The 110,787-nt window shown below is 66.5% G+C and carries 107 protein-coding genes, 3 tRNA genes and 1 rRNA gene (1 of these 111 only partly in view); 64 read left to right on the forward strand and 47 right to left on the reverse strand.

From position 1 onward, the window contains the following. Positions 1 to 109, forward strand: a 5S ribosomal RNA gene (gene rrf, locus OP497_RS07970); the annotation flags it as partial. A 185-nt stretch (positions 110 to 294) separates the two neighbouring features. On the opposite strand, the gene OP497_RS07975 is transcribed toward rrf, so the two are convergent. Both OP497_RS07975 and hisC read right to left on the reverse strand, forming a co-directional pair. Next, positions 295 to 723: a VOC family protein gene (locus tag OP497_RS07975; RefSeq protein WP_280547671.1), complete on the reverse strand. Its 429-nt coding sequence runs from the start codon at positions 721 to 723 to the stop codon at positions 295 to 297. A gap of 9 nt (positions 724 to 732) precedes the next feature. Beyond that, positions 733 to 1,788: a histidinol-phosphate transaminase gene (gene hisC / locus OP497_RS07980; protein WP_280547672.1), complete on the reverse strand. Its 1,056-nt coding sequence runs from the start codon at positions 1,786 to 1,788 to the stop codon at positions 733 to 735. 121 nt (positions 1,789 to 1,909) lie between these two features. On the opposite strand from hisC, the gene OP497_RS07985 reads away from it, so the two are divergent. The 5 genes from OP497_RS07985 to mnmH all read left to right on the forward strand — a co-directional run bounded on the left by OP497_RS07985 (position 1,910) and on the right by mnmH (position 7,060). Then, positions 1,910 to 2,803, forward strand: a complete 894-nt coding sequence (locus OP497_RS07985) for an AEC family transporter (protein WP_280547673.1) — start codon at positions 1,910 to 1,912, stop codon at positions 2,801 to 2,803. Positions 2,804 to 2,903: 100 nt separating this feature from the next. Beyond that, the gene (locus OP497_RS07990; protein ID WP_280547674.1) at positions 2,904 to 3,353 is read left to right on the forward strand and encodes a copper resistance protein NlpE N-terminal domain-containing protein; all 450 of its coding nucleotides are present in this window, start codon (positions 2,904 to 2,906) and stop codon (positions 3,351 to 3,353) included. Positions 3,354 to 3,474: 121 nt separating this feature from the next. After that, a complete protein-coding gene (gene radA / locus OP497_RS07995; RefSeq protein WP_280547675.1) occupies positions 3,475 to 4,854 on the forward strand; it encodes a DNA repair protein RadA in 1,380 nt (459 codons plus the stop codon). 50 nt (positions 4,855 to 4,904) lie between these two features. Beyond that, a complete protein-coding gene (gene selD, locus OP497_RS08000; protein WP_280547676.1) occupies positions 4,905 to 5,942 on the forward strand; it encodes a selenide, water dikinase SelD in 1,038 nt (345 codons plus the stop codon). Continuing rightward, positions 5,939 to 7,060, forward strand: coding sequence for a tRNA 2-selenouridine(34) synthase MnmH (mnmH, locus tag OP497_RS08005; protein WP_280547677.1), 1,122 nt, complete (start codon positions 5,939 to 5,941; stop codon positions 7,058 to 7,060). The genes selD and mnmH overlap by 4 nt, the downstream gene beginning before the upstream one ends. A 4-nt stretch (positions 7,061 to 7,064) precedes the next feature. Here mnmH and OP497_RS08010 read toward each other — a convergent pair whose 3' ends face one another. After that, positions 7,065 to 7,763, reverse strand: a complete 699-nt coding sequence (locus tag OP497_RS08010; RefSeq protein ID WP_280547678.1) for a type 1 glutamine amidotransferase — start codon at positions 7,761 to 7,763, stop codon at positions 7,065 to 7,067. A gap of 56 nt (positions 7,764 to 7,819) precedes the next feature. Between OP497_RS08010 and OP497_RS08015 the strand changes: the two genes are divergently transcribed. Together OP497_RS08015 and OP497_RS08020 are read left to right on the forward strand one after the other, a co-directional pair. Continuing rightward, entirely contained in the window at positions 7,820 to 8,113 is a 294-nt protein-coding gene (locus OP497_RS08015; RefSeq protein ID WP_280547679.1) for an MGMT family protein, read from the forward strand. Between the two features lie 172 nt (positions 8,114 to 8,285). Next, entirely contained in the window at positions 8,286 to 8,870 is a 585-nt protein-coding gene (locus OP497_RS08020; RefSeq protein ID WP_280547680.1) for a YjaG family protein, read from the forward strand. Between the two features lie 54 nt (positions 8,871 to 8,924). Here the strand turns inward: OP497_RS08020 and hisF are convergent, their stop codons facing one another. The 4 genes from hisF to hisB form a co-directional block, all read right to left on the reverse strand. Continuing rightward, the gene (gene hisF, locus OP497_RS08025) at positions 8,925 to 9,698 is read right to left on the reverse strand and encodes an imidazole glycerol phosphate synthase subunit HisF (protein WP_280547681.1); all 774 of its coding nucleotides are present in this window, start codon (positions 9,696 to 9,698) and stop codon (positions 8,925 to 8,927) included. 3 nt (positions 9,699 to 9,701) lie between these two features. Further along, entirely contained in the window at positions 9,702 to 10,448 is a 747-nt protein-coding gene (gene hisA, locus OP497_RS08030; RefSeq protein ID WP_280547682.1) for a 1-(5-phosphoribosyl)-5-[(5-phosphoribosylamino)methylideneamino]imidazole-4-carboxamide isomerase, read from the reverse strand. A gap of 121 nt (positions 10,449 to 10,569) precedes the next feature. Then, positions 10,570 to 11,211 carry an imidazole glycerol phosphate synthase subunit HisH gene (gene hisH / locus OP497_RS08035; protein ID WP_280547683.1) on the reverse strand — a complete coding sequence of 214 codons (642 nt, stop codon included), beginning with the start codon at positions 11,209 to 11,211 and terminating at the stop codon, positions 10,570 to 10,572. A gap of 31 nt (positions 11,212 to 11,242) precedes the next feature. After that, positions 11,243 to 11,836, reverse strand: coding sequence for an imidazoleglycerol-phosphate dehydratase HisB (gene hisB / locus OP497_RS08040; protein WP_280547684.1), 594 nt, complete (start codon positions 11,834 to 11,836; stop codon positions 11,243 to 11,245). A gap of 193 nt (positions 11,837 to 12,029) precedes the next feature. Here hisB and OP497_RS08045 point away from each other — a divergent pair, with 193 nt between their 5' ends. From OP497_RS08045 to OP497_RS08090, 10 genes are all read left to right on the forward strand, one after another. Further along, entirely contained in the window at positions 12,030 to 12,482 is a 453-nt protein-coding gene (locus OP497_RS08045; protein ID WP_280547685.1) for an acetyl-CoA sensor PanZ family protein, read from the forward strand. Continuing rightward, positions 12,479 to 14,833, forward strand: coding sequence for an AsmA family protein (locus OP497_RS08050; protein WP_280547686.1), 2,355 nt, complete (start codon positions 12,479 to 12,481; stop codon positions 14,831 to 14,833). Before OP497_RS08045 ends, OP497_RS08050 begins: the two co-directional genes overlap by 4 nt. A 69-nt stretch (positions 14,834 to 14,902) precedes the next feature. After that, positions 14,903 to 15,994, forward strand: a complete 1,092-nt coding sequence (gene mutY, locus OP497_RS08055) for an A/G-specific adenine glycosylase (protein WP_280547687.1) — start codon at positions 14,903 to 14,905, stop codon at positions 15,992 to 15,994. A 22-nt stretch (positions 15,995 to 16,016) separates the two neighbouring features. After that, positions 16,017 to 16,289 carry an oxidative damage protection protein gene (locus OP497_RS08060; RefSeq protein ID WP_250063664.1) on the forward strand — a complete coding sequence of 91 codons (273 nt, stop codon included), beginning with the start codon at positions 16,017 to 16,019 and terminating at the stop codon, positions 16,287 to 16,289. 92 nt (positions 16,290 to 16,381) lie between these two features. After that, positions 16,382 to 16,457, forward strand: a tRNA-Phe gene (locus OP497_RS08065). Positions 16,458 to 16,463: 6 nt separating this feature from the next. Continuing rightward, positions 16,464 to 16,538 (forward strand) — tRNA-Gln (locus OP497_RS08070). A 43-nt stretch (positions 16,539 to 16,581) separates the two neighbouring features. Next, positions 16,582 to 16,657: transfer RNA gene (locus OP497_RS08075), tRNA-Thr, on the forward strand. 197 nt (positions 16,658 to 16,854) lie between these two features. Continuing rightward, a complete protein-coding gene (locus tag OP497_RS08080; protein WP_280547688.1) occupies positions 16,855 to 17,397 on the forward strand; it encodes a hypothetical protein in 543 nt (180 codons plus the stop codon). Beyond that, the gene (locus tag OP497_RS08085; protein WP_280547689.1) at positions 17,394 to 17,849 is read left to right on the forward strand and encodes a type II toxin-antitoxin system YafO family toxin; all 456 of its coding nucleotides are present in this window, start codon (positions 17,394 to 17,396) and stop codon (positions 17,847 to 17,849) included. The genes OP497_RS08080 and OP497_RS08085 overlap by 4 nt, the downstream gene beginning before the upstream one ends. A 294-nt stretch (positions 17,850 to 18,143) precedes the next feature. Further along, positions 18,144 to 18,809 (forward strand): fumarylacetoacetate hydrolase family protein, encoded by a 666-nt coding sequence (locus tag OP497_RS08090; protein ID WP_280547690.1) that lies wholly within the window; start codon positions 18,144 to 18,146, stop codon positions 18,807 to 18,809. Positions 18,810 to 18,891: 82 nt separating this feature from the next. On the opposite strand, the gene speA is transcribed toward OP497_RS08090, so the two are convergent. From speA to OP497_RS08105, 3 genes are all read right to left on the reverse strand, one after another. Next, complete coding sequence (speA, locus tag OP497_RS08095; RefSeq protein WP_280547691.1) at positions 18,892 to 20,814, reverse strand: biosynthetic arginine decarboxylase; 1,923 nt, start codon at positions 20,812 to 20,814, stop codon at positions 18,892 to 18,894. Then, on the reverse strand, positions 20,811 to 21,770 hold the full coding sequence (locus OP497_RS08100; RefSeq protein WP_280547692.1) for a homoserine kinase: 960 nt from the start codon (positions 21,768 to 21,770) through the stop codon (positions 20,811 to 20,813). The genes speA and OP497_RS08100 overlap by 4 nt, the downstream gene beginning before the upstream one ends. Before the next feature lie 122 nt (positions 21,771 to 21,892). Further along, complete coding sequence (locus tag OP497_RS08105; protein ID WP_280547693.1) at positions 21,893 to 22,192, reverse strand: DUF2782 domain-containing protein; 300 nt, start codon at positions 22,190 to 22,192, stop codon at positions 21,893 to 21,895. A 155-nt stretch (positions 22,193 to 22,347) separates the two neighbouring features. Here OP497_RS08105 and polA point away from each other — a divergent pair, with 155 nt between their 5' ends. Continuing rightward, on the forward strand, positions 22,348 to 25,116 hold the full coding sequence (gene polA / locus OP497_RS08110; RefSeq protein ID WP_280547694.1) for a DNA polymerase I: 2,769 nt from the start codon (positions 22,348 to 22,350) through the stop codon (positions 25,114 to 25,116). Position 25,117: 1 nt separating this feature from the next. Here polA and OP497_RS08115 read toward each other — a convergent pair whose 3' ends face one another. Beyond that, entirely contained in the window at positions 25,118 to 26,149 is a 1,032-nt protein-coding gene (locus tag OP497_RS08115) for a Fe(3+) ABC transporter substrate-binding protein (RefSeq protein WP_280547695.1), read from the reverse strand. Between the two features lie 257 nt (positions 26,150 to 26,406). Between OP497_RS08115 and OP497_RS08120 the strand changes: the two genes are divergently transcribed. Further along, positions 26,407 to 27,576, forward strand: coding sequence for an ABC transporter ATP-binding protein (locus tag OP497_RS08120; RefSeq protein ID WP_280547696.1), 1,170 nt, complete (start codon positions 26,407 to 26,409; stop codon positions 27,574 to 27,576). Here the strand turns inward: OP497_RS08120 and OP497_RS08125 are convergent. The 4 genes from OP497_RS08125 to dctP form a co-directional block, all read right to left on the reverse strand. Next, on the reverse strand, positions 27,496 to 29,103 hold the full coding sequence (locus OP497_RS08125; RefSeq protein ID WP_280547779.1) for an iron ABC transporter permease: 1,608 nt from the start codon (positions 29,101 to 29,103) through the stop codon (positions 27,496 to 27,498). The genes OP497_RS08120 and OP497_RS08125 overlap by 81 nt on opposite strands. 233 nt (positions 29,104 to 29,336) lie before the next feature. Further along, on the reverse strand, positions 29,337 to 30,665 hold the full coding sequence (locus OP497_RS08130; RefSeq protein WP_280547697.1) for a TRAP transporter large permease subunit: 1,329 nt from the start codon (positions 30,663 to 30,665) through the stop codon (positions 29,337 to 29,339). Beyond that, positions 30,662 to 31,165 (reverse strand): TRAP transporter small permease subunit, encoded by a 504-nt coding sequence (locus OP497_RS08135; protein WP_280547698.1) that lies wholly within the window; start codon positions 31,163 to 31,165, stop codon positions 30,662 to 30,664. The genes OP497_RS08130 and OP497_RS08135 overlap by 4 nt, the downstream gene beginning before the upstream one ends. A gap of 81 nt (positions 31,166 to 31,246) precedes the next feature. Continuing rightward, positions 31,247 to 32,350 carry a TRAP transporter substrate-binding protein DctP gene (gene dctP, locus OP497_RS08140; RefSeq protein ID WP_280547699.1) on the reverse strand — a complete coding sequence of 368 codons (1,104 nt, stop codon included), beginning with the start codon at positions 32,348 to 32,350 and terminating at the stop codon, positions 31,247 to 31,249. Positions 32,351 to 32,693: 343 nt separating this feature from the next. Between dctP and OP497_RS08145 the strand changes: the two genes are divergently transcribed. Both OP497_RS08145 and rmuC read left to right on the forward strand, forming a co-directional pair. Continuing rightward, positions 32,694 to 34,877: a GNAT family N-acetyltransferase gene (locus OP497_RS08145; RefSeq protein WP_280547700.1), complete on the forward strand. Its 2,184-nt coding sequence runs from the start codon at positions 32,694 to 32,696 to the stop codon at positions 34,875 to 34,877. Positions 34,878 to 34,909: 32 nt separating this feature from the next. After that, complete coding sequence (gene rmuC, locus OP497_RS08150; RefSeq protein WP_280547701.1) at positions 34,910 to 36,340, forward strand: DNA recombination protein RmuC; 1,431 nt, start codon at positions 34,910 to 34,912, stop codon at positions 36,338 to 36,340. 72 nt (positions 36,341 to 36,412) lie between these two features. Here the strand turns inward: rmuC and OP497_RS08155 are convergent, their stop codons facing one another. Together OP497_RS08155 and OP497_RS08160 are read right to left on the reverse strand one after the other, a co-directional pair. Continuing rightward, positions 36,413 to 36,886: a Dps family protein gene (locus OP497_RS08155; RefSeq protein ID WP_280547702.1), complete on the reverse strand. Its 474-nt coding sequence runs from the start codon at positions 36,884 to 36,886 to the stop codon at positions 36,413 to 36,415. Between the two features lie 119 nt (positions 36,887 to 37,005). Continuing rightward, entirely contained in the window at positions 37,006 to 38,151 is a 1,146-nt protein-coding gene (locus OP497_RS08160; protein ID WP_280547703.1) for a glycerate kinase, read from the reverse strand. 126 nt (positions 38,152 to 38,277) lie between these two features. Here OP497_RS08160 and OP497_RS08165 point away from each other — a divergent pair, with 126 nt between their 5' ends. After that, positions 38,278 to 38,814, forward strand: a complete 537-nt coding sequence (locus tag OP497_RS08165; protein WP_280547704.1) for a hypothetical protein — start codon at positions 38,278 to 38,280, stop codon at positions 38,812 to 38,814. Next, positions 38,811 to 39,167 (forward strand): hypothetical protein, encoded by a 357-nt coding sequence (locus OP497_RS08170; protein WP_280547705.1) that lies wholly within the window; start codon positions 38,811 to 38,813, stop codon positions 39,165 to 39,167. Before OP497_RS08165 ends, OP497_RS08170 begins: the two co-directional genes overlap by 4 nt. Here the strand turns inward: OP497_RS08170 and OP497_RS08175 are convergent. Beyond that, a complete protein-coding gene (locus OP497_RS08175) occupies positions 39,156 to 39,587 on the reverse strand; it encodes an HIT family protein (RefSeq protein WP_280547706.1) in 432 nt (143 codons plus the stop codon). The genes OP497_RS08170 and OP497_RS08175 overlap by 12 nt on opposite strands. Before the next feature lie 145 nt (positions 39,588 to 39,732). Between OP497_RS08175 and OP497_RS08180 the strand changes: the two genes are divergently transcribed. After that, on the forward strand, positions 39,733 to 40,479 hold the full coding sequence (locus tag OP497_RS08180) for a sulfite exporter TauE/SafE family protein (RefSeq protein WP_280547707.1): 747 nt from the start codon (positions 39,733 to 39,735) through the stop codon (positions 40,477 to 40,479). 85 nt (positions 40,480 to 40,564) lie between these two features. Then, on the forward strand, positions 40,565 to 40,696 hold the full coding sequence (locus OP497_RS08185; protein ID WP_280547708.1) for an entericidin A/B family lipoprotein: 132 nt from the start codon (positions 40,565 to 40,567) through the stop codon (positions 40,694 to 40,696). A gap of 42 nt (positions 40,697 to 40,738) precedes the next feature. Here the strand turns inward: OP497_RS08185 and OP497_RS08190 are convergent, their stop codons facing one another. From OP497_RS08190 to OP497_RS08205, 4 genes are all read right to left on the reverse strand, one after another. Next, positions 40,739 to 41,242 carry an acyl-CoA thioesterase gene (locus OP497_RS08190; protein ID WP_280547709.1) on the reverse strand — a complete coding sequence of 168 codons (504 nt, stop codon included), beginning with the start codon at positions 41,240 to 41,242 and terminating at the stop codon, positions 40,739 to 40,741. Positions 41,243 to 41,337: 95 nt separating this feature from the next. Further along, the gene (locus OP497_RS08195; RefSeq protein WP_280547710.1) at positions 41,338 to 42,648 is read right to left on the reverse strand and encodes a short-chain fatty acid transporter; all 1,311 of its coding nucleotides are present in this window, start codon (positions 42,646 to 42,648) and stop codon (positions 41,338 to 41,340) included. Positions 42,649 to 42,718: 70 nt separating this feature from the next. Beyond that, the gene (locus OP497_RS08200) at positions 42,719 to 44,092 is read right to left on the reverse strand and encodes an MATE family efflux transporter (RefSeq protein WP_280547711.1); all 1,374 of its coding nucleotides are present in this window, start codon (positions 44,090 to 44,092) and stop codon (positions 42,719 to 42,721) included. Positions 44,093 to 44,194: 102 nt separating this feature from the next. Next, the gene (locus OP497_RS08205) at positions 44,195 to 44,797 is read right to left on the reverse strand and encodes an outer membrane beta-barrel protein (RefSeq protein ID WP_280547712.1); all 603 of its coding nucleotides are present in this window, start codon (positions 44,795 to 44,797) and stop codon (positions 44,195 to 44,197) included. Positions 44,798 to 44,984: 187 nt separating this feature from the next. Here OP497_RS08205 and OP497_RS08210 point away from each other — a divergent pair, with 187 nt between their 5' ends. Beyond that, entirely contained in the window at positions 44,985 to 45,308 is a 324-nt protein-coding gene (locus OP497_RS08210) for a hypothetical protein (RefSeq protein ID WP_280547713.1), read from the forward strand. A gap of 177 nt (positions 45,309 to 45,485) precedes the next feature. Here the strand turns inward: OP497_RS08210 and OP497_RS08215 are convergent, their stop codons facing one another. The 3 genes from OP497_RS08215 to OP497_RS08225 all read right to left on the reverse strand — a co-directional run bounded on the left by OP497_RS08215 (position 45,486) and on the right by OP497_RS08225 (position 48,170). After that, on the reverse strand, positions 45,486 to 45,734 hold the full coding sequence (locus OP497_RS08215; protein WP_089713546.1) for a YfhL family 4Fe-4S dicluster ferredoxin: 249 nt from the start codon (positions 45,732 to 45,734) through the stop codon (positions 45,486 to 45,488). A 67-nt stretch (positions 45,735 to 45,801) separates the two neighbouring features. Then, positions 45,802 to 46,281: a pantetheine-phosphate adenylyltransferase gene (gene coaD / locus OP497_RS08220; protein ID WP_280547714.1), complete on the reverse strand. Its 480-nt coding sequence runs from the start codon at positions 46,279 to 46,281 to the stop codon at positions 45,802 to 45,804. Continuing rightward, the gene (locus tag OP497_RS08225; RefSeq protein WP_280547780.1) at positions 46,278 to 48,170 is read right to left on the reverse strand and encodes a beta-ketoacyl synthase; all 1,893 of its coding nucleotides are present in this window, start codon (positions 48,168 to 48,170) and stop codon (positions 46,278 to 46,280) included. The genes coaD and OP497_RS08225 overlap by 4 nt, the downstream gene beginning before the upstream one ends. A 188-nt stretch (positions 48,171 to 48,358) precedes the next feature. Between OP497_RS08225 and OP497_RS08230 the strand changes: the two genes are divergently transcribed. The 6 genes from OP497_RS08230 (at position 48,359) to OP497_RS08255 (ending at position 55,301) form a co-directional block, all read left to right on the forward strand. Further along, positions 48,359 to 49,075, forward strand: a complete 717-nt coding sequence (locus tag OP497_RS08230) for an SAM-dependent methyltransferase (protein ID WP_280547715.1) — start codon at positions 48,359 to 48,361, stop codon at positions 49,073 to 49,075. Continuing rightward, positions 49,075 to 49,404 carry an SMR family transporter gene (locus tag OP497_RS08235; protein ID WP_280547716.1) on the forward strand — a complete coding sequence of 110 codons (330 nt, stop codon included), beginning with the start codon at positions 49,075 to 49,077 and terminating at the stop codon, positions 49,402 to 49,404. Before OP497_RS08230 ends, OP497_RS08235 begins: the two co-directional genes overlap by 1 nt. 32 nt (positions 49,405 to 49,436) lie before the next feature. Continuing rightward, positions 49,437 to 50,870, forward strand: a complete 1,434-nt coding sequence (gene dacB / locus OP497_RS08240) for a D-alanyl-D-alanine carboxypeptidase/D-alanyl-D-alanine-endopeptidase (RefSeq protein ID WP_280547717.1) — start codon at positions 49,437 to 49,439, stop codon at positions 50,868 to 50,870. A gap of 18 nt (positions 50,871 to 50,888) precedes the next feature. After that, positions 50,889 to 51,260, forward strand: coding sequence for a diacylglycerol kinase (locus OP497_RS08245; protein WP_280547718.1), 372 nt, complete (start codon positions 50,889 to 50,891; stop codon positions 51,258 to 51,260). 67 nt (positions 51,261 to 51,327) lie between these two features. Beyond that, positions 51,328 to 54,315 (forward strand): bifunctional [glutamate--ammonia ligase]-adenylyl-L-tyrosine phosphorylase/[glutamate--ammonia-ligase] adenylyltransferase, encoded by a 2,988-nt coding sequence (glnE, locus tag OP497_RS08250; RefSeq protein WP_280547719.1) that lies wholly within the window; start codon positions 51,328 to 51,330, stop codon positions 54,313 to 54,315. Between the two features lie 62 nt (positions 54,316 to 54,377). Next, on the forward strand, positions 54,378 to 55,301 hold the full coding sequence (locus OP497_RS08255) for a branched-chain amino acid transaminase (protein WP_280547720.1): 924 nt from the start codon (positions 54,378 to 54,380) through the stop codon (positions 55,299 to 55,301). 298 nt (positions 55,302 to 55,599) lie between these two features. Here the strand turns inward: OP497_RS08255 and OP497_RS08260 are convergent, their stop codons facing one another. The 5 genes from OP497_RS08260 to OP497_RS08280 form a co-directional block, all read right to left on the reverse strand. Continuing rightward, a complete protein-coding gene (locus OP497_RS08260) occupies positions 55,600 to 56,262 on the reverse strand; it encodes an HAD-IA family hydrolase (RefSeq protein WP_280547721.1) in 663 nt (220 codons plus the stop codon). 70 nt (positions 56,263 to 56,332) lie between these two features. Continuing rightward, positions 56,333 to 57,214 (reverse strand): tripartite tricarboxylate transporter permease, encoded by an 882-nt coding sequence (locus OP497_RS08265; RefSeq protein ID WP_280547722.1) that lies wholly within the window; start codon positions 57,212 to 57,214, stop codon positions 56,333 to 56,335. Next, complete coding sequence (locus OP497_RS08270; RefSeq protein WP_280547723.1) at positions 57,214 to 57,498, reverse strand: tripartite tricarboxylate transporter permease; 285 nt, start codon at positions 57,496 to 57,498, stop codon at positions 57,214 to 57,216. The genes OP497_RS08265 and OP497_RS08270 overlap by 1 nt, the downstream gene beginning before the upstream one ends. A gap of 16 nt (positions 57,499 to 57,514) precedes the next feature. Beyond that, on the reverse strand, positions 57,515 to 57,991 hold the full coding sequence (locus OP497_RS08275) for a tripartite tricarboxylate transporter TctB family protein (RefSeq protein ID WP_280547724.1): 477 nt from the start codon (positions 57,989 to 57,991) through the stop codon (positions 57,515 to 57,517). A gap of 60 nt (positions 57,992 to 58,051) precedes the next feature. Further along, positions 58,052 to 58,366 carry a hypothetical protein gene (locus OP497_RS08280; protein ID WP_280547725.1) on the reverse strand — a complete coding sequence of 105 codons (315 nt, stop codon included), beginning with the start codon at positions 58,364 to 58,366 and terminating at the stop codon, positions 58,052 to 58,054. Positions 58,367 to 58,999: 633 nt separating this feature from the next. Here OP497_RS08280 and OP497_RS08285 point away from each other — a divergent pair. The 6 genes from OP497_RS08285 to OP497_RS08310 all read left to right on the forward strand — a co-directional run bounded on the left by OP497_RS08285 (position 59,000) and on the right by OP497_RS08310 (position 65,456). Beyond that, positions 59,000 to 60,844 carry a sugar phosphate isomerase/epimerase and 4-hydroxyphenylpyruvate domain-containing protein gene (locus OP497_RS08285; protein WP_280547726.1) on the forward strand — a complete coding sequence of 615 codons (1,845 nt, stop codon included), beginning with the start codon at positions 59,000 to 59,002 and terminating at the stop codon, positions 60,842 to 60,844. Positions 60,845 to 60,907: 63 nt separating this feature from the next. Next, positions 60,908 to 61,774, forward strand: a complete 867-nt coding sequence (locus tag OP497_RS08290; RefSeq protein WP_280547727.1) for a shikimate dehydrogenase — start codon at positions 60,908 to 60,910, stop codon at positions 61,772 to 61,774. Then, positions 61,771 to 62,220, forward strand: coding sequence for a type II 3-dehydroquinate dehydratase (gene aroQ, locus OP497_RS08295; protein ID WP_280547728.1), 450 nt, complete (start codon positions 61,771 to 61,773; stop codon positions 62,218 to 62,220). The genes OP497_RS08290 and aroQ overlap by 4 nt, the downstream gene beginning before the upstream one ends. 334 nt (positions 62,221 to 62,554) lie before the next feature. Further along, a complete protein-coding gene (locus OP497_RS08300) occupies positions 62,555 to 63,568 on the forward strand; it encodes a DctP family TRAP transporter solute-binding subunit (RefSeq protein WP_280547729.1) in 1,014 nt (337 codons plus the stop codon). Between the two features lie 61 nt (positions 63,569 to 63,629). Next, positions 63,630 to 64,184, forward strand: coding sequence for a TRAP transporter small permease subunit (locus tag OP497_RS08305; RefSeq protein ID WP_280547730.1), 555 nt, complete (start codon positions 63,630 to 63,632; stop codon positions 64,182 to 64,184). Next, a complete protein-coding gene (locus OP497_RS08310) occupies positions 64,185 to 65,456 on the forward strand; it encodes a TRAP transporter large permease (RefSeq protein WP_280547731.1) in 1,272 nt (423 codons plus the stop codon). A 55-nt stretch (positions 65,457 to 65,511) separates the two neighbouring features. Here the strand turns inward: OP497_RS08310 and OP497_RS08315 are convergent, their stop codons facing one another. From OP497_RS08315 to OP497_RS08340, 6 genes are all read right to left on the reverse strand, one after another. Next, complete coding sequence (locus tag OP497_RS08315; RefSeq protein ID WP_280547732.1) at positions 65,512 to 66,402, reverse strand: DMT family transporter; 891 nt, start codon at positions 66,400 to 66,402, stop codon at positions 65,512 to 65,514. 40 nt (positions 66,403 to 66,442) lie between these two features. Continuing rightward, complete coding sequence (locus OP497_RS08320; protein WP_280547733.1) at positions 66,443 to 67,297, reverse strand: sugar phosphate isomerase/epimerase; 855 nt, start codon at positions 67,295 to 67,297, stop codon at positions 66,443 to 66,445. Then, complete coding sequence (locus tag OP497_RS08325) at positions 67,290 to 69,032, reverse strand: FAD-dependent oxidoreductase (RefSeq protein ID WP_280547734.1); 1,743 nt, start codon at positions 69,030 to 69,032, stop codon at positions 67,290 to 67,292. Before OP497_RS08325 ends, OP497_RS08320 begins: the two co-directional genes overlap by 8 nt. 121 nt (positions 69,033 to 69,153) lie before the next feature. Then, on the reverse strand, positions 69,154 to 70,107 hold the full coding sequence (locus OP497_RS08330) for an AEC family transporter (protein WP_280547735.1): 954 nt from the start codon (positions 70,105 to 70,107) through the stop codon (positions 69,154 to 69,156). Between the two features lie 46 nt (positions 70,108 to 70,153). Further along, positions 70,154 to 70,933: an IclR family transcriptional regulator gene (locus tag OP497_RS08335; RefSeq protein WP_280547736.1), complete on the reverse strand. Its 780-nt coding sequence runs from the start codon at positions 70,931 to 70,933 to the stop codon at positions 70,154 to 70,156. A gap of 62 nt (positions 70,934 to 70,995) precedes the next feature. Further along, complete coding sequence (locus tag OP497_RS08340; RefSeq protein ID WP_280547781.1) at positions 70,996 to 71,775, reverse strand: IclR family transcriptional regulator C-terminal domain-containing protein; 780 nt, start codon at positions 71,773 to 71,775, stop codon at positions 70,996 to 70,998. Between the two features lie 187 nt (positions 71,776 to 71,962). Between OP497_RS08340 and OP497_RS08345 the strand changes: the two genes are divergently transcribed. The 6 genes from OP497_RS08345 to OP497_RS08370 all read left to right on the forward strand — a co-directional run bounded on the left by OP497_RS08345 (position 71,963) and on the right by OP497_RS08370 (position 78,679). Next, positions 71,963 to 73,306, forward strand: coding sequence for an adenylosuccinate lyase family protein (locus OP497_RS08345; RefSeq protein ID WP_280547737.1), 1,344 nt, complete (start codon positions 71,963 to 71,965; stop codon positions 73,304 to 73,306). A gap of 197 nt (positions 73,307 to 73,503) precedes the next feature. After that, entirely contained in the window at positions 73,504 to 74,349 is an 846-nt protein-coding gene (locus OP497_RS08350; RefSeq protein ID WP_280547738.1) for a CoA-transferase, read from the forward strand. Continuing rightward, positions 74,349 to 75,122 carry a CoA-transferase subunit beta gene (locus OP497_RS08355; RefSeq protein ID WP_280547739.1) on the forward strand — a complete coding sequence of 258 codons (774 nt, stop codon included), beginning with the start codon at positions 74,349 to 74,351 and terminating at the stop codon, positions 75,120 to 75,122. The genes OP497_RS08350 and OP497_RS08355 overlap by 1 nt, the downstream gene beginning before the upstream one ends. Before the next feature lie 155 nt (positions 75,123 to 75,277). After that, positions 75,278 to 76,480, forward strand: coding sequence for a 3-oxoadipyl-CoA thiolase (gene pcaF, locus OP497_RS08360; RefSeq protein ID WP_280547740.1), 1,203 nt, complete (start codon positions 75,278 to 75,280; stop codon positions 76,478 to 76,480). A gap of 72 nt (positions 76,481 to 76,552) precedes the next feature. Then, positions 76,553 to 77,383, forward strand: a complete 831-nt coding sequence (locus OP497_RS08365) for a 3-keto-5-aminohexanoate cleavage protein (RefSeq protein ID WP_280547741.1) — start codon at positions 76,553 to 76,555, stop codon at positions 77,381 to 77,383. Between the two features lie 102 nt (positions 77,384 to 77,485). Beyond that, positions 77,486 to 78,679 (forward strand): alpha/beta fold hydrolase, encoded by a 1,194-nt coding sequence (locus tag OP497_RS08370; RefSeq protein ID WP_280547742.1) that lies wholly within the window; start codon positions 77,486 to 77,488, stop codon positions 78,677 to 78,679. Between the two features lie 71 nt (positions 78,680 to 78,750). Here OP497_RS08370 and OP497_RS08375 read toward each other — a convergent pair whose 3' ends face one another. Next, a complete protein-coding gene (locus OP497_RS08375) occupies positions 78,751 to 80,475 on the reverse strand; it encodes a DUF262 domain-containing protein (protein WP_280547743.1) in 1,725 nt (574 codons plus the stop codon). Between the two features lie 113 nt (positions 80,476 to 80,588). Here OP497_RS08375 and OP497_RS08380 point away from each other — a divergent pair, with 113 nt between their 5' ends. From OP497_RS08380 to OP497_RS08420, 9 genes are all read left to right on the forward strand, one after another. Further along, entirely contained in the window at positions 80,589 to 81,149 is a 561-nt protein-coding gene (locus OP497_RS08380) for a plasmid pRiA4b ORF-3 family protein (protein WP_280547744.1), read from the forward strand. A 138-nt stretch (positions 81,150 to 81,287) separates the two neighbouring features. Then, positions 81,288 to 81,596, forward strand: a complete 309-nt coding sequence (locus tag OP497_RS08385; RefSeq protein ID WP_280547745.1) for a hypothetical protein — start codon at positions 81,288 to 81,290, stop codon at positions 81,594 to 81,596. Positions 81,597 to 81,676: 80 nt separating this feature from the next. After that, complete coding sequence (locus tag OP497_RS08390) at positions 81,677 to 82,762, forward strand: hypothetical protein (RefSeq protein WP_280547746.1); 1,086 nt, start codon at positions 81,677 to 81,679, stop codon at positions 82,760 to 82,762. A gap of 45 nt (positions 82,763 to 82,807) precedes the next feature. After that, complete coding sequence (pcaQ, locus tag OP497_RS08395; RefSeq protein WP_280547747.1) at positions 82,808 to 83,737, forward strand: pca operon transcription factor PcaQ; 930 nt, start codon at positions 82,808 to 82,810, stop codon at positions 83,735 to 83,737. A 101-nt stretch (positions 83,738 to 83,838) separates the two neighbouring features. After that, positions 83,839 to 84,567 carry a protocatechuate 3,4-dioxygenase subunit beta gene (gene pcaH, locus OP497_RS08400; protein ID WP_280547748.1) on the forward strand — a complete coding sequence of 243 codons (729 nt, stop codon included), beginning with the start codon at positions 83,839 to 83,841 and terminating at the stop codon, positions 84,565 to 84,567. Between the two features lie 31 nt (positions 84,568 to 84,598). After that, positions 84,599 to 85,231, forward strand: a complete 633-nt coding sequence (gene pcaG, locus OP497_RS08405) for a protocatechuate 3,4-dioxygenase subunit alpha (RefSeq protein ID WP_280547749.1) — start codon at positions 84,599 to 84,601, stop codon at positions 85,229 to 85,231. Between the two features lie 197 nt (positions 85,232 to 85,428). Further along, positions 85,429 to 86,127, forward strand: a complete 699-nt coding sequence (locus tag OP497_RS08410) for a plasmid pRiA4b ORF-3 family protein (RefSeq protein WP_280547750.1) — start codon at positions 85,429 to 85,431, stop codon at positions 86,125 to 86,127. Between the two features lie 35 nt (positions 86,128 to 86,162). After that, entirely contained in the window at positions 86,163 to 86,348 is a 186-nt protein-coding gene (locus OP497_RS08415) for a hypothetical protein (protein WP_280547751.1), read from the forward strand. A 22-nt stretch (positions 86,349 to 86,370) separates the two neighbouring features. Next, positions 86,371 to 86,526, forward strand: coding sequence for a type II toxin-antitoxin system HigB family toxin (locus tag OP497_RS08420; RefSeq protein ID WP_280547752.1), 156 nt, complete (start codon positions 86,371 to 86,373; stop codon positions 86,524 to 86,526). Here the strand turns inward: OP497_RS08420 and OP497_RS08425 are convergent. From OP497_RS08425 to OP497_RS08435, 3 genes are read right to left on the reverse strand one after another with little or no spacing between them, the layout of a single operon-like run. Next, a complete protein-coding gene (locus OP497_RS08425) occupies positions 86,514 to 87,827 on the reverse strand; it encodes an amidohydrolase (protein WP_280547753.1) in 1,314 nt (437 codons plus the stop codon). The genes OP497_RS08420 and OP497_RS08425 overlap by 13 nt on opposite strands. A gap of 16 nt (positions 87,828 to 87,843) precedes the next feature. Continuing rightward, positions 87,844 to 89,298 carry a sodium:solute symporter family protein gene (locus OP497_RS08430; protein WP_280547754.1) on the reverse strand — a complete coding sequence of 485 codons (1,455 nt, stop codon included), beginning with the start codon at positions 89,296 to 89,298 and terminating at the stop codon, positions 87,844 to 87,846. After that, positions 89,291 to 89,503, reverse strand: coding sequence for a hypothetical protein (locus tag OP497_RS08435; protein WP_280547755.1), 213 nt, complete (start codon positions 89,501 to 89,503; stop codon positions 89,291 to 89,293). Before OP497_RS08435 ends, OP497_RS08430 begins: the two co-directional genes overlap by 8 nt. Before the next feature lie 197 nt (positions 89,504 to 89,700). On the opposite strand from OP497_RS08435, the gene OP497_RS08440 reads away from it, so the two are divergent. Beyond that, positions 89,701 to 90,591, forward strand: a complete 891-nt coding sequence (locus OP497_RS08440) for a LysR family transcriptional regulator (RefSeq protein WP_280547756.1) — start codon at positions 89,701 to 89,703, stop codon at positions 90,589 to 90,591. Positions 90,592 to 90,672: 81 nt separating this feature from the next. Here the strand turns inward: OP497_RS08440 and OP497_RS08445 are convergent, their stop codons facing one another. Then, on the reverse strand, positions 90,673 to 91,578 hold the full coding sequence (locus OP497_RS08445; protein ID WP_280547757.1) for a LysR family transcriptional regulator: 906 nt from the start codon (positions 91,576 to 91,578) through the stop codon (positions 90,673 to 90,675). Between the two features lie 211 nt (positions 91,579 to 91,789). Between OP497_RS08445 and salA the strand changes: the two genes are divergently transcribed. After that, positions 91,790 to 93,109, forward strand: a complete 1,320-nt coding sequence (salA, locus tag OP497_RS08450; RefSeq protein WP_280547758.1) for a salicylate 1-monooxygenase — start codon at positions 91,790 to 91,792, stop codon at positions 93,107 to 93,109. Between the two features lie 63 nt (positions 93,110 to 93,172). Then, positions 93,173 to 94,348, forward strand: a complete 1,176-nt coding sequence (locus OP497_RS08455; protein ID WP_280547759.1) for an ABC transporter substrate-binding protein — start codon at positions 93,173 to 93,175, stop codon at positions 94,346 to 94,348. Positions 94,349 to 94,424: 76 nt separating this feature from the next. Here the strand turns inward: OP497_RS08455 and OP497_RS08460 are convergent, their stop codons facing one another. From OP497_RS08460 to OP497_RS08475, 4 genes are all read right to left on the reverse strand, one after another. Further along, positions 94,425 to 94,895, reverse strand: coding sequence for a MarR family transcriptional regulator (locus tag OP497_RS08460; protein WP_280547760.1), 471 nt, complete (start codon positions 94,893 to 94,895; stop codon positions 94,425 to 94,427). 118 nt (positions 94,896 to 95,013) lie between these two features. Next, the gene (locus OP497_RS08465) at positions 95,014 to 96,273 is read right to left on the reverse strand and encodes a TRAP transporter large permease (protein WP_280547761.1); all 1,260 of its coding nucleotides are present in this window, start codon (positions 96,271 to 96,273) and stop codon (positions 95,014 to 95,016) included. A gap of 4 nt (positions 96,274 to 96,277) precedes the next feature. Then, positions 96,278 to 96,796, reverse strand: a complete 519-nt coding sequence (locus tag OP497_RS08470; RefSeq protein ID WP_280547762.1) for a TRAP transporter small permease — start codon at positions 96,794 to 96,796, stop codon at positions 96,278 to 96,280. 76 nt (positions 96,797 to 96,872) lie between these two features. Further along, positions 96,873 to 97,880 carry a TRAP transporter substrate-binding protein gene (locus OP497_RS08475; RefSeq protein ID WP_280547763.1) on the reverse strand — a complete coding sequence of 336 codons (1,008 nt, stop codon included), beginning with the start codon at positions 97,878 to 97,880 and terminating at the stop codon, positions 96,873 to 96,875. Positions 97,881 to 98,163: 283 nt separating this feature from the next. Between OP497_RS08475 and OP497_RS08480 the strand changes: the two genes are divergently transcribed. Then, positions 98,164 to 100,059, forward strand: coding sequence for an FAD-dependent monooxygenase (locus tag OP497_RS08480; RefSeq protein WP_280547764.1), 1,896 nt, complete (start codon positions 98,164 to 98,166; stop codon positions 100,057 to 100,059). 311 nt (positions 100,060 to 100,370) lie between these two features. Here the strand turns inward: OP497_RS08480 and OP497_RS08485 are convergent, their stop codons facing one another. Next, the gene (locus OP497_RS08485) at positions 100,371 to 101,273 is read right to left on the reverse strand and encodes a helix-turn-helix transcriptional regulator (protein ID WP_280547765.1); all 903 of its coding nucleotides are present in this window, start codon (positions 101,271 to 101,273) and stop codon (positions 100,371 to 100,373) included. Between the two features lie 778 nt (positions 101,274 to 102,051). On the opposite strand from OP497_RS08485, the gene OP497_RS08490 reads away from it, so the two are divergent. The 6 genes from OP497_RS08490 to OP497_RS08515 all read left to right on the forward strand — a co-directional run bounded on the left by OP497_RS08490 (position 102,052) and on the right by OP497_RS08515 (position 109,323). Further along, complete coding sequence (locus tag OP497_RS08490; protein ID WP_280547766.1) at positions 102,052 to 103,185, forward strand: C4-dicarboxylate TRAP transporter substrate-binding protein; 1,134 nt, start codon at positions 102,052 to 102,054, stop codon at positions 103,183 to 103,185. A gap of 65 nt (positions 103,186 to 103,250) precedes the next feature. Beyond that, the gene (locus OP497_RS08495; protein ID WP_280547767.1) at positions 103,251 to 103,766 is read left to right on the forward strand and encodes a TRAP transporter small permease; all 516 of its coding nucleotides are present in this window, start codon (positions 103,251 to 103,253) and stop codon (positions 103,764 to 103,766) included. A gap of 4 nt (positions 103,767 to 103,770) precedes the next feature. Continuing rightward, the gene (locus OP497_RS08500) at positions 103,771 to 105,069 is read left to right on the forward strand and encodes a TRAP transporter large permease subunit (protein WP_280547768.1); all 1,299 of its coding nucleotides are present in this window, start codon (positions 103,771 to 103,773) and stop codon (positions 105,067 to 105,069) included. A gap of 252 nt (positions 105,070 to 105,321) precedes the next feature. Continuing rightward, the gene (locus OP497_RS08505) at positions 105,322 to 106,845 is read left to right on the forward strand and encodes a malonate decarboxylase subunit alpha (protein ID WP_280547769.1); all 1,524 of its coding nucleotides are present in this window, start codon (positions 105,322 to 105,324) and stop codon (positions 106,843 to 106,845) included. Positions 106,846 to 106,911: 66 nt separating this feature from the next. Then, positions 106,912 to 108,102: a thiolase family protein gene (locus OP497_RS08510; protein WP_280547770.1), complete on the forward strand. Its 1,191-nt coding sequence runs from the start codon at positions 106,912 to 106,914 to the stop codon at positions 108,100 to 108,102. A gap of 153 nt (positions 108,103 to 108,255) precedes the next feature. Beyond that, entirely contained in the window at positions 108,256 to 109,323 is a 1,068-nt protein-coding gene (locus OP497_RS08515; protein WP_280547771.1) for a hypothetical protein, read from the forward strand. 358 nt (positions 109,324 to 109,681) lie between these two features. On the opposite strand, the gene OP497_RS08520 is transcribed toward OP497_RS08515, so the two are convergent. Then, positions 109,682 to 110,787, reverse strand: the 3' portion of a protein-coding gene (locus OP497_RS08520) for an IS1634 family transposase (protein WP_280547772.1). Its footprint extends 574 nt past the window's final position; the window shows 1,106 of its 1,680 coding nt (coding positions 575–1,680); its start codon lies off the right edge, out of view — the gene reads right to left on this strand; it ends in the stop codon at positions 109,682 to 109,684.

Consider the following 110,787-nt stretch of genomic DNA (forward strand, 5'->3'; position numbering starts at 1 on the left):
ACCATAGCGTGCGGGAACCACCTGATCCCTTGCCGAACTCAGCAGTGAAACCGCTCAGCGCCGATGGTAGTGTGGGGCCTCCCCATGCGAGAGTAGGTCATCGTCAGGCACCTATTCTGAAACCCCGGCCATTGGTCGGGGTTTCGTCGTTCTGGGGGCCTCCCCATGGCGAGTCCCGGAGTGCCGGCCAAGTCATCGTCAGGCACCTATCCCGAGAAGACCCCATGTTCGACAGAGCACGGGGTTTTTTCATTCCAGGAACCCCGGCTTCTAATGAAGCTGGGGTTTCCTCGTTTATGGCCGCCGTTCCGGCGAAGGTTCTTCGTACAGCTCGATCGGGGTGCCATCGGGGTCGGCCAGGAAGGTGAAGCGTGCGCCGGTCATCTCGTCGACCCGGACGGGTTCCGGCTGCGCGCCACGAGCCGTCAGCAGGTCGATGCAGGCCTCGAGATCCGGGGTAGCCAGGGCGAGATGGCGTAGCCCGCAGGCTTCGGGGTAGCTGGGGCGTGGTGGCGGCGAGGGGAAGGAGAACAGCTCGAGTTGGATGCCCCCCGGGAGGCGCAGGTCCAGCTTGTGACTGTCACGCTCGGCTCGCCAGGTCTCCTGAATGATCTCGGCATCCATCACCTCGAGATAGAAGCGCCGGGCACGGGCATAGTCGGCGGTGATCAGCGCCACGTGATGGACCCTGGACAGGGGCAGGTGCGGACATTCCTTGACCATGGGGCGGCCCTAGCGGCACAGGCTTTCGAGCGCCTCGATGAGGCTGTCCATCTCGTCATCGGTGCCGATGGAGATCCGCAGGTGATCGCGCAGCACCTCGTTGTTGAAGTGGCGCACCAGCACGCCGCGTTCGCGTAGGCCCACGAAGAGCTGGGCGGCATCGAACTCCGGGTGGCTGACCAGCACGAAGTTGGTCTGCGAGGGCAGTACCTGGAAGCCCAGGCTCTCGAGTCGCCCCCGGGTGCGCTCGCGGGTGGTGATCACCGCCTCGCGGCAGGCCTCGAAGTGCTCGCGGTCCTTCAGGGAGGCGATGCCCAGGTCGCTGGCCAGGCTGTCGACGGGGTAGGAGTTGAAGGAGTCCTTGACCCGTTCCAGCCCCTCGATCAGCTCGCGGGAGCCCACCGCATAGCCGAGCCGCAGGCCGGCCAGGCTGCGGGACTTGGAGAAGGTGCCGGTGACCAGCAGGTTGGGGAAGCGTTCCACCAGCGGCACGGCACTCTCGCCGCCGAAGTCCACGTAGGCCTCGTCGACCAGCACCACCGCCTCGGAGACCCGCTCGAGCAGCCCGGCGATGGCCTCGCGTCCGTGACCATGGCCGGTGGGGGCATTGGGGTTGGCGAAGACCACGCCGCCGGTATCCTGGCCGAAGGCCTCGAGGTCGACGCGCCACTGGGAGTCGAGCGGGTGGTTGCGGCGCTCGATCTCATAGAGGCGGCAGTAGACCGGGTAGAAGCTGTAGGAGATGGCCGGCATCTCCAGTGGCCGCCCCTGGCGGAAGAAGGCCTGGAAGGCCAGGGCGAGCACCTCGTCGGAGCCGTTGCCGACGAACACCTGCTCCGTCGCTACCCCGAGCTCCGCTGCCAGGGCCTCGCGCAGGGCGCGGGATTCCGGGTCCGGATAGCGCCGCAGGTGGTCGGCGGGGAAGTCGCGCAGGGCGGCCTCGACGCCGGGGGCCGGCGGATAGGGGTTCTCGTTGGTGTTCAGCTTGATCAGGCGCTCGCGGGGCTGCTCGCCCGGGACATAGGGGGTCAGCTCGCGAACGGCGGGGCTCCAGAACTTGCTCATGGTCACTCGCTCGGGGGATTGGACTTTGGTCATGGTGACCCGAGCAGCGTGACCGCGCAAGCCACGACCATGCTAGTCTCGAGGGCCGCCATCGATCATTCGCTGCCTATGGACCCATGCAATGACCGCCCAGATCCTCGCCACCCTGCTGCCCGTCTTCCTGATCGCCGGCTGTGGGACCTTCTACGGCCGCTTCCGCACGCCGGACATCCGCGGCCTGAACACCCTCAACATGGAACTCTTCGTGCCCATGCTGGTGTTCGCCGTGCTCGCCGACCGCCAGGCGCCCCTGGCGGATTACGCGAGCCTGGCCCTGGCGGGGGCCGTGGTGGTGCTGGGGTCGGGGCTCGTGCTCTGGCCGGTGGCGAAGTGGCTGAAGCTCGAGACCAAGACCTTCCTGCCGCCGATGATGTTCAACAACTCCGGCAACATGGGGATCCCCCTGCTGGTGCTGGCCTTCGGCGAGAAGGCCCTGCCGGCGGCAGTGGTGCTGTTCATCATCGAGATGCTGCTGCACTTCTCGGTGGGGCTCTACATGCTCAGCCCGCACACCCCCCTGTGGCGGCTGCTGCGCATGCCCATCGTGCTGGCGAGCCTGGCCGGCCTCGCCGTCAACCTGGGCGGCGTGCCCCTGCCGGGCTGGTTCCTGGAGGCGCTGCACATGCTGGGCGGGGTCTGCATCCCGCTGATGCTCTTCGCCCTGGGCGTGAGGATGCTGGACATCGACTTCGGCGACTGGAAGACCGGTCTGCTCGGGGCGGTGCTCTGCCCGCTCTCCGGACTGGTGCTGGCCGTGCCGCTGATCTGGTGGCTCGACCTCTCGGGCCTGCAGGCGGCGGCCCTCTGGGTGTTTGCCGCCCTGCCGCCGGCCGTGTTGAACTACCTGGTGGCCGAGCAGTATCGCCAGGAGCCGCACAAAGTGGCCTCGCTGGTGCTGATCGGCAACCTGGGCAGCCTAGTGGTCATGCCGCTGGTGCTGGCACTGATCTTCACCCATGTCTATCCGCTGGCCTGATGCAGGGCGGGGAGGCTGTCCGCTGAGGACACTAGAGGTTATGCTGTCACTCAGGCTGCCGTGCTTCACGGCGTCATGCCCATTGGTTAGGAGGACACAAATGCAAATCAGGACCTTGCTGGCCGGCACCGCCCTGGCCGCCCTGTTGGCCGGCTGCGCCGCCGGACCCACCGACCAGGCCGCCGCCCCGGAGATGGAAGCGACCACGGCGACCTACCAGGGAACCCTGCCGTGTCGCAACTGCGACGGCATCGACCTGAACGTGACCCTGAACGGCGAGGAGCAGGGAGTGGCCGAGGAACGCACCTTCGACCTCGAGGCCTCGTATCGGGCGCACCCGCAGAATCCGCCGGACGAGAACTACGCGGGCAACTGGGAAGTCCTCGAAGGCACGGAGCAGGACCCCACTGCCACCGTCTACGAGTTGACACCCGATGGCGAAGGGCAGACCTACTACTTCCTGCGCGTCGATGGGCAGACCCTCGAGCTGATCGACCCCAACCTGCGTCGTTTCCAGAACAGCGAGATGCTGCAGCTCAAGCGCCTGTAGACGTCTGAATGCGCAGTAGCGGGGCGGCCCTCAGGGTCGCCCCTTGTCGTTGCGGGCATGCCATCGGTACCAGGCCCGTGGCGGGTAGAATGATGGCCTTGACCGTGGGAGAGAGTGCCGCATGGCCAAAGCGAAGAGCGCCTTCGTCTGCACCGAGTGTGGTGCCGAGTACCGCAAGTGGCAGGGGCAGTGCAGCAGCTGCCGGGAGTGGAACACCCTGAGCGAGGTCCGTCTCTCGGCGGCGCGCCCCGGTGCTGCCACGGGCGCCACCTCGACAGTGCACGGCGGCTACGCCGGCGGCCTGTCCCGCGAGGTGGTCGACCTGGCCAGCGTCGACCTCAGCGAGGTGCCCAGGCTTTCCTCCACCTTCGCGGAGTTCGACCGGGTGCTGGGCGGCGGCCTGGTGCCGGGGTCGGCGGTGCTGCTCGGGGGGAACCCCGGGGCCGGCAAGTCGACCCTGCTGCTGCAGACCGCCTGCAAGCTGGCCCAGTCTCGCCGGGTGGTCTACGTCACCGGCGAGGAGTCGCTCTCCCAGGTGGCGATGCGCGCCCACCGTCTTCAGCTGCCGGTGCAGGGCCTGAAGATGCTGGCCGAGACCAGCATCGAGACCATCCTCGCCGTGGCCGAGCGTGAGCGTCCCGAGATCCTGATCATCGACTCCATCCAGACCATGCACCTGGAGGACATCGCCTCGGCGCCCGGCGGGGTGGCCCAGGTGCGTGAGTCCGCCGCGTCCCTGACGCGTTTTGCCAAGCAGAGCAATACCGTGCTGATGCTGGTGGGGCACGTCACCAAGGACGGCAGCCTGGCCGGCCCCAAGGTGCTGGAGCACATGATCGATGCCTCGCTGTTGCTCGAGGGCGGGGCGGACTCGCGCTTTCGCACTCTTCGCGGGCAGAAGAACCGTTTCGGCGCGGTCAACGAGCTCGGTGTGTTCGCCATGCTCGAGCACGGCCTCAAGGAGGTGAAGAACCCTAGCGCCATCTTCCTCTCGCGCAACGAGGAGCAGAGTGCCGGCAGCCTGGTGATGGTGGTCTGGGAGGGCACCCGGCCGATTCTGGTGGAGGTCCAGGCGCTGCTCGACGAGTCGGCGCTGGGCAATCCGCGCCGCGTCGCCGTGGGCCTCGACCCGAACCGCCTGGCCATGCTGCTGGCGGTGCTGCACCGCCATGGGGGGCTATTCACCGGGGACCAGGACGTCTTTCTCAACGTGGTCGGCGGGGTCAAGGTGCTGGAGACCAGCGCCGACCTCGCGGTGCTGCTGGCGGTAGTCTCCAGCCTGCAGAACCGGCCGCTCCCCCGGGAGCTGGTGGTGTTCGGCGAGGTGGGACTCTCCGGCGAGATCCGCCCGGTACCCAGCGGCCAGGAGCGCATCGTCGAAGCGGCCAAGCACGGCTTCAAGCGGGCCATCGTGCCCCGCGGCAATGCCCCCAAGCGCTCGCCCGAGGGCATGGAGGTGGTCGCCGTGGACAAGCTCGCCGAGGCCCTCGATGCCCTCTAGGTCCGGCACTCTGATGTAGAATGCGGGTAGTGAATGCCAAGGAGAACGAGATGAGCGCCATCCGCCTGACCCAGTACAGCCACGGCGCCGGCTGCGGCTGCAAGATCGCCCCCGACGTGCTAGATAGTATCCTCGCCAAGGCCGGCCCCGGGGCCAGCCACTCGCGGCTGATCGTCGGCAACCAGGGGCGCGAGGACGCCGCCGTCTACGACCTGGGCGACGGTCGCGGCATGATCGCCACCACTGACTTCTTCATGCCGATCGTCGACGACCCCTTTGATTTCGGCCGTATCGCGGCGATCAATGCCATCAGCGACGTCTATGCCATGGGCGGCAAGCCGGTGCTGGCATTGGGCATCCTCGGCTGGCCGCTGGACAAGCTCGGCGCCGACATCGCCGGCGACGTGGTAGCCGGTGCCCAGGCGGTGTGCCGCGAACTGGGCGTGGCGCTGGCCGGCGGTCACTCCATCGATGCCCCCGAGCCGATCTTCGGCCTGGCGGTCAACGGCCTCGTCGACCTCGAGCATCTAAAGCTCAACAAGGGTGCCAAGCCCGGCGACCTGCTGTTCCTCACCAAGCCGCTGGGGGTGGGCCTGCTGACCACGGCCGAGAAGCAGGGGCTGATCGAGCCCGGCCATCAGGGCCTGGCGCGTGAGACCATGCTCAAGTCCAATGCCATCGGCATGGAGCTTGCGAAGGTCAAGGGCGTGCATGCCATGACCGACGTCACCGGCTTCGGCCTGGCCGGACACCTCGCCGAGATCTGCGCGGCCAGCGGCGTGGCCGCCCGGATCAACTTCCGCCGCCTGCCGCGGCTCGCCGAGGCCGAGGCCTATCGCCGCAAGGGCGCGGTGCCTGGCGGCACCCGGCGCAACCGCGAGGCGCTGGGCGAGAGTCTGCCGCAGATGGACGAGGCCCACTGGCAGTGGCTCTGCGACCCGCAGACCTCCGGTGGCCTGCTGCTCTCGGTGCACCCCTCCTGGGAGGATGATGTGGAACGCATCGGCCGCCAGCACGGCATCGAGCTCACGCCCTTCGGCGAGGTCGTCAAGGCCAGCGGGCCGGCGCTGATCGAGGTGCGTGGATGAGCCTGCCGCTGGTCGAGCCCGACCTCGCGCTGCTGCGGGAAGGGCGCGTGCTGATCGATGTCCGCGCGCCGGTGGAGTTCGCCCAGGGGTCGCTGCCCGGCGCCGTCAATCTGCCGCTGATGGACGACGAGGAGCGACACCTCGTGGGGATCGCCTACAAGGCGCATGGCCAGGACGCGGCCATCGCCCTGGGCGAGCGGCTGGTCAGCGGTGGCCTCAAGGCGTCCCGGGTCGCCGCCTGGCAGCGGCTCCTCGCGGCGCATCCCGATGCCGTCATCTACTGCTTCCGCGGCGGGTTGCGCTCGCGGACCGCCCAGCAGTGGCTGGCCGAGTCCGGCATCACCCGTCCGCGTATCCGCGGCGGCTGGAAGGCGATGCGCCAGGCCCTCTGCGCGCGCATCGACGCGGCGGCCGAGCAGCCTCAGCTGGTGGTGGGCGGCCTCACCGGCTGTGCCAAGACGCCGCTGATTCTGGCGCTGGACAATGGCCTCGACCTGGAGGGCTGTGCCCGCCACAAGGGCTCGGCCTTCGGGCGCCACCCGCTGCCGGCGCCCAGCCAGATCGACTTCGAGCATGCCATGGGGCGTCGACTGCTGGAGCTGCCCGGACCGCTGGTGGTGGAGGACGAGTCCCGCCGCATCGGGGCGGCCAACATCCCGCTGCGCTTCTGGGAGGGCATGGTGCCGGCACCGCGTATCCGCATCGAGATGCCCCTGGACTGGCGGCTGGCGCAGATCCGCAAGGACTACATCGACGACCTGTGGGAGGTCCATCACCGGCAGTTCGGCGACTGGCTGGGCTGGGCGCTGATGCGCAAGCAGCTCACCACCGCCCTGAGCCGGCTGAGGAAGCGCCTGGGCAGCGAGCGTCTGGCGCGCCTGCAGCGCCTGCAGGCGCTCGCCTTCCGCGAGCATGAACGGGGCAATCGCCAGGCCCATGAGGCCTGGCTGGCCCCGCTGCTGACCGAATACTATGACCCGCTCTATCGCCATCAGCTGGAGAAGCACCCCGAGCGCCACTTTCTCCACGTCGGCGACTGGGAGAGCTGTCTGCGGGTCGCCAGGGAGTGGTCGGCCGAGGCGCGCCGGGACGGCCGGCCGCAGCCTCAGTCGGCCTGAGCCGTCATGCCGCGGCGGTGCTGCCCAGCCACTGGCTGAGCAGGCGGTCGAGCAGCGGGGCCAGACGGTCGAAGCGCCTCGGGTCGTCGAGCATTGCCGCCCGCTCCTGGGCATGGGAGCTGGTCTCGCTGCCCTCGGGCGGCGCCTGATGGTCAAGCAGCGCCCGCACGCTGTCGGTGGTCGTTTCCAGGTGGCAGAGCAGTGCCACCACCCGGCCGTCGTCCCAGGTGAAGCCCTGCAACGGGCTGGCCTGGCTGCGGCCCAGCGCCAGGGCATCGTCGGGCAGGGCGAAGACCTCGCGGTGCCACATGAAGGCCTCGAAGGTATCGGGCAGGTCGACGGGGCTCAGCGGGGCGAGGTCCACCCGGTGCCAGCCGGTCTCGGCCACGGTGCCGCGGGCCACCACCGCCCCCAGCGCCTCGGCGATCAGGCGGGCACCGAAGCCGATTCCCAGCAGCGGCTTGTTGGCATCCAGCGCCCGGTGGATCAGCTTGCGCTCGCCCCTGAGCCAGGGGCATTGGCCATCCTCGAGGCTGCCCTCGGGGCCGTCGAGCACGATCAGCGCATCGCCATCGGCCAGCCGCGGCGGCAGTTCCCCCGCATCGAGGTGGAAGACGGTGAAGCTGTGCCCCATGCTGGCAAGCCAGTCGGCGATGCGGGCCGGTCCCTGGTGGGGGCTGTGCTGGAGAAGGTGAACGTGCATGCGGGCCTCGCCTTGATGGAATGCCGAGTGACGGACGGGACGGAGCGCAAGGGTACATGAAGCCGGAGCTGCGGGAACAGATACTGACCATCCTGGCCGAGATCCCGCCCGGCCGGGTAACCAGCTACGGGCGCATCGCCGCGATGACCGATGGCGCCACGCCCCGCCTGGTGGCACGGGCCCTGCGCGAGCTGCCCGCCGGCCACGGCCTGCCCTGGTTCCGGGTGATCACCGCCTCGCGCAAGCTGGCCGATCACGGCGGGGCCGAGGAGCAGCGTCGGCGACTGGTCGCCGAAGGCGTGCTCTTCGATCCCCGTGGGCGCGCCCCGGCGGAGCTTCTATGGCCTTGATCTGCGAAACTTCAGCGGGGCTGGTTCGGCGACAGGCCTGTGGGGAGGCGCTGTGAACCCATCCCTGGGCGCTACCGACGCCATCCCTGGCGTAGGACCTCCCCTCCGGCCTGCCCCCGACGCCCCTTGCCATCCATCGAACATTCGGACAACAGGATCCCAAGGAGACTCCATGAGCGGCTTCTTCCAGCGCCTGCAGCAGCTCGACCCGCGTCGCCAGCAGGCCTTCATGGCGGCGCTCTGTGAGCGGCTGTTGCCCAACTACGGCCTCTATGCCGCCACCACCGGCGTGGGCGATCCCCACGGCCTGCGGGTGATCCTGGATCTCGTCTGGGAACGGCTGGCGGTCAGGGAAGCACGCATCGACTTCGACCGCCAGGCCGAGAAGCTTGCCGCGCTGGAGCCCCCCGCCGAGGACGACAGCTTCGGGGCCCGGCGTGCCTTGGAGGCGGTGGTGGCGCTCTCGGCGCTGCTCGACATCCTGCGTGGCGAGGCCCCCGAGGCGGTGCAGGAGGTCAGCCGGGCCTCGCGCAGCGGGGTGCGCGCCTATATCGAGCTCACCGAGGGCGAGGAGGACGCCGCGCGGCTGGGCGAGCTGGTGCGCGGCCATCCGCTGATGGCGGACGAGAACGACTTCCAGGACGCGGTGCTCGAGGCCCTGGAGGCGGGACCGCTTGATAGCGAGGCGCTCAAGGCGCTGCGCCGCCTGGGGCGCAACGATGGCATCAGCAACCTGGGCCTCTCCGCCGAGGAGTAGGCCCAGGCCGGCCGGAATGCAAGGGGCTCGCCAAATGGCGAGCCCGTCGTTTGCTTACAGTCGCATCTCGATCCCTCTCTCGGCCATGTAGCGCTTGGCCTCGGGAATGGTGTACTCGCTGAAGTGGAAGATGCTGGCCGCCAGCACCGCATCGGCACCACCCTCGATGACGCCCTCGACCAGGTGGTCGAGGGTGCCGACCCCGCCGGAGGCGATCACCGGTACGCTCACCGCGTCCGCGATGGCGCGGGTCACGCCCAGGTCGAAACCGACCTTGGTGCCGTCGCGGTCCATGCTGGTCAGCAGCAGCTCGCCGGCGCCGTAGGCCACCATCTTCTTGGCCCATTCCACGGCATCCAGTCCGGTGGGACGGCGTCCGCCATGGGTGAAGATCTCCCAGCGCTCCGGCTCGCCTTCCGCGGAGACCTTCTTGGCGTCGATGGCCACCACGATGCACTGGCTGCCGAAGCGCTCGGCGGCCTCATGCACGAAGTCGGGATTGGTCACTGCGGCGGTGTTGATCGAGACCTTGTCGGCGCCGGCGTTGAGCATGGTGCGGATGTCGTCGCAGCTGCGGATGCCGCCGCCCACGGTGAGCGGGATGAACACCTCGCCGGCGATGCGCTCGACCATCCCCACCGTGGTGTCGCGGTCCTCGTGGCTCGCCGTGATGTCGAGGAAGGTGATCTCGTCGGCGCCCTGCTGGTTGTAGCGCTGGGCGATCTCCACCGGGTCACCCGCGTCGCGGATGCCGATGAAGTTGACGCCCTTGACCACGCGGCCGGCGTCGACGTCCAGGCACGGAATAATGCGCTTGGCGAGTCCCATGGATCAGTTCCCCTTCTGGCTGAGTTCGTCGCACAGCCGCTGCGCCTCGGCGACGTCGAGGCTGCCCTCGTAGATGGCGCGCCCGGTGATGGCGCCCAGGATGCCGGGTTCGCCGGCCGCGATCAGGGCGCGCAGGTCGTCGAGGTCGGTCACCCCGCCGGAGGCGATCACCGGCAGGCCCCCCTCGCGGGCAAGCTGAGCGGTGGCCTCGACGTTGACGCCCTGCATCATGCCGTCGCGGGCGATATCGGTGTAGACGATGCTGGAGACGCCATCGTCGGCGAAGCGCTTGGCCAGGTCCACGGCCTTGACCTCGGAGACCTCGGCCCAGCCGTCGGTGGCCACGAAGCCATCCCGGGCGTCCAGGCCGACGATCACGTGGCCGGGGAAGGCCCGGCACATTTCGCCGACGAAGGCCGGCTCCTTGACCGCCTGGGTGCCGATGATCACGTAGGAGACCCCGGCCTCGAGGTAGTGCTCGATGGTCTCGGCGCTACGGATGCCGCCGCCGATCTGGATGGGCAGGTCGGGGTAGGCCCGGGCGATGGCGGTGACGGCCTCAAAGTTGACCGGCATGCCCTCGAAGGCACCGTTGAGGTCGACCAGGTGCAGGCGACGGGCGCCGGCCTCGACCCAGCGGGCGGCCATGGCCACCGGGTCATCGCCGTAGGTGGTGGCGTCGTCCATGCGGCCCTGCTTGAGGCGGACGCACTCGCCGTCCTTGAGGTCGATGGCGGGAATTACCAGCATGTCAGTGTCCTCGGTTGGCCCAGCCGCGGGCGCCTGCAGAAAGTAAAGAGGGGCGCGGCGGCGGGCGCCTGTAGAGTGTGGCGCGGCCGCGGGCGCCTGTGCCTGTAGAGTGTGGCGCCGCTCAGGGCGTCCACTGCACGAAGTTTTCCAGCAGCTTGAGGCCGGCCCGGGAGCTCTTCTCCGGGTGGAACTGCACGGCGAAGGTGGCATCGCGGCCGATGGCCACATGGGCATTCACCCGACCGTAGTCGGTGGTGCCGAACACCGTGGCATCGTCGGCGGCGTCGACATAGTAGCTGTGCACGAAGTAGAAGTGCTCGTCCTGGTCGATGCCCGCCCACAGGGGATGGTCGTGGTGCTGGTGCACCAGGTTCCAGCCCATGTGGGGCACCTTGAGGCGGTTGTCCCGGTCATCGCGCATGTCGGTCGGGAACTTCCTCACCTCGCCGTGCAGGAAGCCCAGGCAGCCGATGCCGCCGTTCTCCTCGCTGTGGTCGAGCAGCATCTGCTGGCCGACGCAGATGCCCAGCAGCGGCTTGGCCTGGCGGGCGAGCAGTTCCTCGACCAGGCCACGCAGCTCGGTCTTCTCGAGCTCACCCATGCAGTCGCGGATGGCGCCCTGGCCGGGCAACACCAGGCGGGTGGCGCCGCGGATGCGACGGGCATCCCGCGTCACGATCACGTTCTCGTGGGTGACGTGTTCCAGTGCCTTGGCGACGGAATGCAGGTTGCCCATCCCGTAGTCGATGACGGCAATGGTCATGGAGCGCTCCTCGTGTGATCGTTCGGCGGCCTCAGAGGCTGCCCTTGGTGGACGGCATCTGGCCGGCCATGCGCGGGTCCGGCGCCACGGCCATGCGCAGCGCGCGGCCGAAGGCCTTGAAGATGGTTTCCGCCTGGTGGTGGGCGTTGAAGCCCTTCAGGTTGTCGATGTGCAGGGTCACCCGGGCATGGTTGACGAAGCCCTGGAAGAACTCCCAGAACAGCTGGGTATCCAGGCGGCCGATGCTGGCGCGGGTGAACTCGACATCCATGAACAGCCCCGGGCGGCCGGAGAAATCCACCACCACCCGCGACAGGGCCTCGTCCAGGGGCACGTAGGCATGGCCGTAGCGGTAGATGCCGCACTTGTCGCCGATCGCCTGGTGGAAGGCCTGGCCCAGGGTGATGCCGAGGTCCTCGACGGTATGGTGGTCATCGATGTGCAGGTCGCCCAGCGCCTCGATGTCGAGGTCGATCAGGCCGTGGCGGGCCACCTGGTCGAGCATGTGGTCGAGGAAGGGCACGCCGGTCTCGCAGGCCAGGCGTCCCGCGCCGTCGAGATTGAGGGTCACCGTGATCTGGGTTTCCCGGGTGTTGCGGGTGACCGTGGCGATACGCTCGGACATGTCGAGACTCCAGCGCCGGGGCGCGTGTCGAGATGGGCCGGTGGTAGCCACCGACCGGCAAGGCGGAAGGGCGTCGGGTGCTGTGCCTGACGCCGCGAGCCTGCCATTATAGTGAATCGCCTGCCCCATCCGCTACAATGCTGGCCATTACAGTGGTGGCGACCCCGCCGCCCCGGCTCGAGGAGAACCACGCATGCCGGTGACCCTTCAACAGGTCGACCAGGCCGCCTGGGAAGCGGATGCCCAGGTACGCCACGACCTCGCGCGCATCTACGCCGACGCTCCCACCGAGCGCCTGCCCCTGCCCGTGGACGATTTCATCCGTGACCACCTCGCGAGTGGCCACCTGTTCAGCTGCGCCCGCTTCAACGACCGGCTGCTGGGCGCCGTGGCGGTGAAGCCCGACCAGCACGCCTGGTGGCTGTCGAACCTCTGCGTGCGCAGCACGACCCGGCGTCGCGGCGTCGGCTCGCGGCTGCTGGCGCTGGTCAGCGAGAACGCCCATGCCGAGGGGCGTCGCCTTTATGCCGACTCCTCCCAGCTGCCGGTGGCCGACCAGATGTTGCTCACCCGGCTGGGCTATCGGCTCACCCAGGACGGCGACTACTTCGAACTCGACCTGTCACCACGGGGAGGCCAGCAATGAAGCGCCTGTTGCGGATCCTGCTCGCCGCCATCGGCGTGCTCGGCCTGGTGATGGTCGGCGCCGTGGTCTACGTCACCACCTTCTTCGACCCCAATGACCTCAAGCCGCGGCTGGTCGAGGTGGTGCGCGAACACAGCGGGCTGGAGCTGAGCCTGGATGGCTCCCTCTCCTGGTCCTTCTATCCTCGCCTGGGGGTGAGCGTGGAGAAGGCCGAGGCCCGTCTGCCGGACCAGGCGGAAGACTCGACGCCCTTCGCCGCCTTTTCCCACGCCGAGGTCAGCCTCGCCTTCACGCCGCTGCTGCGCGGCGAGATCGCCATCGACGGCCTGACCCTCGACGGCCTCTACCTCGACCTGCAGCGCGACGAACAGGGGGCAGGCAACTGGGAAGTGCTGCTCGAGCGGCTGGGCGAGAGCAGCGAGGAGGCCGAGGCCGCCCTGGCCCCGGCCAGTGCCGGGCCCGATCCCGACATCGACACCGGCCTCTCGGTGGCGCTCAACGTCGCCAGCGTGCAGGTCCGGGACGGTGAGGTGCGCTTCCGCGATGCCGTGGGCGACCGTGAGCTGCTCTTCGAGAACGTCCAGGTCAGCGGCAGCAACGTCAATCCCGGGCGGGCCTTCCCGGTCGCGTCCTCCTTCCGGCTGACGGCCCACGAGGGCCTCGACTGGCGGGAGCAGGAGCGTGAGCCGCGCCTGGTCAGCGAGATCTCCCTGAAGGGCCGGGTAGCCCTGGGCCTGGCGGAGGGCCGGCACGTGCTGGAAGGGCTGAGCCTGGAGACGGTCAACCGCCTCGCCGGCCTCGACAGCGAACAGAAGGTCAACCTCAAGGGTGCCCAGCTGGTGGTGAACGTCGGTGAAGGCAGCCTGCAGCTGGAGGAGGGGCAGCTCGACGCCAGCCTCAAGCATCCGCGCCTGGGCGAGAAGGTGGTGCCGCTGTCGCTGGCCTTCACCCTGGACGCCGACCTCGACGAGCAGAGCGCCCGCCTGCGCGACCTGGCGCTCACCGGCCCCGACGGCCTGGCGCTCAGGGGCAACCTCAATCTCAGCCAGCTCGCCGAGGCGCCGGCCTACACCGGCCAGCTGCGCCTGGCGCCGGTGTCGCTGCGGCCCTGGCTGGCGCGGCTCGACATGATGCCGGCCATGGCCGATGGCGAGGCGCTCTCCGACGTGGCGCTGACCAGCCCCGTCAGCGGCGACCTCGAAGGCTTCGAACTCGCCGGCCTGACCCTGGTGCTGGACGGCAGCACCTTCACCGGCCGCCTGGCGGGACAGTATGACGGCGAGCAGCTCGCCGCCGACCTGCAGGGCGACCGGCTCGACCTGGATGGCTACCTGCCGCCACCGGGGGTGGAGGGCGACGGCGCCTCGCTGTGGCGCCTGCCGGGCATCCGCCGGGCCCATGCCGCCGAGTCGGAGGGGCTGGTGCCGACGGAGTGGCTGTCTGCCCTCACGCTCGATGCCCACCTGGCCCTGGGTGAGCTGCGCCTGGCGGGGCTGGACTTCCAGGACGTCGACCTGACCCTCGAGGGGCGCGACGGTCGGCATCGCCTGGTCGCCTTCGAGTCGCGCTTCCACGATGGCCGCCTGGCCGCCGACGGCGCCCTCGACCTGCGCGAGACACCGGCGCGCTGGCAGCTGGCGCCCAAGGTCGAGCGGGTGCGCCTGGAGTCGCTGCTCGAGGCCCTCGGCAACGAGCCGGCGCCCCTGAGCGGGCGCTTCAGCGGCGAGGGCGAGCTCGCCACCCGCGGCAACACCCTGGTGGAGCTCAGGCGCCACCTGGGCGGCAACCTCGCCACCCGCGTCGAGGAGGGGACGATTCCCGGTGTCAACGTCTCCCGGGAGCTGTGCACCATGGCCGCCACCCTGGAGGGCGAGCAGCTCGACCGCGAGTGGCGCGACGAGACCCGCTTCGAGCGCATCCGGGCCACCCTGAGGCTGGACGAAGGCACCGCCAGGAGCGATGACCTGCTGGTCACGCTGCCCGGCATGGAGGTGGGCGGCAAGGGCGAGCTGGACCTGGTCAGCGAGCAGTTCGACCTGCGTGCCGCGGTTCGCCTGGTCAATGCCGAGAACGCCCCCTGCGAGGTCAACCGGCGCCTGGAGCGGGTACCGCTGCCGGTGCGCTGCGAGGGGCAGCTGGGCGGCGACAGCACCGAGTGGTGCCGCCTGGACCGCCAGGCCTTCCAGGGCACCCTGGCCGAGCTGCTGCGCGACGAGGCCTCGCAGCGTGCCGGCGAGGAGGTCGAGAAGGTCGAGAAGCGCCTCGAGGGCGCCGCCGAGAAGATCGACGAGCGCCTGGGCGAGGGGGCCGGCAAGGAACTTCGCGATGCCCTGAAGGGTCTATTCGATTGAGCAACACGTATGACCAGTCCCTGCGCCGACTTCCCCAGTCGGCGCTTTTTTGTTCGCAGTGAGAGCCCCATGACGGACATGCCGCCAGCCATCCTGTCGCCGGAGCGCTTCCAGCAGCGCCTGCTCGCCTGGTTCGATGCCCACGGCCGCCACGACCTGCCCTGGCAGCACGAGCGCAGCCCCTACCGAGTGTGGGTCTCGGAGATCATGCTGCAGCAGACCCAGGTGGCCACGGTGATCCCCTACTTCGAGCGCTTCATGGCGCGTTTTCCCGACGTGGCCTCCCTGGCGGCGGCCGACCAGGACGAGGTGCTGCACCTGTGGACCGGGCTCGGCTACTACGCCCGGGGGCGCAACCTCCACAAGGCCGCCAGGGTGGTGGTCGATGAGCATGGCGGGACGTTTCCCGTCCACAGCCTCGACGAGATGGCGGCGCTGCCCGGCATCGGCCGCTCCACGGCCGGGGCAATCATCGCCCAGAGCACCGGGCGGCGCGCGGTGATCCTCGACGGCAACGTCAAGCGGGTCCTTACGCGCCTGCACGCCGTGGAGGGCTGGTCGGGACGGCCGGCGGTGGAGCGCCGGCTGTGGGCCCTGGCCGAGCACTACACGCCCGATGAGCGCCTGGTTGACTTCACCCAGGCGATGATGGACCTGGGCGCGACCCTCTGCCGGCGCGGCACCCCCGACTGCGCGCGCTGCCCCTTCGCCGATGTCTGTGTGGCCCACGCCCGCGGCGAGGAGAAGCGCTTCCCCGAGTCCAAGCCGCGCAAGGCCCTGCCCACGCGCACCACCGTGATGCTGCTCCTGCAGGACCGGGAGGGGCGCGTGCTGCTCGAGCAGCGCCCCTCCAGCGGCCTGTGGGGTGGGCTCTGGAGCCTGCCCCAGTTCGACGATGCCGAGGGGCTCCAGGCCTGGCTGGATGCCCGGGCGCCGGGCAGCGCGCTCGAGCCCGCCTGGACGCCCTTCACTCATGTCTTCAGCCACTTCCGCCTCGAGATCACCCCGCAGCCGGCACGGATCGGCCGGCTTGACGCGGTGGACGAGGCGCGCTGCTGGTACGATCCCTCTGATCCCGCCAGCATCGGCCTGGCGGCCCCGGTCAAGGCGCTGCTGGCGTCCCTGGCGCCCTTCGCGCTGACCACCACCGCCGGGCCCTGACACCCGCACGAGGAGAAAACCGATGAGCCAGACCGTCTTCTGTCGCAAGTACCAGAAGGAAATGGACGCCCTGCCATTCCCGCCGCTGCCCGGCAAGAAGGGCCAGGAAATACAGGCCAGCGTTTCCCGCCAGGCCTGGGAGGAGTGGCAGGCGCTGCAGACTCGCCTGATCAACGAGAAGCACCTCAACATGCTCGATGCCGCCTCGCGGGAGTACCTGATGGAGCAGATGGAACGCTTCCTCGACAACCGCGAGACCGACCAGGCCGAGGGCTATGTTCCCCGGGGCGAGTAGCCCGCCCGTGCCGCCGATCCCCGGCCATCTTTCTGAAACGGAAGGGGTTGACGGAAACGGCCCGCTGGGGTTTAATACGCACCGTTGGCAGCGGCCAGATAGCTCAGTCGGTAGAGCAGGGGATTGAAAATCCCCGTGTCGGCGGTTCGATTCCGTCTCTGGCCACCAATCTGCTGGGGTATAGCCAAGTGGTAAGGCACCGGTTTTTGGTATCGGCATTCCCAGGTTCGAATCCTGGTACCCCAGCCACGTCAACCCTGTTTCCGATTCTGTGACTCGAGTCGGTTCCCGAGCCGGCATAGCTCAGTTGGTAGAGCAACTGACTTGTAATCAGTAGGTCCCGGGTTCGACTCCTGGTGCCGGCACCAAAGAAAAACCGGGAATATCAACACGTTGCAGACATTAGAGGCCGCCCATAGAGGTGGCTTTTTCGTGTGTGCGTAAAATTCTCAAAGGGGGTCTTGGTTTAGGGTCGGCTAAGCTTGCTTACTGCAATACTTGCATTTATGCTGCGCATCCTCCAAGAATGAATGCGTGGACACACGGTCCCGCAGGGAGAGCAGCCATGCAAAACTCACAGTCCAAATCGAGCATCGCTCTTGCCGTCATGATGTCCGGCAAGCTGCTGGCTGGCGTCGCGACTGCTGCAATGGCTGTCGATAACGTTTCCCATTCTCCCGTTGCTGAACCCGGTAGCGCCGTCACCCGCAATGATATGCATGAGCTGAAGCTGGCGATCTCCAAGGCTGATCGCGAGGCAAGCCGTGCCGCTCGGGTCTTCGAGACCGCATGTGCTGAGATAGCCCAGGCGGGACCTGATGCAAGTGCTTACCATGAGCCATTCGCTGGCATTGTGCATAACCTTCGTGAGTGTGAGCAATTCATCAAGGACGCGATTGATGAAGCAGGCCCGACATTCGTTGCAGAGCTGGGACTAGCATCACTCCGGCGTAGCCTTGCCAAGGCCAGGTCGAACGCTGTCTTGGCGCAGCATCTGGCATGGCAAACGACTGCTCAACCTGACACCGTTGAGGCTGAATCTTCTGGTCGGGCGCTCGAGGCTCTTGCAGACCATATGTCTTCTGAGCTTCACCGCCGAATAGGATGAGTCTTCGCAGGCTTCCAGTTGAAGTTTGTGTTCACCCGCAAACCGTTGATCTCTTTGATGAGGTCGAGCGGGACTATCCAGAGATAAAGCGGCAGCTTCTGGCGGACTTCCGTCAGTACGTAGAAAGCGGCTTTGAGCGCCGGCCCAAGCGGTTCGGCAAGGTGGATCTCTACACTAGGCCGGCGTCGATCCTCTCCGCGCAGCTGATGCATATCCACATATGCATGCCCCCTCCGAACGATTTTCCTGCGCACCTGCCTGTGGCCCGGATGACTTGTCGCCGAAAAGAGCCGCATCGGGACGCCTCGTTGGTATATGTGCGTGGAGAGTGTGAGGATCATCGCTATTGCATACTCGGCCTGTTGTACCCGTATGCGCATGAGCGAGCACAGAATAATGGCTTGATGCTGCGCCTGGCTGCTCTGGCCAGAGAGTTCCGCGACAATAACTGAGCTTCCTTCCCTTCCTCGTACCCGATGGCGGCTGTACGCGAAATCTGCGGCGCTTCGTGGCTCACTCCTCGCTGCATTTCACGACCGGCAGGCTGAGGTCGTAGACGTCCATCATCCCCGGTGGGCGCTGGTCGGCGCGCAGGGGCATGGCGCGGCCGTGCTTCTCCCAGATTGTGGCGCGGCGCTGCTGGGCGGCGGGCCATGCCGGTACGCTGGACCCAGGGTGCCGCTGGGGTAGACTGAAGGGCTTGTCGCCTGACCGCGGCGGCGACCACCAGAAGGAGAAGAACCGCCATGCGTTTCGTGCCCCGTTTCACCGATGGCCAGCCGTTCCCCGAGCCACTGGGCAAGATCGTCTGCGTCGGCCGCAACTATGCCGAGCATGCCCGGGAGCTGGACAACCCGGTGCCCAGCGAGCCGCTGCTGTTCATCAAGCCGGCGACGGCCGCCGTCCCGCTGGAACAGCCGGTCGACGCCCCCTTCGCACGGGGCGAGGTGCACTACGAGACGGAGCTGGCGCTGCTGATCGGCGAGGAGCTCTCCCACGTCACCGCCGACGAGGCCGAGAGCGGCATCGTCGGCATCGGGCTGGCCCTGGACCTGACCCTGCGTGACGTCCAGTCGCGCCTCAAGGAGAAGGGGCACTCTTGGGAGATCGCCAAGGCCTTCGACGGCGCCTGCCCGCTGTCGTCCTTCCTGCCGCTCTCGCAGGTGCCCAACTGGAGCGGCCTCGCCTTCACCCTGGAGGTGAACGGCGAGCCGCGCCAGCACGGCGAGGGGGCAGACATGCTCTTCCCGGTGGCGACCCTGGTGGCGGAGATGAGCCGCCACTTCACCTTGCAGCCGGGCGATGTGGTATTGACCGGCACCCCGGCCGGTGTGGGGCCGCTGGAGCGTGGCGCGACGCTGCACTTCACCCTCACCGGCGGCCTGGAGGTCACCACCCAGGTGGTGGAGTAAGTCGACGCCGCGAACGGCCCCAGACGAAGACGCCCCGCAGTGCAAGGCTGCGGGGCGTCGTCGCGTTCCGGGCAGGGTGCCCTCACTCCAGGTAGGTGTAGCCCTCCAGGCCATCCGAGAGGTCGTCGAGGAAGGCCTGCTGCTCGGCCCGTTCCAGGCCGCTGCGCGCGAGTTGCTCGGCCAGCCGTTCGCGCAGGGCGGCGACATTGAAGTTGACGTAGCCGAGCACGTCGGCGACCCGGTCTCCCTGCTGGATCTGGCTGATCGACCAGCGGCCGTTGCCGTCCAGGGCGGCATCCGCCGAGTCGGTGTCGCCGAACAGGTTGTGCAGGTCGCCGAGGATCTCCTGGTAGGCCCCCACCATGAAGAAGCCCAGCAGCTTCTCGTCGCCCTCCTGCCATTCCGGCAGCGGCAGGGTGGTCTCCACGCCCTGGCCGTCCACGTAGCCGTCGATGCGCCCGTCCGAGTCGCAGGTGATGTCCTGGATCACCCCGCGGCGTACCGGCTCGTGGTCAAGGCCGGTCAGCGGCAGCACCGGGAAGATCTGCTGGATGCCCCAGACGTCGGGCACCGACTGGAACAGCGAGAAGTTGACGAACAGCTTGTCGGCGAGCTTCTCGGCCAGCTCGTCGTCGATCTCGCGGTGGGCGCGGTTGCGGGTATCGAGCCGCGCACGCAGCCGCGCGCAGGCGGCGAAGTAGACGCCCTCGCCCTCGGCCCGGGCGGTGATGTCGGTGAGGCCCATCACGAAGCGCTCGTGGAGCTCGCCCATGGCCTGCACCAGGTCGTGCCAGGCCTCCACCAGGCCGCGCGGCTCGGCCTGCTCGTGCAGCAGGTCGTGGACGCGCCACAGCTCATCGACCTGGGGGTCGCCCTCGACCCGGCGCGGGGGCGCCTCGTCGCCGATGCGCTCTTCGCCGATCACGTTGGTGATCAGCACCGCGTGGTGGGCGGTGAGCGCCCGGCCCGACTCGCTGATCAAGTGGGGCTGGGGCAGGCCGTTCTCCTGGCAGGCCAGGCGGAAGGCGTACACCACGTTACGGGCGTACTCCAGCATGGAGTAGTTGGCGGAGCAGAAGCTGCGCGAGCGGGTGCCCTCGTAGTCGACGCCGAGGCCGCCGCCCACGTCCACGGTATCCACCGGCGCGCCCAGTTCCACCAGGCTCTGGTAGAAGCGCGCGCACTCGCGCAGGCCGCGCTGGATATCGCGGATGTTGGCGATCTGCGAGCCCAGGTGGAAGTGCACCAACTGCAGGCTGGCCAGGGCGTCGGCCTCGCGCAGCTGCTCCACCACGGCCAGCACCTGGCTGGCGGTGAGGCCGAACTTGGACTTCTCGCCGCCGGTGTTCTGCCAGCGGCCGCGCCCTACGGTGGCCAGGCGGGCGCGCAGGCCGATGCGCGGCGTGACGCCGATGCGCTCGGCCTCCTCGAGGATCAGCGGCAGCTCGGAGAGCTTCTCCACCACCAGGTAGACCCGGTGGCCGAGCTTCTCGCCCATCAGCGCCAGGCGCACGTACTCGCGGTCCTTGTAGCCGTTGCAGACGATCAACGAGGAGCCATCGCCGGAGAGCGCGAGCACGGCGAGCAGCTCCGGCTTGCTGCCGGCCTCGAGTCCCACCCGGCCATGGCCGCGCTCCTGGGTGCCGAGGATCTCTTCCACCACCCGGCGCTGCTGGTTGACCTTGATCGGGTAGACCGCGGTGTAGCCGCCGCCGAACTCCTCCTCCCGCATGGCGGTATCGAAGGCGGCGCACAGCTGCTCGACCCGGTCGTGGAGGATGTCGGTGAAGCGCACCAGCATCGGCAGGCGTAGCCCGGCCTGGCGAAGCTCGGTCACCAGGTCGTCCAGCGGCAGGGCCGGGCCCTCGGCCTCGCTGCCCAGCGGGCGCACCAGGGCGTGGCCGCTGTCGTCGACGTCGAAGTAGCCGCTGCCCCACTGGTCGATGTTCCAGGTGCGCCGCGCGCGCTGTGCCGGGCCGGCGGCACTGCTCTTGGACAGGCTCATGCGCTCACCTCGGGCAGCGGCAGGGCACCATCTTCCAGGCGCGCCTTGAGAATGATACGGAACTGCTCGGGATCATGGGGCGTGAGGTCGTGAGCCGGCGGGTCCACGTAGACCACCAGCAACCGCGACAGCCAGTAACGCAGGGCGGTCAGGCGCAGCATCATCGGCCAGGCGTCGCGCTCGGCGGCGGTCAGCGGCCGGCGCGCCAGGTAGGCGGCGAGGATGGCATCGTGGCGCGCGGCATCCAGGCGGCCATCGGGGCCGGTGGCCCAGTCGTTGATGACGATGGCCAGGTCGAACAGCAGGTCACCGGTGCAGCCGTTGTAGAAGTCGATCAGCCCGCCCAGGCGATCGCCGTCGAAGAGGGTGTTGTCGCGGAATAGATCGCCATGCAGCGCGCCCTGCGGCAGATCCGGGGCGTCGCCGAAGAACCCCTGGTAGATTTCCACCTCGTCCTTCATCAGCGCCTGGTCCTGCGGTGAGAGGTAGACCAGCACCTTGTGGTGCATGGGCAGCAGCCAGTGCAGGTCCCGCGGGTTGGGGCGGTGGCCGGGGAAGTGCCGGGAGACCACGTGCATGCGCCCGAGGGTGTCGCCGAGCCCGCGGCACTGGGCCAGGTTCGGGGCCTTGGGGTGCCGGCCGGGCAGTTTCGGGAACAGCAGGGCCGGCTTGCCGGCCAGGGTGTGCAGCGCGACGCCGTCGCGGTCGTGCAGCGGGCCCGGCACCGGCAGGCGGTGCTCGTCCAGGTAGTCGAGCAGCTCGACGAAGAACGGCAACTCCTCGTGCTCGCCCTGCTCGAACAGGGTCAGCACCAGCTCGCGCCGGTCGGTGGTGACGAAGAAGGTGGTGTTCTCGGTGCCGGCGGGCACGCCCTCGAGGGAGACCAGCGAGCCGGCATCGAAGCGGCTGAGGAACTCGACGACCTGAGGTTCGGTAAGCGGTGTGAATACGGCCATGTGTCTCTCGCCCGGGAAGTGCCAAACCACCTATTGTAGCGACTTGGCACACCGATGCACGTGGCCCGGTCGCGGCGGTTGCCTTGCCGGGGCCGGGAGTCAAAAGCGGGGTGGCCGCGGGCTCAGAAGGTCTTCAGCACCCACTGGGGAACAGCGATGCGGTCGCCTTCCTGGCGCTCGAAGTCGCCGTCGCCGTCGTGGTCGACGAGATAGTAGGAGGGGCCGGAGGAGGGGCGAATCTCGATGGCATAGAGCTCGCCGTTGACGCGGTACTCGTGGATGATGCGCTCATCCTCCTGGCGGACGGTGATATCCGGCTGCAGTTCATCGCCGGACTGGGCCAGCGCCGGGGCCGTGGCGGCGAAGGCTACGCCCAGGGTCAGCAGCAGGGCGGTGATCGAGCGTCTCGGGAACTTCTTCATGATGACCTCCAGGGCCGCACGAGGCGGGGAAGCAGGGTTACCCCCAGTGTAGGGGCTTGCGACCTCCCGGCCTACCACCCGCGGAAAAAGGCGGCGGCAATGCGTATCATGGATGATCAGTATCACCTCACGCCACGCTTCAATGGATGCCCTACATGGCCGATACGCCCATCGTTCTCGTCGACGGTTCCTCCTACCTGTACCGCGCCTTCCACGCCCTGCCGCCGCTGACCACCTCCGACGGCCAGCCCACCGGGGCGATCAAGGGGGTGCTCAACATGCTCAAGCGGCTGATCAAGGACTATCCCGACAGCCCCATGGCGGTGGTCTTCGACGCCCCGGGCAAGACCTTCCGCGACGAGCTGTTCGAGCAGTACAAGTCCCACCGGCCGCCGATGCCCGATGACCTGCGCTCCCAGGTGCAGCCGCTGCACGACTGCGTGAAGGCCCTGGGCCTGCCGCTGCTGTGCATCGAGGGGGTGGAGGCCGACGACGTCATCGGCACCCTGGCCCGACGGGCCACCGAGGCCGGCCGCGACGCGGTGATCTCCACCGGCGACAAGGACATGGCCCAGCTGGTCAACGAGCACATCACGCTGGTCAACACCATGAAGGACGAGACGCTGGACATCGACGGCGTGAAGGAGAAGTTCGGCCTGCCGCCGGCGCGGATCATCGACTTCCTGGCCCTGATGGGCGACAAGGTGGATAACATTCCCGGCGTGCCGGGGGTCGGCGAGAAGACCGCGCTGGGCCTACTGCAGGGCATGGACGGCGGGCTCGAGACCCTCTATGCCGACCTGGAGAAGGTCAAGGAGCTGGGCTTTCGCGGCGCCAAGACGCTGCCCAAGAAACTCGAGGAGCACCGCGACCAGGCCTTCCTCTCCTACCAGCTCGCGACCATCAAGACCGACTGCGAGCTGCCGGTGGGGCTTGACGACCTGGACATCGCCCACCCCGAGCGTGAGGCGCTGCTCGAGCTCTATCGCCGGCTCGAGTTCCGGGCCTGGCTCTCCGAGCTGCTCGAGGGCAAGGACGAGGGGGTCGACGACGCGGCGGGCGGCATGCCGCTGCCGACCGAGGACGACGCGGCGACCGGCTCAGGCCGCCGGGCCGCCCGCGAGGACCATGTCATCCTTGCACAGGCCGACCTCGACGCCTGGCTCGAGCGGCTCAAGGCGAGCGATACCTTCTGCTTCGACCTGGAGACCACCAGCCTCAACTACATGGAGGCGCAGGTGGTCGGCGTGGGGCTGTCGCTGGAAGCGGGTGAGGCGGCCTACATTCCGCTGGCCCATGACTATCTCGACGCCCCCGAGCAGCTCGACCGCAACGCCGTACTCGAGGCCTTGCGCCCGCTCTGGGAGGGCGACGGCCGGACCAAGGTCGGCCAGAACCTCAAGTACGACATCTCGGTGCTGGCCAACGTCGGCATCGCAGTGGCCGGGCCCCTGGAGGACACCATGCTCGAGTCCTACGTGCTCGACTCCACGGCGACCCGCCACGACATGGATTCTCTGGCGCTCAAGTACCTGGGCGAGAAGACCATCTCCTTCGAGGAGGTCGCCGGCAAGGGCGCCAAGCAGCTGACCTTCAACCAGGTGGCCCTGGAACAGGCCGCGCCCTACGCCTGCGAGGACGTCGACATCACCCTGCGCCTGCACCACGAGCTGCGTCCCCGCGTCGAGGCCGAGGGGCGGCTCGCCGAGGTGCTCGAGGCGATCGAGCTGCCGCTGATCCCTGTCCTCTCGCGCATGGAGCGCACCGGGGTGGCACTGGACCCCGAGCGCCTGCACACCCAGAGCCGCGAGCTCGAGACGCGCATCCGCGAGCTGGAGGCCAGGGCCTTCGAGCTCGCCGGCCGCGAGTTCAACCTCGGCTCACCCAAGCAGCTCGGCCAGATCCTGTTCGATGAGCAGAAGATCCCGGTGATCAAGAAGACCCCCAAGGGGGCGCCCTCCACCGCGGAGGCGGTGCTCGAGGAGCTGGCGCTGGACTACCCGCTGCCCAAGGTGATCATGGAGCACCGCGGGCTCGCCAAGCTCAAGTCCACCTACACCGACAAACTGCCGCGGCTGGTCAACAGGGCCACCGGGCGACTGCACACCAGCTACCACCAGGCGGTCACCGCCACCGGGCGGCTGTCGTCGTCGGACCCCAACCTGCAGAACATCCCGATCCGCACCGAGGAGGGGCGCAAGATCCGGCAGGCCTTCATCGCCCGGCCCGGCTACCGCATCGTCGCCGCCGACTACTCGCAGATCGAGCTGCGCATCATGGCCCACCTCTCCGGTGACAGGGGACTGCTCGAGGCCTTCGCCGAGGGCCGCGACATCCACGCCGCCACCGCCGCCGAGGTGTTCGGGGTGGTCCTGGACAAGGTCTCGGGCGACCAGCGGCGCAGCGCCAAGGCGATCAACTTCGGGCTGATCTACGGCATGAGCGCCTGGGGCCTGGGCCGGCAGCTGCACATCGAGCGCGGCCAGGCGCAGACCTACATCGACCGCTACTTCGACCGCTACCCCGGGGTGGCACGCTACATGGAGCGCATCCGCGCCCAGGCGGCCGAGGATGGCTACGTGGAGACGGTCTTCGGCCGGCGCCTGCACCTGCCGGAGATCCGCGCCCAGAACCGTGCCCGCCGCCAGGGCGCCGAGCGCACCGCCATCAATGCCCCGATGCAGGGCACCGCGGCCGACATCATCAAGCGGGCGATGATCGACGTCGATGCCTGGCTCGCGGGCGAGGCGTTCGATGCGGTGATGGTGATGCAGGTCCACGACGAACTGGTCTTCGAGGTGGCCGAAGGCCAGGTCGAGGCCTTCATCGAGGAGGTGAAGGGGCGCATGGAAGGCGCCGCCAAGCTCGACGTGGCGCTGACCGTCGAGGCCGAGTCGGGGGCCAACTGGGACGAGGCCCACTGAGTTAGCGCCAGCCGACGCGATCGAAGATCCGAATGGCCTCGGGGTTGTTCTCGCCCAGCACACTGACGTTCAGGTCGTCCTTCTTGAAGTCGCCCCAGGAGGCGATGACGCCATCGATCTCCACGGATTCTACCGCGGGGAACTCGTAGTTGCCGGAGGCGAAGAGGGCCTGGGCCTCGTCGGAGGCGAGGAACTCGAGGAAGCGCACGGCGTTCTCCTCGTTCGGCGCGCCCTTGACCATGCCGGCACCGCCGATGTTGACGTGCGCGCCGCGATCATCCTGGTTGGGGAAGACGATCTCGACCTTCTCGGCCGCCTCGCGGTCGCTCTCGTTGTCGGAGTTGACCAGGCGCACGTAGTAGTAGTGGTTGGCCAGGGCGATGTTGCACTCGCCACTGGCGACGCCGAGGATCTGGTCGGTGTCGCCGCCCTCGGGGTCACGCGCGAAGTTGTCGACCACGCCCTTGGCCCAGGCCTGCGCCTCTTCCTCGCCGTGGTGGGCGATCAGCGAGGCCAGCAGGGACTGGTTGTAGATGTTGTTCGAGGAGCGGATGCAGACCTGGCCCGCGAACTTGGGGTCCGCCAGGTCCTCGTAGCGGGTGATCGCGTCGGCCTCGACCTCGGTGGGGTCGATGAAGATCGCCCGGACGCGCTGGCTGAAGCCGAACCACTTGCCTTCCGGGTGTCGCATGTAGTCGGGCAGCCGCTCGTCGAGTACCTCCGACGCCACGCTGGCGAAGATGCCCTCCTGCTCGCCGCGCCACAGGCGGCCGGCGTCCACGGTGATCATCACGTCGGCGGGGCTGGCCTCGCCCTCCAGCTTGAGGCGCTGGATCAGCTGGTCGGAGTCGCCCTCCAGGATGTTGACCTCGATGCCGGTCTGTTCGGTGAAGGCGGCATAGAGCGCCTCGTCGGAGTCGTAGTGGCGAGCCGAGTAGACATTGAGCTCCTCGGCGGCCGCGGCCTGGGAGGCCATGGCGGAGCCGGCCACCAGGGCGGCGAGGGGCATGGCGAGACGGCGGTTCAGCGGCATGGAGACACCTCATGTTGCGGGGTTGCGGTTTCGAATGATAATGCTTTGCATTAAACTTACGCCATTGAAGCGCCTCCCGCTGCCGGCGTCAAGGCCTGCCGGCGGGCAACCTGATCCAGGTCAGGAGTCGCCCCGCCTTGACAGCCGGTGGCGCGAAATGCGAGCGATAGTACAACGCATTCAGGAGGCTTTCGCGTTACCATGCAGGACATACCTTCTCTCCCAATGGCCGCTCAGATCCCATGACTAGCCAACCGATGCTCCCGATCGACGAGAACGCCGCCGTGGCACCCGTTCTCGCCATGCACCAGATCCGCCATGCCTACCAGCAGCACCTGGCCGTGGAGGACGTCTCCCTCGAGGTCAAGCCCGGGGAGATCGTCTGCCTGCTGGGCCCCTCCGGCTGCGGCAAGTCCACCCTGCTGCGGATCGCCGCGGGGCTCGAGGTGGTTCAGCAGGGGCGCGTGGCGCTGGGCGGCGAGTCGATGGGACGCACCGGGCGTTCCCATGTGCCCCCCGAGAAGCGCAACGTCGGCCTGGCCTTCCAGGACTCGGCGCTGTTCCCGCACCTCTCGGTGCTCGACAACGTGGCCTTCGGGCTCGAGTCGCAGCCTGCCCAGCAGCGGCGTCGCCGAGCCTACGAGCTGCTCGAACTGCTGGGCATGGAGCACTATGCCCGGGTCTTCCCGCATATGCTCTCGGGCGGACAGCAGCAGCGTATCGCCCTGGCCCGGGCGCTGGCGCCAGCGCCGCAGCTGATGCTGCTCGACGAACCCTTCTCCAGCCTCGATGCTCGTCTGCGTGACCAGATCCGTGACGATACCCTGCACGTGCTGAAGAAGTTGGGCGCGGGGGTGCTGCTGGTGACCCACGACCCCGAGGAGGCCATGTTCATGGCCGATCGCATCGTGCTGATGCGCGAGGGGCGGGTGGTGCAGGCCGGAACGCCGCTGGACCTCTACTGCGCCCCCACCGACCCCTTCGTGGTCACCTTCTTCGGCGAGGTGAACGAGCTCGAGGGGCACGTGGTGGACGGCAAGGTGGCGACGCCGGTGGGCGATGTCTCCGGCAGCGGGCTGCCCGAAGGCAGCCGGGTGCGGGTGATGATCCGTCCCGAGGCGCTGCGGGTGGTGCCGCTGGATGAGCCGCCGGAGCATCACCACAGCCACGTCATCATGGCCAAGCTGCTAGGACGCACCAGCCTGCTGCACATCTGCGCCCACGCCTCCGACGGCCGGGAGAGTCACCTGCATGCCCGGTCCCCGGGGGTGTTCCTGCCCCGGGAGGGCCAGCCGGTCATGATTGGCCTGGATGCCTCCCAGGTCTTCGTCTTCCCCCTCGAGGCCTCAGCGACTGCCGGGACGAGAGCGGCGCATGGCGATGCTCAGCAGGATCACCGGGAGGATGCCTACTGCCACGATGGCTAGTGACGAGGTCGAGGCCTCGGCCAGGCGTTCGTCGGCGGCCAGGCTATGGGCGCGGATCGCCAGGGTGTCGAAGTTGAAGGGGCGCAGGATCACCGTGGCCGGCAGCTCCTTCATCACGTCCACGAATACCAGGATGCCGGCGGCGATCAGGCTGCCGCGCATGATCGGGGTGTGCACCTTGCGCAGGGTGCCGCCCGCCGTCTGACCCAGGGTCCGGGAGGCCGCATCCATGCTCGGCGTGACCTTGCCCAGGCTCGCCTCGATGGCATTGAAGGAGACGGCGAGGAAGCGCACCAGGTAGGCATACACCAGGATGAAGGCCGACCCGCTGAGCAGCAGCCCCACCGCGACCCCGAACTGCCCCTTCATGACGTCGTTGATCTGGTGGTCCATCCACACGAAGGGGATCAGGATGCCCACTGCCACTACCGAGCCGGGGACCGCATAGCCCATGGCGGCCACGCGCGTCGCCACCTGCGTTACCTTGCCGGGGTGCAGGCGGGCGCCGTAGCTGAGTAGCAGCGCCAGGCTCACGGCGACCATTGATGCGAGCGACGCCAGCAGCAGGCTGTTGCCGGCAAAGGTCAGGAAGGCCGAGCCGAACAGCGCATCGCCGCCCTGGATCGAGAGGTAGCCCAGCAGGCCGCTGGGGATCAGGAAGCCGAGCAGCACCGGCGTCAGGCAGGCCAGGGTGGCGGCCCAGGCGCGCCAGCCGTGGAGCGCGAATTCCGGCAGGTGCTGGTAGCGACCGGTGGTGTGGAAGTAGCGGCGCTTGCCGCGCGAGGCGCGCTCGATCAGCACCAGGGCGATGACGAAGGCCAGCAGGCAGGCGGCGAGCTGGGCCGCGGCCACCTGCTCACCCATCCCGAACCAGGTGCGATAGATGCCAGTGGTGAAGGTGTCTACCCCGAAGTACTGCACCGCCCCGAACTCGTTGAGGGTCTCCATCAGCGCCAGCGACACGCCGCCGACGATGGCCGGCCGCGCCAGCGGCAGGGCCACGCTGGTGAACAGCCGCCAGGGCCCCCGCCCCAGGGTCCGCCCCACGTCCAGCACGCACACCGACTGCTCCAGGAAGGCCGCCCGCGCCAGCATGTAGACATAGGGATAGAGCACCAGGGTGATCAGGGTGGCCGCTCCCCACAGGGAACGGATGTTGGGGAAGACGTAGTCGCTGGCCGACCAGCCGAAGCTCTCCCGCAGCCAGGTCTGGACGGGGCCGGCGAACTGCAGGAAGTCCGTGTAGGCATAGGCGATCACGTAGGTCGGCACCGCTAGCGGCAGCAACAGCCCCCACTCGAACAGCCGGCGTCCCGGGAAGCGGCACATCACTACCAGCCAGGCGGTCCCGGTGCCGATGACGAAGGTGCCGAGGCCCACCGTCACCACCAGGAAGAGGGTATTGACGAGATACCTGGGCAGTACGGTGCTGGCCAGGTGCTGCCAGATGCCCTCGGTGGGCATGAACAGGTGCGCCAGCACCACGATGACCGGCAGCGCCACGATCAGGGCGATGCCGATGGTCAGGGCGTTCCAGACATTGAAGGGCAACGACAGGCGGGAGAGGGCGCGGGAACGGGCCGGACTGGTCAACGAGGTCTCCTTCCAGCGGGGTCTGGAGGCGGTGTGGATGCGAGGCATTTGCGAGTGAGAATTGTATCAGCTGCCCCCCGTGGCTGCAGCCATGGCGGCTGACCCGGATCAACATAAACGCCCGCCGCTCGATGAGCGGCGGGCGTCATGGGGCCGTCGGGAGAGGCTCAGTAGCCGATCAGCAGGGACGGCAGGCCGGTGATCAGTACCGGGAAGAAGGCCATCAGCACGCAGGCCAGCACGATCAGCGCACAGAAGGGGATCACCGCCTTGTAGAGGTCGACGATCTCGACCCCCTTGGGCGCCACCCCCTTCAGGTAGAAGAGCGCATAGCCGAATGGCGGGGTGAGGAAGGAGGTCTGCAGCACCACGGCGACCATCACCACGAACCACAGCACGTCGATGCCCATGTTCTCGACGATCGGCAGCATGATCGGGAAGCTCAGCAGCACGATACCGGTCCAGTCCAGGAACATGCCCAGGATGAACACCAGGAACAGCATCAGGATCAGCGCCCCGGTGGTGCCGCCCGGCATCGCCATCACCAGGTCGTGGATCACCTGCATGCCGCCGCCGCGGGAGAAGACCCCGGTGAAGGCGGTAGCGCCGACCAGCACCAGCATTACCATGGTGGTGGTCTTGCTGGCATCGATCAGGGTGCGGTAGCAGGTCGAGACCTTGCGGTCGCCGAAGATCAGGAACAGCAGGAAGGCGATGGTCACGCCGATCGCCGAGGCCTCGGTGGCGGTGGCGATGCCGGTGAACAGGGCGCCGAGCACGCCGAGGATCAGGGACATCGGCGGCAGCACGTACTTGGCCAGCATGACCAGCAGCTCGCGGGTGCTGGTCTCGGCGCGCTCCGCTGCCGGCACCAGCGGGCCATAGGAGGGCTTCACGTGGCAGATGATCAGCACATAGAGGGCATACATCACGCCGAGCAGCAGGCCCGGCACCAGGGCGCCGGCGAACAGCGCGCCCACCGAGACCGGCGAGTAGCTGGCCATCAGGATCAGCATGATGCTCGGCGGGATCAGGATGCCCAGGCAGCCGCTGGCCATGATCACCCCGGTACTGAGCTCCTTGTTGTAGCCGTACTTGAGCATCGGCACCAGGGCGATCATGCCCATCACCGCGATCGAGGCGCCGACGATGCCGGTGGTGGCGGCGAGCAGCACCGAGACGATGACCACGGTGAGTGCCAGGCCGCCGCGCAGGTTGCCGAGCAGCAGGCGCATCGCCTCGAACATCTTCTCGGTGACGCCCGAGTCGTTGAGAAAGCGCGCCATCAGGATGAACAACGGGATGGCCACCAGGACATAGTTGTCCATGGCGTTGCCGTAGATGTTGTTGATCAGGGAGCCGAGGATCTTGGCACCCGGGCCGAGCCAGGCGCCCATCACGGCGATGCCGCCCAGCACGAAGGCCAGCGGGTGGCCCATGAACAGGCCGATCAGCAGGCCGCCGAACATGAACAGGGTGAGCATTTCGGGGCTCATGCGGTCTCCTCCTGGCGCAATTGCTGGATGGCGCGGATGACGATGGCGATGGCCTGCAGCAGGAGCAAGAACGCGGCGATGACGATCACCGCCTTCACCGGATAGACGGGGATGGCGACCATGCCATAGGTGGTCTCGGCGCGGCTGAAGGAGCGCATGAAGAAGTCCCAGCCCAGCGTCAGCAGCATCCAGATGAAGGGCACGAAGAAGACCAGGTAGCCGAGTATCTCCAGGGCGGCCTGCTTGCGGCGCGACAGCAGCCGCTTGAGGACGTCGACCTCCACGTGGGCATGGTGGCGCAGCCCGTAGGCGGCCATCAGCATGAAGTGGACGCCGAATAGCATCTTGGTGGTATCGAAGGCCCAGTCACTGGGGCGTCCGATGAAGAAACGCATGGCGATGTCGTAGATCACGATCAGCGTGATCACGGCGATCAGCGGAGCGATCAGGCGACCGAAGGCCTCGTTGAGGGCATCGATGGCCTTGGCAATGGCGTTCATGAGCGGGGATCTCGTGAATCAGTGGGAACACGACGTTTGGCCGGCCGGCGGGCCCTCTCGGGAGAGGGCCCTGGCGGGGCCTTACATGCAGGCCTCGATCTCCTCGAGAGAGGGCAGGTCGTCGGTGACGCGGCTCATGTTGTAGGGCACGGAGATATCGCGCCAGTTGGCGTAGTGCTCCAGGTAGCTGATCATGGAGTGGTATATCTTGGCGTGCATCGGGTCCTCGCAGGCCCCCTGCACGATCACCTCGTTGGTGATGCGCTGGATCTCGGCGAGGTCTTCCTCGGAGAGCTGGTTGATCTCGGTGCCGTCCTCGAGGAACTTCACGGTGCCCTCGGTGGACTCGCGCTCGGACCAGGCCAGTGACCAGGTCATGGTGGCCTGTGCCGCGATCTTCAGCTTTTCCTGGGTCTCCTCCGAGAGGGCGTCCCAGGCATCCTTGTTGATCATCACGCCGAACACGCTGGCGGACTGGTGCCAGCCCGGCACGGACCAGTAGTCGGCCACCTCGGAGAAGCCGGCCTTGTAGTCCACACCCGGGGTGGAGAACTCGGCACCGTCGACCACGCCACGCTCGATGGCCTGGTAGATCTCGCCGCCGGCCAGGGTGACCTGGGAGCCGCCGAGTTGCTCGAGCACCCGGCCCTGATCGCGGCCGGAGAGGCGCAGACGCTTGCCCTTCAGGTCGGCCAGGCTCTCGATGGGCGTGCCGCCGCGGAAGCCGGACTCGTTGTTGGTGATGCCGTAGGGCAGGTAGACCATGTTGTAGTTGCCATAGACCTCCTGGTAGAGCTCGAAGCCGCCCCACTGGTTGATCCAGTTCAGGTAGTCCATGCCGTTGAACAGGCTGGTGGTGGTGGCCAGCGGCGAGAAGGCCGGGCTGCGGCCGGCCCAGTAGCCCGGCCAGTCGCCGGCGGCCTCGATGCTGCCGGTCTCGGTGGCATCGAAGACCTCGGTACCGGGCATCAGGGTGCCGCCGGCACGGAACTCGATTTGCACCTCGTCACCGGCGAGCTTGTTGACCAGCTCCGCCCAGTGGCGGTCGATCTGGATCAGGTCCAGGTTATCTGGCCAGGTGGTGGTCATGGTCCACTGTTCCTGGGCCTGGGCGGTGGAGCTCATGGCGGCGAGGGCGACGCCCGCTGCCAGCCCGGTGAGGGCGAATTTGGTCATCTTCTTCATTGAGGTGCTCCCTGGTGGGTTGTTCTGCTTGTCGAGAAGTCGATGGAAGACGGCCGTCGGTGCCGGGAAGCGCCCACCTGCGGTGCGGGTGGGCCTGACCGTCCGGGCAACTCGGCAACAGGAAACAAGCTAGCATGGGACGACGGACATGTTCGACCGGTGCCGTGGCGGCACCGGCGCCCCGGACAGGCCCCGCAAGGCCTCCGTCAGGAGGTGGAGAACGCCTTTTCAATCAAAGGGTTGAAACGATCGTATGACGACTGTGTTGCAGTGCCGAAATGCCCGGTAACGTTGAAAGGTCGTGCACCCTTAGACCAAAGTTGAGCCTCGGATGGAGCCCCGGATGACCCCCGACCGCCTCGCCCCCCTGCAGGAGACCCGACGCCGGCTGGGCCAGCAGCGCTGGCGCGGTCTGGTCTGGCTGACCGGCGCGGCCGATGCCTGCCGCCGGGAGGCCTTGGCCCTGTGGCAGGGGGATGACTGGCCGTCGCCGCTGTGGGTCGCCGCCGAGCCAGTCGAGGGCATCGAGGCGTCGCGCTGGCTGCCGGCGGCCAAGGCCCGCACGCGGCTGGGGGGCGAGCAGGACCTGGTGGTGATGGACGCCGTCTCGGCCGAGAGCGGCTTCGACCCCGAGGCCTTCGGCGCGCTGGCCGGCACCCTGCGGGCCGGTGGCCTGCTGGTGCTGATGACCCCGTCCGACTGGGGCGCGCGCCCCGATGCCGACTACCGCCGCCTGGCCGAGCACCCCTGGCGGGCCGAGCAGCTCAGCGCCCGCTACCTGGCCCGGCTTGCCCGGCTGCTGCGTGCCGACGAGCGCGTGATCCACTGGACGGCAGGAGAGGCGCCGGCGCGACCGTGTCTGCCCGAGGCAGCGCCGGCAGCGGCGTTGTCGTCTGACGCAGACGCGGACTGCCTGACTCGCGACCAGGCGGAAGCGGTGGCGCGGCTTACCCGGCTGCGTCGCCGTCGGCCGCTGGTGCTGACCGCCGACCGCGGCCGTGGCAAGACGGCGGCCCTGGGCATCGCCTGTGCGCGGCTGCTGGCGGCGGGAGAGTCGGAGATCCTGGTCACGGCGCCGCGCCCGTCGGCCGTGGCCGAGCTCTTCGAGCGCCTGGCGGTCCTCTGCCCCGAGGGGCAGCGGTGCGGCAACGCCTTCGCGGCGGGCTACGGACGGGTCGCCTTCCTGCCCCCCGACGCCCTGGCTCAGCTGGCCGAGCAGGGTGAGGTCGGTGGTCCCGGCCGGCTGCTGCTGGTCGATGAGGCGGCGGCGATTCCCGCGCCGCTGCTGGGGCGCTGGCTTGATGTTTTCCCGCGTATCGCCTTCGCCACCACGCTGCACGGCTACGAGGGATCGGGGCGTGGCTTCGCACTTCGCTTCCGTGAACGGCTCGCGCGCCAGACGCCCGACTGGCGGGCCTGCCACCTGGCCGAGCCGATCCGCTGGGCCGAGGGCGACCCCCTGGAGGCGCTGACCTCGCGCCTGTTGCTGCTGGATGCCGAGCCGGCGGCAAGCCCGAGCGCAGCGGAGACCCCGGCTCTCCGGCGCCTGGACCGCGATGCCCTGGCCCGCGACGAGCCGCGGCTGCGGGCGCTGTTCGGCCTGCTGGTGCAGGCCCACTACCGCACCACGCCCGCCGACCTGCGTCGGCTGCTGGATGGCCCCGGGGTCGCCATTACCGTCCTCGAGGCCGGGCCGGCCCTGCAGGGTGTGGTGGTGAGCGGCGACGAGGGGGGCTTCGCGGCCGGCCTCGCCGAGCAGGTGGCGCGGGGCGAGCGGCGTCCGCGAGGCCACCTGTTGGCCCAGTCGCTGGCCGCCCATGCCGGTGAGCGCGAGGCGCTGACCGCCCGCCTGCGGCGGGTGCTGCGCATCGCCGTGCCGGCCGAGCGGCGTCGTCACGGGGCGGGGCGGCGCCTGGTCGAGGCCGAGGTCGCGCGGGCCCGTCGCGACGGCATCGAGCTGCTGGGGGCGAGCTTCGGCGCCGAGCCGGGGCTGCAGGCCTTCTGGCAGGCCGCGGGCTTCCGGGCGGTGCGCCTGGGGCTGACCCGGGAGACGGCCACCGGCGAGCATGCGCTGATGGTGGTGCGGCCCACCGGCCCTGCGGGGCAGCGACTCGTCGAGCGCCTCCAGGCGCGCTTCCACCGCCAGCTGCCGGGGTTGCTGGCCTTCGAGCTAGCCGAGCTGGTGCCGGCGGTGGTGGTGGGCCTGCTCGCCGAGGCGCCCGCCGCGCCCCTGGGCGACGAGGATCGCCGTGACCTCGATGACGTGGCCTTCGGCCATCGCGAGCCCGCCCTGGCCCGCCCGGCGCTCCAGGCCCTGGTAAGGTGGCGTGCGTCGAGCCGGGCGGGCCGCCAGGACGAGGCGCTGGCGCTGCTCGCCGCCTGGGCTTTCCAGGGGCGCGAGGCGGCCTGGCTGGCGGCGCGCCTCGGGGTGTCGGGGAAGCGAGGTGTGCAGGCCTGGCTGCGCGAGGCCGTGGCACGGCTCCTCGACGGCGAGCGCGGGCTTTCCCCCGGCGAGGCCGGCCGGTAGAGTCCCCGGGTCGATCGCGAGACACAAGCACCATGAACACACATCTAATGAACGAACTGCTGCAGCAGGCCGTGCCGGCCTGGGTGGCCTGGGGGCTGGCCGGGCTGCTGCTAGCGATGTCTTGGGTGGGGCTGTCCTGGCGCAAGCGCCTGGTCGCCGCCGAGGCGCGACTGCTCGTCCGTGAGCGGGAACACGCCGATAGCGAGGCCAGCGTGCGGCGGCTGGAACAGGAGCTGGCCCACAGTGATGCGCAGCTGGATGGCAGCCACGAGCGCCTGGCCGCCCTGGAGGTTGAGCTTTCCGCGACGCGTGAGCGGCTGGCCGAGCGGCGCGAGCATGCCGCCCGGCTGGAGGTCGAGCGCGAGCAGCTGGCGCTGCGGCACCGTGAGCAGCTGGCCCTGCTGGAGGAGGCACGGGAACGGCTCAAGGAGGAGTTCCGCCAGCTCGCCGGGCGCATCTTCGAGGAGCGCCAGCAGGCCTTCTCGGTGCAGAGTCGCGACAGCCTGGAGGCCCTGCTGCGCCCCTTTCGCGAGCAGGTCGACCAGTTCCGCCGCCGGGTCGAGGAGCTGCATGGCCAGCAGAGCCGCGACAGCGGCTCCCTCAAGACTCAGCTCGAACAGCTCGCCGGGCTCAATGCCCGCCTCGGTGAGGAGGCCGCGGGCCTCGCCCGGGCCCTCAAGGGCGACCAGAAGGCGCAGGGCCACTGGGGTGAGCTGTTGCTCGAGACCGTGCTCGAGCGTAGCGGCCTGCGCCGGGACATCGAGTACCGCCGCGAGGTCTCGCTGCACGGGGACCAGGGGCGCCAGCGCCCCGATGCGGTGATCTATCTACCCGACGACCGCCATCTGATCGTCGATGCCAAGGTGTCGCTGGTGGCCTGGACCCGGGTGGTCAACGCCGAGGACGACGCCGAGCGCGAGGCGGCCATGAAGGCCCACCTGCAGTCGCTGCGTGGCCATGTCACCGGCCTTTCGGGCAAGGACTACCCGGCGCTGCCGGGGCTCAACTCACCGGACTTCGTGTTCCTGTTCGTGCCGGTGGAGCCGGCCTTCGCCGCCGCCTTCGAGCGCGACCCCACGCTCTTCCAGGAGGCCTTCGACCATCAGGTGGTGGTGGTCACCCCGACCACCCTGCTGGCCAGCCTGCGCACCGTGGCCGGCCTGTGGAGCCTGGAGCGCCAGAACGAGAACGCGCGCCTGATCGGCGACCGGGCCAAGAAGCTGCTGGCCAAGTTCTCCGGCTTCGTCGAGAGCCTCGAGGAGGTCGGCCGTCACCTGGAACGCGCGGGCGACAGCCATCGCCGGGCCATGGGGCGGCTCTCCAGCGGGCAGGGCAGCCTGGTGGCCCAGGCCACCGAGCTGCAGCGCCTGGGGGTGCGCATGAAGAAGCCGTTGCCCACGGAGCTGGTGCGCGCCGCCGGGGGAGAGGACGAGCCGGACGACGAGGCGACGGGGCGCGCCTGAGCCGCGGCCCCGCAACGACGCCGCCGCCCCTCGGGGCGGCGGCGTCGTGCTTCGGTGCCGCGGTGCCGGTGATCAGCCGAGGTAGGCGCCCAGCATCCACACGGTCTTCTCCTGCTCGCGGATGTAGTCGCCGGCTTGGGCGGCGGTGCCCTCATCGTCGGCATCCGAGGCCAGCGAGAGCAGATCGCGCTGCAGCTCGATCAGGGTCTGGTAACCCTGGAGCACGCCGCGCACGCAGGCCTCGCCGTCATGGACGTTCTTGTCCTCCTGGATCCTGGCGAGCTTCACGTAGTCGCTGTAGGCGTGCACCGGCTGGTGGCCCAGGGTGAGGATGCGCTCGGCGACTTCGTCGACCTTGGTCAGCAGATCGGTGTAGAACTCCTCGAACTTCTCGTGGAGCTGGAAGAACTGGCGGCCCTTCACGTTCCAGTGGTAGCCGCGCACGTTCATGTAGAAGATCTGGTAGTTGGCCAGCAGCTCGTTGAGCTTCTCGGCCAGCTGGCTGGCGCTGGCCTCGTGCAGGCCGATGGTATTGGTGTCGCTCATTCAATGCCTCCTTGATCGCGATGCAGGTAGGGTAATACGTCCGCCGGCGGCGGATAAGCCAATTGTCTCCATGGCCACCATAGCCGCTGCCCATGACGTGCGGGTGTCGGGCGCGCTCTTCAAGGCCGGGGGGCGGCCAGGGCGACCCAGAGGCGCACCAGGCCCTCGGTGCGGTCGGCCAGCAGTTCGGCGCAGCGCGCGAGGGCCTCGTCGAGCGCCATGGGGCCATCGGCCAGGGCGAAGGCCGCGGTGACGCCCTCGTCAAAGGCGGCCTGCCAGCCCGGGGCCAGGCGCCCGGCCAGCACCACCACCGGCACCCCGTGACGCCGGGCCAGCCGTGCCACGCCTACCGGGGTCTTGCCGGCCAGGCTCTGGCCGTCGAGCTGGCCTTCGCCGGTGATCACCAGGTCGGCATCCGCCAGCAAGGCCTCGACGCCGGCCTGGGCCATCACCAGCTCGATGCCGGGGCGCAGCTCGGCGCCGAGGAAGGCCCGGGCGGCGAAGCCCATGCCCCCGGCGGCGCCGGCCCCGGGCAGGTCGCGGTGATCCTCGCCCAGGGTCGCGGCGGTGACGTCGGCGAAGCGGGCCAGGGCGGCATCGAGGCACGCTACCTCGTCCGGCGTGGCCCCCTTCTGGGGGCCGAAGACCGCACTGGCACCGCGCTCGCCCAGCAGCGGGTTGTCCACGTCCACCGCGGTCTCGACCCGCAGGCCGGCCAGGCGCGGGTCGAGACCGTCCAGGTCGAGCTCGGCCAGGTCGGCCAGGGGGGCGCCGCCCGGGGTCAGGTCGCGGCCTTCGCCGTCACGCAGTCGCGCCCCCAGGGCGGCCAGCATCCCCGCGCCGCCGTCGTTGGTGGCGCTGCCGCCGAGGGTGAGCAGCAGTCGCTCGGCACCGCTGTCCAGCGCCTCGCGGATCAGCTCGCCCACCCCGAAGGTGGTGCTGTGCAGGGCGGTGCGCTCGTCGGGCGCCAACGCCTGCAGGCCACTGGCCTCGGCCAGCTCCACGTAGGCGGTGCGGCTCGCGGCGTGCCACCCCCAGTTGGCCTGGGTCGGGCGCCCCAGGGCGTCATGGACGTCCGCCGCGCGGCGCTCGGCGCCGGTGGCGGCCAGCAGGGCATCGAGGCTGCCTTCGCCGCCATCGGCCAGCGGGCATTCCAGGGCCTCGATGTCATCGCCGGCGCGTCGCGCCCCCACGGCGATGGCCCGAGCGGCATCGGCGGCAGGCAGGGCATCCTTGAAGCTGTCCGGGCAGATGAGGATATTCATCGCGGTTCTCGTCATGTGGCAGGTGTCTTCAGCGTAACGGCAGCGTACACCGGACAGAACCCCGGGCGCTTCATCCTTACCGACTTCCGGCGTAGACTGCTCTTGACCCTTCGTGGAGAGCAACCGATGCGTAGATGGCTGCTGTTGCTGCTGCCGGCGGCGCTGGCCGGCTGCCAGGTGACGCCGACGACCCTGCCGGTGGCCGAACCTGCCCCGGCCGCCGAGTGCCGCTGGTCCGCCGGACCCGGCGACAGCCTGGACCGGGTGGTCACGGCCCTGGAGGGGCAGGGCTTCCTGGTGCGCCACACCGATGCGTCGTTGGGGCTGGTCAGTGCCGAGCGCGCCAGGACCACCATCTACCACGACAACGGCGTCGATCGCCTGCCGCGCGTCGGCGGCTTCGTGCTGGGCGGCAGCGGCGGTCATATTTCTTCCGGCGTGATGATCGGGCTCGGCACGGGCTTCGGAGTGGGTGTCGACGAGGCGACTCGCATCGAGCGGGTCTCGGTGATGCTCGACCAGGGGCAGTTGCAGGTGGCCCGTGACATTCGCATGATCGACTGGCGGGGTGACCTGCGCGAGTCCCGCAGTGCCAGCGACGCTGGCTTCTGCCGCGACCTGCGTGATGCCATCGAGGCCGTACCGGCAGGGGAGGCCCCATGAAACGTTCGTTCCTGAGCCTGTTGCTGGTCGCCTGGCTGGCCGGCTGTGCCACCCCGGCTCCGCCTGAGCCCCGCGAGATTCACCTGGCGGCAGCACCCGAGACCACCCTGCGCGAGGCCATGCACCTGCTGATGGATCGCGGCTATGTGATCCGCCAGGCCGACGGCGACCTGGGTCGCCTGGAGGCGGTGCTGGGTCGGATGCCGGGTTACGGCGTGTCGCTGCGCGTGGCCGGCCAGGGAGATGGCGGCCAGGTCAGCTTCATCGCCACCCGGGGTGGGCGGCCCTTGCCACCCACCGTGCTTGATCCCCTGCTGACCGACCTGCAATCGCGGCTGGGCCTACTGCCCTGAGTCGAGGTCCAGTCCCTCCACCTCGGCCAGGATGCGGGCACGCATGTCGGCCAGGCCGTCCAGGTCGTAGGCCTCGGCCTGGCCATGGCCCCACACCGGCGCCGGCCAGGCGGCGTCCTCGCGGCGCCGCACGATGACGTGCACATGCAACTGGGCGACGACATTGCCCAGGCTGGCGATGTTGAGCTTGTCGCCGCCCAGGGCCTCCAGCATGGCCCTGCCGATCGCACTGGCCTCCCGCCATAGCTGCTGTTGCGCCGAGGCGTCGAGCTGGAACACCTCGCTGACCTCGAGGCGGCGCGGTATCAGCACCAGCCAGGGGAAGCGGGCGTCGTCCATCAGCCGCAGCTGGCACAGCGGCAGTTCGGTGACCGGGTAGCTGTCGTTCACCAGGCGGGCATCGGGTTCGAAATCTGACATCACGGGTCTCCTTTCGCGTCGGCTGTCCCTGTACCCGTCATCATGGCACACCCCTTCCGCATCGGGGGGGGGCAGATTCCCCCGGCAGGGCTGCCCCGGTATGCTGGGCGGCCTATCACCGACCCGCAAACAGACGGACGTTCTCATGACGCTGCTCGAGGCGCTTGCCCTGCTGGCCATCGGGACCCTGGCCGGCTTCATCAACGTGCTCTCCGCCGGGGGCTCGATGCTGACCCTGCCTCTGCTGATGTTCCTGGGGCTGCCACCCCAGGCGGCCAACGGCACCAACCGGGTCTCGATCGCGCTGCAGAGCATCTCCGCGGTGACCAGCTTCTTGCGTGCCGGTGCCCGCTACCTGGGCCTCTCGCTGAGGCTCTCGGTGCCGGCGGTGGCCGGCTCGCTGCTCGGCGCCTGGCTGGCCCTGCAGACCGGGGATGCGCTCTTCGAGGCGATCCTGATCACGGTGATGGCGTGCTCGGCGGTGCTGATGCTGCTGCCCCAGCCGCGCCTGGAGACCCGCCCGCTGACCCCGGAGCGCCTCACCCCGGCGGTCTATCTGGCGATGTTCGCCATCGGCCTCTACGGCGGGTTCATCCAGGTCGGGGTGGGCGTCCTGTTCATCGTGGTGCTCTATCGCATGCTGAAGATCGACCTCGCCCAGGTGAACGTCTTCAAGGTGCTGATCGTGCTGATCTATACCCTGCCGGCCCTGGCGATTTTCCTGGCCAATGACCAGGTGCGCTGGAGCTATGGCCTGGTGCTGGCGGGGGGCAGCATGCTGGGAGCCTGGCTGGCGGTGAAGGTCAACATGAGCCCGCGCGGGGCCTTCGTCGTCAAGTGGCTGACCGTCGCGGTCATCGCCGCGATCATCCTGCGGCTGCTGCTGGGATGAGCTGGTTGGGCACTTTCGCCTAACCTGCTAGATTGAATGGGTCACACATGTGTTCCGCACCCGGAACGGCAACGAGGACGCCATCATGAAACGTGCGATATCGCTGATCCTGGTCTCACTCTTCACCCTGTCCCTGCTCGGCGGTTGCAATACCATCCGCGGCGCCGGCCAGGACATTGAGCGGGGTGGTGAGGCCGTGCAGGACGCCGCCAGCTGATCCGCGGTGCTTTGATAGGCCGCCTCCCCCTGCGACCCTGCCTCAGGGATCGCCGTGTTCGGCCTGGGTGCGCCGTTCCTCCTCTTCGGCCTGCTTGCGCAGCTTCTTGCGCAGGGCCGCCTTCTCGAAACGCAGCTTCTGCAGACGGGTGTCCAGCCTGAGCGGCGGCACCCTGGCCGGCTTGCCGTGGTCGTCCACGGCGACCATGGTCAGGTAGCAGCTGTTGGTGTGGCGGATCACCTTCTTGCGGATATCCTCGGCGACCACCTTGATGCCGATCTCCATGGAGGAGCTTCCGACGTGGTTGACGCTGGCCAGGAAGGTGACCAGTTCACCGACATGGATCGGCTGCTTGAACAGCACCTGGTCGACGGACAGTGTCACCACGTAATGACCGGCGTAGCGGCTGGCACAGGCATAGGCCACCTCGTCGAGTTTCTTGAGGATGGCGCCGCCATGCACCTTGCCGCTGAAGTTGGCCATGTCCGGGGTCATCAGCACGGTCATCGAGAGCTCGTGCTGGCCCGTCAGGGTCTGGTCGTCCATCGAAGTGTCCCCGTGAAGGTTTTCCACAGCATAACGCCTTGCTCCCGCAAAGGGGGAGCAAGGCGTTGTCGGGCGGGTATCGGCGCGTGCCGGGGTCAGAACCAGGTCAGGCCGACGGCGATGATGATGCCGGTGATGAGCAGCTGGATCAGGCAGAAGCCCATGATGTCCTTGGCCTTGAGGCCGGCGATCCCGAGCACCGGCAGGGCCCAGAAGGGCTGCAGCAGGTTGGTCCAGGCGTCGCCCCAGGCCACGGCCATGGCCACCCGGGGGATGTCCACGCCCAGGGCCTGGGCGGCGGGCAGCATTACCGGGGCCTGCACGGCCCACTGGCCGCCACCGGAGGGCACGAAGATGTTGACGATGCCGGCACTGATGAAGGACCAGAAGGGCAGGGTGGTCTCGGTGGCGAAGGAGATCAGCGCGCCGGAGAGGGTCTCGGCGAGCCCGGACTGCACCATGATCGCCATGATCCCGGCGTAGAAGGGGAACTGGATCACGATCCCGGCGCCGCCCTTGATGGCCTCATGCAGGCTGTTGAGCAGGCTCTGGGGCGTGCGATGTAACACGATGGCCAGGAACAGGAACAGGAAGTTCACCACGTTCAGGTTGAGGCCGCCGCCGCGCAGCACGAAATGGTCGAACAGGAACAGCAGGCCGGGGATGCCGACCAGCCAGGCCAGCGTCATGCTGTTCTCGAGGCGCTCTGCCGGGCGGGTGATGCGCGGCCGTTGCGTCTCGGTCTCGCCGAGCAGCTTGGGATCGATGTAGACGCTGTCCTTCTCGTCCGGAAGCATCATCCGGTTGACCAGCGGTACCGCCACGAACAGGCAGAGCACGATAGCGATGTTGAACAGCGAGAAGATGGTCTCGCCGGTACCGATCACGCCGATCTGCTCGACGGTGAAATGGCCCTCGGTGGCGATGGTCAGAGGAATCGAGCCGGCGAGCCCGCCGTGCCATACGACGAAGCCGGAGTAGGCGCTCGCCACCAGCAGGCGATAGTCCACCCGAACCTGGCGGGCCAGCTCCTTGGCGAACAGGGCGCCGACCACCAGGCCGAAGCCCCAGTTGATCCAGCTGGCGGCCAGCGAGACCAGGGTCACGAGCAGGATGGCGGCGCCGGCGTTGTTGGCCAGGCCGGCCAGCTTCTGCAGCAGGCGGCTGACGGGGGGGGAGCTTGCCAGCATGAAGCCGGTGACCAGCACCAGCAGCATCTGCATCGAGAAGGTCAGCAGGTTCCAGAAGCCGTCCCCCCAGAACCTCAGCACCGCCAGCGGGGTCTGTCGCTCCACGGCGATGGCCGCGGCGGCGGCAATGACCGTCAGCAGCAGCACGAAGATGTAGGGGTCGGGCAGGTACTTCTCGACCAGCCTGACGGCCGGTCTCGATAGGGCCTTGAGCATGGGGGTTCCCTTATTCTGTTGTCGATGTTGGCGTGCCTGACAGAAAGTAGCGCACCCTCAGAAGGTTGCGCTACCCGGGGCGGTACTCGTCGTCAACGAAGCCGGCCCCGCCGTGGTGGCGCCAGCGAGTGCGGCGATGGTGACGATAGTAGGCCGCGAGCACGCCCGAGCGCACCATAGCAAAGGCCAGGAAGGCCAGCCACAGGCCGTGGTTGCCCAGTGGCGTGGTCAGCCACCAGAGCGGCAGGTAGACCGCGAGCCCCGCATAGATGCTGTTGCGCATCTCGCGGATTGCCGTGGCGCCGATGAAGACGCCGTCCAGCAGGTAGCTCCATACCGCCACCAGCGGCATGACGACCATCCAGGGCAGGTAGTCGCCGGCGGTGGCGCGCACCTCCGGCAGGCCGGTGAGCAGCGAGATCAGCCACTCGCCGCCCAGGGCGAAGGCCAGCGCGGCGAGCCCCGCCGTGACCAGCGAGAAGCGGGCGGCGCTGCTGACGACCCGGCCGAACTCGTCGAAGCGCCGGCGGCCCACGGCGCGGCCGGCCAGCGCCTCGGCGGCATGGGCGAAGCCGTCCAGGGCGTAGCTGGTCAGCATGATGAACTGCAGCAGCACGGCATTGGCCGCCAGCACGGTATCGCCCTGGGCGGCGCCGCGGGAGGTGAAGAAGGCCATGGCGAACAGCAGGCCCAGGGTGCGTACGAAGAGGTTGGCGTTGACCCGGAAGAGCTCGCCATAGGCGGCCAGGCGCAGCAGCCGCTCGCGCAGGAAGTGACCCGACAGCCACCTGAGCTGACGCGACACCAGCCAGAGGCCGAAGGCCAGTGCCGTGTAGTCGGCGAGCACCGTGGCCCAGGCCACGCCGTCGCTGGTCATCCCCAGCCCCACCACGAACAGCAGGTCGAGGGCGATGTTGACGCCGTTGGTCAGCACCAAGATGGACAGCGTCACCCGCGAGTTCTGCTGGCCGAGGAACCAGCCGAGGATGGCATAGTTGGCCAGCACCGCCGGGGCCGAGAGCAGCCGGATGCGGGCGTACTCCGTGGCCAGCTGCGTGGCGACCTCGCTGCCGTCGAGCAGCCACAGTCCCAGGGTCACCAGCGGGCCCCCGGCCAGTATCAGTCCCAGGCCGATCCCCAGGGCGAGCAGCAGCGACTGGCCGAGCAGGTTGCGTACCTCGCCGTCCGCCTCGCGGCCCACCGCCTGGGAGGTGAGACCGGTGGTGCCCATGCGCAGGAAGCCGAAGCCCCAGTAGAGAAAGCTGAAGAGCGTCGCCCCCAGGGTCACCCCGGCGAGATAGCGCGAGTCGGGCAGGTGGCCGACCACGGCGGTATCCACCAGCCCGAGCAGCGGCACGGTGATGTTGGAGAGGATGATCGGCCAGGCCAGCGTCAGGATGCGCTTTCGTGTCCCAGCGTTGGCGGTGGTCGTGGGCGACGACACGGCGGGTCCCTCGGCGGTGAAACGGGGCAGGGTGGCGCGTCCCGCGCCGTAACGCAACGGCCCCGCCGGTTGGCGGGGCCGTCGACTGGCGTGGTTCAGGGGTTAGAAGCGGTAGCCCAGGCTGGCGGAGATCAGGTCATAGCTGAAGTCGCCATAATCACCATTCAAGTCGAAGTACTCATATTCTGCTCTTAACATGACTTGGTTAACTACGTATTCAGCTCCAAGACCATAGAACGGGTCTGTGCCATCTTCACCGCTACCGAGGCTGTAATAAGAGCCATTATTGACAGCGCTACCTGAAGGGTCTTCTTCCCAAGCAGCCAAACCAAGCTTGCCGTGGACGCTAAAACCATTCTGGATGGGTAGTTTGCCAACAAGAGCTGCACTGAACGCTTCAACACCTAGGCTGATGGTGCCACCTTGGTTTCCCGTCGCACTGGTTTCCCCAAAATCGACGTAACCAGCCTCTACAGCAAAGTTGGGGTTGAACTGATAGCCCACAAACAGCTTGTAACCGGTATCGCTGTCATCTGTATTGAAGCCACGGCGATCAAGCACGTCCAAGCCGTCATCATCTAACGTGGCGTGCCCGATCCCGGCACCCAGGTAGGGTCCCTCGTTAGGGTCGTACTGATAGCTCTGGGCGAAGGCGGGGCTGGCAACCAGGCCGGCCAGGGCGGCGGTGGCGATCAGGCGTTTCATCATGCGCTCCTTTGCATGCTGGGGCAGGCGAGCCTGCAGTTGGGCAAGCGGCAAAAGCCGGCTACCCTGATGTAAGATCCTGTGAAAGGATGTAACCTCGATGATTCTAGGTGCTAATTCGAATGAATGCCATGGTCCGGCGTCGGCCGTCAGGGCGACAATCCAGGCGACAGGGCAGGGAGCGAGGATGATGAAGCGACTGGGCAAGAGCACGATGTTCGCCATGCTGGCACTGGTGATGCTGCTGGGCAGCCTGCCGGCCGTGGCACAGGGAGAGCGTATGGAGGCCCAGCCCAGCGGCGGGGCGATGATCGCCGATGCGGTCGTCGCCCGGCCGCTGCTGGCGGTGGCCACGGTCGGTGGTGCGGCGATCTTCCTGGTGTCGCTGCCGTTCACGGCTCTCGGCGGCAACGTGGACGAGGCGGCGGAGACCCTGATCAAGACTCCGGCCGAGGCGGCCTTCCGGCGCTGCCTGGGCTGCAAGGTGAGCAGGCGCGCCGACGAGATGTAGGGAAGACACTGATTTATTGCTGTCCTCGCCATCCTGGCTGCCAGTGGTGCCGAGGCGTCTGGCCGTCGTTCGCGACATCAATCAGCGTTATCCCGCTTTGTCGATATGCCTTGAGAACAAAACAAGGCGCCCCGCTCGATGAGCGGGGCGCCGTTGGTCGTGCTGGCGTCGAACGGGTCAGGCCGCGGTGATGAGGTGATACTTCTCCATCAGCGCGTCACGACTCTCCTTGTGCTCCGGGTCCAGCGGAATGCAGTCCACCGGACAGACTTGCTGGCACTGGGGCTCGTCGTAGTGGCCGACACACTCGGTGCACAGGCCGGGGTCGATGACATAGATCTCTTCCCCCGGCGAGATGGCGCCGTTGGGGCATTCGGGTTCGCAGACGTCGCAGTTGATGCACTCGTCGGTGATCATCAGGGCCATGGGGTACCTCACGGATGTCGCTGGCCGGCAAGCGGTCCCGGGAAGGAGCTAATCCCGAGTTTCCTGGTCAGGTATTGTAATGGCTCTTCAGCGTCTCGGCGACCCTGGGGTGCACGTGCTTGGAGACATCGCCGCCTAGCCCGGCGATCTCGCGCACCAGGGTGGAGGAGATGTAGGAGTTCTCCACCTCCGGCGTCAGGAAGACTGTCTCCAGCTCCGGCATCTGGGCGCGGTTCATGTTGGCCAGTTGCAGCTCGTACTCGAAGTCCGACACCGCCCTCAGCCCGCGCAGCAGCACGCGGGCCTGCTGTTGCTTCATGAACTCGGTCATCAGCCCCGAGAAGCCGACCACCTCGACGTTGTCGAGGCCGGCCACCACCTCTTGGGTCAGGGCGATGCGGGTGTCGATGTCCAGCACAGGCCCCTTGCCGGGACTCGTGGCGATGGCCACCACCACCTTGTCGAACAGCCGGGCGGCACGCTCGATCAGGTCGAGGTGGCCGTTGGTGATGGGGTCGAAGGTGCCGGGATAGACGGCGGTATTCATCTCGCTTCTCCTTCGTCGAGTCGTCCGAAGGGGTTGTTCACGGCCAGCGACACTTCCCGCGCATAGCCAGGAATGCGGATGGCGTCCCGGCCGACATCGAGTTCGGGCCCCTCCAGCACGCCCTCGCCGAAGCGGTAGCGAGCCACGAAGCGGCCTCGGTCGGCAGCCTGATGATAAGCCGCGGCGGCCTCCCGGGTGGCCTCGCGGCGCGTCTGCCAGGCGGCCACGGCGGTCTCGCCATGGCGCTGCAGCAGCAGTCGCTCGGTCACCGCGGGGGAGAGCACCACGCCGGTGGCGTTGTTGCCACCGAAACCCTTGGCGTTGATGAAGGCGGCATCCGCGACGAAGGGCAGCGGTTCGCGGAATAGCTTCAGGCGCTCGGCGTGGACGTCGTCGGCCACGGCATCCAGGGTGAAGATGCCCGGCAGCAGCCCGTGGGCGAAGCTGCCCAGGGCGCTGGTCAGCTGGTCGCCGGCGGCACTGCCCTGGGAGTGGCCGACGAAGGCCTTCACCGCCACCACCGGCCACGCCGTGATGCCGTGGGCGCGGGCCACCTGGTCGAAGACATGGGACTCGGTGATGCGGTTCTTGGGCGTGCTGGTGCCATGGGCGTGGAGGAAGGTGCGCTCGCGCAGGGCCTTCTCGCCGAGCATGTCGCGCACCAGCGCGGCCGCCTTGGCCAGGGAGATGTAGTTGCCGATGCCGGGGGCGGAGATCGAGCGCTTCCAGCCGTCGGCATTGACGAACACGCCCGGCACGCTGCCGAGGACCTCGGCACCGGTCTCAAGGGCCAGGGCGTCATCCATCAGCATGATGAACTGGCTGGACTCGCCCATGGTGAAGCCGCAGTTGCGGGCGAAGGGCCGGCAGGCCCGCTGGTAGTCGGCGTCGGTGAGCAGCTCCAGAGCATCCAGCGCCTTGAGGCCGTCGTCATCGGCCAGCGCTCCCATGGTGCGGAAGCCCTCGATGACCTCGGGCGTGATCGGGGCATCGGCAGTGCCCACCAGCACGACCCGGCGGCGGCCGGCTCGGATGTCGTCCACGCCCAGGCGCAGGTTGTAGAGGAAGCTGGCGCAGGCGCCGAGTGCCGCCCCGGTGCCGCCCACGCTGCCCAGCACATAGGCATTGATGAAGTCGGCGGGCATCTGACCATAGCCCAGCGGCATCTGCTTGGAGGTGGCGCGCTTGCCGGAGACGAAGCTCTTGAGCAGGCCGCCCCAGCCCTCGTCGTCGAGCTGGCCGATGGAGTTGCCGGCGTAGACGGCGACCTCGTCGGGGTCCAGGCGGTCGCGCAGGCTGTCCCACTCCAGGCCGCTGTCGCCCAGGCAGTCGCTGGCGGCGAAGATCGTCATCGCCAGGCCGCGGGGATGGTGCACGCTGCGATAGAGGCGGCTGGGCTCGAAACCCGTGGGCAGCTGGCCGGCGGCGCGCACCTGGGCCGGGCGCGTCTCGGGCAGCATCACTTCCATGGTGCCGGCGGGGACGGTGACCTCGAGGCTCTGGCGGTCCAGTTCCTGGACCTGCCAGGTGGGGGGCAGGTCGTCGGGCAGTTGCCGGCGACGGATGCGGAAGGTCAGCGGGGTGTCCAGCGCGAGGCTCGCCTTGCGGTTGGCCGGCAGGCCCTCCTCGTTGAAGCGGGGATCCTCGATGCGCCGGATCAGGGTGTGGTCGAGCACCTGCTGGCGGGTCTGCTCGACGATCTCGGCGGCGTCCAGCGGCCGTCCCTCGGCGTCATGCCAGGCACCATCTGCCTGGCAGTCGGCCAGGCGCATCATCGCCGCCAGGCCCAGCAGGGTGCGGGCCTGGTCGTCGTCGGGCAGGGCGTCGAGCACGGTACGGCGAAACGCCTGGTGGCCCGAGGTTCGGCCGGCGGGATTCACGCCGCCCATGCCGACGATCACCGGTAAGTGTGGCAAGCCGGGTTCCTCGTTGTGCGGTTGATATCGTGGCTGCATGTGTCGCTGTCAGGCCATGGATCATAGCACCCGGCTCGTGGCGGCGTCATGCCGGGGCCCCTGCGCGGGGGGCTTGCGGCTGGTAGAATGCTGGCCCTTTCCGTTTCCGCCGAGCCGCTGCCATGACTGCCCGTTCGCGATCCATCGTCAGCCGCCAGACCGGCCCCCACCAGGACCTGCCCCGCCGCGTGGCGCGGGCCCTGGCGCACCCCCTGCGCAAGCCACTCGCCGCGCACACCCGCGAGGCCTTTGACCGGGCCCGGGACTGGCTCGAGCACCGCAACGGGGCGTCATTGATCCTGGATGCGGGATGCGGCGTGGGGCTCTCGACGCGCCGGCTGGCCGAGCAGGACCCGGCCGCCGCGGTGATCGGCGTCGACCGTAGCGCCGATCGTCTCTCCCGGGATCACGGCCCGCTGCCGGACAATGCCCTGCTGGTGCGCGCCGACCTGGTGGACTTCTGGCGCCTGGCCCTGGACGCCGGCTGGCGCCCGGCGCATCACTTCCTGCTCTACCCCAACCCCTACCCCAAGGCCGCGCACCTCAAGATGCGCTGGCAGGGGCATCCGGTGCTGCCGGTGATCCTGGCGCTGGGCGGCCGGCTGGAGCTGCGCTCCAACTGGCGGCTCTATGCGGAAGAGTTCGCCCTGGCGGTGACCCAGGTCACCGGGGTGGCGACCGAGGCGGAACCCTTCGTGCCGGGCGAGGCCTGCCTGACGCCCTTCGAGCAGAAGTACGATGCCAGCGGGCAGGCGCTCTGGCGGCTGGTGGCCGAGCTTCCCCACGACCCCGGCCTGGTGCCCGGGGGCGCGCTGCCGGCCGCCGGGGAGGAGGGCTGATGACGTTCCTGTTCCTGGCCCTGGCGATCGTTGCAGAGGTGATCGCCACCAGTGCGCTGAAGGCCTCGGCGGGTTTCACCCGACTGTGGCCCAGCGTCACGGTGGTGGTCGGCTATGGCCTGGCCTTCTACCTGCTCGCCTTGGTGCTGCGCACCATGCCGGTGGGCATCGCCTACGCCTTCTGGGCGGGGCTCGGCATCGTGCTGGTGACTCTGGTGGGCATCCTGGTCTATGGCGAGAAGCCGGACCTTCCGGCACTGCTGGGCCTGGCCATGATCGTTGGTGGCGTGGTGGTGATCCAGGTGTTCTCTTCCATCTCGTCCCATTAAGCTGAGGGCCTTTCATGCTCCCTGGAGGTTCCATGCGCCGTCGCCCGCTGCTCTGCGTCCTGCTGATGCTGCTGCCGCTGTTCGCCCAGGCGAGTGGCTTCACCCGCCTGGCGGAGCTCGCCGACAAGGGCTTCCTGCTTGGGGCCGAGGCGCGTCTGCTGGGCAGCGGCGAGACCCTGGGTGCCATCGAGCCCGAGCGCCAGCTGTCACCGGCCTCGGTGTCCAAGGTCTACCTGGCGGCGGCGGCACTGGAGCGCTGGGGCCCCCAGCACCGGTTCACCACCCGGCTGGTGAGCCTGGCCGAGCCTGATGCGGACGGGGTGCTGCACGGTAATCTGGTGCTCGACGGCGGGGGCGACCCGATGCTGACCAGCGAGGACCTGTGGCGCCTGGTGCAACGCCTCCATCAGGCCGGGGTGCGGCGCGTCGACGGCCGGCTGGTGATCAGCCAGTGGCGATACGGCCCGGTAGAGTGCATCACCACCGACCGTTGCCAGGCCCATTCCCGGGTGGCCAATGCTTACAGTGCGTTGCTCTCCTCGGCTGGCGTGAACTATGGCAGCTGGTGCGTCAGTGTGGCTCCGGCCACCGTGCCCGGCGACCCCGCCCGCATCACCAGCTGCGACAGCCAGGCGCCGATCGTCGGGATCGACAACCGCGTCGAGACCAAGCCCGACGACAGCGGCACCCGGCTCAATGCCGAGCGTGTGCTGCGTGACAGCGGCGACGTCATGGTGGTGAGCGGGCAGATCTCCACCAATGCCCGGCCCCGGCCCATCTACCGGGCCAGTTCAGACCCGGCGCGCCAGAGCGCGGCCACTCTCCTGGCGATGCTGGAACAGGCCGGAATCGGCGTGCGTGACGGTGCCGGCGTGGCTGCCACCGAGCCGCCGGCCGAGGCCCGTTCCCTGGCCGAGGTGGAGAGCGAGCCGCTGCAGGAGCTGCTGCTGCGCACCCTCAACTACTCCAACAACTTCATGGCCGACCAGCTGGCGCTGAACCTGGTGGAATCTCCCCGCGCCGGTCTGGTGCAGGCCGGCAGGGCACTGGAGGCCTTCGTGGCCGGCCTTCCCGGTCACGGTCCCGTGACCCTGCGTAGCGGCAGTGGCCTGACCCCGGAGAACCGCACCTCGGCGGCGGGCATCACCGCCCTGCTGGAGAGCATGTACCGCCGGCCGGCGCTCTTTCCCAGCTTCGTCGCTGCCCTGCAGTTGCCAGCCAACGGCGTGATGCGCTACCTGCGCCGCGGATCAACGACCTTCCAGCAGCATGTCATGCTCAAGACCGGCACCCTCAACCAGCCAGTGGCGGTGCGCGCCGTGGGCGGCTACTTCCGCACCCGCAGCGGGCAGTGGGGCGTGTTCGCGGCGCTCGTCAACGGTACCGCGAACACCCCCTGGCTCAACTGGCAGCAGGTGCTCGAGCCGCTGGCCGCCGACCTCGAGGAGATGATCGATGCCCACTGATATTCCGGATCTCGCGACATGAAGCCAGGACACACCGGCTGGCAGCACCTGGTGCACTCCACCCGCTACTCCCTCAAGGGGCTCAGAGCGGCCTTTCGCAACGAGGCCGCCTTCCGCCAGGAGCTCGGGGTCTGCGTGGTCCTGCTGCCGCTGGCCTGGTGGGTCGGCCAGGGACCGGTGGAGTGGATCCTGCTGGCGGGCAGCTGCCTGCTGGTGCTGATCGTGGAACTGCTCAACAGCGCCATCGAGAACGTGGTGGACCGCATCGGCAGCGAGCACCACGAGCTCTCGGGCCGTGCCAAGGACATCGGCTCGGCGGCGGTGATGCTGTCGCTGTTCATCGCCGGCCTGACCTGGGGGTTACTGGCCTGGCAGAAATTCCTCGGCTAGGCCGGGTTATGGGGCGGGGCAGGCTTCGCTATGCTGGAGGCATTCGAGAACCGGATGCGAGATGCCCATGGCCCTGCCCGATGACTTCCTGCCGCTGGATGATATTCCCGAGCCCCTGAGGGCTCCCCTGGCACATGCCCGTGACCGGCTGGCGAGCGCGCTGGAGCAGGCCGACAACCTGGCCGACATGAACGGCAGCGACTCCCCGCGGGAGGACTGGCTGGCGCTGTCGGATGCGCGGCGCCGTCAACTGGCGCGGGTGCTGGCCGTCTCGACCTTCGCCGCCGAGACCCTGGTGCGCTATCCGGAGTGGCTGTTGCACCTGGATGCCAGCGGCGAGCTGGATACGACGCCCTCCGCGGAAGCCCTGCGCGATTGGCTCGACGAGCGGCTGGAGGCTGCCGAGGACGAGGCGGCCCTGCATGGCACCATCCGCCGCTTTCGTCGTGCCCGCATGCTGGGCATCGTCTGGCGTGACCTGACTCGCCCCCCGGATCTCGACATGTGGGCAACCAGCGGCGCCGTATCGCGGCTCGCCGAGACCTGCCTGGAGGGGGCCCTGGCCTGGCTCGAGGCCCATTTCGCGCCGCGCTGGGGGCGGCCCGCCGCGCGGCGCGACGGCAGTGAGCAGCGGCTGGTGGTGCTGGGCATGGGCAAGCTCGGCGCCGGCGAGCTGAACCTCTCCTCCGACATCGACCTGATCTTCGCCTTCCCCGAGAAGGGTGAGACCGAGGGCGGGCGCAAGCCCCTGGAGCACCAGGAGTATTTCACCAAGCTCGGCCAGAAGCTGATCACCGCTCTGGACGCGGTGACCGCCGACGGCTTCGCCTTTCGCGTCGACATGCGCCTGCGCCCGCTGGGCGATGGCGGCCCCCTGGTGGGAAGCTTCTCCTCGCTGGCCGGCTACTACCAGGACCAGGGGCGCGAGTGGGAGCGTTACGCCATGCTCAAGGCCAGACCCGTCGCCGGCGACCTGGGCGCGGGCGCCGAGCTGCTGTCGAGCCTGCGCCCTTTCGTCTATCGCAAGTACCTGGACTTCGGCGCCATCGAGTCGCTGCGCGAGCTCAAGTCGATGATCAACCGCGAGGTCCGGCGCAAGGGCATGCAGGGCAACATCAAGCTCGGTCCCGGGGGCATCCGCGAGGTCGAGTTCGTGGTCCAGGCCTTCCAGTTGATCCGCGGTGGCCGTGACACCGAGTTGCAGGTCACTTCGCTGAAGACCGCCCTGGAGCGCCTGCCCGAGCTTGGCCTGCTGCCCCGGGAGGTGATCGACGAGCTGATGCCCGACTACGTCCTCCTGCGCGACCTGGAGCATGTGCTGCAGGCCCTGGAGGATCGCCAGACCCAGACCCTGCCCGACGACGACATCGACCGCGAGCGGGTGGCCCTGGCGCTCGACATGGAGGACTGGCCGGCGGTAATGGCCCGCCTCGACGAGGTGCGCGAGCGAGTGCGCCGGCACTTCGACGCGGTGATCGCCGAGCCCGAGGAGGAGGTGGAGGACACCGATGACGCCGACCAGCCGGCCGGTGCCGTCGGCCTGGAGGAGTGGCGCGCGCTGTGGCGCGGCGAGCTGGAGCAGGACGAGGCCCGGGAGCTGCTCGAGGAAGCCGGCCTGGCGGAGCCGGATGCCGCCCTGCGCCGGCTGCAGACACTGCGCCAGTCCCGCCAGGTGCAGGCCATGCAGCGCATCGGCTTCGAGCGACTCGAGGCGCTGATACCGCTGCTGCTCGATGCCGTGGTCGCCAGCGAGACCCCGGACATCGCCCTGGAGCGGGTGCTGCCACTGGTCGAGGCGGTGTTGCGACGCACCGCCTACCTGGCGCTGCTGCGCGAGAACCCGGATGTCCTGGGACACCTGATGAAGCTGTGCAGCGCCAGTCCCTGGATCGCCGCCCAGCTCGCCCGCCATCCCATCCTGCTCGACGAACTGCTGACGCCCGAGACCCTCTACACCCCCGCCGACAAGCAGCGCCTGGCCGATGAGCTGCGCCAGGCCCTGGGGCGGCTTCCCGAGGATGACGAGGAGGCCCAGCTCGAGGCCCTGCGGGTCTTCAAGCATGCCCAGGTGCTGCACGTAGCGGCCTCCGACATCGCCGGCACCCGCCACCTGATGAAGGTCAGCGACTATCTCACCTATATCGCCGAGGTGGTCCTGGAGGCGGTGCTGGCCATGGCCTGGAAGCACCTGACCCGCAAGCACGGCTTTCCGGAACGTCGCGAGGAGGGGCGCTGCGGCAGCGAGCCCGAATTCCTGGTGGTCGGCTACGGCAAGCTCGGCGGCATCGAGCTGGGCTACAGCTCCGACCTGGACCTGGTGTTCCTCCATGACGGCGCCACCCAGGGGGCCACCGACGGCAAGCGTCCGATCGACAACGCGATCTTCTTCACCCGGCTGGGCCAGCGCATCATCCACTTGCTCACCGCGGTGACACCGGCGGGCAGTCTCTACGAGGTGGACATGCGGCTGCGCCCCTCGGGCAACTCGGGGCTGCTGGTCTCGACGCTCTCGGCCTTCGCCGACTACCAGCGCGAGCAGGCCTGGACCTGGGAGCACCAGGCCCTGGTGCGAGCCCGGGTGGTGGCCGGCCATCCGCGCCTGGCCGAGCGCTTCGACGCGATTCGCGGCGAGATCCTCGGCCGAGAGCGGGACCTCGAGGCGCTGCGCGAGGAGGTGGTGAAGATGCGCCACAAGATGCGCGACCACCTGGGCGGCAAGAGCGGGAAGGGCGAGTTCGACCTCAAGCACGACCCCGGCGGGATGGTCGACATCGAGTTCTTGTGCCAGTTCGCGGTGCTCTCTATGGCGCATGATACCCTCGAGCTATTGGCGTACAGCGACAATATTCGTATTCTGGAGACTCTCGAAGCGACCGATCGCCTGCCGAGCCAGGATTGCCAGCGGCTGCGCGAGGCCTATCTCGCCTGTCGCACGGCCGCCCACCGGGCGGCCCTGACCGGCGGGGCCGGGCGCGGTCGCAACGACGCATTTCGGGCGCATCGCGAGGCCGTCGTCGAGCTCTGGCAACGCCTGCTCGAACCGCAAGGTCACTGAGCGCGGGTGGGTTCCCGCGGGTTTCCCGTTTCCACGATTTAGAAGATGAAAGGACGTAGATTATGTCGATGGCTGACCGAGACGGTCTCATCTGGTTCGACGGCGAACTGGTTCCCTGGCGCGATGCCCAGGTGCACGTACTGACCCACACCCTGCACTACGGCATGGGCTGCTTCGAGGGCGTGCGCGCCTACGCGACCGATAAGGGCGCGGCCATCTTCCGGCTCAAGGAGCACACCGACCGCCTGTTCGATTCGGCCAAGATCCTCGGCATGCACATGCCCTTCAGCAAGGAGCAGATCAACGAGGCCCAGCGTGCCGCGGTGCGCGAGAATGGCCTCGACGAGGCCTACCTGCGCCCCATGGTGTTCTTCGGCAGCGAGGGGATGGGCCTGCGCGCCGACAACCTCAAGACCCACCTGATCGTCGCCGCCTGGGAGTGGCCCTCCTACATGTCGCCCGAGGCCCGCGAGCTCGGCATCAAGGTGCAGACCTCCTCGTTCACTCGGCACCACGTCAATATCGCCATGACCCGTGCCAAGGCCAACGGCCAGTACATCAACTCGATGATGGCGCTGGCCGAGGCCCAGCGCGGCGGCTATGACGAGGCGCTGCTGCTCGACCCTCAGGGCTATGCCGCCGAGGGCTCCGGCGAGAACCTCTTCATGGTCAAGAACGGCGTCATCTACACGCCGATGCTGACCTCCTGCCTCAACGGCATCACCCGCAACACCGTGCTTCACATGGCCGAGCACCTGGGCTTTGAGCTGCGCGAGAAGCTGATCACCCGCGACGAGATCTACATCGCCGACGAGGCCTTCTTCACCGGCACCGCCGCCGAGGTGCTGCCGATTCGTGAACTCGACGGCCGCACCATCGGCGAGGGCCGTCGAGGCCCGATCACCGAGAAGATTCAGTCGCTCTACTTCGACGTGGTGCGCGGCAAGCAGGCCATCGATGCCAGCTGGTTGACGCCGGTGGCCTGATACCCCGCCCCCTCCCACTTCCGGCCCCTGCGGGAGTGAAAGCCCGGCGCCCCGCCTGTCACCCGCAGGCGGGGCGCCTTGCGTGGACTCCACGCCGTAGGCCTTCTTCATCTGCGCTGTCACCCGCAGGCGGGGCGCCTTGCGTCTGCGGTCCGGCAAGCTCCCTCGCCCCGAGGCGGGCCTCGAATATATTGTTGATCCGTATTGTCTGCAGGCCCGCCTGGCAATGACAGTTGCCTCCAGGGCCAATCTGACCAGACTGGATGTTTTGCGATGGTGCGAGGAGAGGCGGGTGGCGCTACAGCTTTGACAGGGCCATCTCCAGCCCCGTCAGGTCGACGGTGGTGATCACGTCATCGGGAAAGGGCGAGGCGGTGGGGTCGGCGGTCACGCCGATGAAGGCCGTACCGTTGGAGCGTGCGGCACGGTAGTCATTGTAGGAGTCGCCGATCATCACGGTATCCGCGGGAACGTGACCACGGCGCGCCAGCAGGTTGCGCAGGCCGTTGACCTTGTCGGGCGGCGCGCCGATCACCTCCACGAAATAGCGATCCAGTCTACGCCGTGCGGTGATGGTCTTGAGCTCGGGCTCCGGCGTGGCCGAGAGCAGGTAGAGCGGCAGGTGCCCCCGCCAGCGTTCCAGGAACTCGAGCGCGCCGGGAATGGCCGGTGCTTCGAGCAGGCGCTGTTCGACATGGGCCTTGAAGCGCCGACAGAGCTCCTGGATACGGGATTCTCCGGCATCGCGGCCCAGGATCTGGCCTTCGATGTGGCGGAACTTGACCTCCCGCGGCTGTCCTCCGCGACGGTTGAGATAGGCGACCACGGCCCGGCGGTTCTTCTCCGGTTCGTCGTCGTAGAGGTCGGCGAAGGCCTGGCGCTTGAGAATCGCCGAATCGAGGATCACGCCATCGAAATCGAAGACCAGCACGCTTCCGTTGCCTGGGGATACGTCGTTCACTGGTTCGCTCCACATCTGCGCCAACAGGAACGCGGCCCGGTGGGCCGCGTCATTGCCGTCGGGTGAGGCATCAGTGTCGCTTGAACAGGTTCTTCAGCCAAGCCTTGGCCGGTGTCTGGCCCAGCAGGACCAGCACGATCACGGCGGTCAGCACCAGCGAGAGGGGGTTGGCCACCAGTGCCAGCAGAAACTGGCTACCGTTGTCGCCGACCGAGGACATCGCCTGGCGATAGGTCTCGTCGAGCAGTGGCCCGAGGATCACGCCGAGGATGACGGGGCCCATCTGGAAGCCGAATACCTTCAGCCAGTAGCCCAGGATACCGAAGCCCAGCATCCAGTAAACTTCCGTCATGTTGCTGTTGATGGAGTAGGTACCCACCACGCAGAGCACCAGGATCAGCGGGATCAGCAGTGCCTTGGGCACCTCGACCACCTTCGAGAAGACCTTGATGCCGGTAAGGCCGAAGATCAGCAGGAAGATGTTGGCCAGTGCCAGGTTGCCCACCGTGAACCAGAAGATGTGCGGGGTCTCGATCATCAGCATGGGGCCGGGATTGAGGCCGTGGATGACCAGGGCGCCGAGGATCACCGCGGTGACCGCATCGCCGGGCATTCCCAGGGTCAGCATCGGCACATAGGCACCCCCTACGGCGGCGTTATTGGCGGTCTCGGGGGCGACCAGCCCCTCATAGGCACCCTCGCCGAAGGGGCTAGAGGGGTTCTTGACGGTACACTTGGCGTGGTCGTAGGCGAACAGCGAGGCGATGTCACCCCCGGTGCCGGGCAGGGCGCCAACGATGACACCGATGATCGAGGTGCGCGCGGAGAGCGGCAGGTACTTCAGCACCATGCTCAGTGGCGGAATGATCTTGTCGACCTTCTGCTTGACCGGCACCTTGGAGAGGTTGTGCAGCTGGTAGAAGGCCTCGGCCACGCCGAACAGACCGATCATTACCACCACATAATGGATGCCGCCGAGGGCGCGCCGGGAATGTTGAGCAGGATGGCCGTGCGCGAACCACCGTAGACGCCGCCCACATAGATGCCCACCATCAGCGCCAGGGCATTGTTGATGTCCCAGGAAAAGGTGAAGGAGATCAGGATCGAGGCGGCCATGGTCACGGAGAGACCAGGGATCGCGCCGACGTAGATGCCGGCCAGGGTGCCCAGTGCTGTCAGCAGCAGAAGCTGAGGATCCACCCAGGCCATCAGGAGGTAGGAAAACGTATCACTCATCGTGGGATCTCAGGGGTCAGGGGAGGTAGACGCGGAACACCAGGGTGAATAGGGCATAGATCACCGCGATGGCCACGGCCGAGATGATCAACGAGCTCACTACCTTGCCCTGTCGGAAATAGATGAAGGTCACCGCCAGGAAGAGGTAGGTGCTGACATAGAAACTCGCCCAGACGATGGCGGCCAGATAGGCCACGGCGAGGAAGGTGAACACCACGATATGCGGTTGGAAGTGCTCGTTGAGAAAGACCTGGGCCTCGTGGAACGCGTTGCGGATGCGCGGATCCCGACGCTTATGGCGGTGGCTGACCAGGATGACCACCGACGAGGCCAGCATCACCAGTGCCAGGCCGACAGGAAAGGTACCCGGTGAGTTGAGGCCGGGAATCCCGTCGATGCGATAGGCCTCGAACAGCACGCCGATGCTGAACAGCAGCAGCAACCAGTCGAAGACTTTCTCTCCCGCCTGGACGCGCTCGAATTTCTGGCTCATGTCATGACTCCGGGGGAGGCCGGCCCGTGACCGACCTCCCCGTCAGGTAGGCATTGTGGGTCAGGGGCGCGGGATGCCGAGCGCCTCGGGGGTGGTCTCGAGCGTTTCGGCATCGGCCTCGTACATGGCCCAGGCGGTCACCGACTGCCAGTTATCCAGGTACTGCTCGGCCTCCTCGCCGTTGAGGTTGAGCGGCTCCGCACCGAAGTTGCTCAAGAATTCCTGGAACTGCTCATTGGCTACCGCCTGTTCATAGGTCTCTTCCAGGGTCGCCTTGATCTCGTCCGGGGTATCCTGATGGACGAAGACGCCCCAGAACGGCCCCCAGGGGAGGAAGGACTCGATGTCCGGCAGCGCCTCGGTGATCGGTGGCACCACCGGCCCCCCACTGGATAGTGCCCTGGATATTGCGCTCGGGATACTCGGCCAGGGCACTGCCAGCCATGGTCAGCGATCCGACGGCGACGGCGAGGCTGGTGAGAAGCGGTTTGAACATGGGGAATCCTCCGGGACTCGTGTTGTTGGCCTGCTCTAGGGCAGTGGTCTTCTTGTGTTGGGACCTGGGTGAATTGTGTTGGGACCTGGGTGAAAAGGCGTTCGGTTGTCGAACGATATGTTCTTGATGCGAACACTAGAACTCCCTTCCAATACTGTCAATGCAGGATGTGGCCACCTACGACCATGGTCGTATGAGGGTGGCGCCTGCCGCTGCCGCAAGTATGTATTCATAAGAAGTGTAGAGGTATTGCAGTCCCCATCCTCTTTTTCGCCTCCTATAGTAGTAGCAGGTATCTTGGGCCACGGCGGAGAGGCCGTGCAGCAGGGGCTTGCCGAGCCATCCTATTTTTCGCGCATATTGCGAACTAAAGAACGCCATGCGAACATTGGAACTATGTTCTAAACTTGCCGAGTGAGACGTATGATACCCACTCGCTCTGATACGATGAATACCGTGGAGTGAGGCTGCCACGCTCACGCCCTCGATATCGCTCCCCCTTGGAGGACAAGATGCGCGCCATTGCCACCGTCTGCCTGAGCGGCGACCTGAGAACCAAGCTCGAGGCCAGCGCCCGTGCCGGCTTCGATGGCGTCGAGATCTTCGAGAACGACCTGCTCTCCTTCGACGGCACGCCGGGCGAGGTGCGCGAGCTGTGCGAACGCTTGGGGCTGGCGATCGTCGCTTTCCAGCCCTTCCGGGACTTCGAGGCCATGCCCGAGCCCCAGCGTGGCCGCAACCTTCAGCGAGCCGAGCGCAAGTTCGATCTGATGGAGCAGCTCGGAACTGACTTCCTGCTGGTCTGCAGCAACGTCTCTCCCCAGGCCATCGACGACATGGAGCGGGTCGTGGAGGACCTTCGTGAACTGGCCGAGAGAGCGCACCGGCGGGGCATTCGCGTGGGCTTCGAGGCGCTCGCCTGGGGGCGGCATATCTCGGACTATCGCGATGCCTGGGAGGTGGTACGCCGCGCCGACCACCCCGCACTGGGCGTGGTGCTCGACAGCTTCCATATCCTTTCCCGCGGTCACGACCTTTCGACCATCGGCAAGATCCCCCGGGACAAGATCTTCTTCGTCCAGGTCGCCGATGCGCCGCTGCTGGACATGGACATCCTGCAGTGGAGCCGCCATTTCCGCTGCTTCCCCGGCCAGGGACGGTTGCCGCTCGAGGCCTTCATGGCCGCCCTGGCGAAGGCCGGCTATGCCGGCCCGCTGTCACTGGAGATCTTCAGTGATGCCTTCCGGGCCGCTCCGACCGAAGCCACTGCCCTGGATGGCCTGCGCTCGCTGATCTGGCTGGAGAATCTGCTGCCGGAGGGGCCCTGGGCGAGCCCCATCCCGCCGGCACCCCGCTACAACGGTATCCACTTCATCGAGTTCACCCTCGACGAGGAGAGCGCAGCCCCGCTGGGCGAGTTCATCGGTGCCCTGGGGTTCCGCCATGTCGGTCGCCACCGTTCCAAGAACGTCGAGCTCTGGAAGCAGGGCGAGATCCACCTGGTGCTCAACTTCGAGACCGATAGCTTCGCGCATACCTTCCGCCTGCTGCATGGCACCTCGGTATGTGCGGTGGGCTTCCGGGTCGACGACGTGGAGAAGGCCCTGGCCCGGGCGAGAGCCTTCAAGGCCCAGACCTATAGCGGCCAGGTGGGCGAGGGGGAGATGGAGATCCCCGCCCTGCGCGGCATCGAGGGCAGCCTGGTCTACCTGGTGGATGACGAGGCCGCCGGCGACCTGCAGTGGCGCACCGACTTCGAGCTCTTCGACCAGGCGAGCCGCGACGAGGCGGGCCTGACCCGGGTCGATCACCTCTCCTATGTGCTGCCTGCCACCCAACTGCTGGGCTGGCAGCTGTTCCATCGCACCGTGTTCGGCTTCGAGGCCGAACCGGAGCACGAGATCGTCGATCCCCGCGGCATGATGATCAGCCAGGCAGTCAACAGCCCCGACCGCAGCATCCGCCTGCCGCTGACCGTTTCCCAGGCTCAGGAGACCCAGCCGGGTCGCTTCCTCAGCGAGTTTCGTGGCGGGGTGCAGCAGATCGCCTTCGAGAGCCAGGATCTCTTCGCCACCGTGGATGAGCTCCAGGCTCGGGGACTGCCGTTGTTGCGCATCCCGCAGAACTACTATGACGACCTCGAGGCGCGCTTCGGGCTCGATGAGGACCTGCTGGAGGCCATGCGCTCGCGCAACATCCTCTATGACCGCAAGGACGAGGGCGACTTCTTCCATGCGTACACCGAGACCTTCTCGGGGCGCTTCTTCTTCGAGATCGTCGAGCGGCGAGGTGGCTACAACCAGTTCGGCGAGGCCAACGCGGGCATCCGTCTGGCGGCTCAGGCCGCTCAGCGCTGAAGCGGATCGCACCCTAATGACAGGGAGCTTGCCAAGCGCCGCTCCTGACTTCGGAGGAATCCCATGAAACTCGGCCTGATCGGCAAGGCAATCATGAACTCCAGCTCGCCGGACCTGCATGTGCGGCTCGGCGAGCTGACCGGCATCCCGGTGACCTATGACCTGTTCGATGCCAACGAGCAGCGCATCGCGTCCCTGGAAAGCCAGGTCACTCAGGTGATCGCCGACGGCTACCGCGGCGTCAACGTGACCTTCCCCTGGAAGGACGCGGCGGTGAAGCTGGCCACTCGCCCCTCCGAGGGCGCCCGCATGGTCGGGTCCGCCAATACCCTGGTGTTCGAGGGGAGCGAGATCATCGCCGAGAATACCGACTTCACCGGGTTCATCAGTGGCTACCAGGCGACTCTCGGTGACCGGCCGCCGGGCCGCGTATTGCTGCTCGGCACCGGTGGCGTGGGCAAGGCGGTGGCCTTTGGCCTGGGCAAGCTGGGGGCCGAGGAGGTGATCCTGATGGACCTCGACGAGGCCAAGTCCCGCCAGCTGGTCGAGGAGCTCCAGAACCAGGGGTTCCGTGCCTCCTTCATCACGCGAGAGCAGGTCGACGAGACGGTGCCGTCCTGTGACGGCCTGGTCAACTGCACCCCCATCGGTCACGAGAAAAGCCCCGGCTGCCCGCTGCCCAAGGAGCTGATCGCTGCCCACCACTGGATCTTCGACGCGGTCTACGTGCCGGCGGTCACCGAGTTCGTCGCCGCCGCCAAGGCGGCCGGTGCCGGTGTGATGAGCGGGGTCAGCCTGTTCGTCTTCCAGGGCGTGGATGCCTTCAAGCTGTTCTGCGAGGATGCCGATAGACGCGCCGCCGCCGACGAGCAGGCGATGACTCTGTTCGCCCATTACAGGCGGGCGCTGCTCAAGGAGGACGAGGCATGAGTCAGGGCAAGGTACTGGTACTGCACGGTCCCAATCTCAATCTGCTGGGTACTCGCCAGCCGGAGATCTACGGCCACGAGACGCTCGACGACGTCAACAACGCCCTGCGCGAGAAGGCCGATCTCAAGGGCTGGGAGCTCAACAGCTTCCAGAGCAACCACGAGGGGGCGCTGATCGACGCCATCCATGCCGCGCGACTCGACGGCACCCTGGCGATCATCATCAATCCGGCGGCCTATACCCATACCTCGGTGGCGATCCTCGATGCCCTCAACGCCTTCGAGGGCACCGTCTACGAGGTGCATATCTCCAACGTGCACCAGCGCGAGAGCTTCCGTCACCACTCCTATGTCTCGCTGCGCGCCGATGGCGTCATCGCCGGGCTCGGCACCCAGGGCTATCAGGCCGCCCTGGACGCCGCGATCAAGGCCCTGAGAAAGGCCTGAGCCACACTCGCTTTCCCGCTTTTCTCTCCGGCCCGCTTCATGACGAGTCTTTTGCGTCGAGCTAGCGCATTCAACGTTGTCCGGCCCCTCTTCTGCGGGGCCGGCGGCTACCCTAGAGATAGGGCGGCGCCCGCCTGCGACGGCTGGTGCGCCTTGCCGCCAGTGTGTTGGGGGCGCCAGCAGGGCCTGCTCTACACCTTTACCAGCAGGGCCTGTTCTACACCTTTAGTTGTAGAGGCGCGGTAGGCGTTGACATAACTGGAAGCCAGTTCTAGTGTTCGCATAAAGCACTATCGTTCGTATTACAAACAACCACTACCACGGAGGACTTTCCATGTTCAAATCATCAGCCAGCGCGACAACGGCAACGCTCGGTGCCCTGATCTTCGCCATGAGCACTCTGGCTCAGGCCGATACCATTCGCTTCGCTCATGTCGACCCCGACGACTGGCAGAGCTCCAAGAAGGGAGCGGCCGCGCACATGTTCAAGAACGTCGTCGAGAGCGAGACCGAGCACAGTGTGGATATCTACCCCGCAGCCTCGCTGGGCGACGAAGACGAGCTGATCCAGCAGGCCATGGATGGCACCACCCAGGTGGTCATGGTCTCGGGGGCCATGTCGAAGATCTGCCCTGCCGCGGGGGTGCTGGACATTCCCTACATGTTCGAGACGCCGCTGGTCGCCTGGGAGGTGCTCGACGGCGAATTCGGCAACGCCCTGGCCGAGCACTGCCTCGAGCAGACCGGACTGCGCACGCTGGGCTATGGCGAGACCGGGGTGCGCCACTTCACCAACAACAAGCTCGAGATTCGTACCCCCGAGGACATGAATGGGCTCAAGTTCCGGGTCCAGGACATTCCGCTCTACGTCGAGATGGTGGAAGGGCTCGGCGCCCAGCCGACGCCGATTGCCTGGTCGGAGTTGCCGACCGCCCTGTCGACGGGCGTGGTGGATGGTCAGGAGAATCCGGTCGGGACCATCTACAACAACAACCTGCATGAGCTGCAGGACTACCTGACGCTCGACGGCCATATCTATGCGGCCGACTTCCTGGTGATCAACGATGCTTACTTCAGCGGCCTCTCCGAGGCGGACCGCGAGGTGATCCAGCGGGCCGGGGTGATGGCCGGCATGATGGGGCGCTCCATCCAGCAGTTCACCACCGCCCAGGGCCTCAAGGCCGTGCAGGAAGAGGGCATGCAGGTCTACAGCCCGACATCCGAGGAGCTCGCGCAGTTCCGCGAGCAGGCCCAGCCGCCGGTCATCGCCTGGCTGGAGGAGGACCTGGGTTCTGACGCCGAGTGGATCCAGCGCCTGCAGGATGCGGTGGCCGACGCCACCGAGTGATCCTCCCGCCACCCCGTGCTCCTGATGGCACGGGGTGGTTTCCTCCAGAGGCTCGAGACACATGGCAGCTATCTTCCAGTCATTTCAGCGCCTGGCGGCGGGGGTCTTTGCCGCCGGCGCGGGGCTCTCCATGGCCCTGATCTTCCTGATCGTCTTCCTCAATGCCCTGGGGCGCTACACCCTGGGGAGCTCCCTGGCCTGGGGCGACCAGGTGCCGGTCTTCCTGGGGATCTACGGGGTCATGTTCGGCATGGCGCTGGCCTACCTGCAGGATCGCCACGTGCGCCTGGGGGTGATCGTGGACTTCCTGTCGGTACGTGTCCGCGAGGCCCTGTTCCTGATCGTCGACCTGCTCGTGGTGGTGACCGGGGCGCTACTCGCCTGGTCGGGCTACCTGTTCATGTCCAGCCGCGGCGGCATGCGAATCTCGGGGCTCAACAGCACCATTCGCAGCCTGCGGGAGGCGACGGGGCTTGAGCTCTTCAACGTGTTCGGCACGATGGCACCCTACCAATTCGCCATCGTGCTGGGCGGTGGCATGCTGGCCGTGGCCGCCACGCTCAAGTTCATCGAGCGGATTGGCACGCTACGTGCGATGACAGACGAGGTGTCGTGAATGGTCTATCTCATCCTGCTGGTCGGCCTGGCCATCGGCATACCGGTTGCCTTCGCCATCGTGGCGGCGTTGCTCTATTTCATGGCCGTGGGCGAGTTTCCCTATCAGCTCTCCGCTGTCGCCACCCAGATGTTCTCCGGAATCAACTCCTTCGCCCTGCTGGCGATACCCCTGTTCATCCTGGCCGGGGAGCTGATGAACGAGAGCGGTATCACCATGCGGATCATTGCCTTCTCCAAGATCCTGGTCGGAAGGCTCAAGGGCGGACTGGCTCACGTGAACATCTGGGCCTCGGTGATCTTCGCCGGGCTTTCCGGTTCGGCGGTGGCCGATACCTCGGCACTGGGACGGGTGTTCATCCCCGAGATGGAGAAGGAGGGCTATCCCCGTGATTTCGCGGCGGCGCTCACCGCGGCCTCGTCGGTGATCGGCCCGATCATTCCGCCGAGCATCCCGGTGATCATCTACGCGCTGATCGTTACCGGCGTCTCGGTGCCGGCGCTGTTCCTGGCGGGTATCGTGCCGGGCCTCCTGCTGGCCCTCTTCCTCTCAGGTTACGTGATGATCTTCGCGGGGAAGTACCAGAAACGGCCCACGGCACTGCCCTCCGGGGAAAAGCGCAAGATCTTGCTTGAAGGCGTCATCCCGTTGTTCATGCCGGTGTTCGTGGTGGGTTCGATCCTGCTGGGCATCGTCACCCCCACCGAGGCGGCTGCCTTTGCCGTGGCCTATGCGCTGTTCGTGGGCATGGTGGTCTTCCGCAAGATCCATTTTCGCGATCTACCGAGCATCTTCACGCGCACCATGGTCGACACGGCGGTGATCATGATCATCATCGCGGCGGTGGCGGCGGCCAACTGGCTGCTCACCTTCAACCGCGTGCCCAACATGCTCACCGATCTGACGCTCGCCTATATCACATCGGAGTGGACCTTCCTGCTGGCGGTGATCGTGCTGTTCCTGGTCGCCGGGCTCTTCCTGGAAGGGATTGCCGCCATGCTGGTGCTGGTGCCGATCCTGCACCCCATCGCGGTGGGCATGGGGGTGGATCCGGTGCACTTCGGCATCATCGTCATCTTCAACCTGATGATCGGCTTGATCACCCCGCCCATGGGGTTGTGTCTGTTCGTGGCCGACTCCGTGGCCAATGTGGGGCTGTCCCGGCTGTCGCGGCGGATCCTGCCGCTGTTCCTGGTGGAGCTGCTGGTATTGCTGCTCATCACGTTCGTGCCGAGTATCGTGACCGGCCTGCCCAGGCTGATGGGTTACTGATGAACGGTGGCGTGGTCAGCCCCATGCCTCGAGGTCATGCCGTCGGACGCCGGCATTAGCTGCGCCGGGTGGCGAGGAAGAGGCCGGCGCCGATGATCAGGATGGCACCCAGGTAGGTCTGCAGTAGCGGTACGTCCCCGAAGACCAGATACCCTGCCGCCGAGACCCAGACGATCTGCAGGTAGAGGAAGGGCGAGACCAGCGAGGCCGGGGCGCAGCGCATGGCCATGATAAGCCCCAACTGACTCACGGCGCCCAGGATGCCGACGGCCAGAAACAGGGGAAGGTCGCCGAGGGCGATGGGCGTCCAGAAGAGGGGGACGATGGCCGAGCTGACCAGGGCGCCTGCCAGGCCGGCATAGAACAGCGAGGTCAAGGGGTGATCGTGGCGGCCGAAGCGTCGCGTGGCGAGCTGATAGAGCGCAAAGCAGCAGGCCATCCCGAAGGGCAGCAGCGCCGCAGGCTGGGCACGCCAGTCCACCGGTCCCACGGCGATCATCACGCCGACAAAGCCTGCCGCGACGGCCAGGCCCCGTGCCAGGGTCACCCGCTCCTTGAGCAGCGGGATGGCCAGCAGGGTGACCAGCAGCGGGGAGCTGAAGTTGATGACATAGACCTGCAGCATGGGCAGCTCGCGCAGCGCCAGGTAGGCGAAGGTACTGGCGCCGAACAACAAGAGGCCGCGCAGTACCTGACCGAAGAGCGATTCCGTACGCATCAGTTCACGGCAGCGCGGTAGCCCCAGCCAAGCGAGGTAACCCGACAGCACCAGCATGTGTCCCGCATAGCGGGCCCACACCACCTGGATCGGGGAGTAGTCCTGGCCGAGCCACTTGACGCCGGTATCCAGCAGCACGAACAGCAGGCCGGCGGCGAGCATGAAGGCGATGCCGAGCAGTGGGCGATCAGCGGGTAGTGCAGGAACTAGAGGGGGAGAGATGGCCATGGGGCTCCCGGGACGTGGGCGAGACTTCAATACTAGCAAGCTAACGATGTTTAGGGTAAGTGTCGGGTGAACAGGCCTCCACCACTCGCCGTGCCTTCTGCAGTGCCAGGCAGGCGCGCTCCAGCGCACTGATACCCTGGCGACGAAGCCCCTCGGTGGGAATCTCCAGGCTCAATGGCAGGTCGCGGGGTAACCTCGCCAGCAGGGCCGGCAGGTCGATATCACCGTCACCCGGGAAGCAGCGTTCCTGGCGTGCCTCGCGAAGGATCTCCGCCATGTCGTCGGGGACCGGGCCGGCCACGTCGCATAGCTGCGAATAGCGCATCCACTCACGGGGAACCCGTGACAGCTCCTCCATCGGGCTGGCCGAACGATTGAAGTGGAAGGCATCCACCAGCAGGAAGGCGTTATCCCGGCCCGCCTCCCGGGCCGCGGCGACGATGCGCTGCGCCTGGGAGAGGTTCTTCACGCCGGTCCAGGGCATGAACTCGAGGTGCGGATTCAGCCCCAGCGGCTTGGCCAGTTCGCATAGCGCTGCGAAGTTGTCGATGGTCCTAGTCGCATCCTCATCGTTGCCGGCCACCAGCACCTCGCTGGCGCCCAGCTCTGCCCCGATTTCCAGGATTCGGGCAAAGTCCTCGCCGACTCGGGTCTCGGGCTTGAGGCGCAGGATCTCGATATCCACGACTCTCAGGCCGGTATCGCGTAGTCGCTCCCGAGTATGGCGCCGCAGGGCCGTATCGTGGGCGAGCGGGAAATGGTGCTCCTCTGAGGTGGCGGGGATCAGGCGCAGGCCGACGCCATCGTAGCCCGCCCGGGCGGCCACCTCGACCATGGCGGGAGGAGACAACTCCAGCACGGTCAGGGCGGCCAGGGAGAAGGGGCGGTCATGCATCGGCGTTCTCGCCAGGTGTCTCGGGTGAGCCGGTCGCGCGCTGGCCGGCGGCGTGCAGGCCGGCAATATGCCCGAAGGTCATGGCCGGGCCGAGGTTGATGCCACCGGCAGGATAGTAGCCGCCCATGATGCTGGCCATGTCGCTGCCTGCCGCGTAGAGGCCGTCGATCGGGAGGCCCCGGGCATCCAGGACCTGGGCGTGCTCATTGGTCTTGAGGCCGGCGAAGGTGCCGAAGCAGCCGGGCACCACCTTCACCGCGTAGAACGGGCCCCGGTCCAGGGGCGCCACGCAGGGGTTGGGACCGTGGGCGGGATCGCCACTCTTGCGGTTGTAGGGGGTGGAGCCGCGGCCGAATTCCGGGTCCTCGCCGCGGGCGGCGTGGCGGTTGTACTCGGCCACGGTGGCGGCGAGCCCGTCCGGGTCGATGCCGCAGTTCCGGGCCAGCTCCTCGAGGGTCTTGCCGGCCTTGAGATAGCCCTTGCGGATCCAGTGCCGGAAGGGCACCGGGGCCGGTCGGGTGATGCCGATCCCGTAGCGGCGCTGGAAGCGGTGGCTGCAGATCAGCCAGGAACAGAGCTCCTCGTTCTCCGGTACCGCCTTGACCATGGCGTCAACGTAGTCGTAGTAGCCAGCGGCCTCGTTGACGAAGCGCCTGCCATTGCTCAGCACCCCGATGATGCCCGGCTTGCCGCGGTCGATGATGTGCGGGAAGTGGCCGACATGGCCGTCCGGGTAGGGGACCACGGAGACCGGCGCCCAGGCCACCGGCGAGTAGAGGCCGGTGTCGATCTCGCCGCCCACCGACTCGCCGAGGCGCAGGCCGTCGCCACTGGCGGAGGGGGGCGGTAACGGCCAGTGTTCCTTACCTGTGGGTGTGCGGGGGAAGAGCTCGCGGCGCCGCTCGACGTCCCAGGGGAAGCCGCCGGCGGCCAGCACCACGCCGCGCCGAGCGGTCAGGGTCATCTCGCCGTCGGGCGTCTCGACGACCACGCCGGTGATTCGAGCGCCCTCCTTGATCAGGCGCCGGGCCGGCGATGAGACCCAGGTCTCGACCCCCAGGGCATCGGCGGACTTGGCCAGTCGCCCGGTCAGGGCCACGCCGTTGACCAGTTGCATGGCGCGGCCGTAGCGGGCCAGGTCATGGAGATGCCGGGTAACACGCTTGGCGACGTGGACGAAGGACCGGAACGAACGGGTAACGGTCAGGAAGGCCATCAGATCCGGCCCGGCCTGGATCGGCATGCCCAGGAAGGCGGTCTCGGGCATGGTCTTGCGCAGCTTCTTCAGCGTCTTCCTGTCGAGCTGGCAGCCATCGAAGGGCGCGGCGATCACCGAGCGCCCGCCGGTGCCGGCACCGGGGGTATCGCCATGGACATCGGCGATGGCGTTGCCGTCGGCAAACTGCAGGGCGGTCTTCTGGTTGAAAAAGGCGACCATCTTCGGGGCGGCGTCGAGGAATGCATCGATCTTCGCGGGGTCGTAACGCTCGCCCAGCTCATGGCGCAGGTAGGTGCGCACCGTCTCCGGGGCCTCGTCGATCCCGGCGGCCTTGGCCAGGGGGTTAAGCGGGGCCCACATCCAGCCGCCGGACCAAGCAGTGGCACCACCCAGGCCCTCGGCCTTCTCCACCACCACCACCTTCAGGCCATGCCAGGCGGCGGTGACGGCGGCGGCGAGGCCGGCCGCGCCGGAGCCCACCACCACCAGATCGACGTCTTGCTGTCTGTCGGCCATTGCCGGTCCTCTGGAATGCTGTTCCAGAATAATCTAGAACAATGTTCCACTTTAATCAATAGGCGAACGCCCGGAACAGCCTCGAAACGTTACCGCCATCCGCGATAGCTCTGGCAGCGGGTCAGGAAACCGGCAGCAGGCCGAAGCGGGTCAATAGCCCGATCAGCAGGCTGATGGTGACGAAGGAGCCCAGGGTGCCGACCATCAGGGCGGCGGTACTGACCCCGCCCAGGCCATAGCGCTGGCCGAACAGCGGAAAGACACTGATCATCGGGGCACAGGCGAACAGCAGGGCACCGGTCAGCAACATGGGATCCACCTCCGGCAGCAGCAGGAAGACACCGAGCACGGCAAGGGGGTGCAGCAGCAGCTTGCCGACGACGATCTGGCCCACGTCGGAGGCCATGCCGCGGACCTGGAGCCCATACAAAGAGCCGCCGATCACGAACAGCGCGGCGGGACCGGCGGCATCGGCCAGCATGTCGATGGCCTTGGCCAGCGGGCCCGGCAGAGTGAGGCCTGATATGGCGAGCAGCACGCCCACCACCAGGCCGATCAGGATGGGGTTGCGGACCAGGCGCAGGGCCGTCTGGCGTAGCGTCGTAGCGAGCCCGTCCCCGCTCTGGTTCGCCATCTCGGCCAGGATCAGCGCCGCGGGAATGATCAGCAAGTTCTCGATCAGCATGTTCAGCGCCAAGAACACCGCGGCGGGCGAACCGAGCACCATGGCCGCCACCGGGTAGCCGATGAAGCCGCTGTTGGAGGCGGCCATGCCCAGGGCATGCATGGCCCCGATGCCGAGCGACTTGCGCTGGATCCCCAGGGTCAGCAGCAGGGCGAAGGCGAACACCGCCACCGAGCCCAGGCCATAGGCCAGCAGATAGTGGGGGTTGAAGACCTCGGCGAGCGGGTTCTGGTTGAGAGCCCGGATCACCAGGGAGGGCAGGGCACAGTACATGACGAAGGTGCCCACGCCCTGGAGCTGCTCGCGGGTGATGATGCGGCTGGCCATGATCACATAGCCCACGCCGATCAGCAGGAAGATCGGCGTGGTGATGGCGAAAATCTCGAGCACTATGGCCTCCTTGCCGGTAACGGTGACAGACGCCTGGCGCCGGGCATCAGCTGAACAGGCGTGACGAGGCGCTGGCCTGGGAGAGTTCCGCCGCTGCTGCCATCAGGTTCGGCCCCAGGGCCTGGACGCGCTCGGCATCGAGCCGCACGCTGGGCCCGGCGATGCTCAGTGCCCCGATGGGATGGCCGTCGAGCGGGTGGCGCACCACGGCCGCCATGGCCGTGGTGCCCGGCCCCATGCTGTCGCTGACCCAGCTGTAGCCGCGCTCACGGGTCTGGCGCAGATGCTCGAACACGGCCTCGCGGGTGCGCGGGGCCCCGGGCCCTACCGGGTGGTCGGTCTCCAGGCCATGGGCGTCGATCAGGGTCGCCGCCGCCGCGTCGCTGAGGTCGGCTAGCCAGGCATGGCCGCTGGCGGTGCAGAACAGTGGCGCCTCGCGGCCCATGTCCGGATCGTAGCGCAGCCCGCTGCGTGCACCCTGGGCCTTGGCGATCCAGGTCAGGTGTTCTCCCTCGATGACCGAGAGGCGCACCAGCTCGCCGCTCTCCTCGGCCAGGCGGTCGAGGATCGGCTGGAGGACGTCGCTGGCTCCCGTGCTCGCCAGGTAGCTCAGCCCCATGGCCATCAGTCGCGTGGTGAGCCGATAGCGCTGGGTATTCGGGTCCTGGCGGACGTGGCCGAGCCGGATCAGCTCGTTGCAGATGCGGTGGGCCGCGCTCTTGGGAATGCGCAGCCGGTCGGCGATGACCAGCAAGGGCATGCCCTCGGCGTCCTCCGAGAGGATTTCCAGCACCCCTAGGGTGCGTTCGATCAGGCTACCCGCCATGATGGCTATCCATTCGTCGCGAAAACCTTGATTCTAGAATCGTGTTTTGGAATTTGCACCCATCAGCTGACATGAGCGCGGATCTGTCGGGCCTTCTCCTGCAGCAGCGGCAGGTACTGGCGCATCAGGGTGTCGAAGTCGACCCGGGCGGCATTGGTGCTGATGTTGATCGCGCCCAGCAGCCGGCCGTTGGCATCGAAGGCCGGCACGGCCACCGAGCGCAACCCGGAGTCGAGCTCCTGGTCGGCGATGGCGTAGCCCTGCTGGCGCACTTTCAGGATGCAGCGCTTGAGCTCGGCCTTGTCGGTGATGGTCTTGTCGGTATGCGGCTCGAGGAGCACTCGCGCCAGGAAGGCGTCGAGTTGGGCATCCGGCAGCTGGGCCAGCAGCACCCGCCCCATGGAGGTGTGGGCCGCGGGCAGGCGCGTGCCCACCGAGAGGGTGATGGCCATCAGCCGGTGGCGCGACGAGGAGCGCGCCACATAGGTGACGTCGTCGCCGTCCAGCACACCCAGCGACGAGGACTCGCCACACTCGGAGGTGATGTCCTCGAGAATCTGCTGGATCACGCTGCGGTAGTTGTTGGCGGAGAGAAACGCATAGCCGAGGTTCAGCACCTTGGGGGCCAGCTCGAAGTGGCGCTGATGCTTGCGGACATAGCCCAGCGCATGCAGGGTTAGCAGGAAGCGTCGCGCCCGGGCACGGTTCATGCCGGTGCGCGCCGCCACCTCGCTGAGCGTCATGCGTGGGTGGGCCTCGTCGAAGGCCAGGATGACCTCGAGGCCACTGGCCAGTGCGGTCACGAAGTCACGATCGTCGGGGCTCAGGGCCTCGTCCTGCATTGCCGTTTCCATCCCTCGTTATCCTTGGTCGTGTTGCCGGGAACCTGGGTCTAATCTAGCATATTTGTTCGAACAGCGAACACGTGTGCGACTATAGATGAAGCCTGTCCAGCCATTGGCCGAGCCCCACGCAACTATCCACGCAACTATCCACGCAACCATCCACGCACCTCCCGGAGAGACCGTCATGCCTGCCGCCCTGATCCAGCACCCCTTCATGAGCCAGCAGGCGCTGGCCGAGTGCAATGCCCGGGCCATGGTCGATGCCATGCTGGCCTTCGAGCTGTCCCTGGCCGAGGTCCAGGAGGCCCGCGGGGCGGTGCCCGGGGGTGCCAGCCAGGCCATGCGCCAGACCCTCGAGGCGCATGACTTCGACCTGGAGGCCATCGCCGCCGGCGTCGCCAGCGGCGGCAATGCGGCCATCCCCTTCGTCAAGCAGGGGCGCGCGGCCTTGCCGGAGGAGCTCAAGCGCTACTGGCACCAGGGCGCGACCAGCCAGGACGTGGTCGACAGCGCCCTGATGTTGATGCTGGCGCCGCGCTTGGCCGCCCTCGATGCCCTGCTGGTGCGCTGTCGCACCGCGGCCCTCAGCCTGATGCAGGCCCATGACCAGACCGTGATGGTGGGCCGCACCCTGATGCAGCAGGCGCTGCCGATCACCTTCGGCGTCAAGGTGGCCCACTGGGCCATCGGCCTGGAGCAGGCGCGTCGTCGCTTGGCCGGGCTCGAGCTGCCGGTGCAGTTCGGCGGTGCCGTAGGGGTGCACTCTGGTTTAGACGACCAGGGCCTCGCCTTCATGGACGCCCTGGCCGAGCGGCTGGGCCTCGCGGCTGCCGTGCTGCCCTGGCACACCGATCGCCAGCCGATCCATGCCCTGGCCACGGGGCTGGATGCCGCCGCCGGCGCCGCCGAGAAGCTGGCCCTGGACGTGTCGCTGCTGACCCAGACGGAGCTCGGCGAGGTGGCCGAGCCGGCGGCCCCCGGCATGGGGGAGTCCTCCTCGATGCCGCACAAGCGCAACCCGGTGCGCTGCGCGCTGATCCGTGGCGCCGCCCGCCAGGTGCATGGCCATGCCACGGTGATCCTCAACGCCGCGGCCCAGCCCCTGGAGCGGGGCTTGGGCGAGTGGCACGCCGAGTGGGCGCCGCTGCTCGACAGTGCCCTGCTGCTCGAAGGCGCGCTGGAACAGGCCGCGGTGCTGCTCGAGGGCCTGGAGGTGCACCCCGAGGCGATGCGGCGCAACCTGGCGGTGACGGGCGGCGGCATCATGGCCGAGCCGGTCTCGCGCCTGCTGGCCCCGGTCGTGGGCCAGGATGCCGCCAGGCGGATCAGCGCCGAGGCCGCCGAGACGGCGCGCCTGACGGGGCGCCCCTATGCCCAGGTACTGCACGAGCAGCTGCTGGCGGGGCACGACGAGGTGGCGGGGCGCGTCGAGCGTGCCGAGCTCGAGCGGGCCAGTGATCCGGCCTTATACCTTGGCAGTAGTCAAGCCCAGGTGCAGCGTGCCATCGTCTGGCTGGAGGGCAAGTAATCGACTGAAAGTTCGATATTTATGCAGGTTAATCGCGAGGGGAGGCCAGGCCTCCCTTTTTTCTTGCGCGCTCGGCGGGATTTGACGGGCGAGCATGACGGCGGTAATTTGTTCGCACTACAAACCTATGTTCACTTCACGAACATATTCGGGCCGGCCGGTGGCCTCCCGAACGCAACAGCAAGAGGCGAACCATCATGGCCGAGTTCCTGAGCCTGCATGACGCGGTCGCGCGCTACGTCGAGGACGGCGCCACCGTGGCCATGGAAGGCTTTACCCACCTGATTCCTTTCGCCGCGGGTCACGAGGTGATCCGCCAGAAGAAGCGCGACCTGACGCTGATCCGCATGACCCCCGACCTGATCTACGATCAGCTGATCGGCGCGGGCTGTGCGAAGAAGGTGATCTTCTCCTGGGGCGGCAACCCCGGCGTGGGCTCCCTGCACCGCCTGCGCGACGCCGTGGAGAAGGGCTGGCCCCGCAAGATCGAGATCCTAGAGCACAGCCACGCCGCCATGGCCTGCGCCTTCGAGGCCGGGGCCGCCGGCCTGCCGCTGGCCGTGCTGCGCGGCTATGTGGGCAGTGAGCTGCCCAACGTCAACGACCAGATCAAGTTCATCGAATGCCCCTTTACCGGCGAGCGCCTCGCGGCAGTGCCGGCGGTGCGCCCGGATGTCTCCCTCGTCCACGCCCAGAAGGCCGACCGGGCCGGCAACGTGCTGGTGGAAGGCATCGTCGGCGTGCAGAAGGAGGCCGTGCTGGCGGCGACGCGGAGCATCGTCACCGTCGAGGAGATCGTCGAGGACCTGACCGCCGAGCCGGACTATCACCCCAACACTTGCATCATCCCGGGCTGGGCCATCAATGCCATCGCCGTGGCCGAGAAGGGCGCGCTGCCCTCCTATGCCCATGGCTACTACCCGCGCAACAACCGCTTCTACAAGGAGTGGGATGCCATCGCCCGCGACCGCGACGCCTTCACCCGGTGGCTCGACGAGAACGTCTACGATCAAGATGCCAACTCGACAGGGGGAAATGCCTGATGAGCCTCGCCTACACATCCTCGGAGATGATGACCGTCACCGCCGCCCGGGCACTCGAAAACGGCATGACCTGCTTCGTCGGCATCGGCCTGCCCAGTGAGGCCGCCAACCTGGCGCGCCTGACCCATGCCCCCGACGTGGTGCTGATCTACGAGTCCGGCACCCTGCAGACCCAGCCGGAGGTGCTGCCGCTCTCCATCGGCGACGGCGAACTGTGCGAGTCGGCCCTGACCACCGTCGCGGTGCCGGAGATGTTCCGCTACTGGCTGCAGGGCGGCAAGATCAGCGTGGGCTTCCTGGGCACCGCCCAGATCGACCGCTACGCCAATCTCAACACCACCCTGATCGGCGACTACCATGATCCTAAGGTGCGCCTGCCGGGCGGTGGCGGCGCTCCCGAAATTGCGACGAATGCGGGAGAGGTCTTTATCACCCTGAAGCACTCCAAGCGTGCCTTCGTGAAGGACGTCGACTTCGCCACCACCCTGGGCTTCGGACGCGACGGCAAGGGCCGCGACGGCGTGCCGAACATCGGCAAGGGGCCCACGCGCGTCATCACCGACCTCTGCGTGATGAAGCCCGACCCCGAGACCAAGGAGCTCACGGTGGTCTCCCTGCACCCGGGCGTGAGCCGCGAGGACGTGTGTGATGCCACCGGCTGGGAGATCCGCTTCGCCGGCGAGCTCGAGAGCACCCCGGAGCCCAGTGCGAAGGAGCTCGAGATCCTTCGCGAGCTGAAGGACAGAACCGAACGCCAGCACGCCGGCGAGTAAATTCACCCTATAACGGTCTGCGCTCGGCCATACGGCGTTGAGAGACAGTTCAAAATGCTCATTTACCCATTTGTAAACTCCGCTTTTTCGCTGTCTCTCGCCTTGTCTGGCCATCGCTCGCCGCGTTCTAGCGGCGAATTTCAGGAGCCTAAATCATGAGCGACGTATTCCTCTGTCATCCGCGGCGCAGCGCTGTGGGCCGCTTCGGCGGTACCCTCTCGAGCGTGCGCCCCGACGATCTCGCCGCCAGCCTCTTCAAGGCGGTGCTGGCCCAGGCCCCGGGGCTCGACCCGGCGGCCATCGAAGATGTCTTCATGGGCTGCGCCAACCAGGCCGGCGAGGACAACCGCAGCGTGGCGCGCATGTCGCTGCTGCTCGCCGGCCTGCCGACCTCCGTGCCCGGCACCACGCTGAACCGCCTGTGCGGCTCCGGGATGGACGCGGTGGGCACCGCCTTCCGTGCCATCAAGGCCGGCGAAATGGACCTGGCCCTGGCCGGCGGCGTGGAGTCCATGTCCCGTGCCCCCTACGTGATGGGCAAGGCCGACAGCGCCTTCTCCCGCGGCCAGAAGATCGAGGACACCACCATCGGCTGGCGCTTCATCAACCCGTTGATGAAGAAGGCCTACGGCGTGGACTCCATGCCGGAGACCGCCGAGAACGTCGCCGAGCGGTTCACTATCGCCCGCGAGGACCAGGACGCCTTCGCCCTGCGCTCCCAGCAGAAGGCCGCCGCCGCCCAGCAGGCCGGCCGCTTTGCCGAGGAGATCACCGCCATTGAGATCCCGCGCCGCAAGCAGGCGCCGCTGGTCTTCGACCGGGACGAGCACCTGCGCGAGACCACGCTGGAGAAGCTCGCCGGCCTGCCCACCCCCTTCCGCGAGGGCGGCAGCGTCACCGCCGGCAATGCCTCCGGGGTCAACGATGGCGCCGCCGCCATGCTGGTGGCAAGTCGAGAAGCGGTGGAGCAGCACGGCCTGACGCCCATGGCGAAGATCCTCGGCATGGCCACCGCCGGCGTCGAGCCGCGCATCATGGGCGTTGGCCCGGTGCCCGCGGTGAACAAGCTGCTCGAGCGTACCGGCGTGTCACTGGACGAGATCGACGTGATCGAGCTCAATGAGGCCTTTGCCGCCCAGGCGCTGGCCTGCATGCGCGACCTCGGCCTCGAGGATGACGACCCACGGGTCAACCCCAACGGCGGTGCCATCGCCCTGGGCCATCCGCTGGGCATGTCCGGCGCGCGCCTGCTGTTGACCGCTGCCCACGAGCTCAAGAAGAGCGGCAAGCGCTACGCCCTGTGCACCATGTGCGTGGGCGTGGGGCAGGGCATCGCCACCCTGATCGAGCGGGCCTAGGCGCCCACGGCATCACCCTTGAGGCTCCTGCTTACCCTCCACACAAGCCATCAGGCATAACGCGAGGTTCCCATGTCGAATCCCTGTATTATCTGTGTTGCCATCACCGGCAGCCTGCCACGCAAAGAGAACAACCCGGCGGTTCCGATCACCATCGAGGAGCAGATCGAGAGCACCCAGGCGGCCTTCGAGGCCGGGGCGAGCATTGCGCACTGCCATGTCCGCAACGAGGATCAGACCCCGACCTCGGATCCCGAGACGTTTGCCCGCCTGCTCGAAGGGCTGCGCAAGCACTGCCCGGGCATGATCGTCCAGCTATCCACCGGTGGCCGCTCCGGTGCCGAGCGTGAGCGCGGTGGCATGCTACCGCTGAAGCCCGATATGGCCAGCCTGTCGGTGGGGTCCAACAACTTCCCCACGCGCGTCTACGAGAATTCCCCCGACCTGGTGGACTGGCTCGCCTCCGAGATGCTGACCTACGACATCAAGCCCGAGATCGAGGCCTTCGACCTGTCGCATATCCATCAGGCGGTAAACCTGATGAAGCAGGGCAAGATCCAGGCGCCGCTGTACGTCCAGTTCGTGATGGGCGTGAAGAACGCCATGCCGGCCGACAAGCCGACCTTCGACTTCTACATCGAGACCCTCGAGCGCCTGGCGCCGGGTTCCCAGTGGTGCGGGGCCGGTGTCGGCGCCAACCAGCTGGTGCTCAACGAGTGGTCGATCGCCGCCGGAGGCCACACGCGCACCGGCCTCGAGGACAACGTCCGCTGGGACAAGGAGAGCCTGGCCCCCTCGAATGCCGCCCTGGTCGAGCGGGTGGCGGCGCTTTGTGAGAAGTACAAGCGCCCGGTGGCTACCTGGCAACAGGCGCGCGAGATCCTGGGACTCAAGGCGGTTTAACGACTCGCCATCGGTCCCTTTCGGGGCCACTGAGGGACGGTGTGGACCGCCGTCGAGGGGGACAACCTTGAATTTTGACGTTAGGCGTCAGGAGAGATTTCTATGGCATTTCTGACCATCAACGGCCGCAGCGTGGCCTATCGCCTGCTCGGCGCCGAGGCCAATCCCCTGGTGATGCTGGCCCACCCGCTGGGCATGAGCCAGGCGGTGTGGGACGACGTCCTGCCGGCGCTGCTGCCACGCTACCGCGTGCTGACCTGGGACCTGCCCGGCCACGGCGCGAGCCAGGCCTGGGGCGAGGGAGCGATCACCCCGGCCGACCTGGCAAGCGAAGCCCTGGCGCTGGCCGACCACGCCGGCGCCGGCCGCTTCCACTTCGCCGGCACCTCCATCGGCGGGGTGGTGGGTCAGCAGCTGGTCAGCCAGCACGGCGAGCGGCTGCTCTCCGCCACCCTGACCAACACCGGGGCGGTGATCGGCAACGCCGAGCTGTGGAACACCCGTGCCGGCCGCGTGCGCCAGGAAGGCCTGGCGGCGATGTCCGAGGAGATCGTGCCGCGCTGGTTCGCCCCCGCCTGCTTCGAGGCCGAGCCGGCCCTCAAGGCAGGCTGGTGCACCCAGATGGGCCGCGGTGATGACGAATCCTACGCGCGGCTCTGCGAGATGCTGGGGCGCGACACTTTCACGGGGAAGCTCTCCGGCCCTCTATCTCAACACCCGGGCGTCAAGGTGCAGCTCTTCGGCGGCAGCGAGGACATGGCGACCCCCCCGGCGACCCTGGAGGCCCTGGCGGCCGAGTGCGACGGCGCCCCCCTCGAGGTCCTCGAGGGCGTCGGCCACGTGCCCTCCGTGGAGGTGCCGGGGCTGTTCGCCGAGAAGCTGCTGGCGGTGATGGCGGTGGACCTGGGCGACGTGGGCGCCGAGGGCGTCGACTATGCCACCGGCCTCGAGACCCGCAAGCAGGTGCTGGGCGAGGAGCACGTGGCGCGCTCCACCGAGAAGGCCACCAGCCTGGATGCGCCCTTCCAGCAGATGATCACCCGCCTGGCCTGGGGCGAGCTGTGGAGCAATGACGACCTGACCCGTCGCGAGCGCAGCATGATCACCACCGGCATCCTCGCCGCCCTGGGTCGCGAGGAGCTGACCCTGCACCTCAAGACCGCCAGGCGCATCGGCCTCTCCGAGGCGGAGCTGCGCCAGGTGCTGATGCATGTGGCCATCTATGGCGGCGTGCCGGCGGCCAACCATGCCTTCTCGCTGGCCAAGCAGCTGGGCTGGGGCAGCGGCGAAGCCTGACGGGCCTTGCTTGTCGAGAAGCCTCCGTCCCCCATGGGCCTTCGTCGTGGAGGCGCAAGCCTGAAGCCAGGTTAATAATCGACAAAGTCGACCCGCCATATCCCGGCGGCGATATCGGCCAGCCGCTTCTGGCGGGCCTCGATACGGCTCTCGTCCCAGTGGTCATTCTGTTCGGCAATGGCCCGTGTGATCTGAAAGTCACTGGCGAGATAGGCACGGCGTTTCTCATCGAAGTCGGCATTGCCGATATCCCGGTTCACCCGGCTTTCCAGAGGCGTCATGTTGCCCAGACGGTAGATCAGCCCATCCAGCTTCCCGTCTGGGATATGCGTCCAGGTCTCTGACGGATGTTCAGGCAGTACATGCTCCAAGCTATAGGCGGGGCTCTCGAAGTCCAGGGACTGACCGCTACGCTGGCGCTCGATCTCGAACAGCATGTAGCGCACCACCTTGCGGTTGCGGCTGCTGGTGGTGCGCAGTGCCTTCTCGGTGAAGGCGGCCTTGAACTGGCGATCATCGGGATAGACGCCACGCAACGCTGCCAGTACCTGCCGGAGGTTGCCGATCTCGCCTTCCGCCAGTTTCCAGGCCACCTCGTTGTAGGTTCGCTCCTGCTCATGGGTCGGCAGGCTGCAGATCACGTTGTAGCGCAATGCGATTACGGCGATTGCACGCAAGATACGGATGAACACTTCCCGTTCCTGCTCGAAGAAACGCCGGTGGCAGGCCAGCAGCATGGCAAGCGGCTGGCGCACATTGAACATCTGCAGCTGTTCCAGGGCGCGCTGCTCCGGCTCGTTCCAGCCCGGGTCCTGGGGATCCCGCAGAGCCGCATAGAGTCCCGCATGGTGATCGAGTTCGCGGATCAGGCCAAAGGCACCTTCCCGGTCGCTGACGCGGCGGCGTATGGTCTTGAACAGCTCGGCCTTGCGCACCAGCCGATGCCGGCTGTTCCAGTAGACGCGCAGGAATTCGGGGAAGCTCTCGCTGCCAAGAAGACCCACGATGCGTTCCCAGCGGTCCTCCAGGGCCTTCAACTCAGTCTCATGGGTCGAGGCGGAGCTAACCAGCGAGAACAGGTAGTTCTTCAACAGGTCGGTGGAGGAGAGGCGAACGCCGCGGGCGTTGAGCGTCTCGAACACCTTGAAGGCGTTGAGCTCGTCGGTGACCGTGATCACGGTGAAGAACAGCTTGTCGACCAGGCTGTCGATGAAGGCGGCCAACCGCTGGCCGCCGCCGTCTTCGCTGCCGATATGCTCCTTGAGGTGTTCCCGGAACCAGCCATACGCCTTGCGCAGCTGGTGTTCCGAGGAATGCAGGCCGCGTTGGGGCAGGTGCTCCAAGGGGGCCAGGTAAGTCTGGTAGAAACGGTCATTGTGGCGGTTTAAGGTCAGCTTGGATTGTGGAATCAGCGAAACCGGATCCATGTAGCCGATGTAGCTGTTGCGCAATTGCTCCTGGCGACGGCGATTGTCATTGGCATCCTGTCCTGCCTCGACCAGCATCTGCAGGAGCCCCAGCCCCGCCAGGATCATCACGCTCAGGGTGGTGATGCGCTGCTGACCGTCGATGATGTCGAAGTGCTTGCTATCGGCGGATTGGAGCACCAGGTAGCCCATGTAGTGGGCCGGCTCGCCGTCCTCCTCGAACAGACCCAGCACATCTTGCCAGAGGTCATCCCACTCATCCTCTCCCCAGGTGTAGTCGCGCTGGAAGGGCGGTACCCGGTAGGTGAGGCCATTGCCCAGCAGCTGGCGCAGGGTCTGGTTGGCGGTATTGAAATTCATCGTCGCCATGGCGTACCGTCGCTGATCATTGGGCTTAACTTATCACGTCTACCTGCCGCTACAGTGTCTGTAGAGCCAGTCAGCATCCACCATACAACACGGCAACAACGACTACTCTCACCATGCCAGATATCCGCCTGCGTATTGAACTGCTCGACACTGATCCCCTGGTCTGGCGCCGCGTGCTGGTGCCGGAGCAGATCAACCTGCACCGCCTGCACGAGGTCATCCAGGCCGCCATGGGCTGGGAGGATTGTCACCTCTTCGAATTCGAGTGCAATGGCCGCTACTACGGCGAGCCGGACGACTGGAGCGACCGGCCCATCGCGCTGGCGCGCAACGCCAAGCTCAAGACCATCGCCGCGCGGCTGACCGACAACACCTTCCACTACTTCTACGACTTCGGCGACGACTGGATACATCACATCGTGGTGGAAGCGACCGACCTCGCCGAGACCAACCCCTGCCCGCGGCTGATCGACGGCGCCATGGCCTGCCCGCCGGAGGATATCGGCGGCATCAGCGGGTTCGAGGCGCTCAAGGAGGCCGCCGCCGGCCGCGGCGATGAGCACGGTAAGATGCTGCTGGACGCCGAGGACGGCCACTTCGATCCGGAAACGCTGGACGAGGCGGAGATCAATTTCATGCTGGCGCCGATCCAGGCCGGCTTTCGACGGGGGTGACCGCAAGGCGGCCGAACGGCACACGTCACCGGGTATCGCCGCCAAGCGGGATAGGGAAGCCTCGCTCCATGAGGAGAGCCTTCGCTCCATCGAGCAGCTGAGGCAGGCACTCCAGGCCGAGAGGGGCAGGAATCGGACATGATGGCGGGCCGTCAACACTTGTGTGAGTACATGCCGGCTGAAGGCGTGTTTGTCTACCTGGCTGCAAACTTTCTCGAAGAGGATCGGCACTGGCGCTGGTGCCTGTACTTCGAGCGCACTGCGACGGAAGAAGATCTGAATACGTACCATAGGCTGGAGCAGGAGGGCGATACCCTCTGGTGCGCAGCCATCGGCATCAGCCACTGCCCTTTCTGCGGTGAGGCCCTGCCTGGCGATACGCTCGAGGAAGGTCGTGCCGCCGAGATGGTCATGACCGATTATCGCTTCGACTGGTTGGGTCGATAACCCTGCATTCGTTGCCAGGAGCCGCTACAGCAAGCCATGAGCGAATACCAGTACTACGATTTCTGGCCGTAGACCGGCCCTTGAGCGTGGATGACCAGCAGGCGCTGCGAGCGATTTCCAGCCGGGCGCGCATCACGGCGACCGGCTTTACCAACCACTATGAATGGGGCAACCTGAAGGCCGATCCCACCCGGCTGCTGCAGCGCTACTTCGACCTGCATGTCTATGTGGCGATGTGGGGGTATAAGCGGCTGCTGATTCGACTACCCAGGATGGCACTTTCCCTGACGGATCTGGACGCCTTCCAGCTGGATGAGTGTGATCTACTGGAGGTCCGTCAGACCCCCGAAGGCTGGCTGATCGATATCGATGTCGAAGCCGATGAAGAGGCCGCTTGGGACGAGTTCGATGATGGCAGCAGCTGGATGGGGGCGCTGGCGGGGTTGCGCCAGGAGCTGCTCGCCGGTGACCTGCGGCTGTTCTACCTCGGTTGGCTGTGGGCCGTGCAGCTCGGCTATGTCCGTGAAGAGGCCCTGGAGCCACTACCGGGCATCGGCCCCTTGACCCCCAGCCAGCAGGCGCTGGCCGAGTTCATGGCGCTCGATCCCATGCTGGTGGATGCCGCTGCCGAGTCCAGCGAGAAGGTGCCTGCCGGCAGTGAGGTCGAGGGCTTCATCGCCTCCCTTCCCCTGCAGGAAAAGGATGCGTTGTTGCGGCGCCTGCTGGAGGGTGACGGCAGTGTGACCGCCGAACTGCAGCGTCGCCTTCGCCAGCATTGTCAGACGGAGCAGTCGCCTCGGCGTAGCGTGGCCGAGCTGAAGATACAGGCCAACGCCTCACACGAGCGACATCGCCAGGCCTATCTGGAGGAGAAGTCGCGTCGGGAAGCGGAGCAGGTGGCGGCAGAAGAGAAGCTGCGTCAGGAGCGAGTGGCCCAGGCGGCCAGGCTGGGCGAGCGAGCCTGGCAGGAAGTGCTGAGCCAGATTGGCCGTCGGCAGCCCAAGGGCTATGAGATGGCCGCCGGGTTACTCGCGGACCTGCGTGAGCTGGCCATCGAACGCGGCGAGCAGGCCGCCTTCGAGGAGCGCTTGAACAGGATAGTGGCCGAGCATCGGCGCAAGGAGCGTTTCCTCGAACAGCTGCAGCGCCTTGGGCTATTGCCGTGACTGCTGAGAAGCCTATTTCTCGCTGCCCGCCAACCGGAGGCCTGAATGCTCAATGCCCGGATCAAGCTGCGCCACCTCCAGGCCTTCCTGGAGGTGGCCCGTCAGCGCAGCTTCGCGCGTGCCGCCGAGCGCCTGGCGATCACCCAGCCGGGCATGTCCAAGACCATCAAGGAACTCGAGGAGATCCTCGGCACCGCGCTCTTCGAGCGGACCTCCCGGGGGGTGGCGCTGACCCAGGCCGGCCTGACCCTGCTGCGCCACGCCGGCCCGGCGATCCGCGCCCTGGAGGAGGGTGTCAGTGCGCTGGGCGAGGCGCATGCCGCAGTGCGCTGGCTCAGGGTGGGGGCGCTCTCCACGGTGGAGAGCCGCCTGTTGCCCGAGGCGATCCGGCGCTGGCAGCAGGCCGAGGCCGGCGAGACCGGTGTCAACGTGGTGACCGGGCCCAGTGCCTTCCTGCTCTCCCGGCTGCGCCGAGGGGAACTGGACCTGGTGGTGGGGCGCATGACCGAGGCCCGCGAGATCCGCGACCTGGCCTTCGAGCACCTCTACTACGAGCGCCTGGTGCTGGCGGTCCGGGCCGGCCACCCCCTGGCCGGGGTCGCGCCGCTCGAGGCGTCACGCCTGGCGGACTTCCCCTGGGTACTGCCGCCTCCCCACACCACCCTGCGCCAGCAGGTCGACAGCTTCTGCGTGCGCCACTCGCTGCGCCTGCCGGGGCGGCAGCTGGAGACCCTGTCGCTGCCGCTGAGCCATCGCTACACCCTGGGCAGCGATGCCATCTGGGTGGCTCCGGAAGAGGCGGTGCGCGGCGCCCTGGACGATGGCCGGCTAGGCGAGCTGGCGCTGTCGCTGGAGCAGCAGGGCGGTTCGGTGGGGCTCTGTACCAACACCAGCCTGGAGCCGTCACTGGCCCTGGAAGGATTCTGCGAGACCCTCCGCGAGGTCGCGGCGGGCATGGCGGCGATCGTGACGTAACACATAACCCATGGGTTATGTCGAAGGGGCGAGACGTCAATTGGCAGGCCGGCGACACGCGGCCACACTGATCGGGATCCACAACCCCCGGAGACGATCGCATGCAGGACCCCAACAAGCGCTTCGTGGAGCGCGACCGCAACTGGCATCCGCCGGCCTATGCCCCCGGCTACAAGACCTCCGTGGCCCGTTCGCCGCGCCAGGCGCTGGTCAGCATGCAGCATGCCACCGCCTCCGAACTCAGCGGCCCCGACTTCCGTGGCCTGCGCATGGGCGCCCATGACAACGACCTGCTGCTCAACTTTCGCCAGGATCACAGCCAGGGCCTGCCGGTGGGTGAGCGCATCATCATGTTCGGCCGTGTGGTCGACCAGTTCGGCAAGCCGGTACCCCATACCCTGGTGGAGATGTGGCAGGCCAATGCCGGCGGTCGCTATCGTCACCGCAACGACAACTACCTGGCCCCGCTGGATCCCAACTTCGGCGGCGTGGGGCGCTGCCTGACCGATGGTCAGGGCTGGTACCGCTTCCGGACCATCAAGCCGGGCCCCTATCCATGGCCCAACGACGTCAACAGCTGGCGACCCTCGCACATCCACGTCTCGGTGATGGGTCCGGCGATCTCCACCCGCCTGATCACCCAGATGTACTTCGAGGGCGATCCGCTGATCCCGTTGTGTCCCATCGTCAATACCCTCAAGGACCCCGAGGCCGTCGAGACCATGATCGGCCGCCTGGACATGGCCCGCAGCCGGCCCATGGACTGCCTGGCCTACCGCTTCGACCTGGTGGTGCGTGGCGAACTGCAGACCTATTTCGAGAACCAGTGATCGGTTCGAGAACCAGCAAGGGGACAATGAGATGAAACAGCCGAATTCCCAGCCCGCCAGCGAGCTGATGCTGCGCGAGACCGCCTCCCAGACCGCCGGGCCCTACGTGCATATCGGCCTGGCCCTGGCCGCCGCCGGCAACCCGACCCGCGACGAGGAGATCTGGAACGAGATGGCCAAGCCCGAGGCCGAGGGCGAGCACATCGAGGTGGTCGGTACCGTGATCGACGGCAACGGCGACCTGGTGCGCGACGCCTTCCTCGAGGCCTGGCAGGCCGACGCCCACGGTGAGTACCAGCGCGAGTACGACCTGAAGAAGCCGTTCAACAGCTTCGGGCGTACCGCCACTACCTTCGACCACGGCAGTGAATGGTCGCTCAAGACCCTCAAGCCGGGCCCGGTGGTCCACGCCAGCGGCCAGCCGATGGCGCCGCACATCAACCTGACGCTCTTCGCCCGCGGCATCAACATTCACCTGCAGACCCGCCTCTACTTCGAGGATGAGGCCGAGGCCAACGCCCAGTGCCCGGTGCTCTCCCGCATCGAATCGCCGGCACGGCGCCAGACGCTGATCGCCAGGCGCGAGGAGGCCGACGGCAAGGTGCGCTATCGTTTCGATATCCGCCTGCAGGGCGAGGGCGAGACGGTGTTCTTCGACTTTTGATCGACGGGAAAGCGAAGCGGTGAGCCAGTGGTAAGCGGCCCCGGGGGTATGGCCCCCGGGGCCCGCCAATGGTGTTAATGGCCGACGCAACGGCGTCCATGGGATACTCTGCGGCCAACGGAACCTGGCCCTCGCCATGGTCTGGACGCTTCACCACCTGTTCGGCATTCCAGCCGAGAGCCTGATCAAGGCCCCCCATGCCTGATATTCGCCTGCGTATCGAACTGCTCGACACCGATCCCCTGGTCTGGCGCCGCGTGCTGGTGCCGGAGCAGATCAACCTGCACCGCCTGCACGAGGTCATCCAGGCCGCCATGGGCTGGGTGGATTGTCATCTCTTCGAGTTCGAGTGCAACGGCCGCTACTACGGCGAGCCGGACGACTGGAGCGACCGGCCCATCGCGCTGGCGCGCAACGCCAGGCTCAAGATCATCGCCGCGCGGCTGAAGGACAACACCTTCCACTACCTCTACGACTTCGGCGACGACTGGATACATCGCATCGTGGTGGAAGCGACCGGCCTCGCCGAGACCAACCCCTGCCCGCGGCTGATCGACGGCGCCATGGCCTGCCCGCCGGAGGATATCGGCGGCATCAGTGGGTTCGAGGCGCTCAAGGAGGCCGCCGCCGGCCGCGGCGATGAGCACGGTGAGATGCTGCTGGACGCCGAGGACGGCCACTTCGATCCGGAAACGCTGGACGAAGAAGAGATCGATTTCATGCTGGCGCCGATCCAGGCTGGCTTTCGCCGGGGCGGCCGCAAGCCGGACGAACGGCGTATACCGCCGGGTATCGCCGCCAAGCGGAATAGCGAAGCCTCGCTCCACGAGGAGAATCTTCGCACCATCGAGGGGCTGATGAAGGCGATGCAAGCCGAGAGGGACAGGAAGCAATAAGTGATGGTTACCCACCGACCGCGACCTTTTCCTCTATGAGCGAATATCGGCAGCCCAAGGGCTACGAGATGGCCGCCGGGTTGCTTGCAGACCTGCATGAGCTGGCCATTGAACACGGCGAGCAGGCCGCCTTCGAGGAGCGCCTGGACAGGAAAGTGGCCAAGCATTGGCGAAAGGAGCGTTTCCTTGAACAGCTGCAGCACTTTGGGCTGTTGCAGTGAATCCTGAAAACCTGTCTTTCGCATGCCCGCAGCTGCCTTCAGGCTGATTATCGCCGTTGCCTGCCGGTTCGGCGCGGTCTACATCAAGTTCATCGGCACTCATGCGGAGTATAAAAAGGTGGATGTCGCCCTCCCATTCTGCACGGCCTCGCTGTCCTGCCGAGGCTATCCCAGGTAGGCGAGTGCCCCGGTGGCCATGGCCTCGATGCCGGTGCGCAGGGTGACCTCGTTGCCCGGGAAGTAGTAGGGCGAGTGGGGCATCTCCAGGTGGCGCATCTTCTCGGCCACGCTGGCCCCTGGCGTCTCGGCCCAGCGCTCGGCCGGGGTGGCGCCGATGAACCAGTAGACGTAGGGGATGTCCTCGCCGCCGAAGCCGCCCTCCGCGGCGTTGCCGAAGAACGGGAAGTCCTCGCTGCCGTTGAGGCGCGGCATGGCGTACAGGCCGGCCTCGCCGAAGTGCTCGCCGTGGGCCCGGCGCACCCGCTCGACCGTCGCCGGGTCGTTGTGCAGGGCGAGGGTCTCATTGAGCACGCGGAATTCCGGCGGCTTCGGCGAGCGGCCGGCCTCGCACTCGGCGCGAATGATGCGCTCGATGGCCTCCACCACCTGGCGGTGCAGGGCGTTGTCGAAGCTGCGGATATTGATCTCGAGCTCCGCCGAGTGGGGGATGATGTTGGCCTGGGTGCCGGCGTGCAGCTTGCCGACGGTCACCACCACGGTCTCCTCCGGCGGCACCTCGCGGGAGACGATGGTCTGCAGGCGGGTGACTACATGGGCGGCAATCACCACCGGGTCCACCGTCTGCGCCGGCATGGAGCCGTGGCCGCCGGCGCCGTGGATCGTCACGGCCAGGTTGGTGCAGGCGGCCATGGCGCTGCCGGCGCGATGGCCGACGGTGCCGGCGAGGGCCGGCATGTTGTGCTGGCCGAGGATGACATCGGGCCGGGCGAATCGCGTGTAGAGGCCGTCATCGAGCATGGCCCTGGCGCCGCCGAAGATCTCCTCGGCCGGCTGGCAGATCAGCATCAGGGTGCCGGACCAGTGTTCCTTGAGTCCCGCCATCACGGCAGCGGCCCCCGCCACGCAGCTGCTGTGCAGGTCATGGCCGCAGGCATGCATCAGCGGCACCGTGCCGCCCTCCGTCTCCACCGTGCGCGTGCTGGCGAAGTCCAGGCCGGTGTCCTCCTTGATCGGCAGGGCATCCATGTCGCCGCGCAGCATCACCGTGGGGCCGTCGCCGTTCTCGAGCAGGGCCACCACGCCGGTACCGCCCACGCCGCGGGTTACTTCATAGCCCAGCGCTTCCAGCGCCTCGGCCAGGCGGGCGCTGGTCTCGTGCTCCTGGAAGGGCAGCTCGGGATGCTGGTGAATCTGGCGGTACAGCGCCTGCACCTCCTCGAGGGTCGCTTCCACCTGGGCGCCGATGGCGCCCTTGAGATCCAGGCCCTTGAGGTCGTACGTGTCGGTTTGCGTCGTCATCGTGGTCTCCCGGGGCTTAGTGGCTGTTATGGGGCTGGGGGGCGTGCGCGGTGCTACTGAAACGCTGCCAGACGGCGACCGCCACCACGTTGAGCAGCATCGCCCAGACCCCGGCGTGCCAACCCAGCGGCGAGCTCCAGACGAACTCCATCAGCAGGAAGGCCAGGCTGCCGATCAGCGCACCTGCCATCACACTGGCGCGGCGCAGCCGTGGCAGGAACAGCGCGCCGATCACCATCGGGAACAGCTGGATGATCACCCCATAGGCGGTGAGCAGGATCATCACCAGCGAGCCGGGGTTGAGCAGCGCGATCAGGTAGGCCGCCAGCGACAGCCCCAGCACGCTCCAGCGCGTCACACTGACCGTGGTCTTCTCGCTGGCGCCCTTCATCACGGTGGGGCCCATCACGTCGCGCACCAGCACCACGGCCGCCGTATGGGCCAGGTTGGCCCCGGTGGACATGGCCGCCGCCAGCGCGCCGGAGAGCATCAGGCCGATCACCCAGGGCGAGAAGTTGGCCACCTCCATCACCATCTTCAGCAGCACGGTGTCGGAGCGCTCCAGGGGCGAGTCGGCGAAGGCCAGGATGCCGGCGAAGCCGATGAACAACAGCGGCACCAGCAGGTAGGCGTAGAGGGGGTAGAAGACACTGACCTTGCGCAAAGTCTTGCCGCTGTCCGCCGAGTAGAACTTCATGAACAGGTGTGGCCACATGGCGCCGCCGAAGGCACTGACCAGCACCGCGGTGCTGAAGTAGCCCCAGCCCATGCCGGTGGCCCCGGGCATGGTCAGGTACTCCGGTGCCTGCTGCTGGAGCTGGGTGAACATCTCCCCCACGCCGCCGTAGAGGCGCTCGGAGATGGCCAGTCCCAGGAACCAGGCGATGGCGATCATCATCACGCCCTGTACCAGGTTGGTCCAGCCGATCCCGCTCAGGCCGCTGCAGAACACGTAGGCGGCCACCACCACGAAGGCCAGCAGGCCACCCAGCCAGAAGGGCACCATGCCGTCGGTGGCGGCCTGGAACAGCAGGCCGGCGCCGGCGATCTGGATGGTCAGGTAGGGCACCAGGGCCACCACGCCGATGATGCCGGCCAGCATGCCGAGCGGCTTGCTGCGGTAGTGGTCGGCGATCATGTCGCCCTGGGTCAGGTAGCCCCGCTCGCGGCCCAGCTTGGCCACCCGCGGGCCCAGTGCCCAGATGGTGATCGGCACCAGCGACAGGTAGGCGAGGATATAGAAGGCCGGCGCGCCGTGCTTGTAGGCCCAGCCTGGCGTGCCGAGGAAGGCGAAGGCGGAGAAGATCTCGGCCCCGAGGATGAAGAACAGGATCACCACGCCCACGTGGCGGCCGCCGGCGACATAACCTTCCAGGCTGGCGCTCGACTGGCCGCGGGCGCGCAGGCCCACCACCAGCACCATCGCCAGGTAGACGAGCGTAATGCCGACGATAATCACGGAATCACTCATGGCGGCCACCTCCATGACGGACGACGAAGGCGACCCACATGCCGGCGAAGAGCACCAGCATCCACAGGGTGTACCAGAAGAAGAGGAAGGGCAGGCCCAGCACGGTGGGCTCGATACGGTTGGCGATCAGGGCGCCGGGCCAGATCATGGCCAGGGTGCACACCGCAAAGTGCAGCCCCGTCAGCAGGTGATAGGTCTTGTTCATGGGGATCGTCCAGCTCGCCGAGGGCGAGTCTTGTTATGGGTTGTCCCCTCACTATGAAACACGCCCGTCGATACCGAAAATATCACTTCTGGATGCAAGCCATACCTTTTATGTATGGAAAGCCGGCAGCCGAGGCACGATACTGCCCAGGTTATGTGCGAAACGTCGCCCTTCATCCCAGAGGTGTCATCGGTGCCATGGAATTTCGTCAGCTGGACTACTTCGTGGCGGTGGTGGAGACAGGCTCCATCTCCGCGGCCAGCCGCCGGGTGCACGTCGCCCAGCCGGCGCTGACGCGCCAGATGCGGCTGCTGGAAGACGACCTGGACACTCGGCTCTTCGACCGCCATGCCCGCGGCATCCGGCTCACGGTCGCGGGTCGCGCGCTGTACGAGGAGGCCATCCAGCTGCTCGATGCCCGTGCCCAGATCAAGGCGCGCCTGGCGGCACTGGGCAGCGGTCAGGTCGGCAAGCTCTGTCTCGGCATCACCGTGACTCACCTCTGGGTACCCGACGTGGCGCGGCTGATGGGAGGCTACCGGCAGTGCTATCCCGGCGTCGCCTTCGAGGTCTTTCCCCTGCTGTCGGGGCCCCAGCTGGAGCGGCTGCGGGAGGGCAGCCTGGATGCCGGTATTCTCTACCTGGACAGTGCCGAACAGCCCGGCCTCGAGACCCGCCTGCTGCAGCACGACCACCTGATGCTGGCCGTTCCGGAGGCCTCGCCCTGGTCGGCAGCGCCGCCGGCAAGTCTGGACGAGCTGAAGGAGGCCGACTTCGTGTGGGGTTTTCGCAGTGCTTCCCCGGTTTACTACGACCGCATGTTGGCCCACTTCGAGCGCCTGAGTTTTTCGCCACGCGTGGTCCAGTATGGGGCCGACAACATCACCATCCTCAGCATGGTGGCGGCAGGACTCGGTATTGCCATCGTGCCCTCGGCCAGCAGCGCCCACCCCATGCCCGGCATCCGCTTCGTGCACCTGCCGGAACTCGAGGCCTGCGACATGCCGCTGTGGCTGGCCTGGCGGTCGAGCAACGACTCGCCGGCCCTTCACAACCTGATCGGCCTGGTCGAGGAGGTGTTCGAGTGAGCTCACCACTCCGGTTCCGGCTTCACGCTGGGGCAGGCCCTGGGTCCCCCCTCCAGCCTGCTGCCGTCCTTCTGATAGCGGTCACTCGGCGAACATCTCGAACAGCAGGCCGCGCAGCCAGCGGTTGCCGGCATCCTGATGGAAGCGGCGGTGCCAGAAGACCTTGATGGGGATCTCGGGGAAGGGCAGGGGATGCTCGCGCATCGTCAGCGCGAAGCGCTCGCGCGTCACCTCGGCCAGCTTGTCGGTGACCGTCACCACCAGGTCGGTGTGGCTGATGATATAGGGCACGGCGGCAAAGTGGGGAAGCTCGAGGCAGACCGGCCGGGTGACCCCCGCCCTGGCCAGGGACTCCTCGACGATGCCGTGCCCGGTGCCGCGGGCTACTACCACGGCGTGGCGGGCGGCGATGAAGTCTTCCAGGTCGAAGTCTTCGGCTGCCAGGGGGTGGTCGCGGCGCATCAGGCAGACATAGCGCTGGACGAAGAGCCCCTGCTGGTAGAAGCCGGCGCCGAGCTGGGGGATCAGGCCGATCGCCAGGTCGATCCGGCCATCCTCCATCTCCCGCTTCAGGTCGTCGTGCTGGCTGCGCACGGTGCTCAGCCGGATGCCGGGCGCCTGTTCGGCCAGGCGCTGCAGCAGGCGGGGCAGGAAGACGATCTCGCCGATGTCGGTCATGGCGATGTTGAAGGTGCGCTCACTGACGGCGGGATCGAAGTCGTCCGGCCGGTTGAGGGCTTCCTGAAGATGGGCCAGGGCCTGGGCCACCGGCGGGTGCAGGCGGCTGGCCAGCGGGGTCGGCATCAGTCCCCGGGAGGTGCGCTCGAAGAGCTCGTCGCCCAGCAGCTTGCGCAGCCGTTTCAGGGCATGGCTCACCGCCGGCTGGGTAAGCCCGAGTCGCTGGGCCACCCGCTGGGTGTTCTGCTCCTGGTAGAGCAGGTCGAAGACCACCAGCAGGTTGGTGTCGATCTCCGAGAGCCGGATCATGTCAGTCTGCCTCGTGCGGGGGAGTTTCGACCGGGCAGGTTGGCGGTATACGACAATAGTCGATCCTTGGAGGAACTGGGGCGTGCAAGCGTTTGATTCATGGTCTTATTAGTGTCACTTATCGGGTGAATTCAGGGGGCTGTATGGCCGCTGCCTGGCCAGGGGAATAGCGTGACGATCATCACAATAATCCCTGACAGGAGACACCACCATGGTATCCAGTGCCTCGCACAAGCGTCTTTCCATCGGCATCGTCGGCGGCGGCATCGGCGGCGTTGCCCTGGCCGTGGCCCTCTCGCGGGATCCGGGACTCAAGGTGCGGCTCTTCGAGGCCGCAGAGCAGTTCTCGGAAATCGGTGCCGGCGTCTCCTTCGGGCCCAATGCCGTCCGGGCGATCACGCTGCTCGGCCTGGAGGCCTCCTACCGACACATCTCCGACTCCTCTCCTGCGCCCTTCGAGGATGTCTGGTTCGAATGGCGCCGCGGTAGCGATGATGCCTACCTGACCGCCACCCTGGCGCCCGGCTGTGGCCAGTCCTCGGTCCACCGGGCCGACTTCCTGGAGGCGATCGTCGAGAACCTGCCCGAGGGAATCGCCCGTTTCGGCAAGCGCTGCGTGGCGGTCGAACAGGATGGCGATGGCACCACCGCGCAATTCGCCGACGGCACGGCCTACACCGCCGACATCCTGATCGGCTTCGACGGCATCAAGTCGGCGGTGCGTGATCATGTGCTTTCCCCGGCGCAGCACGCTGAGCTCGGTCCCTTCTGGAGCGGCACCTACGCCTATCGCGGCATGATTCCCACCGAGCAGCTGGAGGCCGCCATGGCCGCCAGGGGCGCCGACAAGCGCCTGGCACGGGTGCCGCAGATGTATCTGGGACCGGACCGCCACATCCTGACCTTTCCGGTGAAGCAGACCGAGTTGATCAACGTGGTGGCCTTCATCACCGACCGCTCCACCCCGGCTCCCCAACTCCCCGAGGGCGAGGAGTGGGTCAGTACCGTGAGCCAGGAGGAGATGCTGGAGGTGTTCGCAGGCTGGGGGGCCGGTTCACAGGCCATTCTCGACTGCATTCCCGAGCCCACTCGCTGGGCCTTGCACGAGCTGCCCGAACTGCCTCGTTACCGTCGCGGCCGGGTGCTGATCGTGGGTGATGCCGCCCATGCCATGGTGCCCCACCAGGGCGCAGGCGCCGGCCAGGCGCTGGAGGATGCCTATGTGCTGGCAGGCCTGTTGACCGATCAGGCTTGCGATCGGCAGAGCGCCGAGCAGGCGCTGGCGGCCTTCGAGGCGGTCCGTCACGCGCGTGCCTGCAAGGTGCAGCGCACCTCCCATGAGGCGGGCGACGTCTACGAGTACGCCGCTGCCGGCATCGGCGACGATGAAGCCCGGCTGATCGAGAACCTGAAGAGCCGCTACGACTGGCTGTGGCAGCACGACCCGCAGGATGACGTGGCCGAGGCGCGGCGTCGGCTGGGTTGGCAGCCGCATGCCGACTCGCGGGCGGCGAAATCACGACAGGCCTGAGCGGCCTTGGCGGTAGCGAAATAACCCACAACGACAATATCCCTGACGAGAGACGAGCCCACCATGATGAACCAGAAAAATACGCGACTGAGGGCCCTGCTGGGGGCTGCTCTCCTGCTGGCTGGCCAGTCGGCCCTGGCGGAGAATAACGAGCCCGTGAAACTCGGCCTGATGCTGCCCTACTCCGGCACCTACACGGCCCTGGGCGAGGCCATCACCAACGGCCTCAAGCTGGCCATCGAGCAGAATGGCGGCCAGCTCGGTGGCCGCGACGTCGAGTACGTGCAGCTCGATTCCGAGGCCAACCCCTCCAAGGCGCCCCAGAACATGAGCCGCCTGGTCAAGGGCGATGGCGTCGACTTCGTCATCGGCCCGGTCCACTCCGGCGTGGCCATGGGCATGCTGCGGGTGGCCAAGCAGTCCGGCGCCATCACCATCATCCCCAATGCCGGCCTGGAGGCCGCCACCAACCAGCTGTGCATGCCCAATATCTTCCGTACCTCCCACAACATGTGGCAGGACAGCTACCCCATGGGCAAGGTGGCCTTCGAACGCGGCCATCGCCGCGTGGTGACCATCACCTGGGACTACGCCGGGGGCAAGGAGGACCTGGCCGCCTTCGAGAGCGCCTTCAGCGAGGAGGGCGGCGAGATCGTCGAGCAGATCCTGGTGCCCTTCCCGAGCACCGAGTTCCAAAGCTACCTGACGCAGATCGCCAGCCTCAAGCCGGATGCCGTCTACACCTTCTTCGCCGGGGGCGGCGGGGTGAGCTTCGTGCGCGACTATGCCGCCGCCGGCCTCAAGGAGAGCATCCCGCTGCTGGGCTCGGGCTTTCTGACCGAGGGCAACCTCGCGACACTGGGCGACGCCGGGGAGGGGGTGCTGACCACCCTGCACTATGCCGAGACGCTGGACAGCGAGGAGAACCGGGCCTTCGTCTCGGCCTATGAAGCGGCTTACGGCGAGACCCCTGACGCCTATGCGGTGCATGGCTATGACACCGGCGCCATGCTGGTTCAGGCGCTCGCCGAGGTCGGTGGCAATACCGAGGACCGGGACGCGCTGATCGAGGCCCTGGCCAATGTGGAGCTCGAGAGTCCGCGGGGGCCGCTGAGCTTCTCGGAGTCCCACCACCCGATCCAGAATATCTACCTGCGCGAGATCCAGGACGGCAGGCATGAGGTCATCGACGTCGCCCATGAACAGCTGGAGGCGCCGGACGGCGACTGCCGGATGTGAGTGTCCCGCCTTAGTCAGCATGGAAAAGCGGCGGGCCGAAAGGCCCGCCGCTTCCTGTTTGCCATGTCAGGCGGGTTCACCCCGTCTGGCGCACTGGCACGCGGCTGAGGTGGTTGTTTTCGTCGGCGATGCGTCCCAGCAGTCGGCATAGGGTCTCCCGTTCGTCCTCGCTCAGGGGGGCGACGATCTCCTCCTGCACCTCGGCCACCTGAGGCTCGGCGTCATGGCGAAGGCGTTCGCCCTCCGTGGTCAGGGAAACCAGCATGGAGCGGCGATCCTCGGGGTTGCGGCGTCGGGTCACCAGGCCGCGTTCCTCCAGCTTGCGCACCACCACGGCCACGGTATTGCGATCCAGCGCCGTATGGCCGCCCAGGGTGATCTGATCGATCGGCCCCTTCTCCTCGAGGGCGCAGAGGAGGATGTACTGCAGCTGGGTCAGGTGGTAGGCCTCGCACTTGCGCAGGAAGATCGCGACGCTGATCTGGTGGCAGCGCCGCAGCAGGTTGCCGGGCAGCACACTGGCCTGGGTAAGCGGAGTTCCGGTCATCGGCTCGTCATCTTGGGGGCGGGTGGCTGGCCGGGCAGGGGTCGGCCCGGCACGGTGGTCTAATGTATCAGAGTGCCCGGGCCCGGGCATCCGCTGGCGATCCCGGGCCGGGGCGGGTCTAGCGGAAGACGCTGACCAGCCAGGGATTGAAGATGATCGCCAGGATCACCAGGCAGGCCGCCAGCACGAAGGGAAAGATCCACCTGGTGATGCGTGGCAGGCTGACGTTGCTGATGGCCGAGGCGACATAGAGGCCCGCGCCCACCGGCGGCGTCAGCAGCCCGAGGCTCAGGGTCATGCAGGTGACGATGCCGAAGTGGATGGGGTCGATGCCGTAGCTCTGCTGGGCCACCGGCAGCAGGATCGGCACCAGGATGATCAGTGCGGCGATGCCGTCGAGCACCATGCCCACCACGATCAGCATCACGAACACCAGCAGCATGAACACCAGCGGGCTCTCGGTGGTGCCCTGCATCAGCCCCGCCACCTGCTGGGGGATCTGGTTGTAGATCAGCACCCAGCCGAAGGCCTTGGCGGCGGCGATCAGGAACAGCACGATGGACGTGTTGCGCGCCGTACGCCTGAGCACGCCGGGCAACTGTCCCCACCTGAGCTCACGGAAGAACAGGCAGCCGAGGATCAGCGCCATCAGGGTGGCCACGGCGGCGGATTCCGTGGGCGTGACGATGCCGAAGGCAATGCCGCCGACGATGACCACGGGGATGCACAGGGTGAGCAGGGCACCGCGAGTGGCCTTCCACAGCGGGATGCTCGTCCGTGCCTCGGCGCCCTTCTTGCTTGCCCGGCCGGCGAGCAGCGCGATCAGGCCGCTGATCAGCACGAACAGCACCAGGCCCGGAAGGATGCCGCCCATGAACATGGCGCCGATGGAGACCTGGGCGATGACCCCGTAGATGATGAAGACCATGGAGGGCGGGATGATCGGCCCCAGCAGGCCGGCCCCCGCCGTCAGGGCGGCGGCGAAGCCCTTGTCGTAGCCGTCGCGTTCCATCTCCGGGGTCATCACTCGGCTCATGATGGCGATCTGCGCAGTCGCCGAGCCCATGATCGAGGCCAGCATCAGGTTCGAGGTCAGGGAGACATAGGCGATGCTGTGTGGCACCCAGGAGAACCAGGCGCGGGCCGCGGTGATGATCCGCCGGGTGATCCCTCCCTCGTTCATGATCTCGCCGAGCAGGATGAAGAGCGGGATCGCCAGCAGGTCGAAGACCTCCAGCGAGCCGAAGATCACCTGGGGCAGGTTCTCGAGCAGCCGGTAGTTGCCGGACGCGAGGACGAAGGTGAAGGTCGAGGCCAGCAGCACGAAGGCGATGGGCATGCCGAGCAGCATGAACAGTAGGAAGGCAGCGAGCGTCATGCGGTCAATCCTCGTCGCTGACCAGGGTGAAGACGGTGCGTGAGCGGTCCGACAGCCTGGCGATGAGGTGGAAGATCGAGGTGGCGCAGAAGATCGGTACGATTAGGTAGAAGTGCCACTTGGGCCAGTCGAGGGTGATGGCGATGTCGTAGCCCACCGAGGGTGAGCGCAGCCAGCCGATGGCGTACCAGAGGATCACCGCCAGCATCGCCAGGCAGACCAGCTCGGTCAGCCAGTAGCAGGCCCGCTGGGCCGTCGTGGGCAGCAGCCCTACCAGCATGGTGAGGCGCACGTGCTGGTCGTGGTGGATCGAGATCGAGATGGCCAGGAAGGCCATCCAGATCAGGATGTAGACGGCCAGTTCGCTGGCGAAGAAGATCGGGCTGTTCAGCACGTAGCGGGCGAAGACGTTGGCGATCAGCAGCACGCCGAAGGCCGCGATCAGCACGCTGCAGGCCAGCTGCTCCAGCCCGGCCAGCCGGCGGCTTGCCCGGCTGAGCCAGGTGTCATGTCGTGCGTTCATGGGGACTCCTTCCTGTCCGGGGCGGGCTGTCCGGGTCGGGCTGTCTGGATTGGGGCGCGGGCGCGCCCCGCCCCGTTCATTCGGCGCCGAGGAGCTGGGCGGACTGCTGCTGGAAGGCCTGGATCACCGGGTGCTCGCCGAAGCGCTCGGCGAAGGCCTGGTTGGCCTCGCCGAACACGCCCTCGGCATCCTCGAGGGTGAAGACATCGATATTCGCCTCGAGGGTGGCGAGGTTTTGCTCCTCGGCCTCGATCTGGCCCTCGATGCCCCACGCCAGGGCCTCGTCCATGGCCTCGTCGATGATCCGGCGCTGCTCGTCGGAGAGGGAGTCCCGGGACATCTGGCTCATCACCGAGACGGCCGGAAAGGCCATGTGGTTGGTGAGGGTCAGGTGTTCGGCGACCTCATAGAAGCCGGAGCCCACCAGGGCGTCGAGGTCGATGTCCACGCCGTCGAGCATCTTGTTCTGCAGGCCCTGGTAGACGTCGGGCAGGCTGACCGGGGTGGGGCTGGCCCCGGTGGCGCGCCACCAGGTGTTCATGGCGGCGAAGGGTATGATGCGGATCTTCTTGCCGTCGACATCCGCCAGGCTCTCCACGCGACCATCGCGCATCAGGATGTGGCGCATGCCGGCGAAGGTGTAGCCGAAGGCATGCAGACCCTTGTTCTCGAGGTTCGCCAGCATCTGCCGGGCGGCTTCGGTCTCGGCGGCCTGGGCCGCCTCGGCGACGCTGTCGAACAGGAAGGGGCTGAACCAGCCGACGATGGAGGGCTCGCGCTGGCTGGTCAGGGCGGCGGTCATGATGCCCATGTCGAGCAGCCCGGTCTCCATCTGCGAGAACATTGCCGACTCGTCGCCCAGCTGGCCGGCGGGGAAGATGGCGACGGTCAGCTCGCCATCGCTTTGCTCGGCCACTTCCTCGGCGAAGCGTTCGGCGGTCTGGGTCCAGTTGTGCTGGGGCGGGGTGATGATCCCCAGGCGGAGTTCCTTGGCCAGGGCCGGGCTGCTGGCGGCCAGCAGGGAGGCGGAGAGCAGCGTCAGGGCCAGGGGGTGACGGAAGGCGTGGCGTGTGGTGGTTGTCATTGTCGGCTCACTTGTCGGTGGTCAGGGAAGTGATCACTCTTTGATCTGCGTCAGTATTGTGATCATCACAGTAATGAGCAATCATCCGAAGGTCGATACCGCAACACCCTTCCGGAACATCGATGCCGGGTCACAGGATGCCGGGTATTGGCGGAAAGTCGTATTGTTCGTCGCGATATTGATCACAATACTGATTATTATCACCGTGGCGGATTGCCGCAGCGGACCCTACCCCTGATGGTTTATCAACAACGACCCGTGACAAGCGGGATGGAGCGAACAGATGCAGTACTTCCTCGACGGTTACCGTAGTGGCGACCCGCGAATTCAACCCCTGGCAGAAGGGCGCAGCGAGGAGCAGGGGTCGCTGCCGGAGGAGGTGGACGTACTCATCGTCGGCACCGGCCCGGCCGGTCTGCTGCTCGCCGCCCAGCTCTCGACCTTTCCGGAGATCGTCACCCGCGTGGTGGAGAAGGCCGATGCGCCCCTCGAAGTGGGACGTGCCGACGGTGTCGCGTGCCGCACGGTGGAGATGTTCGAGGCCTTCGGCCTGTCGGAGAAGCTGACCACCGAGGCCTACTGGATCAACGAGACCCACTTCTGGGGCCCGGCCGCCGAGGACAAGTCGCGGATCGCCCGGCTCGGCCGCGTTCAGGACGTGCGTGACGGCCTCTCCGAGTTCCCCCACGTGATCGTCAACCAGGCCCGCCTGCTCGACTTCCTGCTGGAGTACATGCACAACTCCCCCAGCCGCCTGCAGGTCGACTACAGCCACGAGACCCTCGAGGTGAAGGTTCCCGAGGCCGCCGACGAGCGGGTGGTCGTGACCCTTAACACGCCGGAGGGGGAAAAGACCGTCCGCGCCAAGTACGTGGTCGGCTGCGACGGTGCGCACAGCGTGGTGCGTGAGTCCATCGGCCGCGTGCCCCAGGGCCACGGCGAGGACAAGGCATGGGGTGTGATGGATGTGCTGGCGGTGACCGACTTCCCGGACATCCGCTTCAAGTGCACGATCCAGTCCGCCGAGGCGGGCAACATCCTGCTGATCCCCCGCGAGGGCGGCTACATGGTCCGGCTCTACGTCGACATGGGCAACATCGCCCCGGATGCCTGGCTGACCAAGGAACAGGTGCTGGCGAAGGCCCAGGCGGTGCTGGCGCCGTACAGCTTCGAGGTGAAGGAGACCGCCTGGTTCTCCGTCTACCGCGTCGGTCACCGGGTCACCGACAAGTTCGATGACGTCGACGACGACCAGGTGGAGAGCCGCACGCCGCGGGTCTTCATTGCCGGCGATGCCTGCCACACCCATACCGCCAAGGCCGGTCAGGGCATGAACGTGTCGATGCAGGACACCTTCAACCTCGGCTGGAAGCTGATCTCGGTGCTCGAGGGACGCAGCCCGGCCAGCCTGCTCCACACCTACAACGCCGAGCGCCACGTCATCGCCGAGAACCTCATCGAGATGGATACCCGCTGGTCGCGGGCGATTGGTGCCGCGCAGGCCTCTGACGACCCGCAGGCCGCGATGAAAGGCCTGGCCGAGGTGCAGCGCCAGTTCGTCACCAACAGTGAGTTCACCGCGGGGTTCGCCACCCACTACACGCCGGACCTGCTCACCGGCGACGACGGCCACCTGGGGCTCGCCACCGGCTTCCCGCCGGGGCGCCGCTTCCACTCCGCCGAGGTGATCCGGCTCGGCGATGCCAAGCAGGTCCACCTCGGGCACGTCCATCGCGCCGACGGCCGCTGGCGGCTCTATGCCTTCGCCGACATGGTCGACCCGAGAAGCCCTGGCTCACGCTTCAACCAGCTGATGGATTACCTGGCCAGCGACGCCTCGCCGATCCGCCGTTTCACCCCGCAGGGGGCCGACCCGGACGCGATCTTCGACGTCCACGGCATCATCCAGCAGTCGCACCTCGAGGTGGACTGGGCCGACATGCACGAACTGCTCAAGCCGCACAAGGGAGCCCTTGGACTGCAGGATTACCAGAAGGCCCACGCGCCGGCGCTGGGGACCGACCAGGACATCTTCGACCTGCGGGGCATCGATCGCGGCGCCGGCGCGCTGGTGGTGGTGCGCCCGGACCAGTACGTCTCCCTGGTGCTCCCGCTCGATGGCTTCGACGAACTCGACGCCTTCTTCTCCCACTTCATGGTGGAGCCGAGCCGAGCCTGAGGTAATCGTGCTTCACCCGCGATAAAGGAAGGGTGGACCAGCATTTTCGGGTGCTGGTCCACCCCTTTTTTGTGGCACACCGCACGCCAAGGCGGCGTCCCCGATCGATGGTCCCTCGCTGATGCGCCCCTAGAACGCCCGCTTTCTCTCGCTGATCGACACTCGGTCGGCAAGGTGTACGCCTCGGTGCCCGGCCCGCCTGTCCGTGCTGGCTTGACGCCAGCGAGGTCAGGTTCCTGCAAGGGGCCCGATGAGTCGGTGCCAAGTAGGGGGCTGCTGCCCCCAACGAATACAGAGCGTCTGCCGCTGGTCTAGGTTGCCTCAGCGACGTGGGGTGCCATGACGGAGCGACTGACGCTGGCCAGCTCCTGGAAGCAGTCCTCGACCGTCCGTCCGGTAGTCTCGAGTATGTGGTCGGCCTGGCGATACTCGGCATCGCGCTCCGTCAGGATGCGAGTGAGGTCTTCCTTGGCAATTTCGTAGTTGTTGCCTTCCAGGGGGCGCATGTCACCAGCCGCCATCAGCCGGCCCATCAACTCGTCGGGAGAGGCCTTCAACCAGACCGTGTAGAAGCGGCTGAGCAATCTCTGGAAGGTCTCGGGTTCGGTGACCAGCCCGCCGCCGACCTCAAGGACCGACAGGGGGTGCTGTTCGATCACATGTTCCAGGGCCTGCCGCTCCAGGCGGCGGTAGGTACGTTGGCCACCCAGCTCCAGGACTTCGCCTACTTTCATCCCTCCTTGCGCTTCGATGACCTGGCTGAGGCGGATAAAGGGAAGGTCGAGGGCTGCGGCCAGCAGCTCGCCGAGGGTCGTCTTGCCGCCAAATCGGATGCCGATCAGGGCGATGCCGGACTGGCAAGTACGAGGCGGTTCGAAGTGCTGCGCAAGCAGCTGGTAGGCCTCCTCGAGCTGGGAGGGGGAAAGGCGTTGCAGCAGGTCGTTGAGCGAGGAGGGAAGCACCTGCTGGCCGGAGGCCGGAAGCAGTCCGTGAAGCGGCACGACCATGGCCTGAGCCAGGCGTTGTAGCAGTTCTATGGAGATATTGGCCTTGCCGGTCTCGATCTGGGCCAGGTAGCGCTCCGAGATACCCGATTGAGCCGACAGGTGTTTGCGTGCGATACCGCGACGAGCGCGATAGGCCCGCACACGCTCGCCGATGGATAAGGCAAAGCTGGGCTGGGCCTCTTCGGCGTCCTGTTCTTCTGGTTTCATGATGGGCCTCGATCTTCTTGTAACAGAAGGTGCTTGCTCGGATCTCGGGCGGACTCGATGAGTCGTCCAACATTCTAACATGTCATGGTGTTGGCATTATAATGCATGGCAGTCGGTGAGCAATTTCCCTCGCCCCCTTCGCGTTCTGTCGACCTCACACCCGACCTGCTGGGCTAGGTGTGAGGACGCCAGGCCTTCTCTTTCCAACCTGATCGCCGGAGATGTCGCTACTTTACGCTTTTCCTGTTCGAACGGACTCGGCTTGCCCTCACCTGAACATCTCCTCTTGCTCCTGTTAAGACTAAAGTCGGGTTTAGGGAATTTGTGCATGTGGAATTATAATGCAACAATCTGCACTGGAAGTGGCAAACCTTCTGTGCGGTCAGGGTTATAAGGCGGGCTGCCTGCCTTCTCGTGGCCAATGAAATCTCGTGACGACTGAGAACCAAGACAACAACACACAGGAAGATCAATGGACAACATCAAGAACCCAAGACGTCTTTCGGTGCCGGCTGGCATGCTCGCGAGGCGATCGATGGCCGCGAAGGGGATGTTGTGCGCTTTCAGGGAATGGTGATCTACAAGTTTCTGAGCCTAGGTTCATGGATCGGAGTATCGATGCCCTCGGGGGCGGAAGGCACTCGTTTTAGCTGAGTCGTCGTGAGTCGCCCCCCGAAGGCATCGAAATCGCGTCGGCAAGGCATCGTGATCGATGCATGGGTTTTTTCGCGAGGCGAGAGCCCTTTTCACCACCAACAAGACCAATGAGGCGAGAGTCATGATGAAGATGAAGTCAGTAGTGAAAGGCCTGGCCGTGGTGGCCATGGCAGGGGGCGTGATGGCCCAGGCCGCGCATGCGCGCGACTTCCGTCTGGCACCGGGGGTTCCGCCAGCCCACCCGGCGCATACGCCCCTGTATACTGAATTCTTGCCGGCGCTGGCTGAAGAGTCCGAGGGTCGTCTGGGCGGGCAAATCATGGGGACAGAAATTGCCTCGCTGGGCAACATGCGCACGGCGCTGCGCAGTGGCCTGGTGGAAATCGGCCTGCTGCTGCCGGCCTACTTTCCCGCAGACCTGCCCAATTTTAACCTGATCGGCGATATGGCACTGCTAGGGACAAACTCCTTTGCTATGAACGGTGCAGTGACCGAATACATCGCCACCTGCGATGATTGTCAGGATGAGCTCAAGCAGATGGGCATCGTCTACACCAGTACCCATGCGACGGATGTCTACCATCTGCTGACCAACAAGCCGGTAACCTCCGTTGAAGACCTGCAAGGTATGCGCCTTCGCGTAGGCGGACCGCAATACTCTCGCTGGCTGGAAGAAATGGGCGGGACCCCAGCAAGCATCACAGTAGGTGAGACCTTCGAATCGCTGTCCCAAGGTGTGATCGAGGGGACAATTACTTCCTCGGCCGATATCATCTCGTTTCGCCTCGAGGATGCCATCGACTACCTGACCTATATCGGACTGGGCACCTTTCACAGCACTATTTCACACGCCACCAGACAACAGGTCTGGAGCTCACTTTCGCCAGAGGACCGCGAGGCCATCGCCCGTGCCTCGACCCGGGCCAGCGCGCTGGCGACCCAGCGCTGGGCCTATGAGATGCCGGCCGAAGCCGAGCAGGTAGCAAAGGATAGTGGTATCGAGATCCTCAAGGCCGATGAGTCGCTGCATGAAGCGACCCGCCGCTTTGCCGAGAAGGACCTGGCCTATGCCGCCGAGCAGGCCGAAAGCCGCTATGGCGTCAGCGATGCGGCCGCCAAGCTAGCACGCTTCAAAGAGCTGGTTCAGAAATGGAATGCTCTTGTCGAGGAGGTTGGTGAGGACCCCGTCGCCGTTTCCGAGGCTATCAACCGCGAAGTCTGGGACCAGGTGGACTTTACCAGCTACGGCACCTGAACTTGCTGTTTCCCAGGACCACAGCGGCGGTTCTGGGCTTTTTTCTCGAGTCAGGAGGTTATCTCATGGCCTGGTTATATCGCTTGGTAAACCATGTATCCATGGGGCTGGGGTTGCTCGGCACCATCTCTATCCTGCTAATGGTGGTGCACGTGACGCTAGACGTTATCCTGCGCTCAACGCTGTCGGTATCGGTCCCTGCCACGCTAGAGATGGTCACCCGCTACTACCTGATCACCCTGGTCCTACTTCCCCTGGCCTGGGTCGAGTGGCGCAAGGACATGATTGCCGTCGAAGCCCTGGAAAGCTTGATGAGCCCCGTTCTGATAAGGATCTCCGATGTGCTGGTTTCACTGCTGTCGGCCGGGGTCTATAGCATTCTGATGGTCGCGACCTGGGCAAAGGCCATGGAGCAGTTTCAGATCGGCTCCTACGTCATGTCGCTGAGCTTCCCCATGCCGGTTTGGCCCACCTACTTCGTGTTGCCGCTGGCGTTCGGGCTGGCCGCGATCGTCTGCCTCATACGCCTCCCGCTGCTGGCCAGCGGCACGGCCTATACTGCCGACTCGCAAGAAGGGTAACTCCATGTCTGTTGAAATCGGTTTCTACGGGCTCGCGGCACTCCTGGCGTTGCTGGCATTACGCGTCCCCGTGGCGTTGTCCCTGATCACAGTCTCGCTGGTTGGCATCAGCGTGATGTTCGGTTGGAACACCGCCATCGGCATGCTCGCATCGACGCCCTACGAGTTCATCGCCAAGTGGACTCTAAGCGCTGTGCCGATGTTTCTGCTGATGGGTTTCGTTTGCTTCCATACAGGGCTTACCAGTGGCCTGTTCAATGCAGCCAAGGTGGTCTTTCGTTGGCTGCCAGGTGGGGTGGCGATCTCGAGCATCTTTGCCAGTTCCGGCTTCGCCGCAGTCAGTGGCTCTAGCGTGGCCTGTGCCGCCGCCATGGGGCGAATTGCCATTCCCGAGATGGTCAGTGGCGGTTACAAGCCCAGCTTTGCCTGCGGCACCATCGCCGCGGGAGGCACTATCGGGGCGCTGATTCCGCCAAGCATCCTTATGATCGTGTACGGGGTCTTTGCCCAGGTGTCGATCACCCAGGTCTTCCTGGGCGGGATCACCATCGGCCTGCTGACTGCGGTCAGCTATAGTATCGTGATTCTGCTGGTCAGCTGGCTTCGACCGGACATTGTGCCCCGCCAGGCGGCCGATGCACGCGATATCGGCGCCAGGCAGGCACTGATAGAGATCTGGCCCGTCCTGGTGCTGGGGTTCCTGGTGTTTGGTGGGCTGTTTTCAGGCTTCTTCACGGCGACAGAAGCCGGGGCCGTGGGGGCGGCCGGCGCGATATTCATCGGGCTTGTACAGCGCCGGCTGAACGGCAAGGTGATGAAGACCGCGCTGCTCGAGACCCTCTCAACCACTTCGGCACTGCTGATCATCGGGGTAGGGGCGAGCATGTTCACCCTGTTTCTCAGCCTGAGCGGCCTGGCTGGCTATATCACCAGTGCGGTGACCGGCTGGGACCCGAGCTATCTCCAGCTGATGCTGGTCGTGGTGGTGATTTATCTCTTCCTCGGGCTGTTCATGGAGCCCTTCGGCGCCATGCTGGTGACTCTGCCGGTGCTGCTACCGGTCTTCGAGCTCTACGATGTCAGCCTCATCTGGTTCGGGGTGTTGCTGGTCAAACTACTCGAAATCGGAATGATCACGCCGCCGGTAGGCATGAATATCTTTGTCATCAAGGGCGTGGCGGGTCAATACGCCTCCCTGATGGATATCTTCAAGGGCGTTACGACCTTCCTAGTGGCGGATATCGTCGTGGTCGTACTGGTGATTTTCTTTCCGAAGATCGTGCTGTTTCTTGCTGGAAGCTAATGCAGGTGATCCCTTTGGGTATTACCTGTAGACGTAGTGACAACGGGGTTTTCGGATCGAGAAGATATAGCAGCGAGACGGGATGAACGTACAGGTACCCACGCTAAAAGCATAGTGCTGATGACTTGATCGGTTCCCGCTGTAGCCAGGGTTGCGGAACCTGCTGGTCATGAACGGCGTATTCAAACGCCGACTGATAATGATGAGGTAAACATTGTGAGCAAGGTAGTTGATGTCCATACGGCAGTTGGCATGATCAAGCATGACGATACGGTCGTGTGGTCCACTGCGGGGCTTAGTGGCTTCGCGGAAGAGGTGGCCTCTTCCCTGGAAGCCAGGTTCCTGGAGACGGGGGCTCCCCGCAACCTGACCGTGGCCCATAGTTGCGGTTGCGGTGATGGCAAGGACAAGGGCATGAGCCATCTTGGCCATGAAGGCCTAGTCAAGCGCTTGATCAGTGGCCACACCGGCCAGGCTCCGCGCATGGGTGATCTGGTCCTCGAGAACAAGATCGAGGCCTACCTGCTGCCGCAAGGCGTGATGGCGCACCTGTGGCGACACATCGCCGGAAAGAAGGCAGGGGTGATCTCCAAGGTCGGTCTGGGCACCTTCGTCGACCCCCGCCTGGAGGGTGCCAAGGCCAATGCCGCCACCTCCGAGGGCCTCGTCAAACTCATCGAACTGGAAGGTGAAGAGTGGCTGATGTACCGCACCTTCCCAGTGAATGTGGCGGTGATTCGCGCGACCACCGCCGACGAGAGGGGTAACCTGACCCTCGAGCGGGAGGCGATTTTCCTCGAGCAGCTCTCCATGGCCCAGGCGGCCAGGAACAGTGGCGGCATTGTGATTGCCCAGGTGGAGTATCTGGCCCGTGCAGGCACGCTGCACCCGCAGAAGGTCAAGATTCCGGCAGATCTGGTCGATTACGTGGTAGTCGCCAAGCCCGAGAACCATACCCAGACCATGGCGACCTACTTCAATCCGGCGCTCTCGGGCGATCTCAAGATGCCATTGGGTGGCATCAAGCCGATGCCCTTGGACCCGCGAAAGGTGATTGCGAGGCGCACGGCCATGGAGCTAGTTCCGGGTGGGGTTGTCAACCTTGGGATCGGCATGCCCGAAGGCGTTGCCAGCGTGGCAGCCGAGGAGGGGGTCAGTGACCTCATGACCCTGACCACCGAGCTCGGCACCTATGGCGGTGTGCCGGCCAGCGGTGGCGATTTCGCCACCGCCTACAACGCCGAAGCGATTATCGACCACGGTTACCAGTTCGACTTCTATGATGGCGGCGGCCTGGATGTCTGCTTCCTGGGGCTGGCCCAGACCGACCACGAAGGAAACCTTAACGTCAGCAAGTTTGGCAAGAAGGTCATCGGTCCGGGTGGGTTTATTAACATCAGCCAGAATGCGCGCAAAGTGGTGTTCTGCGGCACATTTACCAATGGTGGCGAGCTCACTGTTACGGACGGTCGCCTTGATATCAGGAAGGAGGGCCACCGCCTCAAGTTCGTCCAGCAGGTCGATCAGATCACCTTCAGCGGCCGCTATGCCCAGCAGGTCGGCAAGCCGGTGCTGTATGTCACTGAACGCTGCGTATTTGAGCTTATCGATGGCGAGATCACCCTGACGGAAATTGCGCCGGGGATCGACATCCAGCGCGATATTTTCAGTGCGATGGAGTTCACCCCGAAGGTCTCGCCCGATCTCAAGGAAATGCCCACGGAACTGTTCCAGGAGCAGTGGGGCGGGCTGCGTGACACCCTGCTGGACAGATAAACCCTGACATGTCGCTTGCCTCAGCTCTAGGTGAGCGATACCCGGTCGACACGACAGGAGTCCAAAATGTTCAAGAATGCCTTTATCCCCTATGGCGGCTATTACAGCAGTCCCTTCTGCAAGTGGCAGGGTAGTTTCGCCAACACCAATTCGATCGAGCTGGGAGCGGCGACCAGCAAGCGCTGGCTGGCCAGCCGCGAAATCGATCCGGCGCTGTTCGACTATCTTTATCTCGGTGTTTCGGTGGGCCAGAAGGCTATCTTCTATGGGGCACCCTGGGCGGCATCACTCATTGGGGCAGAAGGCATTCCCGGGCAGAATGTGACTCAGGCCTGTGCCACCTCGACCACCGCGGTGTTCAATGCTGCGTCAGCCGTTGAGACCGGCAGCTTCGAGACCACCTACTGCCTGCTTTCCGACCGGACGTCCAACGCTCCCCACACCATCTGGCCCAACCCGATGGGGCCGGGGGGGGAAGTGATCGCCGAAAACTGGAACATGGACAACATTGCCGCCGACCCGGCCACCGGCAAGGACATGTTGACCACGGCGGAGAATGTCGCCCGCGAGCATGGTTTCACCCGTGAGCAGGCCGATGAGCTGACCCTGCGGCGCTACGAACAGTATGCCGAGGCGCTGGCCGATGAGCGTGCCTTCCAGAAGCGCTACATATTCCCGGTCGAGGTCCCGGTGTCACGCAAGGAAACCAGGCTGGTCGAAGCCGACGAAGGCGTGACGCAGACCACGGCCGAAGGGCTGGCCAAGCTGCGACCCGTGCAGCCCACGGGCATTCATACCTTTGGCTCCCAGACCCATCCGGCGGACGGCAATGCTGGGATCATCGTCACCACCCGCGAGCGGGCGGCTGAGCTGAGCACCGATGCTGGCCTGGTGGTGCAGGTGCTGTCCTACGGCCATGCGCGCACCAAGCCGGCCCACATGCCGATGGCACCGGCCTCGGCGGCAAAGCGAGCCCTCGACCAGGCGGGCCTGAGCATCGATCAGATCACCACGATCAAGAACCACAGCCCGTTCATCGTCAATGACCTGCACCTGGCCAAGGCCATGGGCCTGGATGCCACCCAGTTCAACAACTACGGTACCTCGCTGGTATTTGGCCATCCTCAGGGGCCGACCCTGGGGCGTCTGTTGATCGAGGCGATCGAGGAGACCGCCCTCAAGGGGGGGGGCTACGCCTTGGTGACCGGCTGCGCGGCGGGTGATTCGGCGGCTGCACTAGTCGTCAAGGTAGGATGATTTAGCAAGTGCTATGTAGACAATGGGCAGACCGAACGGCCTGCCCTTAACAAGACAAGGGAACGTAACGGAAATTTCATACGGACATGCCCCTTGCATGGCTCTTAGGATATGGAGCCTATCATTACGACAAAAATACGGAGAGAAAAAGTGATGCAACTCAAGAAAAAACTCGCATTGGCCGTTGTAGTGGCTTCTATGTCTTCCCAGCTTTATGCTTATCAGGTTGGGGAAGTTAATGGTACGACATTTAACATTGGTGGCTACTTCAAGGCGGAGGGTATTTTCAATGATCCTGACAATGATGACCAATCTTTTGACGGATCCGCTCGCCAGTCGCGAATTAACTTTGAAGTCGACGGTGAAGTTCAGGGTCATGATGTGAAGGGGTTTGTGGAGGCGGACTTCTATGATGATGCCTTTGATTCTACTGACAGTAGTTACGCCATGCGTATGAGACATGGCTTTATCCAAGTCGATAATCTCACGCTTGGCCAAACGTGGACCGGGCAGTTCTTCGCTACTGCGCCATTTGATGTTGAAATGGTAGATTTCTGGAGCACGGGGATCGGCAGCGTTGCCGGCAGTGGAGCCGTCGTCCGGCCGGATCTTGTCCTGCACTATACGACCGGTGGTCTGCGGTTCAGTTTTCAGGACCCGCTTTACAGTGATGCCGACGTGCCTGACATGGTGGCGTCATATACGCACCGAACCGAGGCCGGTCATGGATTTAATATTGCTGTCACTGGTCGCGAAGTCCAGACTGGGCTCGATGATTCAGAGTTTGGGGCTGCTGTCTCTCTGGCGAGTAAATTTAACTTTGGCTCCACATCTCTTTCCCTCAGTGGCTATACAGGGGAGGGTAGCAACGTGTCCGCGGGATGGGGGTATAATGGCGCGGCAGCTCCGGTCCCCAACTATGAGGGTCGAGGGGAAGTCGATGCTTCCGGTGATTTGGTCAGCACCACAGGCTTTACTGCTGGTGTCAGCCACCGATTCAACGAGAGCTTACGTGGCAACATTCGCTATGGGCAAGTAACAGCCGACGAGGTGGCACCGACGGTAGATGACGATACGCTTCAGGTCACGCATGTAAATTTGATCTATACTTATTTGCCTGGCTTGGACTTCGGTGTCGAGTGGCGGGACCGCAATGCACGTACGATGCCGCTTCGTCCGGCTGGTCAGCAAGTCGAGCTGATGGCCATGTATAAGTTTTGATGCGGTGACGCCTGGGTAAATCCTTACCCATGTTTTGATCGTTTAAAGGCGAGTCATCGATCAGTAAGACGTTCGATGATTCGCCTCTTTTTCATATGCAGGGTAATGAGCGGTGAGCCCCATGATGAGGTGGAAAAGTGAGGTAGGTAGTTGTAGTGCCTCATAATCGCCGTGTAGCCCCTTCAGATATTGAGGTAAGTCTATGAAGTTACATGATCGCGTGGCCGTGGTAACTGGTGCCGGGCGTGGCCTGAGCGCAGCGATGGCCCAACGGCTGGCCGAGGATGGGGCCCCCCGAGTTCGACAGTTAGAAGCGTAAGCCACTGATTATTCTGGAAACGCATTTCGAAAATTGGCACTACAAGCGTGATGCGGCAGGTGCCGGCAGGCCAATCGCTTCGAAAAGGTCGCGTTGTTCAGGCTTCAATTTGGTCAGGCCGCTCGCCGTCTCGCGACGGTGAAGCAGGACCTGGTGGAACTGGATCTTGCGGGCAATTTCCAGCGCCCGCGTCGGCGAAAGCTTGTGATCACTGGCTTTCAGTCGCATCCTCAACACGCGGTAAAGTACCAAGGCAAGGAAGCAGATCAGCGCATGCGCACGGATGCGATCTGGCAACCGGTGGTAAACCGGTGCGATCTCGATATCGCTCTTCAGCACTCGGAAGCCGCGTTCGATGTCAGCCAGAGCCCGGTAGCGCTCGACGATTTGCTCTGGCTCATGATCGGCCATGTTAGTGACCAGCAGCAGCTTGCCATCCATCATCCTGGCGCGATCCAGCGCCCGTTGATCGAGCACGTAGTTGAACGTCTCGGAGGTCAGGTCGACTTTGAGAATATGGCCAAGGTGAGCGTCAGTGACGGCCTTGTAGAACCTGGCCGTCACGCCGGGATCGGAGAGCTTTCTGCCGCGATAGCGGCGTCCGGCATCCTGGTTATCCAGCTTCTCAAACCACTGGCGCGCATCGGCTTGCAGCGCCTCAATCTTCTGATCGCGCGCGGTTGTCTGAACCTTGGCGACTTCCGGCCGGTGCGCCACGATCAACCGATGATCCTGCCATGCCATCTCGCCATAGGCTTCGGTGTCGGCGTCCTGGCAGTGGGTCTGATGGAACGCCTTCAGCAGGTCATCAAACTCGCTGTAGCGACGACCCGGAACCGCCAGGATGAACTCGAGGGGGCGTCCCTCGACACGCACAGCGGACAAGGCCTCCAGGTTATCGAGGGAGAGCAGCCCACGGTCGGCCACCAGCACGACACGGCGGACATTGAAGCGCTTGACCACGGTCTCGATGGTCGGCAGCAGCGTCTTGGTTTCCGCGACGTTACCATCGAATACCTCGTGGTGAACAGGAAGGCCTTCTGCCGTCTGGACGACGCCCAACATGAACTGTCGGCCGATGCCGCCTTCCTTCGTAGGCCCGTAATGGCGGACATCACCCTCGATCGAGGTCTTGCCTTCTGCCC

Source organism: Halomonas sp. 11-S5, assembly GCF_029889825.1.
Taxonomy (GTDB): Bacteria; Pseudomonadota; Gammaproteobacteria; order Pseudomonadales; family Halomonadaceae; genus Halomonas.

Excerpts from the sequence above, each read along its gene's own strand:
- OP497_RS08290 (WP_280547727.1), top strand. The coding sequence starts at position 60,908 with ATGAAACTCGGCCTGATCGGCAAGGCAATCATGAACTCCAGCTCGCCG.
- OP497_RS08345 (WP_280547737.1), top strand. The coding sequence starts at position 71,963 with ATGCCTGCCGCCCTGATCCAGCACCCCTTCATGAGCCAGCAGGCGCTG.
- OP497_RS08230 (WP_280547715.1), top strand. The coding sequence starts at position 48,359 with ATGACTGCCCGTTCGCGATCCATCGTCAGCCGCCAGACCGGCCCCCAC.
- pcaQ (WP_280547747.1), top strand. The coding sequence starts at position 82,808 with ATGCTCAATGCCCGGATCAAGCTGCGCCACCTCCAGGCCTTCCTGGAG.
- OP497_RS08505 (WP_280547769.1), top strand. The coding sequence starts at position 105,322 with ATGATCAAGCATGACGATACGGTCGTGTGGTCCACTGCGGGGCTTAGT.
- OP497_RS08185 (WP_280547708.1), top strand. The coding sequence starts at position 40,565 with ATGAAACGTGCGATATCGCTGATCCTGGTCTCACTCTTCACCCTGTCC.
- OP497_RS08480 (WP_280547764.1), top strand. The coding sequence starts at position 98,164 with ATGCAGTACTTCCTCGACGGTTACCGTAGTGGCGACCCGCGAATTCAA.
- selD (WP_280547676.1), top strand. The coding sequence starts at position 4,905 with ATGAGCGCCATCCGCCTGACCCAGTACAGCCACGGCGCCGGCTGCGGC.
- OP497_RS08425 (WP_280547753.1), bottom strand. The coding sequence starts at position 87,827 with ATGACGACGCAAACCGACACGTACGACCTCAAGGGCCTGGATCTCAAG.
- hisC (WP_280547672.1), bottom strand. The coding sequence starts at position 1,788 with ATGAGCAAGTTCTGGAGCCCCGCCGTTCGCGAGCTGACCCCCTATGTC.
- OP497_RS08335 (WP_280547736.1), bottom strand. The coding sequence starts at position 70,933 with ATGGCGGGTAGCCTGATCGAACGCACCCTAGGGGTGCTGGAAATCCTC.
- OP497_RS08205 (WP_280547712.1), bottom strand. The coding sequence starts at position 44,797 with ATGAAACGCCTGATCGCCACCGCCGCCCTGGCCGGCCTGGTTGCCAGC.
- mnmH (WP_280547677.1), top strand. The coding sequence starts at position 5,939 with ATGAGCCTGCCGCTGGTCGAGCCCGACCTCGCGCTGCTGCGGGAAGGG.
- OP497_RS08415 (WP_280547751.1), top strand. The coding sequence starts at position 86,163 with ATGAGCGAATATCGGCAGCCCAAGGGCTACGAGATGGCCGCCGGGTTG.
- OP497_RS08455 (WP_280547759.1), top strand. The coding sequence starts at position 93,173 with ATGATGAACCAGAAAAATACGCGACTGAGGGCCCTGCTGGGGGCTGCT.
- OP497_RS08270 (WP_280547723.1), bottom strand. The coding sequence starts at position 57,498 with ATGAGTGATACGTTTTCCTACCTCCTGATGGCCTGGGTGGATCCTCAG.
- hisF (WP_280547681.1), bottom strand. The coding sequence starts at position 9,698 with ATGGGACTCGCCAAGCGCATTATTCCGTGCCTGGACGTCGACGCCGGC.
- OP497_RS07975 (WP_280547671.1), bottom strand. The coding sequence starts at position 723 with ATGGTCAAGGAATGTCCGCACCTGCCCCTGTCCAGGGTCCATCACGTG.
- OP497_RS08265 (WP_280547722.1), bottom strand. The coding sequence starts at position 57,214 with ATGATCGGTCTGTTCGGCGTGGCCGAGGCCTTCTACCAGCTGCACAAC.
- OP497_RS08365 (WP_280547741.1), top strand. The coding sequence starts at position 76,553 with ATGTCGAATCCCTGTATTATCTGTGTTGCCATCACCGGCAGCCTGCCA.
- OP497_RS08410 (WP_280547750.1), top strand. The coding sequence starts at position 85,429 with ATGCCTGATATTCGCCTGCGTATCGAACTGCTCGACACCGATCCCCTG.
- OP497_RS08380 (WP_280547744.1), top strand. The coding sequence starts at position 80,589 with ATGCCAGATATCCGCCTGCGTATTGAACTGCTCGACACTGATCCCCTG.
- OP497_RS08355 (WP_280547739.1), top strand. The coding sequence starts at position 74,349 with ATGAGCCTCGCCTACACATCCTCGGAGATGATGACCGTCACCGCCGCC.
- OP497_RS08420 (WP_280547752.1), top strand. The coding sequence starts at position 86,371 with ATGCCCGCAGCTGCCTTCAGGCTGATTATCGCCGTTGCCTGCCGGTTC.
- OP497_RS08490 (WP_280547766.1), top strand. The coding sequence starts at position 102,052 with ATGATGAAGATGAAGTCAGTAGTGAAAGGCCTGGCCGTGGTGGCCATG.
- OP497_RS08305 (WP_280547730.1), top strand. The coding sequence starts at position 63,630 with ATGGCAGCTATCTTCCAGTCATTTCAGCGCCTGGCGGCGGGGGTCTTT.
- OP497_RS08120 (WP_280547696.1), top strand. The coding sequence starts at position 26,407 with ATGCTCCCGATCGACGAGAACGCCGCCGTGGCACCCGTTCTCGCCATG.
- pcaF (WP_280547740.1), top strand. The coding sequence starts at position 75,278 with ATGAGCGACGTATTCCTCTGTCATCCGCGGCGCAGCGCTGTGGGCCGC.
- OP497_RS08430 (WP_280547754.1), bottom strand. The coding sequence starts at position 89,298 with ATGAGTGATTCCGTGATTATCGTCGGCATTACGCTCGTCTACCTGGCG.
- OP497_RS08215 (WP_089713546.1), bottom strand. The coding sequence starts at position 45,734 with ATGGCCCTGATGATCACCGACGAGTGCATCAACTGCGACGTCTGCGAA.
- OP497_RS08510 (WP_280547770.1), top strand. The coding sequence starts at position 106,912 with ATGTTCAAGAATGCCTTTATCCCCTATGGCGGCTATTACAGCAGTCCC.
- rmuC (WP_280547701.1), top strand. The coding sequence starts at position 34,910 with ATGAACACACATCTAATGAACGAACTGCTGCAGCAGGCCGTGCCGGCC.
- OP497_RS08090 (WP_280547690.1), top strand. The coding sequence starts at position 18,144 with ATGCGTTTCGTGCCCCGTTTCACCGATGGCCAGCCGTTCCCCGAGCCA.
- hisH (WP_280547683.1), bottom strand. The coding sequence starts at position 11,211 with ATGACCATTGCCGTCATCGACTACGGGATGGGCAACCTGCATTCCGTC.
- OP497_RS08465 (WP_280547761.1), bottom strand. The coding sequence starts at position 96,273 with ATGACGCTCGCTGCCTTCCTACTGTTCATGCTGCTCGGCATGCCCATC.
- OP497_RS08495 (WP_280547767.1), top strand. The coding sequence starts at position 103,251 with ATGGCCTGGTTATATCGCTTGGTAAACCATGTATCCATGGGGCTGGGG.
- OP497_RS08080 (WP_280547688.1), top strand. The coding sequence starts at position 16,855 with ATGCAAAACTCACAGTCCAAATCGAGCATCGCTCTTGCCGTCATGATG.
- OP497_RS08460 (WP_280547760.1), bottom strand. The coding sequence starts at position 94,895 with ATGACCGGAACTCCGCTTACCCAGGCCAGTGTGCTGCCCGGCAACCTG.
- OP497_RS08045 (WP_280547685.1), top strand. The coding sequence starts at position 12,030 with ATGCCGGTGACCCTTCAACAGGTCGACCAGGCCGCCTGGGAAGCGGAT.
- OP497_RS08500 (WP_280547768.1), top strand. The coding sequence starts at position 103,771 with ATGTCTGTTGAAATCGGTTTCTACGGGCTCGCGGCACTCCTGGCGTTG.
- OP497_RS08105 (WP_280547693.1), bottom strand. The coding sequence starts at position 22,192 with ATGAAGAAGTTCCCGAGACGCTCGATCACCGCCCTGCTGCTGACCCTG.
- OP497_RS08020 (WP_280547680.1), top strand. The coding sequence starts at position 8,286 with ATGAGCGGCTTCTTCCAGCGCCTGCAGCAGCTCGACCCGCGTCGCCAG.
- OP497_RS08225 (WP_280547780.1), bottom strand. The coding sequence starts at position 48,170 with ATGGGCGGCGTGAATCCCGCCGGCCGAACCTCGGGCCACCAGGCGTTT.
- coaD (WP_280547714.1), bottom strand. The coding sequence starts at position 46,281 with ATGAATACCGCCGTCTATCCCGGCACCTTCGACCCCATCACCAACGGC.
- hisA (WP_280547682.1), bottom strand. The coding sequence starts at position 10,448 with ATGCTGGTAATTCCCGCCATCGACCTCAAGGACGGCGAGTGCGTCCGC.
- OP497_RS07985 (WP_280547673.1), top strand. The coding sequence starts at position 1,910 with ATGACCGCCCAGATCCTCGCCACCCTGCTGCCCGTCTTCCTGATCGCC.
- OP497_RS08060 (WP_250063664.1), top strand. The coding sequence starts at position 16,017 with ATGAGCCAGACCGTCTTCTGTCGCAAGTACCAGAAGGAAATGGACGCC.
- OP497_RS08115 (WP_280547695.1), bottom strand. The coding sequence starts at position 26,149 with ATGCCGCTGAACCGCCGTCTCGCCATGCCCCTCGCCGCCCTGGTGGCC.
- OP497_RS08255 (WP_280547720.1), top strand. The coding sequence starts at position 54,378 with ATGTCGATGGCTGACCGAGACGGTCTCATCTGGTTCGACGGCGAACTG.
- mutY (WP_280547687.1), top strand. The coding sequence starts at position 14,903 with ATGACGGACATGCCGCCAGCCATCCTGTCGCCGGAGCGCTTCCAGCAG.
- OP497_RS08350 (WP_280547738.1), top strand. The coding sequence starts at position 73,504 with ATGGCCGAGTTCCTGAGCCTGCATGACGCGGTCGCGCGCTACGTCGAG.
- OP497_RS08170 (WP_280547705.1), top strand. The coding sequence starts at position 38,811 with ATGAAACGTTCGTTCCTGAGCCTGTTGCTGGTCGCCTGGCTGGCCGGC.
- OP497_RS08165 (WP_280547704.1), top strand. The coding sequence starts at position 38,278 with ATGCGTAGATGGCTGCTGTTGCTGCTGCCGGCGGCGCTGGCCGGCTGC.
- dctP (WP_280547699.1), bottom strand. The coding sequence starts at position 32,350 with ATGAAGAAGATGACCAAATTCGCCCTCACCGGGCTGGCAGCGGGCGTC.
- hisB (WP_280547684.1), bottom strand. The coding sequence starts at position 11,836 with ATGTCCGAGCGTATCGCCACGGTCACCCGCAACACCCGGGAAACCCAG.
- pcaG (WP_280547749.1), top strand. The coding sequence starts at position 84,599 with ATGAAACAGCCGAATTCCCAGCCCGCCAGCGAGCTGATGCTGCGCGAG.
- OP497_RS08275 (WP_280547724.1), bottom strand. The coding sequence starts at position 57,991 with ATGAGCCAGAAATTCGAGCGCGTCCAGGCGGGAGAGAAAGTCTTCGAC.
- OP497_RS08370 (WP_280547742.1), top strand. The coding sequence starts at position 77,486 with ATGGCATTTCTGACCATCAACGGCCGCAGCGTGGCCTATCGCCTGCTC.
- OP497_RS08155 (WP_280547702.1), bottom strand. The coding sequence starts at position 36,886 with ATGAGCGACACCAATACCATCGGCCTGCACGAGGCCAGCGCCAGCCAG.
- pcaH (WP_280547748.1), top strand. The coding sequence starts at position 83,839 with ATGCAGGACCCCAACAAGCGCTTCGTGGAGCGCGACCGCAACTGGCAT.
- OP497_RS08320 (WP_280547733.1), bottom strand. The coding sequence starts at position 67,297 with ATGCATGACCGCCCCTTCTCCCTGGCCGCCCTGACCGTGCTGGAGTTG.
- OP497_RS08515 (WP_280547771.1), top strand. The coding sequence starts at position 108,256 with ATGCAACTCAAGAAAAAACTCGCATTGGCCGTTGTAGTGGCTTCTATG.
- OP497_RS08100 (WP_280547692.1), bottom strand. The coding sequence starts at position 21,770 with ATGGCCGTATTCACACCGCTTACCGAACCTCAGGTCGTCGAGTTCCTC.
- radA (WP_280547675.1), top strand. The coding sequence starts at position 3,475 with ATGGCCAAAGCGAAGAGCGCCTTCGTCTGCACCGAGTGTGGTGCCGAG.
- glnE (WP_280547719.1), top strand. The coding sequence starts at position 51,328 with ATGGCCCTGCCCGATGACTTCCTGCCGCTGGATGATATTCCCGAGCCC.
- OP497_RS08340 (WP_280547781.1), bottom strand. The coding sequence starts at position 71,775 with ATGCAGGACGAGGCCCTGAGCCCCGACGATCGTGACTTCGTGACCGCA.
- aroQ (WP_280547728.1), top strand. The coding sequence starts at position 61,771 with ATGAGTCAGGGCAAGGTACTGGTACTGCACGGTCCCAATCTCAATCTG.
- OP497_RS08160 (WP_280547703.1), bottom strand. The coding sequence starts at position 38,151 with ATGAATATCCTCATCTGCCCGGACAGCTTCAAGGATGCCCTGCCTGCC.
- OP497_RS08315 (WP_280547732.1), bottom strand. The coding sequence starts at position 66,402 with ATGGCCATCTCTCCCCCTCTAGTTCCTGCACTACCCGCTGATCGCCCA.
- OP497_RS08385 (WP_280547745.1), top strand. The coding sequence starts at position 81,288 with ATGATGGCGGGCCGTCAACACTTGTGTGAGTACATGCCGGCTGAAGGC.
- OP497_RS08445 (WP_280547757.1), bottom strand. The coding sequence starts at position 91,578 with ATGATCCGGCTCTCGGAGATCGACACCAACCTGCTGGTGGTCTTCGAC.
- OP497_RS08180 (WP_280547707.1), top strand. The coding sequence starts at position 39,733 with ATGACGCTGCTCGAGGCGCTTGCCCTGCTGGCCATCGGGACCCTGGCC.
- dacB (WP_280547717.1), top strand. The coding sequence starts at position 49,437 with ATGCGCCGTCGCCCGCTGCTCTGCGTCCTGCTGATGCTGCTGCCGCTG.
- salA (WP_280547758.1), top strand. The coding sequence starts at position 91,790 with ATGGTATCCAGTGCCTCGCACAAGCGTCTTTCCATCGGCATCGTCGGC.
- OP497_RS08285 (WP_280547726.1), top strand. The coding sequence starts at position 59,000 with ATGCGCGCCATTGCCACCGTCTGCCTGAGCGGCGACCTGAGAACCAAG.
- OP497_RS08470 (WP_280547762.1), bottom strand. The coding sequence starts at position 96,796 with ATGAACGCACGACATGACACCTGGCTCAGCCGGGCAAGCCGCCGGCTG.
- OP497_RS08245 (WP_280547718.1), top strand. The coding sequence starts at position 50,889 with ATGAAGCCAGGACACACCGGCTGGCAGCACCTGGTGCACTCCACCCGC.
- speA (WP_280547691.1), bottom strand. The coding sequence starts at position 20,814 with ATGAGCCTGTCCAAGAGCAGTGCCGCCGGCCCGGCACAGCGCGCGCGG.
- OP497_RS08210 (WP_280547713.1), top strand. The coding sequence starts at position 44,985 with ATGATGAAGCGACTGGGCAAGAGCACGATGTTCGCCATGCTGGCACTG.
- OP497_RS08190 (WP_280547709.1), bottom strand. The coding sequence starts at position 41,242 with ATGGACGACCAGACCCTGACGGGCCAGCACGAGCTCTCGATGACCGTG.
- OP497_RS08310 (WP_280547731.1), top strand. The coding sequence starts at position 64,185 with ATGGTCTATCTCATCCTGCTGGTCGGCCTGGCCATCGGCATACCGGTT.
- OP497_RS08175 (WP_280547706.1), bottom strand. The coding sequence starts at position 39,587 with ATGTCAGATTTCGAACCCGATGCCCGCCTGGTGAACGACAGCTACCCG.
- OP497_RS08135 (WP_280547698.1), bottom strand. The coding sequence starts at position 31,165 with ATGAACGCCATTGCCAAGGCCATCGATGCCCTCAACGAGGCCTTCGGT.
- OP497_RS08440 (WP_280547756.1), top strand. The coding sequence starts at position 89,701 with ATGGAATTTCGTCAGCTGGACTACTTCGTGGCGGTGGTGGAGACAGGC.
- OP497_RS08015 (WP_280547679.1), top strand. The coding sequence starts at position 7,820 with ATGAAGCCGGAGCTGCGGGAACAGATACTGACCATCCTGGCCGAGATC.
- OP497_RS08235 (WP_280547716.1), top strand. The coding sequence starts at position 49,075 with ATGACGTTCCTGTTCCTGGCCCTGGCGATCGTTGCAGAGGTGATCGCC.
- OP497_RS08145 (WP_280547700.1), top strand. The coding sequence starts at position 32,694 with ATGACCCCCGACCGCCTCGCCCCCCTGCAGGAGACCCGACGCCGGCTG.
- OP497_RS08085 (WP_280547689.1), top strand. The coding sequence starts at position 17,394 with ATGAGTCTTCGCAGGCTTCCAGTTGAAGTTTGTGTTCACCCGCAAACC.
- polA (WP_280547694.1), top strand. The coding sequence starts at position 22,348 with ATGGCCGATACGCCCATCGTTCTCGTCGACGGTTCCTCCTACCTGTAC.
- OP497_RS08325 (WP_280547734.1), bottom strand. The coding sequence starts at position 69,032 with ATGGCCGACAGACAGCAAGACGTCGATCTGGTGGTGGTGGGCTCCGGC.
- OP497_RS08010 (WP_280547678.1), bottom strand. The coding sequence starts at position 7,763 with ATGCACGTTCACCTTCTCCAGCACAGCCCCCACCAGGGACCGGCCCGC.
- OP497_RS08300 (WP_280547729.1), top strand. The coding sequence starts at position 62,555 with ATGTTCAAATCATCAGCCAGCGCGACAACGGCAACGCTCGGTGCCCTG.
- OP497_RS08375 (WP_280547743.1), bottom strand. The coding sequence starts at position 80,475 with ATGGCGACGATGAATTTCAATACCGCCAACCAGACCCTGCGCCAGCTG.
- OP497_RS07990 (WP_280547674.1), top strand. The coding sequence starts at position 2,904 with ATGCAAATCAGGACCTTGCTGGCCGGCACCGCCCTGGCCGCCCTGTTG.
- OP497_RS08435 (WP_280547755.1), bottom strand. The coding sequence starts at position 89,503 with ATGAACAAGACCTATCACCTGCTGACGGGGCTGCACTTTGCGGTGTGC.
- OP497_RS08195 (WP_280547710.1), bottom strand. The coding sequence starts at position 42,648 with ATGCTCAAGGCCCTATCGAGACCGGCCGTCAGGCTGGTCGAGAAGTAC.
- OP497_RS08475 (WP_280547763.1), bottom strand. The coding sequence starts at position 97,880 with ATGACAACCACCACACGCCACGCCTTCCGTCACCCCCTGGCCCTGACG.
- OP497_RS08130 (WP_280547697.1), bottom strand. The coding sequence starts at position 30,665 with ATGAGCCCCGAAATGCTCACCCTGTTCATGTTCGGCGGCCTGCTGATC.
- OP497_RS08485 (WP_280547765.1), bottom strand. The coding sequence starts at position 101,273 with ATGAAACCAGAAGAACAGGACGCCGAAGAGGCCCAGCCCAGCTTTGCC.
- OP497_RS08050 (WP_280547686.1), top strand. The coding sequence starts at position 12,479 with ATGAAGCGCCTGTTGCGGATCCTGCTCGCCGCCATCGGCGTGCTCGGC.